Genomic DNA, 113,501 nt, shown 5'->3' with positions numbered 1-113,501 from the left:
CCTCTACCACCAGCTGGGAGATGGTCGCGGTGGGGGAATTGGAGGAGCTAGAAATCATGATGACCGGTAGGTCATACATGCGCAGCGCATCCAGGGTGCGGAAGAGCACGGCCACCATGAGCGCCGGGCGCACCAGCGGGAGCGTGATGCGGAAGAAGGTCTGAATACGGTTGGCGCCGTCCACACGGGCGGCATCGTAAACGTCCTTCGGGATCATCTGCAGGCCGGCTAGGATGAGCAGCGCCATGAATGGTGCTGTCTTCCATACGTCCGCGATGATGACAGCCAGGCGAGCGTAGAACGGGTCCGTGGTCCAAGCAATGTCCGCACCAAGCAGCGAGTTGATGATGCCCTCCGGGGCGAACATGAACTGCCACAGCTTGGCTGTGACGGCCGTAGGAATGGCCCAGGGGATAAGCACCGCAGCGCGCACCAGGCCGCGGCCGCGGTACTCACCATTCATAATGAGCGCCATCAGCATGCCCAGGATGGTCTCCAGTAGCACGGTAACGATGGTGAAAAAGAGCGTGATCTTGACCGCCGGCCAAAAGTCCGTGGCGATAACGCCCGGCGGGCAGGTAGAAATCTGACCAGTGCCGGAAACACACCGGTTATTAATCCAGTACAGGTAATTTTCCAGCCCGGCAAAGCCGCCCTCCTCAAAAAGCCCCGTCTGCGGGTTGAGCTGCCTATTGCCTTGGAAGGACAGGACAATGGCGCGGATGATGGGGTAGCCGATAATGACGGCGAGCACGATGAGCGCCGGAGCAATCAGCCCGGCCACGCGCCCATAATTCTTACGCTGGGGCTTCGGCGCGCTTGCCGACGCCCCCTTCGGCGCCCCCTTGGACGCAGTCGGCGAAGCTATAGCCACGCTGGACCGCCTTTCTGTTCAAGAAATGCTAAGTATTGGCTAGATTCTATCCCCTTTAGGGGAGTGAAAACCACAAAGGGTGAGGCGGCGGGGTGTCCGCCTACCTCACCCGGATTGGGCGTTTAGCCCTGGGAAGCCGATTCGATGGCCGCCTTCATATCGGCGGTGGCATCATCCACTGACTTGCCATCCGTCAATGCAGCATAGGCATTGTCTTGGATGGCCTTGGAAATCGCCGAGTAGAACGGGGAAACCGGGCGCGGTGCCGCGTTCTCCAGAGATTCCTTGAGTGCTGGCAGGTACGGGAATTCCTGCTGCAGCTGCGGGTCATCGTAGATGGAAGCCAAGACTGGCGGGAAGGACTGCTCCGCAAAAGACTTCTGGTTGTCCTCGTTGATGATGAACTTCATAAACTCGAGCGCAGTGCCCTTATTCTTGGAGTTGATATTGATGCCGTTGTTATAGCCACCCAGCGTGGAAACGCCTACTCCGTCCTTGCCCAGCGGGGCCTGGACCTCGACGTCGACGCCGGCATCAACCGCATTGGAATACATATACGGCCAGTTCATGGCAAAGGCAGTCTTGCCTTCGGTAAACGCCATATTGGTTTCTTCCTCGGTGGCGGCGGTGGAGTCCTTGGAGATGGTCTCCTCCTTGTACGCATCCACCATGGCCTGAAGGCCGTCCTTGGCTTCCTTAGAATCCACGGTGACGTTGCCGTCCTTATCCAAGACGGAGCCGCCCCAGCCTTCCATGAAGTCGGCGGTATTGAGCGCAAGGCCTTCGTACTGCTTGAACTGGGTGGTCAGGCAGCTCTTGCCCTTTTCCAGCGCCTTACATGCGGATTTAAGATCTGCGAACTTCTCGGGAGCCTTATCCGCGAGCTCGGTATTGCGGAAAAGCAGCTGGCCGTTGGTGTTTTGCGGCAGCGCGTAAAGTACGTCGTTATAGGTGGCGGACTCTACGGTAGCTGGCAGCAGCTCATCCGTATTGGTTTCAAAGTCACCATTGAGGGGCTGGAGCCACTGGTTGGCGGCGAACTCCGCAGTCCACACGACGTCCAGCGCCATGACGTCGTAATCATCGCTGCCCGCCTGGAGGGACTGCACGAGGGTCTCGCGTTGAGCGTCAGCCTCGCCGGCCAGCTCCTTGAGCGTGACCTTCTCTTCTGGGTGCTGCTCGTTCCACTTTTCGATGATGGGGGTTACCTTGTCCGTGTCATTTTTGCCCATGGCAAAGGTGATGGGGCCGCGCGCATCCGCGCCGCCTTCAGCGGAACCGTCTGCAGCGGAATCGGAGGAGGACGAAGAGCAGCCGGCCAGTGCCAGAACTGCGGTGGCCGCAACGGTAGTGCGAAGCAGGAATTTCTGCATGGAAATCACCTTTCGGAAAACTTTCGTTTCTTTAAACCTAAAATACGGAAACCAAAAGGTGGATAATTTTGGCCTATTTAACTCTAAACGGGGGTAGTAAGGGGGAAGCGGCTGGCTGATCCGTGTACCTGCTGCACGACGGCCTAGATGCCTTCGCGGCTAAGTCGCCTCCGTGGGGATTCGTGGGTGCTAGTTGTATTGACCTGAGATTTTAATTGATTTGCTGAGAGCCGCCCCGCTGGGTAAACTCTGCCGCATGTACTCAGGCATCGCTTCCATGAAGCTACGTTCCGCCCGCTGACGGCGGCGAGACCCCTTCTGATCTTTCGTCTGCCGTCCTGGCCACCTGCCGGGCGGCCATCTTGTGCTGCCCGGCTCCATGACGAGCTGAGAGTATGCAATGCCAAACACATCAACCTTGCGGTCATGTGTGTGGAATGGAACGCCCCAAGGGCCCGCCGCACACATCCGCGCCGAATCAATCCACATCACCTTGGGGGACAGGCACCTCCTGAACGGGCTGGACGTCACCGTCTCCGCCGGCTCACGTCTGGCGATCGTCGGCGACAACGGTCGTGGCAAGACCACCTTGCTTCACATTTTGGCCGGGATCCTGACCCCTGACTCGGGAGTAGTGACCCAGATGGGTTCCCGCGTCTTGGTTAAGCAGGACATGTCTGCCGAGGGCAACCGCACCGTCGGCGACCTCATCGCCGAAGCGACTGCTCCCTCTAGGTCTGCGCTCGAGGCCCTTGACGCGGCGAGCGCTGCACTCGCCGCGGGTGACGACGCGGCCGATGCCTATTCCGCAGCGCTCGAGACCGCCACGCTACTGGATGCCTGGGACGCAGAAAGGCGGGTGGACATCGCACTGGCAGGCCTCGACGCCTGCAGCGACCGCGCTCGCATCCTGTCGACCTTGTCGGTCGGACAACGCTACCGTGTCCGGCTCGCCGTCGCACTTGGTTCGACCCCCGACCTGCTCCTGTTGGATGAGCCCACCAACCACCTGGATGCTGCAGGACTGGCTTTTCTAACCGAGCGACTGCGTGACCACCCTGGGGGCCTGGCTCTGGTCAGCCACGACCGCGCGCTGCTGCGTGATGTGGCGACGACCTTCCTGGATCTCGACCCGACCCGAGATGGTGTCCCGCGAACCTACTCGGGCGGCTACCAAGGCTGGATTGAAGGCCGCCGACGAGAACGCCTCATGTGGGAACAGGACCACGCCGCCCAGGTCGCCCGACACGAGGAACTGACACGCGCTGCAGCCGAGGCGCGCTCCCGCCTATCCCAGGGTGGATGGAGACCTGCCAAGGGCACAGGCAAGCACCAACGCGCCACGCGCGCTCCTGGAGTGGTCCAAGCCTTCAACCGACGTATCGAAGACTTGAAAAGTCATGAAATCGACGTCCCGCCGCCGCCACTGCGTCTTGCATGGCCCGCCTCGGCAACCCGTGCCGGACAGAGCATCATGAACGCCACCCTGGTTACTGTGAAGGACCGGTTGGACGCTCCGGTCTCGGTCGACGTGAACGGCGGTGACCGGTTGGTGGTCACCGGACCGAACGGCGCGGGAAAATCCACCCTGTTGGTACTTCTCGCAGGGCGGCTGGCCTCCACCACGGGACATGTGCGAGTTAATCCGAGAGCGCGCATCGCTCTGCTGTCCCAAGAGGTCCCCGACTGGGACCGCTCCAGCCCTGCACACGAGGTCTATGAGGCGTACCTGGCGAAGCTAGGCCGTCGAGCTCAGGCGCCGTCCCTCGGCTCGCTCGGGCTGCTCGAAGCCTCCGCAACCGGCACGCCGGTGGGGCGCTTGTCGCAAGGACAGCAACGCCGTCTCCACCTGGCCATGTGTCTGGCCCAGGATCCAGACCTGCTGCTCCTGGACGAGCCCACCAATCATCTGTCCTCGATCCTCGTTGATGACATCACCACCGAGCTGCTGCAGACCTCCTGCGCGGTGATCGTTGCCACGCATGACCGGCAGATGCTCCACGACCTGGCCGACTGGCCCCACCTGAACCTTGACCTGAAGGACATGCCATGAACCCGCTTCACCCCTTGACCATCCCCACGTACCGTCAGCTGTTCGCAGCGATGGTGCTGACCATCTTCGCCCAGGGTGCCTGGGCCCTCTACCTTGCCATGCAGACCCTCGACCTGGGCGCCACGCCAGCCGCCCTGTCGGGTGTCGTAGTCTGGAGCGGCATTGGCCTGCTTGCAGGATCCCTCCCAGCTGGCGTAATCGCAGACCGGTTCCCCAATAAGTCCGTCATCGTGAGCGTGCTCACCCTGAACCTCACCATCGCGACCGCGACGTCCACGGCAGCAATCCTCGACATTGTCACCTTCTGGATGCTCGCGGTCTCCGCGTTCATCATTGGCACTTCAACCGCATTCTTCTTCCCCGCCTACACGGCGCTGGTGCCAGTCTTGGTGGACGGCGACGACTTAATGGCCGTCAACGGCCTCGAAGGCGCCGCCCGCCCGTTGGTCGGACAGGCACTTGCGCCCGCCGCCGTCGGAGCGGTCATCGGTGCCAGCATGCCCGCCGCTGGCGGATACCTCATCGCAGCAGCACTCGGACTTGCCCTGCTTGCGGCTCTGCAGCTTCCCGCCCCCACCCGCGCCGAGTCCGAGGCCGACGGTGCGGAAGACTCACTGATCACCGACCTGCTCGACGGCTTCCGCTACGTTTCCCGCACACGTTGGGTCCGCTCCAGTGTCCTGTTCGCGGCCGTCATGGGACTGGTAGTGACTGGACCACTCGAAGTCCTCCTACCCGCCCTCATGCGCTCATCGCATGACAACGGACCTGCTCTCTACGGGGCCGTCCTGGCTGCCCTCGGCGCGGGCGGGGTGGTGGGTTCTCTGCTAGCTGGGTCGTGGCGCACACCGGAACGCTTCCTGCCGGCCATGGTCGGTGCCTGGGTGATCGGATGCCTGCCCCTGTCCATCCCGGCGCTCACCAGCAATTCGTGGGCCATCGGCGCAGGCCTCGCGTTCTACGGGGCGCTGATCGGGATCGGAATGGTCATCTGGGGAGCAGTACTCCAAGAACACGTCCCCTTGGAGATGCTCGGCCGGGTCGCCAGCCTCGACTTCTTTATATCCATCGCCTTCATGCCTCTGTCAATCGCTCTCACCGGACTCCTCAGCCGCCACATCGACATCAGAACTCTGTTTATCGCCGCCGGCCTAGTGCCACTGGCCACGGGAGCACTCCTCGCAGCCCTGGGACAACTCAAGATGCCGCAGAAGACGCTTGTCGAAGCAGGAGAGGATTAATGCATGCCAACGCCATCCTCACACCTCGCCACCGCTCGGAGGTCGCCCAACTCCTCGTCGACGACGGATGGCCGATTAGCGAGGTCGCTGCCCGCTTCCAAGTCTCATGGCCGACCGTATCTTCTCGTCCTGCCATTTCAACCGGCTGACTCGCGTCGGCCGCGCTACGAGCATGACCACCCCGGAGCAAGCCCTACGACCCGTGGATAGGCACGGTCTACGTCCACGCCGTCATCGACGACTACTTCTGCCTCGTCTACGCCGAGATTCACGATGGCGAAACCGCAATCACCGCCACCGCGGTCCTGGTGGGGTTGGCGAGTGATTCAACGCCCACCGGTATACTTCCGAAACCGAACGCCGCGGTGAGCTCGACGCCTGGCTGCATTACTACAACCGGCATCGTCCCCACACTGCGTGTGGAGACCAGCCGCCGTTTACACGTTTGACTTACGGCTCCGGTTAGTTCAGCTAGTCCTGGGCGATGCGACGGCCCGTTTCCGGGTCGAAGCGGTGCGCCTCACGTGGGTTGAAGGTCAGCACCACCTCTTCACCGCGCTGCGGTGGGGTACCTTCGGCGCGGGCGACCAACCTATTCTCGCCCACGGTGACATAGACATAAGACTCTGCGCCCAGCTCTTCCACAATGTCCACCACGCCTTGGAAGCCCACCGGGCCTTTGTTGATAAACATCTTTTCTGGGCGCACGCCTACGCGGGAACCGTTGTAGTCAAAGATATTCATGGCTGGCGAGCCGATGAAGCCGGCGACGAATTCGTTCGCGGGGGCGTCGTAAAGCTCGCGCGGCGGGGCTACCTGCTGCAGCTCGCCGTCCTTGAGCACCGCCACGCGGTCGCCCATGGTCATAGCCTCCACCTGGTCATGGGTGACATACACCGTCGTCGTGCCCAGGCGCTGCTGGAGGCTGGCCAGCTCCGCGCGGGTCTGCACGCGCAACTTGGCATCCAGGTTGGACAGCGGCTCGTCCATGAGGAAGGCCTTCGGCTCGCGGACAATGGCCCGGCCCATGGCCACGCGCTGGCGCTGGCCGCCGGACAGATCCTTGGGCTTGCGCTTGAGATACTCGGTCAGGCCGAGCGTTTCCGCCGCCTCGTGCACCTTGGCTTTGATCTCGGATTTGGGAAGCTTCGCCAGCTTCAGGGCAAAGCCCATGTTTTCCTCCACCGTCAGGTGTGGGTAGAGGGCATAGTTCTGGAAGACCATGGCGATATCGCGATCGCCTGGTTCCAGGTTGGTCACGTCCTTGCCGTCGATGGTGATGCGGCCGCTGGAGGTAGGTTCCAGGCCCGCCAGCGCGCGTAGCGTTGTGGACTTGCCGCAGCCCGATGGACCAACGAGGACTAGGAATTCGCCGTCCGCGATATCGAGGTCCAAGTCTTTTACCGTGGGCGCGCTCGCGCCGGGGTAGGTGATGTTGACCTTTTCAAAAGTGACCTTTGCCATGCGCAACACACTAGCACCATTGGCGGCCGGTATCCTTGAAGCTTATGACTGCACTTGATTTGGAACGCATTCGCACCGCGCTGGCGGACGATTTCACCACCATCGATTTCGTGGAAAAGACCGGCTCCACCAATACCGATTTGATGCAGGCCACCAATGTTGCGGATGGCACCGTGCTGCTTGCCGACGAACAACTTTCCGGCAAGGGCCGCCTCGGCCGCACTTGGACCGCGCCGGCCGGCTCCCAGGTCATTTTCTCCGTGCTGTTGCTGCCGGAATCCCTCGAGCACCTGGGCACCCTGCCGCTGGCCGCGGGCCTCGCGGTGACCGATTCGATCGAGGGCACCGTGCTTAAATGGCCGAACGACGTGCATATCGACGGCAATAAGCTGTGCGGCATCCTCGCCGAGGCCGGTCCCGTGGGCCAAGCCTTCAAGGCCGCGCCGAAGACCGAGCTCACCAAGGTGGAGGTAGGCAAGGCCGAAGTCAACAAGGCCGAGGTCAACAAGGCCGAAGTAAATAAGGCTGAAGTCAATAAAGCAGAGGTCAATAAGGCAGTAGGTGGCGCCGCACCATCCGCGCGCGTCGTCGTGGGCATGGGCATCAATGTCACCCTGACTCGTGAGGATCTACCGATTGAAAAGGCCACCTCGCTCGCACTCGAAGGCCGCGATACGGACCGCACCGAGCTGGCCATTACCGTGTTGAAGAACCTGCGCCGTCGCATCGTGCAATGGGAGAACCAGGATCCGCAGCTTCTGCACGACTACCGTGCGGTCTGCTCCTCGCTCGGCCAGGAGGTGCGCCTAGAAACCCCGTCCGGCGATGTCACCGGGCACGTCGATGAAATCGGCGAGGACGGCCGCATCATGGTCGCCGGCGAGTACTACTCCGCAGGTGATGTCACGCACCTGCGCCCACAGCAGTAAACCACCACAGTAGACACGCGAGGTAGCATCCATAGCTATGGGACTAATGAAGATGGGCCAAGGTGAGGTCAAGCGCGCGGATGTCTCCGCGCCGTTTCGCGCGCTGATTTTCCCCTTCCTCGAGCTCATCCTCATCACCGGCCTGCTGTGGATCGCCATCGGCTGGTGCGATGTCCAAGCAGTAGACCCGATGCTGCGAAATGGTCTCGTCGCGGTATGGGCGCTGCTGGGAATCTGGCGCTTTGTCATTCCTCTTTATAAGGCCCGCCGCAAGCGCTTCATCGTGACTAATAGGCGCGTCATCGCGCGCGAGGGCCGAAATATTGATTCGATTCCGCTGCAGGATATCCGCGGCGCCCGCAAGCGCCGGGGCGGGGTATCCCTAGCAATTCACGGCTGGGACCGGGCCATGTATTTTCCCAACGTGGCCAAGCCCAAGCGCGTGGCCGAGATTATTAATGATCGCCCTTGGTTTTAACCTCGGTGGTGTGAAGTTGGCTATCTAGATCCTCGGGGGAGAGGTTAGCTCGGCTAAATTCTTGTGTCAGCGGCAGGCGCAGCTCTAGGTCGGAGGCGGGGCAGAGCTCAACCGTTGCCTTATCCACTACGTAGTCCAGCACGTGGCCACCGGAGGTACGGGCGGCGTCGATAAAGTGCACGTGGCAGCCCGGTACCGAGATTCCCTTTTCATAGACGGGGGTGCGGAAGCCGCCGATGACACCCTCGACGTCCTTAAAGTGCAGCTCCTTATCGCCGCCCACGGCCTCAGACATTGGCGGGTAGGGCTTTTCTTGTTTGACCACCGTGCGGGTGGTCACCTCCTTGAACGTGCCCACGATGCGCACCGCGTACATGTAGTTGGCGGAAGGCTCGAGCTTATCGATGAACGCGGAAAGCTGATCGCGGCGCAGGCCCGCGGGGGCGTCGGCAGTAATGCGCGGGACAAAGTTCGTGGCCACCGCGTAGGGCGTGCGCTGGTCTAGGTCTGCAATCTGCGCGGAGCCATCGCCGCGCAGCTGGTAGCAGGTGCCGTCCAAAATGATCATCTCTCCGTCGAGGCCATCAAAGGTGCCGAGGCCAAAATTGCCCTTACCAAGCAGTTCCGAAATGGTCATTTCGCCGTCATAAATGCCGTCCAGCAAAGCGGTCATGAGGGAATTTTGGAAGATGGTATGACGAGTGAACATAGTATCCAGGCTAGTATTGGGGGACGTGAGTGACTTAAAGCCTATTGTAACTGTGTGTGGCGACGGCCAGCTGGCTCGCATGATGCAGCCGGCCGCCGCGGAACTCGATATTCACCTGCGGATTCTGGCTAGCAAGCCGGATTCCTCCGCCGCGCAGGTCACCCCGGACGTGGTGCTGGGGGATTACACCTCCTTGGAGGAGCTGCGTGGCGTGGCAGAGGGCGCGGATGCCATTACCTTCGAGCATGAGCATGTGCCCAACGAGCACTCCGCCGCGCTTATCGACGCCGGATTTAACGTCCAGCCCCAGCCCACCGCCCTCATCTATGCGCAGGACAAGCTCAAGATGCGCGAAAAGCTCGCCGCGCTGGGCGCTCCCGTGCCGCGCTTTGCCGCCATCGACTCGGTGGCCGATGCCCGCGCCTTTTTCGACGCCGTCGATGGCCGCGTGTGCCTCAAGGCCCGCCGCGGTGGTTATGACGGCAAGGGCGTATGGTTCCCCACCGCCGATAATTGCTTTGAGCTGGTCTCCGAGCTGCTTGAGGCCGGAACCCCGCTGATGGCAGAGGAAAAGGTGGAACTTACCCGCGAGCTTTCCATCTTGGTCGCCCGCCGTCCTTCCGGCGAGGCCAAGGTGTGGCCGATTACCCAATCCCGTCAGGAAAACGGCATCTGCGCCGAGGCCATTGCCCCCGCCCCCGGCCTTACACCGGAACTTTCCCAGCGCGCTTCCGAGTTGGGTCTGACCATCGCCGAGTCCCTCGGCGTGACCGGCGTGCTGGCCGTCGAACTCTTTGCCTTCGACGGCCCTGAGGGCGAGGATATCTCCGTCAACGAACTGGCCATGCGCCCGCATAACACCGGCCACTGGACCCAGGATGGCTGCGTGACCTCCCAATTTGAGCAGCACCTGCGCGCCGTGCTCGACCTCCCCTTGGGCGCAGTCGACGCGCTTGCACCCGTCACCGTGATGGCCAATGTCTTGGGCGCCGACGAAGATCCCGCCATGCCCATGCCGGAGCGTGTCCGTGAAGTAATGCAGCGCTACCCGCAGGCCAAGATTCACCTCTATGGGAAGGGCCACCGCCCTGGCCGCAAGATTGGCCACGTCAACGTCACCGGCGACTCCACCGAGGAAACCCTTTCCATTGCCCGCCAGGCCGCGCACTTCCTCGTGCACGCCGACTGGGCATAAAATTCTGCCTGTAGAAAGGACACTATGCAACCGCACGTAGGCATCATCATGGGCTCCGATTCCGATTGGCCCACCGTTGAACCCGCCGCTCAGGTCCTCGCGGACTTCGGCATCCCCTTCGAGGTCGGCGTGGTCAGCGCCCACCGCACCCCGGAAAAGATGCTGGCCTATGCCAAGGAAGCACACACCCGCGGGTTGAAGGCGATTATCGCCTGCGCCGGCGGTGCCGCGCACCTTCCCGGCATGGTCGCCGCGGCCACGCCGCTGCCGGTCATCGGTATCCCCCGCGCACTGAAGGATCTCGATGGTCTCGATTCCCTCCTATCCATCGTGCAGATGCCCAGTGGTGTGCCGGTAGCCACCGTCTCCATCGGCGGTGCAAAAAACGCAGGCCTGCTTGCTGCGCGCATCCTCGGCGCTGGCGATCCCGTCATCCAAGACAAGTTGGTGCACTACCAAAAGCAGATGGCCGAAGAGGTCGAGCAGAAGGATAAGAACCTGCGCGACAAGCTGCTGGGAGAGTAGTTCTCCGGTCTAAGGCCAAACAAAACAAGCACGTTTTAGCCAAAACAACGTAGTTTTTCGGCAAAACGTGCTTGTTTTGTCTCCTAATCTTTAGCGAAGTTCTCGTCGCCCCTTGCCAACATGCAAAACAAGCACGATCGGGCAAAATTTGCGGAGGAAAAGGATAAAACGTGCTTGCTTTGCATCGTTGTAGCCTGCGGCGTGAGGAAGCGTGCTTTAAGCTTTCGGGCAGGGGAATAATGCTCAAAGGGGGAAGCATGGAAGAAGTACTGGTTTCAGGCCTAAGCAGGGGAGAGCTTAATACTCATGTAGCGAATGGAAAGATAATCCGAATCGGCCGCGGGATTTATACGTGGCGGGAACCGACTCCCATGGAGGTAGCTCGCATCCTGCACAAGCGGTGGCCTGGAATCATGCTTGCAGGAAGCTCTGCGGTGCAGCTGTACTCCAAGAAGGCGATGACCTTTCCTCTGAAATTTGCCTACAGGCATGTCGTGAGTGGTTCGCAGTGGTTTGAAGTCGAGCGAACTCGGCAGAAAACGAGTTTTACGTTTGAAGGTATCCCCGTGCAAAATCCCCTGCTAGCGGCGGCTGTGGTGGATGACGATCAAGCAGTAACGATGCTTGAAACGCGATATCAAAACAGGCGCGGTAAGCAAGCCTTAGAAAAAGACCTCGGATGTATCGCGCGGGTACCAGCTCGGGTTCGGGAATTAGTGAACAAATCTGCGGTAGGTGCCGATAGCGAAGCAGAAAGGAAAGTGGTCCGGGCGCTTCAGCGTCGTGGGAAGAAGGTTCAGGTAAACCACCAGATAGGTCCCTATCTATGGGACATCGTTGTAGGGAAGGTCGCCGTTGAAATCGATGGCTATGACTTCCATAAGGCGGAGGATTTGGGGACCTTCGTTAAAGACCGCTGGAAGGGAAATGATGCGGCGCTAAGAGGGTATACCGTTCTTCGCTATTCAGGCAGCTGCGTGAAGCATCACCTGGTAGATGTGGTTCAGCAAATTTCTGAGGCTCATGAGGGGCGAACGAATTTCAGCTCTCTTGCTCACGAATCCGTGTGGCGCTGGCATTGGCTTTTAGCCGGGTATGCAGCCGAGCCAATTTACGGCTAGCGCCCTTCGATTTCTTCCGTGACCTGTTCAAAAGAGAAGCGTTCGCCGGTATCGGCGGCGCGGGCTTGGCGGAGCGCTTCAGCATCTGCAGCGGCTTCGAGGCGGTCAAGGAAAGCTAGTTCCTGAGGCGAAATGATAACTGCGGCTTCCTTACCGTTGCGGGTGACAACGGTGCGGGTGCCTGCGTAGTGGGCTTGGTCAATGACCTGGCCTAAGCGGGTGCGGAGTTCGGAAAGTGGCAAAGACAATGAAAGCTCCTAATACATCAAAGTACTACTAGTACTAAGTTAGCAAAGAGTACAACTTTTTAAGAGGTCATGGACTACAACATCGCGTTTACGCGGCAGGCCAAGCGAGAGTTACAAAAAATCCATCAGGGAAACCGAAAGCAATATCAACGGATTAAGCGCGCGATCGGTGGACTGGCCCAAGACCCATATCCACCGGGATCTATCGCTTTGTCCGGCAGGAGTGGCCGAAGAATAAGGGTGGGAAATTACCGAGTGCTGTACTCCGTTGAGGAGCAAGAAGTGCTGGTGGAAGTGTTTACCGTAGGGGCACGCGGAAACGTCTATAAGCGCTAGAAGGGCACGCCGGAGCGCAGGATGACATTGGCAAACGGCGTGGTGGAACCGGTGCGCACGACAAAGGAGGCGCGGGCGACCTCGCGCTTGAGGTCGTCGTGGGAGACCTCGGTAAGCGGTACTGCGGGAAGCAGGGAGCGCACCTCAGGCGGGGTGGTATCGGCGATGGTGGCGGCTTCGACCACGACCTCATCGAGGAGGGCCGCCAGGGTATCGGCAAAGGTGGGGATGCCAAAGGTTAGCGTGAGGTCGATGACAGGCACTTCGCGGGGGATGGGCAGGCCGCAATCGGCGATAACGAAGGTATCGGTGTGGCCCAAGCGCGCGACAGCGCTGGTGAGCGCGGGATTGAGCAGGCCGGATTTACGCATCGGTGACCTCCGGCAGGGCGGATTCGGTGGTGGGGTAGGAAGGCTGTGCGCCGTTGCCGGTGGCGGCGAAGGCGCCGACGCGGGCGGCGAAGGTGGCGGCATCGACAAGCGAGGCACCGGTGAGCAGCTGGGCGCAGAAGGCACCCGCGAAGGCATCGCCGGCGCCGGTGGTATCCACGGCGGTCACGCGCGGGGTGGGGATATCCGTGCCGCCTTCCGGGGTAGCCACGTAGGCGCCGTGGGCGCCAAGGGTGAGAACGACGGAGCGGAAACCGGCCTCTACCAAGCGGTGGGCGAGCTCGCGCGGGGCGCCCTCTGCAGGTAGTCCGAGCTGGTCCAGGATGAGCCCTGCTTCGTGTTCATTGGCCAGCAAAGGATCGGCTTGCAGGAGCGAGTCGCGGTCGACCGCGACCACGGGCGCGAGGTTGACCACCACTCGGCCCTGGGCCGCCTCGACCGCGGCCTGGAAACCGGAGGCAGGGATTTCACCCTGGAGGAGGACCACGTCGGCATCGGCGATGGTGGAGGCGCGGGAGGAGACAAAGGGGGCGTCGACAAGAGCGTTGGCACCGGGGGAGATGACGATGGTGTTCTCGCCATCGGCCGAGACAGTAATGACGGCGAGGCCGGTATTGGTATCGGCCTGCTCCACGGCGCCCAGATCGATACCGGAGGTGCGCATATAGTGCATGGCAGGCTCGGCATAGGGATCGGAGCCGACCGCGCCCACAAAGGCCACAGTGGCGCCCAGCTGTGCGGCCGCGACGGCCTGGTTAGCGCCTTTGCCCCCGGCCAAGATGTCGCCGCCAGAGCCCAGTAGGGTTTCGCCGGGTTGCGGATGGCGCTCGGCGTGCACAATGAGATCGGCATTGATGGAACCGACGACGGTTAGCTTGCTCATTGGAAATCCTCCACATTGTCGCGGGTGACGGTGATGACCTCGACGGGGACGTTTTTCTCCGCCGCGCCACCGTGCAGGAGCGCTGCGGCTTGTTCGATGGCGCGGGCACCGAGCTCTGCGGGCTGCTGGGCGATGGTAGCTTCCAGCTTGCCATCTTTGACTGCCTTGAGGCCATCGAAGGTACCGTCAAAAGCCACCACCTTGACCTCAGAACCGGCGCGGTCACCTAAAGCTTCGACCGCGCCGAGCGCCATTTCATCGTTCTCCGCAAAGATGGCCTTAATATCAGGATTGGCCTGCAGCAAGTTGGTAGCGACGTTGAGGCCTTCCGTGCGATCGAAATTCGCCGATTGCTTGCCGACGACCCGAATGTCCCCATAATTCGCAATCTGCTCTGCAAAGCCCTTGCCGCGCTCGCGCGAGGCGGAGGTACCAGCGGTGCCCTGCAGGATGAGGATATCGCCCTTTTCCCCGATGGCTTCAGCGAGCTTATCCGCAGCCTGCGCGCCACCGGCGACGTTATCGGAGGCCACCATGGAATCCAGCTCTACGCCGTTGACGTCGCGGTCCACGCCGATGACGGGCACGCCGTCATTTTTGATGCCGCGCACGGCTGGGGCCACGGCATCGGAATCGGTGGGGTTGACCACGACGACCTTGGCGCCCATCGAGGTGGCATTGCCCAGCTGATTGACCTGCTGGGCGGGGTCATCGGAGGCGTCTTGGATGTCGAGCGGAACGCCGAGTTCCTTGGCCTTATCCTGCGCGCCGTGGCGCAGTTCGACGAAGAAGGGGTTGGTCTGCGTGGACAGCGCTAGCGTGATGCGGTTGCGGTCTTCTTCCGAGCGATTGCACGAGGCAAGGCCCAGCGCGAGGGCGGGTACGAGGAGGGTGGCGATGAGCTTTTTCATGGAGGGTGCTCCTTAGTTGGCCGTCTTATTGCGGATGACGTCGAAGCCGACGGCCAGCGCGATGACTAGGCCGATGACGATCTGCTGCCAGAAGGAGGAGACGTTGAGCAGGTTCAAGCCATTGCGGATGACCGCTAGCAAGATCGCGCCGACTAGAGTGCCAGTGGCCTTGCCCTGCCCGCCGGAGAGCGAGGCGCCACCGATGACGACGGCCGCAATAGCATCGAGCTCATAGCCGGTGCCGGCCTGCGGCTGTGCGGATTCGAGGCGGCCGGCCATAACCATGCCGGCCCAGGCGGCGAAGAAGCCGGAGAGTGCGAAGACGGCGATTTGGATGCGCTTGACCGGCAAGCCCGAGAGCCGGGCGGCCTCCAGGTTGCCGCCGATGGCGTACATAGAGCGGCCGAGTACCGTGCGCTCTAGGATGAACCAGCAGATGAGCCCGGCGATAACCATCATGATGATCGGCACTGGGAAACCTGCGATATCGCCGCCAAAGGCGTTGACGGACGGGGCGGTTTCAATCGGCGAGCCCTGGGAGATGACCAGGGTGAGCCCGCGGGCGATGGACATCATGGCCAGCGTTGCGATGAAAGAGGGGATCTTGCCCCACGCGGTGGCCATGCCGCAGATGGCGCCGGCCAGCGCACCTACGATCAGGCCGAGAAGCAGGGTGAGCCAGCCAGGCAGTCCCGCGGTGGAGAACATATAGGCAGAGACCATGGCGCCGAGCGCGGCGACCGAGCCCACCGAGAGGTCGATACCAGCGGTGACGATGACAAAGGTCATGCCGAAGGCCAAGATGGCCACCGTAGCGGCCTGGATGCCGATATTGAGCAGGTTCGCCACGGTAAGGAAGTATGGCGTAGCGATAAACAGCGCGATGCACAGGGCAATGAGGCCGACGAGCGCGCCATTATTCATGGCCCAGTTAATTACTCGATTCTTGGTCATGCTTCATCCTTGTGGTTAGTGCCGGCAGGCGCGGCAGCAGAGGTAGAGGTAGAGGAGGTCACATTGGATACGGCAAAGGCCATGACCTCGTCTTGAGTGGAGTCCTTGGGGAGCTCGCCGGCGAGTTGGCCGCCGGACATGACGAGGATGCGGTCGGACATACCGAGCACCTCGGGCAGATCGGAGGATGCCATGAGAACGGCGCCGCCGGCCGCGGTGACCTCATTGATGATGTTGTAAATCTCTACCTTGGCGCCGACGTCGACGCCGCGGGTCGGCTCATCGAGGAGGAGGACTTTGGAACCGGCCAGTACCCAGCGGCCAAAGACCGCCTTTTGTTGGTTGCCGCCGGATAGGTTCCGGATGGGCTGGGAGAGATCGGCCATGCGAATGCGCAGCTTTTCCGCTACGTCACCGGCGCGGCGGCGTTGACCGCTGCGGTCGGCCAGCCCCACCTTAGCGGTGGGGTAGAGGGTGGCGAATCCGAGGTTATCGCCCACGGAGGCATCGAGAACTAGCGCTTGGGACTTACGGTCTTCGGGGATATGGCCCACGCCGGCGCGGATGGCGGCACGAATATCGCCGCCGCGCAGCTGCGTGCCGCCGACGCGGATGGTGCCGGAATCGTACGGGTCAGCGCCCGCGATGGCGCGAATGATTTCGGTGCGGCCGGCTCCCACGAGCCCGGCAAGGCCGACGACTTCGCCGGCATGGACGGTGAAGGTGACGTCGTGAAAGGCGCCGTCGGCAGTCAGCTCGGAGACTTCCAGCAGGGCCTCGCCGCGCTCGGGAGGAACCTCGCGCGGGTATTGGTTTTCAATCTCGCGGCCGACAATGAGGCGCACCAGCTCGTCTTCGTCCGTATTGGCTGGGACCTCGGCGATGAAAGAGCCATCGCGCAGCACGCTGATGGTTTCTGCAATGCGCGCCAGCTCCTCCAAGTGGTGGCTAATAAAGACCATGGCCACGCCCTTAGCCTTGAGTTCTTCGAGCACGGCAAAGAGTGCATCAACCTCCTTGCCGGTGAGCGCGGCAGTGGGCTCATCCAGGATGAGGATGCGCGCGTTCATGGACAGCGCCTTGGCGATTTCTACGAGCTGCTGCTTGGCCACACCCAGCTCACGCACCGGCATGTCCAGATCCACGTCCAAGCCGATAAGGTGCAGTGCCGCTTGGGCTTGTGCCTTGAGGTGTTTGCGATTGACCAACCCAAAGCGGCGTGGGGTGCGCCCAAGCATGATGTTCTCGGCCACGGACATGGTGGGCACAAGGTTGAGCTCTTGGTGAATGGTGGCGATGCCCAGTGCCTCAGAGGCCTTGGTATCTGGGATTTTTACCTCTGTGTCATCTATCAGGATGCGGCCGGAATCTGGTTCGTGCACGCCGGCAATCATCTTGATGAGGGTGGATTTTCCCGCGCCGTTCTCACCCAGCAAGGCCTGCACTTGGCCGCGGCGGACGGTGAGGTCTACCCCCTTAATGACCTCTACCGGGCCAAAGGATTTGGTGACATTATCCAGGCGCAAAACGCAGTCACTCATGGCGTGGCTCCATCGAGTTGGTGTGCGGTGGACATGCGTGGGATATAGCGGGTTTCTAGCACCTCGCCTTCCGGTTGGTGCTTTTCATTGATGGCCGCGATGAGCTTGGCCGTGGCGGTCTCGCCCATTCTGGCAACATCCTGGTCCACCACTGAGATAGGGGAGGGTTGGAAGCGCAGGTAGATGAAGTCATCGAAGCCGACGAGCGCGATTTCTTCTCCGATGAGCTTGCCCGCATTATGGCAGGCCTCCAGCGCGCCGGCCGTCATCATGGAATCGCCGGCAATGAGCGCGGTGACGCCTTCTTGTAGGAGTGCGAGGGCTCCTTTATAGCCCTCGCGGTGGCGGTAGCTGCCGTGGTGGATGTGGGTAGGCATGCCCCGGGTGGCGGCCTCGAATGCTTGGAGGCGCTGGCGGCCGGTGGAGGTTTCCTGCGGCCCGGAAAGGTAGCCGATGTGCGTGTGCCCTTTTTCTTTAAGCTGTTCCACGGCTTGTTTCATGCCCGGGTGGGGGTCTGATAGCACTGCTGGAATCTGGCCCAGGGTGCGGTCAATGAGCACGAGTGGACGGTAAGCGCGCGCCTGCTCCAGCGCTTCTTCGGCGCCTTCGAGAGGTACCGCGATAATGCCGTCTACCTGGCGTTCCATCAGGGCATCGAGGGCCTTGACTAGCCGCTGCGGATCCTCGCCACAACTGGTAATCATCGTGGCGAGTCCCTGCTTATCGGCGGCTTCTTCGATGGCTGCGGCCATTGCGGCGAAGTAGGCATTATCTAGGCTGGGGATGACCAAGCCGATGGCGTTAGATCGGGAACTGCGCAATGCTCGGGCTTGGGCATTGGGCCTATAGTTGAGCTTGATGGCCGTGTCCTTTACGCGTTGGCGCGTGGACTCCGAGATGGCTGGGTTGCCCGAGAGCGAACGGGACGCGGTGGAAATGGATACTCCAGCAGCAGCGGCCACGTCCTTGAGAGTGGTTCCGGCCATGCTGTCCTCCTTGGTTAGGCGTATGAGCCGACGTCCGGCCCTCCTGGGTGCAATCGATTGCACATTTGAGTTAAAGGTACGGCTATTTCCATCTTCATGTCAAGAGCCGGCAAGTCTATGCTGGTATCCATGTCTGACCCGCTCCTTGTTTTGGGCTCCCGCGTAACCCATGGCTATCCCGGCGCCATGCTGCGCTCGCGCCTTGATAAGGCGTTGGCGCTTTATAGCGGTCAGCGCATCATTGTCTCCGGCCGTGGTGAGGCGGGGCCTATGGCTACATACCTCATCGAACGTGGCGTGCCGGCCGAGCGGGTGGTGGTGGAACTGGAAGCCACGAGCACTAATGAAAATCTAGAGAATGCCCACCGCTTGGCCCCGGATGCCGTATTACACGTGGTGACCAATGATTTTCATATCCTGCGCACCGCGTTGTGGGCCTGGCACCTCGGCATTGCCGTGCACCTGCATTCCGCGCGCACCCCGTGGCGGTTGATGCCGCGCAACTACCTGCGCGAAGTCTTGGCCACGCCACACTCCGCGGCGCGAATAGTGTGGCGGCGGATGCAGGGGTAGTGTTCCTGCCCGGTGTGGCGGCCTGTTTCCCACGTGCGCTTCCAGCCCCGAAAGAGGTTAACTGGAGGTTAACTCAAGGGCGGTGAGCTGCTGAAACCGTGGGTTTGAGCCAGCAGTTATGCAAACGATTGACCGGCGCTTCGCCGTACTCCTAGGCTAAATCCAAAGAAAGTTATAGCCAGAAAGGTCTTTGTTATGACCAGTGGAGGAGCAGCTGGCCCTGACGCTGACTACCCCAGCGTCGCACTTGCCCATGGCGATTATGCGGCCGAGATTGGCCTATTCGGCGGTGCACTCAACGCGCTGACCTATCGCGGCGCGCCCTTGGTAGAAAGCTACGAGGGTAAGCCGCCGCTGATGGCCGGAGTGGTGCTGGCACCGTGGCCGAATCGCACCGAGGATGGCTGGTTCGAATGGCAGGGGACCGGACACCAGTTGGAGATCAACGAGCCTGAGCGCAATAACGCCATCCATGGATTCGCGGTGGATTGGTGGCGCGTCACGGAACGCTCGGACAACCGGGTGGCTCTTGCCTTTGATATTGAGCCGCGCCAGGGCTGGCCGTGGGCGATTCAACTAGAGGCCACCTATGCCCTCGATGAGCAGGGATTGCACCACCAGCTCACCGCCCGCACCGCGGAACCCGGCGAGGTTCCCTTCGCCTATGGGCTGCACCTCTACCTCTGCCCACAAGGGGCAGGGGCGGAGGAAGCGGTGCTCAGTGTGGACGTCGGCAAGCGCTACCTGCTCGGCGCCCGCAACCTGCCTACGGGAAAGACGGAGCAGGTGCGCATTGTTAATCAGCCCATCGCCGAGGTGGACTGGGACGATTGCTTCCACGGCGAAGGCCCACTGACGGCCGTGTATTCGGCCGGTGGAAAGGGGGTGCGCCTGGAGATGGGCGAAGGCCTGAACTGGGTGCAGATGTTTACCCCGGCCGATTTCCCGCGGGCAGGTGGCCCCGGCAAGGCATTGGCCGTGGAGCCCATGAGCGCGCCGCCGAATGCGCTGCGCAGCGGGGAAGACCTCGTGCGCCTGAGCGCTCAGAACCCGCAGAGATTCACGCTGCGCCTTGCAGCAGAGAACAATAACTAGAAAGGTCAGCCATGGAGACTGCTGAATCCGTATTGAGGCTCGATGCCTCCTGGGTGGACTACTTTTTGGTAGCCATCTACTTCCTCTTCGTGCTAGGCATCGGCTGGGCCGCCAAGGCCCGAGTGTCTAGCTCCATCGACTTCTTCCTCTCCGGCCGCGGATTGCCCGCCTGGGTGACCGGACTGGCTTTCGTCTCGGCCAACCTGGGCGCGGTGGAAATCATCGGTATGTCCGCCAATGGCGTGGAGTATGGCTTCCAAACCATGCACTACTTCTGGATCGGCGCCATCCCGGCAATGGTCTTTTTGGGCATTGTGATGATGCCGTTCTACTACGGCTCCAAGGTGCGCTCGGTGCCGGAGTTCATGCGCAAGCGTTTTGGCAATGCCGCGCACCTGGTCAATGCGATTTCCTTCGCTGTGGCCCAGCTGCTTATTGCCGGCGTGAACCTGTACTTGCTGGCCACCATCGTGGAGGCCCTGCTGGGCTGGCAGATGTGGGTATCGCTCCTCGTCGCCGGCCTCATCGTGCTGTCCTATATCACCCTGGGTGGCCTTTCGGCTGCCATTTATAACGAGGTCCTCCAGTTCTTCGTCATCATCGCCGCCCTCGCCCCGCTGACCATCATTGGTTTGAACCGCGTTGGCGGTTGGAATGGGCTGAAGGACGCGGTGGCCCAGGATTCGCACTTCCACACGTGGCCGGGCACGGACATCTCCGGTTTTGAGAACCCAGTGTGGTCCGTCATCGGCATCGTGCTGGGCCTCGGCTTCGTGCTTTCCTTTGGTTACTGGACCACCAACTTCGTCGAGGTGCAGCGCGCCATGGCCTCCGATTCCATCTCGGCCGCCCGCAAGACCCCGATCATCGGCGCCTTCCCCAAGATGTTCGTGCCCTTCCTCGTGGTCATCCCGGGCATGGTTGCCTCCGTCTCCGTGGCCGATTTGATGGAGGAGCGCGCGGAGCCCAACGACGCCATCTTGCTGCTCATGCGCGACCTTCTGCCCAATGGCCTGCTGGGCGTGGCGATCGCCGGCCTGCTCGCTTCCTTCATGGCCGGCATGGCCGCGAATATCTCCGCCTTTAATACCGTCATTTCCTATGACATCTGGCAGACCTACGTGGTCAAGGACCGCGAGGATGACTACTACCTGAAGTTCGGCCGCATCGCCACGATTATCGCCACCGCTATTGCCATTTTCACCGCGCTGCTCGCGCAAAACTTTGGCAATATCATGGACTACCTGCAGACCCTGTTTGGCTTCTTCAATGCGCCGCTGTTTGCCACCTTCATTCTGGGCATGTTCTGGAAGCGCATGACCCCGCACGCCGGTTGGTCCGGACTCGTAGCCGGTACCGGTTCCGCCATTGCCTTCTGGTACGTCGCATCCTTCACGGACATGATCAACCTGCCCGGCCAAGGCACCGCTTTCGTCGCGGCCGGTGTGGCCTTCGTGGTGGATATCCTGGTATCCATTGTGGTCACCCTGTTCACCCAGCCCAAGCCGGATAGCGAGCTGGTTGGCTTCGTCTCTTCCGTGACCCCCAAGGACCACTTTGAGGACTACACCGAAAAGTCCTTGCCGTGGTACCAGCAGACCGTCCCGCTGGGCATCATTTGCCTGGTGATGGCCGTAGCCCTCAACGTCATCTTCGCCTAAGGAGCCCAACATGTCTGAGAAAAAGCGCGCGGGTGCATTCGACCTGCGCAATGTCATCGCCGCACTCCTCGGCCTCTACGGCCTGATTTTGCTCGGCTGCTATTTCTTCCTTGACCCAGGCATCAACCCGGATACCGGGCAGGCAAAGAACGCCAGCGATAACCTATGGGCAAGCCTTGCTTTGCTGGCCGTGGCCGCCGCCTTTGTGCTGTGGGCGCGCCTGAAGCCCATCACCATCCCAGGAGAAAACTAATGGTTGAGATTACCTCTGCCACGCTTGCCGACGGCCGCGAGATCCTCTACTTCGACGACCAGCCCCACCCCGACCGCGTGCTTGTCGACGCCCGCGACATCCCCACCGTCGCCCCCGCTTCCGAAATGCGCCGGGATCCCCTAACAGGGGATTGGGTAGCCTTTGCTGCCCACCGCATGAACCGCACCTTCTTGCCACCGGCCAACGAGAACCCGCTGGCACCCACGCGCGAAGGCCAGCTACCCACGGAGATCCCCAGCCCCAGCTATGACGTAGTGGTCTTTGAAAACCGCTTCCCGTCCTTTGCCACCGCCGCGGACATCGAGCACCCAGAGGATGACAACCTGCTCGGCGTGGTGCCGCGCCTTCCGGCCCGCGCCCGCTGCGAGGTGGTGTGCTTTACCGAGGACCCAGCCCTGTCCTTCAAGGACCTGCCGGAATCGCGCATCCGCACCGTCATCGAGGCCTGGGCTCACCGCACCGCCGCGCTATCCCAGATCGACGGCGTGCAGCAGGTATTCCCCTTTGAAAACCGAGGCGAGGAAATCGGCGTGACCCTCCAACACCCGCACGGCCAGATCTACTCCTATCCCTTCCTCTCGCCGCGCCTGCGCTCCATCGTGGATTCCGCCCGCGCCTATGATGGCGACCTCTTCCAGGATCTCCTCGATCGCGAGCGCGCCGCCGGCACCCGCATCATCGCCGAGACCGAGCACTTCACCGTCTTCGTTCCCGCCGCCGCCAAATGGCCGCTGGAAGCCATGGTCCTGCCCAACGAGGAAGTACCCGATTTCGCTGCGCTTACCGACGCCCAACGCGCCGACCTCGCGCCCCTGCTCAAGAAGCTGTACTCCGCCGTGGACCGCTTCTTCGATGGCGTGGACAAGACCCCGTATATCGCCGGCTGGACCCAAGCGCCGGTGGACGAGGCACTGCGCCCCGGCATCCGCATGCACCTGCAGCTCTTTTCGCTCATGCGCTCGCCCGGCCGCATGAAGTACCTCGCCGGTTCCGAGTCCTCGCAGGCCGTGTGGATCAATGACACCACCCCGGAGCGCATCGCCGCCCGCTTTAAGGAGATCTGGGATGCTTAACTGGATTGACACCCGCAGCGATGCGGAGCTTGTCGCCGCAGCCCGCGACCTCTTCGCCGCTGCCTTCTCGGACGCGTCCGAGCCCGCCGGCGTGTGGGCTGCTCCCGGCCGCGTCAACCTCATCGGCGAGCACATCGATTACGCCGGCGGCGCCTCCATCCCCTTTGCGCTGGAACAAAACACCGCCGTCGCCGTCGCACCCCGCACCGATGGCCTTCTCCGGATAGCCTCCGAATACGACGGCAGCGTTGCCCAGGCCAGCCTCCCTCTCTCCGATGTCCGCCCCGGCCACCCTTCCAACTGGTCCGGCTACGTTGCCGGCACCGTCTGGGCCGCCACTGCCGCGGACGTTCTGACTTGCACCGGCCTCGATATTGCCATCGTCTCCGATGTCCCCGTCGGCTCTGGCCTGTCCAGCTCCGCCGCTCTCGAGTGCTCCGTGGCCGTGGCCGCTTACGAACTCTGCCACGGCCACACCCCCGATGACGCCGCCCGCGCGCAGCTGGCCCAGGCGTGCATCCGCGCCGAAAACGAGGTGGTTGGCGCCTCTACCGGCGGCTTGGACCAAAATGCCAGCCTCTTTGGCCAGCGCGGCAAGGCGCTATTCCTGGATTTTTCCGCCGGCGCCGTCGAGCGCGTGCCGTTCAATATCGAAGCCCAGGACATGGTGCTGCTCATCGCGGACACCAATGCGCCGCACACGCTTTCCGACGGCCAATATGCCTCCCGCCGCGGCGTCATCGACGCCGTCCAGGCTGCCGCCGGCCGCTCCATCCGCGAAATCCCAGATGCCGTCGCCTTCGCCGCGACCGTCAACCCCCAGGAGGCTGACCTATACCACCGCCGCGTGCGCCACGTGGTGGAAGAGACTGACCGCACCTTAGCCGCCGCCACCGCGCTTACCTCTTCCGACCCGGCAGAGTTCCGCCGCCTCATGCGCGAAAGCCACCTTTCCCTGCGCGACCTGTACGAAGTCACCACTCCGGAACTCGACTCCGCTTTCACCGCGGCCGGCGAACTCGGCGCCCGCATGACTGGCGGCGGCTTCGGCGGTGCAGTCATCGCGCTCATCCCGCGCTCCGACGTCGAGTCCACTGCCCAGGCCATTAACGACGCCGCAGCATCACGCGGCTTCCCAGAACCCACCTTCTTGGTGGCCCGCCCGGGAGACGGCGCCCGCCGCCTAGCTTAAGCTCCGCAGGCCGGCTGGCTCAGATGTGACCCCCAGCGCGCCAATTGTCGTTAGGTCCATACTGATCAGGTTGATCTGAAGGCTGGGCCGCCTCAGATCTGCCCTAACTCCCTCAATTCGGCCTGATCAGATCAGCCCTAAGCCTTTAGCGTTTGGTTCACAACGCCGAGAGAGCTTTCTGAATCCCCTCGCGCAGCGTCTCGCGAGACTGCTTCATCGGATGCGCAATCGCGCGCAACCCCATGTACGCAATCTGGTCGGCCGCCCGATTCAGCGGATCGCCCGCATGCCCGAGCACACGGCGAATGTCGACCTCGCATTGGCCTTGGATATCGCCCCAAGCTTGCTGGAATCGCGACCGCGCACCTGAAGACACCCCTCGCCACGTGCGCCCCGGCCGTGATGCTTTAGAGCCGCGCTTATGCACAATCTGCTCGACCGCCTCCAAAGCGGCTACGGAATCGGACTCAATGACCGCCTTGCGCGCACCCACCTTGAGCAGGTATTTCAGCGCGAGCGTCAGTGCTTCGAGTTCGAGCTCATCGGTGCTCGCCTTGGTTTCTCGAGTTCGCAATCGGTAGTCGCCGTTTCCCGCAACGAAGCACATCGACCCCTTGAATACGGTATCCGAGGAAGCATCGGTGGCTATGCGCACCACGTCGCCCTCGGCCCACGAGGAGGCGCGCGAGAAGTTCGGCCACCAGTGTGCTTTCGGCGTCTCTACCTGTGTCGCTTGCATCTTTTTCGGCGCCTCACCCATCTTGCGGGCCTTCCGGGCGGTCAGGCCGGCTTGTTTTCTGCGCACAGAGCTCGCGCTTTTCGACGCCCTATTTTCTCCCGCAAAGCTTCCCGTCACCGTGAAACCGTCAGCCGTGAGTGCCGCTCGCAACGCATTCTGCCTGCGACCAGTGACAATCCACACTCGTCCGTCGAGTCCCTTGAGCGCGCGTTTGACCTCGCGCACGGCGATATCGACGATATCGCCCTTCTTCGTTTGGCCGCGGCGCACAAAACGCGTCTGCTTGGTATTGACCGCGATGACCCAGCCTTCGATGGTGCCGTTGGGGGCGGAATCCCAACGCTCGTCCCAGAGCGCGACCGCAACATGGATTGGTGCCGAGACCATATCCGAGGTGATCTTGCGGGTGCCGTAGGTGCGCGATTGCGTACCGGTTAGTTCTGAGAGCTCGATGGGTTCCATTATCTCTAGTAAAGCACGGTTAACCGCGCTGCTGAATTATCCCCCACACCGCCGCTGTGAACTACTTCTCCTTAGGTCGAATGTGATCGAGCCGATCTGAGCACAACCCGCCCTCAAATCAGCCTCAACGCCCTCAAATCGGCCCGATCACCTTGGACCTAAAGTTCCGCCCCTCACTCAAGGTCCTCGGAAATTCACCTTCCTGAGCCTCATGAAGCGCGCCCCGCCCCGCCAGCCGAGAAGATGAAACCATGATTACAGATCACTTCATCAACCTTCGTTACGCCGGAGCCGAAAGTCCGCACCATTTAGCCCTCCAGCGCGGTGAGCTCACCCAGATAGCGCCCTGGATCGCCGTTCCCACAGCCACCTGGAGGCAATGGGTGCGCCATAAAACAACAATTCGCCAAAGTAGTCGCTGCCGGGTGGAGCATCCACCGCGCCGTCCTCATCGGTAAATCGGCCGCGCGGTTGTGGGGAATGTGGGTAATTTCTACGGCAGGGGAGGAGGTGGAGTTAGCGGTGCCTTCGGGAAGCGTGCCCCCACGCAGGCTCACCCCGAAAGGCTACCGGTACCGCCGAGTAAAGTCCCTTCAAGAATCCATGGTGTCGATAGCGGGTGTGCGCGCCACGAATCCTGCCCGCACCTGCCTTGAAATCGCTCGGCTACACGGCTTCCCAGATGGCCTGGTAGCTACCGATTCTGCCCTCGGCCAACACGACGTCACCACATACGACCTGCGCGAAGAGCTTGCAAAGATGCAGCGCACGAAGGGACAAGCAGCCATGCGTAAGGTTATCGAGCACGCGTATGGCGGATCGGAATCGCCCTATGAGTCCTATCTGCGAGCCCTCATTATTGAGCGTTTCCCGCAGGTGAAAATTGAGCCGCAGAAACCGCTGCTCGGGAAATATCGGGCAGATCTCTGTCTCGATGGCTGGCTGGTACTCGAGGTCGATGGCGATGCCAAGTATGACGGCACCTATGGCGAGGCACCCGCCCACGTGGTCAAGCAGCAGATAAAGAGGCAGCGAGCGCTAGAAAACCGCGGATACGTGGTGCTGCGCTTTGGCCCCAGCGATATGAAAGCGCCGGACGAGGCTTTGCGGATAATCGCCAGCCACCTGGGAAAACGAACGAGAAAAGTAGCCTAGATCACCCCCGAGTCACCCCACAACGCATAAAAGTTGTTGAACAAAAGGCATAGCAACCTTTAAGATGATGCGCATCACAAACTAATGCGACCTGCATCACGAAAGGTGAAATATAGTGAGTGCTGAGACATCACACGCCACTCCGGCGCAGGCGGGGGACAAGACCCCGCCCAAAGGCCTCGGCGCCATGGCCGGTGCCATGTTCCTTATGGCCACCTCCGCCATCGGTCCGGGATTTTTGACCCAGACCTCGGTCTTTACCGTGCAGATGGGGGCATCCTTCGCGTTTGCGATTATGCTGTCCATCCTCGTGGACATCGCTATCCAGCTCAATGTGTGGCGCGTTCTCTGCGTGACCGGTATGCGGGCCAATACCTTGGGCAATACCGTGCTCCCTGGCCTGGGCTGGGTGCTTGCCGTATTCGTGTTCATCGGTGGCGCGGTTTTTAATATCGGCAATATTGCCGGTTCTGGCCTAGGCATTAACGCGATGCTGGGCATCGATTCGCGCATCGGCGGCGTCATTGCCGCGGCCATCGCGATCTTTATCTTCCTCTCCAAGAAGGCAGGCATGGCGCTTGACCGCCTCGTCGCGGTCTTGGGCGCGGTCATGATCCTGCTGATGCTCTACGTTGCTGTGGTCAGCCAGCCACCGGTGGGCGAGGCGCTCAAGAATGCCGTCGCGCCGGGCGAAATCGATTTCTTCGTCATCACCACCATCATCGGTGGCACCGTGGGTGGTTATATCACCTTTGCCGGCGCGCACCGCCTCATCGATTCCGGCCACACCGGCGTGGAAAACGTCAAGAACATTACCTATACCTCGGTAAGCGGCATTGTGGTCACTGGCATCATGCGCATGCTCCTCTTCTTGGCGGTCCTCGGTGTGGTGGCCACCGGCGTGGCGCTTTCGGACGACAACACCGCGGCCGATGCCTTCTACAATGCCGCCGGCGAGTTTGGCCTGCGTGCCTTCGGCGTGGTCCTCTTCGCGGCCGGTTTGTCCTCGGTTATCGGTGCCGCCTATACCTCGGTATCCTTCGTGACCTCCCAGGACACCTCGACGCGCACCCGCAATATCCTCACCATCGTCTTCATTGCGGTGTGCACGGTAGTCTTCGTGGCCATCAACTCCGCGCCACAGAAGTTGCTCATCTTCGCCGGTGCCATCAATGGCCTGATCCTGCCCATCGGTTTCGCCCTCGTGATGTGGGTGGCCTGGCGCCGCCGCGACCTCCTGCAGGGATACAAGTATCCCAAGTGGTTGCTGATTATCGGCACCCTGGCGTGGGGACTCACCATCATCATCGGCTTCAAGGCTTTCTCCGGCATCACCGAGCTGTGGGCATAATGCAGACCCCGGAGCAGGTGCGCGAGTATGCGCGCAGGCATGACATGGCCACCACCGCCGGGCACGCCCGCGGTTTCATGCAGGCTAACCTGCTGGCCGTGCCGCAGGAATACGCGTTTGATTTCTTGCTCTTTGCCCAGCGCAATCCCAAACCGTGCCCGATTGTGGGCGTGCTGGAAGCTGGTCAGTATACCTCCGGGCTGCTGCCGGGTGGGGACATCCGCACCGATATTCCGGCCTACCGCGTCTTTGAAAACGGCGAGTATACAGCCACGCTTGCCGACGCCACCTCGTACTACACCCCAGACATGGTCAGCTTCCTTATCGGTTGCTCTTTTACCTTCGAGACTGCGCTGCAGGATAACGGCATTGAGGTCGCGCACATCGCCCAGCAGCGCAACGTGCCGATGTTTAAGACCTCGATTCCCACCACTCCGGCCGGTGTCTTTTCTGGTCCCATGGTGGTCTCCATGCGCCCGATTCCGGCCGCGCAGGTCTCCGATGCCGTGCGGATTACCTCCCGTTACCCATCGGTTCACGGCGCCCCGGTCCACGTGGGTGACCCGGCGGCCATTGGCATTGAGGATCTGTCCCGCCCCGACTTTGGCGATCCGGGCGAAGTGCCAGAGGGCTGCCTGCCGGTCTTTTGGGCCTGTGGTGTGACCCCGCAGGCCATCGTGATGGAATCTAAGCCGCGCTTAGCTATTACGCACGCGCCGGGCCAGATGCTCGTGACCAACGCCCGGGATCAAGATTTCCTCATTCCTTAATCGTCCAGCACGGCGAGGATCTTCTCGCAGGTATTCATGAGGCTGTCATGCGCAAGCGTGGCGGCTTCGCGGCGTTTTCCATCCGCGATGAGCGTGGCCAAGGTGATATTTCCTTGAATGTGGTCCGCATGCAGCTGCGGGTAGCGCGGGATGGCCAGCAGGAAAGTGAGCCGCATGCGGGCGAGAAGATTATCCATCTGCTCATTGAGCGTAGGCGAGCCCAGCGCGGCGACCAGCGTGCGGTGGAAGCGCTGGTTGATGGCGGAGACTTCCTGGTGCTCGCCGCGTGCCGCGTAGTCGAAGGCGGAGGAAGTGAGGGTGACGAGCGAGGGGGCGTCGGCAAAAGCGCCCCACCGCACCGCCGCCGGTTCGATGGCCGCGCGGGCGGCAAAGAGGTCACGGATATAGTCAGTATCCGGCGTCGCGAGGAAGACGCCGCGATTGGGGATGCGCTCGACAATGCGCTCCGCGGCAAGCCTAGTGAAAGACTCGCGGAGGGTATTGCGCGAGCAGTGAAAGCGCTCGGCCGCCTTGACCTCGCTGAGCTGCTCGCCCGGCTGAAACTCGCCGGCAGAGATGGCCTCGCGCAGCTCGGAGGCGACAGACTGGGAAAGCATGACCACAACTGTACTAAAAAGTTATGCACCTCACATTGAAATGAGGTGCATAACGATGGTGCGAGCGCTAATCGATGGTCGCGATGACCTTGGAGGAATCCAGACGGTCACCTTCTGCAGCCAGGAGCTTGATGGTACCGCCGCGCGGAGCCTTGATGGCCGATTCCATCTTCATGGCCTCGACGGTGGCGATGGCATCGCCCTCGGCCACGGTATCGCCGTCCGCAACGTTCCAGGCCACGAGGTTTGCCTCGAACGGGGAGGTGACCGCATTGTCATCGGTGGACTGCGCGCCGGCCGAAGATGGCGCGGTGGAGGCAGAACCACCGGCCGAGCCGGCGCCCGGCGCGGCGAGGAAGTCCACGGGCACGCCGACGTTGACCAGCTTGCCGTCGATTTCCACGGCCACAGTGCGGCGCTGGGTGTAGATGGCCTCGACCTTTTCCACCTGGTTAGTAGCGGACGGGCGGTAGTTGTGATCCACCCAGTCAGTGAAAACACCGATTTCAGAGGCACCAGCGGCAGCGGTGTCCTCGGCCGGTGCAGCAGTGCCGATGAGTGCTGGCTCATCCATCATGTCGCGGTGGAACGGCAGTACAGTGCGCACGCCGGTGACGGTGAACTCGCGCAGGGCAAAGCGGGCGCGGGCCAGGGCAATCTCGCGGGTCGGGCCCCACACCACCAGCTTGGCAATCAGGGAGTCATAGTACGGCGGGATGATAGAGCCAGAGCGCACCGCGGAATCCACGCGGATGCCCGGGCCGGTCGGCGGCTCGAAGGAGACGATGGTGCCGGGGCACGGGGCGAAGCCATTGAGGATGTCCTCGGCATTGATGCGGAACTCAAAAGCGTGACCCTGGGACTGCGGATCCTCATCAAAGGACAGCGGTTCGCCGGCCGCGATGCGGAATTGCTCGGCGATGATATCGGTGCCGGTGACTACCTCGGTAACTGGGTGCTCGACCTGGACGCGGGTATTGACCTCGAGGAAGGAAATGGTGCCGTCCTCGGAAACGATGTATTCCACGGTGCCGGCGCCGGTGTAGCCCACCTTGGAACAAATGGAGCGCGCGCCTTCGATGATGCCGTTGCGTTGGGCGTCGGAAAGCGCGGGCGCCGGAGCCTCCTCAATGAGCTTTTGGAAGCGGCGCTGGGTGGAGCAATCGCGGGTGCCGAGCACGCGCACATTGCCGTGCGCATCGGCCAGCACCTGGGCCTCGACGTGGCGCGGGTGGGTGAGGAACTTCTCCACGTAGCACTCGGCGCGGCCGAAAGCCTCCATGGCCTCGCGCCCGGCGGAGTTGAACGCGCCCTCAATCTCTTCCATATTGTCCACGACCTTCAAGCCGCGTCCGCCGCCGCCATAAGCGGCCTTGATAGCGATGGGCAGGCCGTGCTCTTCGGCAAAGGCGCGGGCCTCCTGCCAGTCATCGATCGGATCGGAGGTACCCGGTGCCAGCGGCGCGCCGACTTCCTCGGCCACGCGGCGCGCAGCGATCTTGTCACCGAGCAACTCGATGGATTCCGGGGAAGGGCCAATCCAGATCATGCCGGCCTCGGTAACCGCGCGGGCAAAGTCGGCGTTCTCGGACAAGAAGCCGTAGCCCGGGTGGATGGCGTCGGCGCCGGCGCGCACCGCGATATCAAGCAGCGCGGGCACGTTCATGTAGGTATCGGCCGCGGTATTGCCCGGCAGCGCATAAGCTTCATCCGCTACCTGGGTATGCAAGGCACCAGCGTCTGCTTCGGAATAAATGGCGATGGACTTAATGCCCAGGTCGCGGGCGACGCGGGCGATACGCACGGCAATCTCGCCGCGGTTAGCAATGAGGACGGTCTTAATCTGCATTCTGTTCTCCAGTGTTTAAGGCTTGGGGTGCTACGAGTTCAAATTTCACGCGCGCGCCGGGCGGCAGCTGCGCGGCGATATCGATATCTTCTTCCAATACGGTGGCGATGACCGGGTAGCCACCGGTCACGGCGTGATCGCGGAGGAAGACCACGGGCTTGCCATTGGGCGGAATTTGGATCGAGCCGGCGACCATGCCCTCGGAGGGGAGCTCGCCGTCTTTAACGCGTTCAATTGGTTCTTCGCCATCGAGGCGCAGGCCCACGCGGTTGGAATCCGAGGTGACGGTCCACTCGGTATCCAGGAAGGCGGAAACATTATCACCAAACCAGTCATCGCGCGGTCCGAGTACGCAGCGCAGGGTGGCGCGGGTTTTTCCATCGGAGCTTTCACGCACGCGCAGTGGGTTGGCCAGCTGGGCGTCGGTCATGCCGGTAGAGCGCGGCAGCACGCCGATGACATCGCCGGTGGTGACCGGGTCCGGGCCAAGGCCAGAAAGGACGTCGGTGGCCGCCGAGCCGAGCTCGGATTCGGCGATGATGCCGCCGCGGATGGCAACGTAATTGCGCATGCCTACCGTCGCAGGGTCTACCGTGACGGTTTGCCCGGCCGTGACCAGCACGGGGCGAGCAAGGTGAACCGGCATCTCGCCGAGGCGCACACGCGCGGTCGCGCCGGTGACGCAAATGACGGTATCGGTGAGCGCGTGGAGCTTAATGCCGCCGATATTCTCCAGCACTGTTGCCCCGCGCGGGTTGCCCACGGCCACGTTGGCGGTCGCGGCGGCGGCGCGGTCGGCGGCCCCGGAGGGGGTCACGCCGAGATCGCCCACACCGGGGCGTCCCAAGTCCTGGTAGAGGGTGAGCAGGCCGGCATCGATAACCTCCATGCGCGGCAAGCGGGCAGGGGCGCGCTTCGAGCGGGCAGAGTGATCAACAAGCTCCGGCAGCTTATCCACGCTGCGATAGCGCACGCGGTCACCCGGCTGTACCAAGGCCGGTGGGTTGGCATTGGAATCCCACATCGGCGTATTGGTGGTGCCCAGCAGCTGCCAGCCGCCCGGGGAAACGCGCGGGTACACCGCAGAAAACTCACCCGCGATACCCACAGCACCGGCCGGCACCGCGGTACGGGGATTGGACCGCCGGGGCACCGCACGCGCCTGGGAGGGGTCCGACGGCGCACAGTAGGTAAATCCCGGGGCAAAGCCACCAAAGGCCGCGGTCCACTCGGTGGCGGTATGCCACTCAATGAGTGCCTCGCGCGAGAGGCCAAGCAGGTCTGCGGCCCCATCGATATCCTCGCCGTCATAGAGCACATCGATTTCTACCGTGCGCGCCTCTGCGGTCGCGGCTGTGGCAGGGGAGAAGTCCTGCAAGAATTCCGCTGCATCCCGTGCCGAATCGGGCGCTTCAAAAGTCAGCAGTAGGGTAGTGGCGGCCGCGATGCAGTCCACCTGATTCTTCAACGGCTTGGCAGAAAGCGCCGCGTGCCAATCCATGACCTGATTTAGCCCATCCAGGTCAATGAGCAATGCGCGCGTGCCCACAAAATTAATGTGCATTAGATAAAGCTCCGAATCTCGATGCCTTCTTCCCGCAGGCGCTCCACCACGCCGCGCAGCAGCTTCACCGCGCCGGGCGAATCACCGTGGGTGCATACGGATTGCGCATCCACCTCGAGCTTCGTGCCATCCACGGCTGTAATCGACCCGGTCTGCGCCACCTCAAGCACTCGCTGCACCACCTCATCGGCGCTGCCGAGCACCGCATTGGCTTCCTTGCGCGAGACCAGCGTGCCATCGGGGTTGTAGTTGCGGTCCGCAAAGGCCTCACGGATGACGTTAAGCCCGCTGCGCTTGGCGACGTCCACCGCTACACCCCCTGGCAGCAACATCACCGGCAAGTCTCCAAAGGCCTTAATGCCCTTGATGACGGCTTCTGCCTGCGCCTCATCTTTCACGATTGCGTTATACATCGCCCCGTGCGGCTTTACATAGGAGACCTTGGTGCCATTGGCGCGGGCCAAAGCGTCGAGAGCGCCAATTTGGTAGGTCACCTCGTCTGCTAGCTCGTCCGGGTTGTAATCGATAAAACGGCGGCCGAAACCTGCGGCGTCGTTATAACCTACGTGTGCGCCTACGGTCACGCCTGCTTCTGCTGCCGCCTTGAGCGTGCCGGCAATCGAGTGTGGGTCGCCCGCATGGAAGCCGGTGGCCACGTTTGCGGAGGACACCATCTCCAGCATTGCCGCGTCATCTGCGACCGGATTGCCCGCAGTGGTTTCTCCCAAATCCGCATTGAGATCGATATGGAGCGAGGACATTCAACACCGTCCTTAAGATTGTTGAACAATTCGAATGTCATTAAGTGTAACCCTCGCCACTGTCATTTGTGAAGACGGTTACGTTTCGTTTACCCGCGTGCGCACCCCCACCTAGGCGCGAGAAAACCGCCCCGTCCCGGGTAAGAGGTCCGGGAGGAGGTGGCATGGCCTGCTAGAGCCCAAGGGTCCGAAGGTTCTAGCTTGTGAAATCTTTAGCGGCCGTAGTTTTGGACAGCGTAAAGCTTGCCTTCAGAGTTAATGGCAACGCCGACTCCGATGGTCTTGGCGCGTGGGTCCAGCATAATCTTGCGGTGCCCCGGGGATTCGTACCAAAGCTTGACCAGAAGGGCATCGGAATAGTCGCTCCACGCCTGCAAGACATTCTCGCCGCCGGCCGGGATATTGGAAGGGTAGTAGTTCCAGTGCTGCGGGCGGTGGCTGAGCTTATCAGCGCGCACCAGCTGGTCGGCCCAATCTTGAGCCAGCCCATTGAGTGCGGCATTAGCGCGAACCGGGCGCAGGCCGTGTGCCTGGCGGTATTCGTTGGTGTGGTTGATGATGCTCTGCACGCGATTGGAAGCCGGAGCGGCGGGCTTTGCTGCTGTAGCCGGCGCGGCGGGAAGGTTTAGCGTCGGCACCGGAAGGTTCGCGCCATTAAAGTTGCCCGAGGAACTTAGGGAGCTGGAGGCTTCAGCGGGTGCAACGCACATGCCCAATGCGATGGCTGCTGCAAGGGCAGGGGCTATAAATTTTTTGGTGGAGAAGCGAATAGTAGGGGTGAACATGAGCGGAACCTTTCTTCTGTAACCTGGCGGAGAATCAGGCGGGAAACTGGGAGAATCAACAGAAAAATCCGTTCCCCTTTGTTTAAAAGTTAATCAATTCCAGCAGATAAAATCGACTTGAACAGCAATTATTAGAATATTTGAAGTTGATGTTCCGTATAACTAATTGCTTCTTAGTTATTTCTCGAATTGAGCTAGGAAACTCCTGAAATCCCTCAGTCGGTTGCGTATTTCTCCTCCCCAACGGGGGTGGTTTCTAGTCAGTGTCTTAGATTCTCGGAGAAGCAGTAAGTGCTTGAGTCATGAGGGTGGAGTTTTAAGTCAGGCATAGGCAAACGCGTCCGTTTCTTGGTTGAACCTATAAAGATCGTGAGATTTACTAGGTTGCTTAACCTCTACCTGTCCTTTGCTTCTATGGGTGTTGCCCGGCAGTTGTCTCTCGGCGTCGTTGTGCGCTCGGTGAACGGGGTTTAGAAAGGAATAAGAAAAGCGCCCGGCGATGAATCGCCGAGCGCCACATTGAACGAAGTATTATGCCTTTGCGGGCGCTTCTGTCCCTTGAGAAGCTGGGGCAGGAGAAAGAGCCGAGGAAATGATCTCGGCTGCTTCCTTGCGGGTTTGTGCGCCATAAAGCTGGTTGCGGAAGTCTTCTTTCATGATGCTGCGCGCCAGCTTGGACAGCAGCTTGAGGTGTTGCTTGCCGGCATTATCAGGCACAGCGATAAGGAAGGCAAGGTTAGTCGGTTCTTCGCCTTCTCCCCATGTAATACCTTCGGGTAGGCGGGCAAAGGCAAGGGTGGGCACTTTCACGCCGGCCGAGCGTGCGTGTGGAATGGCCACGCCGTGGCCTACCCCGGTAGAGCGGGTTGACTCGCGCTTTAAGGCAGCCCCAGCTACCGCCTCCATATCGGACATGCGGGAGGAAGTAAGCTTCACCATGGAGCGAATGACCTCTTCGCTAGATGAACCCAGATCTTTATCAAGGCTAATCGTATCGACAGCAACAAGCGGCTTATCCTTGCGCTGCGTCAATCCCACCAGCAGGAGAATAAGGCCAGCACAGACAGCGATGCCGGCAAGCATGGCGATAAAGAAGCCAACGACGTTATCTACCGCGCCGAGCACCGCGACGATCGGGCCGCCGTGCATGACGTGGTCTTGTGCACCGAAAAGACCGGCGAGCGCACCGGCTACGGCACCACCGGCAACATTGGCGGGGATGACCTGTAGCGGGCGTGCAGCCGCAAGCGGGATGGCGCCTTCGGTGATGCCGAAGAATCCCATGAACAACGCGGCGATACCCGCATCCTTTTCAGCCTTGGTAAACCAGCGGCGGCGCAGGAGCGTAGCTACGCCCACGGCGAGGGGAGGTACGGCAATCGCACATGCCGCCATGCCCATCGGCGCCGCATTGCCGGCCGCGATCATACCGCCGCCGAAGAGGAAGGCCGTTTTATTGAAGGGGCCACCCATATCGAAGGCGATCATGGCGCCCAGGATAAGGCCCAGCACGATGACGGAGGAGCCCTGCATTCCAGCGAGATAGTTGGTCATTGCCTCGAACGCGGCCGAGACCGGCGCACCAATGAGCAAGATGAAGATGAGCCCCACGATGAGCGTGGTGAAAATCGGGATAACGATGATGGGCCAAATCGGTGCGATGAACTTGTGCACCGGAATCTTCTTAATGGCAAGAGCCACATAGCCGGACAAAATACCGGTGACAATGCCGCCCAAGAATCCGGCACCTGCCTCAGAACCGTAAAGCGAGCCGGTGGTGGCGATGAGTCCGGTAATAAGGCCAGGGGCAAGGCCCGGGCGATCCGCGATGCCCACTGCAATGTAGCCGGAAAGTACCGGGACCATAAGCGAGAACGCCAGGGCGCCAAGCTCATTGACTGTATTCCAGAAGCTATCTTCCGGAATCGCCATGCCCTCAGGCGTGGGCGTGCCGCCGATGGACAGTGCCACCGCAATGAGCAGGCCACCAGTGACCACGAATGGGATCATGTGCGAGACGCCGTTCATCAGTGCCTTGTACAAGGTTTGGCCTACGCTATTTTTCCGAGGCGTCTCTTCCTCCGTCTTCTCGGAAGAGCCCTCCCAGCGCGTGGCGCTCAAGGACCTGCTCAGCAGTTCCTTCGGGTGCTTGATGGCCTCGTCCACGCCGGTGGCCTCGAGACGCTTGCCGTGGAAGCGGTCCTTGGAAATGACCGTATCGGCACCAATGACAATGGCGTCGGCTTCGTCGATGTCTTGCTTGCTAAAGGTTCCCTCGACGCCGATGGAACCATGAGTTTCAATCTTGATACGGTAGCCCAGCTCTTGGGCTGCGGCCTCGAGGTTCTCGGCCGCCATATAGGTATGCGCGATGCCCGTCGGACACGCCGTGATGGCGAGGATGAGGGGCGATGACTCTGTAGTGCTCATGACTCTCATTAAACGGCAATCGTTTGCGTTGACACAAGAGGAGGTTGCCTACTCGATGGCCGGTACGCTGGAAGCACTCCGCTATAGAAAGGGAACGCTCGCTCGTGAGTAAAGCATCGCCGGATAATATCTTGCTCTACCTGCCGAAAAAGCAGGAAGATCAGGTGCGCGACATCTTTGCCGGTCTTGCTGAGCGCGGCTTTCCAATCCAGCAGCAACGCCCGCACATTACGGTGACCTTTTCGCCGCACATGCAGCCGGAAGTGGTGGACTTGGCCGCCGAACTGCTGCCGGCCGTCATCCCCGCGGATTTTCGCCGGGTAGGAAACGTCATTTTTGGCACCAAGCGCAAGCAGACCGTGGCCTGGCTCCTTGAGACCACTGATGAGCTAGAAATTGCTGCGAGAAAAATCAGTGCCGCCAACCCAGACGGGCGGGGGCCGCGCTGGACCCCGCACCTGACCATGGGCTTGCGCCTGCCGCGCGAGGAGGTCCCCGGCTATATCAAAGCGATGGACGAGCTCACCTCAGCGCACTTCAAGGAACTTACCGCCGTCGAGGCTGCCTTTTGGCGGCCGCGCACGCAGGAAAAGACCCTTCTAGCAGGGACTTAGAGCAAGGCCTGCAGCGTGCGGGCAACGCGCAGGACGGTCAAGTCTTCGCCCGGCTTGCCGACGACCTGCACCGCATCACCCACTCCTTCTTCCTCTTCGCCGCGCAGCGGCACGGTAATAGCTGGCCATCCGAGCACATTGAAAGGCTCGGTCCAACGCCGCAGGCTCGCAGCCGATTCCGCGGCATTGTCTGGGGTGATATTGGACCACTTGAGGGGACCGGAATCGAGGGTAGGGGTGAGGATAATGGAGGCGTCGCCAAGCAGAGCAAGTGCTTCCTCGCGCAGCTTCTCTACGCCCTGTGCAGCCGCGTCATAGTTTTCTTGGCTGATATCTTCTCCACCCAGAACGCGCTGCAAGATAACGTCTTGGTACTTATCGCGCTGATCCAGCAATGGCCGGTGGACGTCATAGACTTCCTTCAGGCGCATCGGCTCATAGAGCTTGGCCGTAGCGGCGATGGTTTCTTCCAAATCTACGCCCTCGCTGAGTTCAAAGTCCGAGGTTTCCAGCTTCGCCAAGAGTTCAGCAAAGCGTTCGCCTTTGGCCTTAAGCGCGGTGACATCGATGGATGAAATGTCCTGTGCCGCGGCCGGTTCCTCATCCGTAGTGGCGATAAAAGCCTGCTCAATTAGGTCAACGGAGCTGGCAAAGAAACCAATGCAATCGAAGCTGGGGGCAAAGGGGAAGACCCCTTCTACCGGAATTAGCCCGAAGGTGGGCTTAAAGCCCAAAACGCCCTGGCAGGCGGCCGGTACGCGCACCGAGCCAGCGCTATCGGAACCAACTGTCAGGTCGAGCGCACCGCACGCCACTAAAGCGGCGGACCCGGAGCTAGACCCACCGCCGCATACTTCGGGATCGCGCGGGTTGATAACGCGTCCGTACGCGGAGGCATCGCCTAAAATGCCATAGGAAAATTCCTGTAGATTCGCCTTCGCCACCGGCAGCGCGCCCTGGGCCGTGAGACGCTGTACCACCGGCGCGTCTTTCACAGGTGTGCAGACAGCTTTGACCTTGGAGCCACAGGTGGTTGGTACGTACGCCACATTCACAATGTCCTTGAACGCCACCGGCAGCCCCTTGAGGGTCGGCGAAAGATCCACCGCGTGTTCATCAAACGGGATGATGGTAATCACCGCATTATGATTCTGCTGGGCACGGTTTAGGCGATCAGAGACAGTAGGCATAAGGGGAGCTAAATCCTTTCAGCACCGGAGACTAGCGATGCTAGCGAGGTAGATAGAGTATGCAGATGTTACTACCGTACATCAGAAATTGGTGAACAATTTTCCAAGTCTAGGCAAAACACCGTCTGAGTGGTGTCACTTAGCAAAAATCCCCAGTGCATCCCACGCAAGCCAGCCTCCTTCGCGGAGAGTGAAAACCAGCTGGTTTTCTCCTTCCTTTAGGGTATCTTCGGCGAGATCAAACTCGATTGCTGCGGGGCGCAGCGGGGTCGGGTCCCCGCTGGCATCGCCTTGGCGCGAACCTTGCGTTGCGCCCTGTGGGAGCTCTACTTGTTTATGAAAGTCATTAACAGTGACGTCGAGAATGCCGCCGAGCTTGGTAGTGTCAATGAGCCATAGCGCCAGTGCCGCTTTCGCGGTGGGCTTATCCAATTTCACCGTCCACTTCAGCGTGTAAGCCTTGCTTCCCGCCCACTTATCGCCGGGGCCGGGGAGAAGGTAGGGGACGTCGGCGGGCGTAGCATCCGGTCCAACAGTGATTGTCTGGTCTGGATGCGCGGTGACGATCTTCTTGTAGTCCTTTGGGGAATACTGAAACTCCGTGCCCTTTCGGTCAAAGGAACCAATCGTAGCTAGCGCTGTGCCAGCAGTGACCGAAGGCAGGGAGGTAGACGTCGCTTTGCCAGAAGGAGAGGACTCAGCACCGGCAGCATCAACCACCTTGACATAATAAGACCACTTTTCACCGACAACATCGCGCCGGGAGTGGCGGAAGAAGGGAAAGATCGTCTTGCCCAACAGCACGTCTACACCATTGGAATCAGTGCCGATGACGCGATAGTGATCCAAAACGACGTCCCAGGAGGCAGGCTCCCAGGTGACGTAATTTTCCATGAGCTGCGACTCTGCCTGAACACCGGTTACGGCCGGCGGAGCAGCAACCGCACCAGGAGCTGGGGCAGAGGAATCCTGGTCAGAAGAACTCTTGCGGGAAGAACCGCGGCGAGAGGAAGAAGAGGAAAGCGAGCTAAAAAGTCCCATGATGAATTGTCCTTTCGGGGTTTAGAGGGAGCGCAGCGTGTGCTCGCCGGCATTGGTGCGGAAGGAGAAAGCAGTCTCACGCGGGGCGGTATCATCACGCTCGATCCAAGGCACGACGACGAATTCGGAATCAAGGTGCTCGCGGGAAGCGCGCACCTTGATGTAGCCGCGGCGTTTATCCATGGCCTTCACATATGGCTTTTCCAGCCACTCGGTGCTCTTGGAGCCGGCGAAGCCATCGCCATCGGAAGCAATGGAAGTAGCAACCAATTCCACTCCTACAGGTTGGCCGGATTCAGATTGGATTTCGGCAGCGCAGTGCTGATGAATATCGCCGGTGAAGACAATCGGGTCACTGACCTTGGAAAGGGATTCGATAAGCCGGCGACGCGCTGCGGGGAAGCCGTCCCATTGATCGGTGCTATCGGCGATCGGCACGACGACCACGCTATTGACCACCACGTTCCACTGTGCCGGGGAAGTGGCGAGCTTATCGTTGAGCCACTGCTCCTGCTCCGCGCCCAAGATGCTGGCATCTTCTGCAGATGCTTCGCGGTATTGGCGGGTATCGACCAGATTGAAACGCATTAGCGTGCCCACGTCGAAGGAATCATAGATGCGGTTATTGGGGCCCTCGGGAAGCGCGGGCGGGGCAACCGGCAGATTCTCGTAAAAGGCACGGTAAGCAGCCGCGCGCTGGTAAAGGAAGTGCTCGGCTTTGGTGCCAATCTCGGACCAATTACCGGCGTAGTTATTTTCTACTTCGTGGTCATCCCACACAATCGCCATCGCGGCGCGCGCGTGAGCGGCCTGCAGGTTCTCATCGGACTTAAAGAGCGAGTAGCGCAGGCGGTACTGCTCCAGAGTCTCCACCTTGGCCTTGAAAACATCAGGCACGCTTGCGCCTTGGCGCCAGAGATTATCGCCTTCCACAATGCCGTACTCGTAGATGTAGTCGCCCACGAAAATCGTCATATCCAGGTCCGGTTCCTGCGCAATGTGCTTCCATGGGGTGAAATAGCCGTGGTACCACGCCTGGCAGGAAGCTACGGTGAAGGTGAAATTATCCACCTTTGCGTCGGGCGCGGGCAGAGTCTTAAACCGACCTACTGGGCTCACCTTGCCATCCACGCGGAAGCGATAAAAATACTCAGTTGCAGGCTCCAGCCCAGTCACCTGCGGGTGCACCGAGTGCGCCAGCTCGCGTTGGGCTAGTGCTTCGCCTTGCTTGACGACGTCCCCAAACCCCTCATCCTTCGCAACTTCCCAACCCACGCGAACATCGCCGCCGGTCATGCCGCCATGGCCATCCTCGGCCAGCGGTTCAGGGGCCAGGCGCGTCCACAAGATCATCGAATCGTGCCGCGGCGTGCCCGCCGCTACACCTAGGCCAAAAAGCTCCGAATCCTGCGGCAGTTCACCGCCTTGCGAAGAACCCCATGAACTCAGACTCGACTGTGCACCCGCCTTGGCCGGTGCATTAATTCCAGCAGCCACCGCCGCGGCCGAAACACCAGCAATCTGCAGGAAATTACGACGATTAAAAGAAGGACGACTATTTGAATCAGACATACAAAGCTCCGTTAAAAGGCCTATAAGGAACTTTTCCAGCCTAAATAGCCGCAGTGAATCGCTGGTTAATTCTGCGGCAATAGTAAGAGAACGTCAGTAACCACCTCGCTGCCATGGATCGTTCTCTCGGCAGTACTCCGGGGAGTTTGCGTTCACGCAATCCGCCCACCATTTATGTGCTCGCATGTGCTCTTCTTCCACCTCGCCGGTTCGTGTCATCGCTGCGGGCAAATCCGAATCTGAACCCCCGTTCCCGCTGCCCGCCGGGGAGGAACACTGAGATGGATCGGAGACGTAGTGATTCGTTTGCGGGCACCGGTAGGAGTACTTTGCCATCTGCTCGTCGTGGAGGTTTTGGCATTCTTGCGCCCAGCGGATAGTTCCATCGCTGTACCAACCGTTGGTGGTCCAGCTACCGCCGCCATAGACGCACTCGGTCAGGGTGGGTTCTGCGGTGGATTCGGCAGTGTTCGTTAGGGGAGCGTCGGCAAGCGAAGGCTCAGCTTTCGCTGTCGGTTGTGGCTCCGAAGAGGACGTTACCGGGGCAGAGCTTGTGGAACTGGAGCTGATAGTTGAACTATCTGCCGTGCTGGAGGTGCTAGGTGCCGTCGTTTCTTCCTTCTGTGACTCCGGAGAGGAACAGGAAGCCAAAGAAAGCATCACCGTTGCGACAGCGATTATGTAGGAGAGAATCTTCATAAACTATGGATAGTAGACAATTAGAAAATATCTGGAGCGTTAAGCAGTACTTTTCATGTCTTGGGCGAGAACTAGCTGAGCCAAGCTTTCCACTATCGAGCGCAGGATTCATCAACTACGTTTAAAGCCATGACTTCCACCACCTCCGAGCCCCCAAAGCTCCAGCCCAGCTCCTATATCCCATTGATGTTCGCACTGCTTACGGCGGTGTTTGCCTTCCAGCTCAATGCGTCGATGCTCTCGCCCGCCTTGGCGACGATGGAGGATGAGCTGAGTGCCACCACCGCACAGATCGGCCTGACACAGACTGCCTTCTTTACGGCCGCGGCATTGTTCTCGCTCTTTCTTCCACGCTGGGGCGACCTCATCGGCCGCAGAAAGGTCCTCGTCGGCATGATGGCGGTTGCTGCGCTGGGCTGCGTGGCTTCCGCCGTCGCACCGAACGTCGCCGTGCTGCTTATCGGCCGCATCATCCAGGGCGTGGCAGGACCTACGGTTCCGCTGTGCCTGATTATGCTGCGCCAGCAGGTCCTCAATGAGCAGCAGTACGCCCTGTTGCTGGGCATTGTGACCTCGGTAAACGGTGGCATTGCTGGCGTGGATGCTCTGGCTGGCGGTTGGCTGGCAGGCAACTTCGGCTACCGCTCGGTCTTTTGGACCATGGCAGTACTGTGCGCCATCGCAGTAGTAGCGGTGCAGGTATTTACCAAGGAGTCCACGGCCACCGAAACCCCGCGCATGGATTGGGCGGGTGTTCTACCCCTGGCCGTGGCGCTGGGTTGCGTTCTTACCGCATTCAACGAAGCCGGCAAGCTTGCCGAGGCCAATTGGTTCCTCGTCATCATCCTTCTCCTCATCGGTGCCGCCGGCTTCTGGGCCTTCTGGAATGTGGAGAAGAGGGTCGCAGATCCGCTCGTTCCGGTGGCTTACCTGAAGCAGCGCCGCACGTGGGCACTGCTTTCTACCACGCTGCTCACCATGACCGGCGTCTTTGCAGTAATGAACGGCCTCATTCCAAACCTCGGCCAGGACCCAGACGCCGGTGCCGGCATTTCCGCCAGCACCATTTCCTGGGTCACCCTTACCCCGTACGCCCTTGCGGGCTTGGTCTTTGGCCCGATTGCTGGTTGGATGGCCTCCAAGCTGGGATATAAGTACGTCCTGCAAACCGGCCTCATCGGCACCGTCGTCGGCCTGATTATTTCTATCTTCGTGGTTGGTGCCCCGAACGCATGGACCCTGCTCTTCGTCTCCATTTTCTTGGGCGTAACCTACGCCGGCATTGCCAATATTATGCTCAATGGCCTGGGCATTGTGCTTTCACCGGCCGATAACCAGGGCTACCTGCCCGGCATGAACGCCGGTGCCTTCAACCTCGGCGCGGGTCTGTCCTTTGCCGTGCTCTTCGCGGTTTCCGGTTCTTTCGAGCACGGCTACCGCGCGGGCATGATCGCCGGCGTCATTATTCTGCTTGCGGCCCTTGCCCTGTCCTTCCTCATTCCTCGCCCGGAGTCCATCGATGACACCGTGGCGGCCGTCAACGCCCGAAAGTAGGCTCGTGGCATGACGCGAAAAATCATTCTGGACTGCGACCCCGGCCACGATGACGCGGTGGCCTTGCTCCTAGCTATGGGCAACCCCACCATTGACTTACTGGGCATTACCACCGTAGGCGGCAACCAGACCTTGGATAAAGTCTCCCACAATGCCCTGGTGGTCAAGGAAATCGCCGGCCACCCAGAGGTTCCGGTGTACGCAGGCTGCGATCGCCCGCTCGTGAGCCCCGTCGAGGTCGCCGAGGCCATCCACGGCTCCACCGGCATGGACGTCGAGGGCGTCCAACTTCCGGAGCCAAGCACGGCGCTTGCCGACGTCCACGCTATCGACTTCATCATCGACACCATCATGTCCCATGAGCCCGGCACCATCACCCTGGTGCCCACCGGCCCACTTACCAATATCGCGATGGCCGCGCGCAAGGAGCCGCGCATCGTGGAGCGCGTCAAGGAAGTCGTCCTCATGGGCGGTGGCTACCACGAGGGCAATTGGTCCCCAGTCGCCGAATTCAATATCAAGATCGATCCTGAGGCCGCCCACATCGTCTTCGAAGAGCCCTGGCCCGTGACCATGGTGGGCCTCGATCTTACTCACCAGGCGCTTGCCACCCCAGAAGTCGAGTCCGAAATCAAGGCGCTAAATACTCCCGTCTCGGAGTTCGTCGTCGGCCTCTTTGGTTTCTTCCGCAAGGCCTACCAGGCCAACCAGGGCTTTGATAACCCGCCGGTACACGACCCGTGCACCATCGCCTACCTCATCGATCCGGACATCGTCCAGACCCGCAAGGCCCCCGTCCACGTCGAGCTCGCCGGCGCGCTGACCACCGGCATGACCGTCACCGATCTGCGCGAGCCTGCCGACGCCTCCTGCCACACCCAAGTCGCCACCACCCTTGACCACGCCGGTTTCTGGCGCCTTGTCACCGACGCCCTCAAAAACCTCGCCTAGGCCACCTTCGCCTCGCCCGCCTCAGCTGCACGTCCACCGCGAGGGGACCCAACTTTCAGCCACGTTATGGCTCCTGAACCACCAGTTCGGGGTCATAACGTGGCTGCTTTGCGCCCTTATGTTTCACCTCTTCTTTGCTTGCGTAGCTTGGGGAGTCATTAAGGACTTTCGTGAGATTCTTTCTAAAGGACTTCGAGATTCGGGGCCACAAGATGAAGCGCTTTCTGGCGAAACTCACGAATTGAGGTTTCGAGATTGATGCTAGCGAAAGCTACGGGGTGTCCGTCGAGGAGGAATGAAATCGTCTCATCCTGTAAGCTTCGACCCGAAGAAGCGTAGAGCATGATGCCCTTTGCGGTTTTCCACTCTCCGCCAAGCGCTTCTTGGCTACGTAAGTAGGCGTAAAGCTGATAAAGGTGCGGGCTCTTCAAGGATTCGTTTCCTACGCGATTCTCAATAAACATATTCGTGAACTTGGCATCAATAACTGTAATTTCACCTTCTGGGGATCGCAGAATGATATCTGTCTGCATACTCGGTAATTGTCTGGGCGTTTGTTGAGCATTCCAGTGCAACCATTCTCCGCTGCTTACTTTCCAACCGATAGGGCTGAGGTGGTATTGAAACAGACCAAATAGAGCCTTTTCGAAAAGCTTTCGGAGCTCGTGTTGCGTGAGTTGCTTTCTGCTGAATCGAGTATGGGCGTCATCCCCACGCGCGGGCACGGCCAATTCCAAAAGCAGTCTGGCTACTGCAACCGGTTTCTTATCTGCAGGAGACAGCCTTCCACGAGGGAAGGCTGTCGATTTCGGCTTGGAAACCCCCATTTGAGTAAGCCTTCGAGCAAGCACCTTGCACCGGTGCGCAGCATCGCAACTGCTTACGTCTAAGAGCATTTGTGCTGCATATTCGAGGGCGTACTTAAGGAATTGGTTAACTTTGCTATTGATGGTGAGTTCATTGAACTCACAGGCAATGAGTCCCTTTTCAAGGAGTTGGTGGCGAGTGGTTTCGTACATGTCAATTCGGCCTCGCACCCGAGTTATATCTCGTTCGGTAAGGGTGAAACCAATGCTCAATTCTCTCCGAAAACGCCTTTCTACAGCGTCACACAGCATCGTTCCGATCAGCTCTGGAAGCTCAACACCCGCGTCTTCCACCGAGGCGTTGGATATATGCCCATCAATAAAAGACTGCGAGGCGTATAGCTGGAGCATCCATACACTTCGAATAGGAACGTATATGTCTTCCGGTTGAGGGGAACTATCCGTTGAGGACATCGAGGGCCTGCTCTCGCTTCGCAGGATTGTCGAACCAATACTCTGCTATGAGCGGCTTGAGATCCGAGGCTACTACCTGGTCAAACCATTCCATAGTTGCATCGAAGGAACTGTCTGCAAGCTTTCGGCGTGGAGTAACAAAGCTGTGTCCGATTAGGTAGTCATCACCGAGATTGAAATCGTCTCGGATCAATTGATTGACCTTTTCGATCCTTCGCGCGATTTCACTGAGAGCCTCGTCATTGCGATTACGGTTGGAAACACAAAAATTCCGCCAAGTGGATCCCAACTGCGGTACGAGATTAATGAAAGCGAACCTACGACGTAAAGCCATATCTACCATGGCAAGGGACCTGTCTGCTTGGTTCATCGTGCCGATGACGTAAAAGTTATCGGGAAGGAAAACTGCTTCTCCTTCTTTGCTATAAAGCGTGGTAAGCGCATTTTCAGGGTTTCTTTTGTCAGCTTCCAAGAGGGTAAGCATCTCACCAAAAATCTGCGCTGGATTGCCGCGGTTGATCTCTTCAATCACCACTACGTGTGGATTGGAGTCCTCCTTAGCTTTTTCCACTGCTTGGAGGAATGGGCCATCTTTTAGTTCAAGCTTCCCGCTACTGCTGGGACGGAAACCCTGAACGAAGTCTTCATAAGAAGTAGAAGGGTGGAATTGGACGGAGGTGACTACATCTTCTGCGTCTGACTTGCACAAGATATATGCCAAGCGACGTGCAAGCCAAGTCTTTCCCGTACCCGGCGGGCCTTGAAGAATCAGGTTTTTCTTTTCCTTCAGGCGTTCCAGCATTAGTTCGAGATCGTCTTTCGGGATAAAGCATCCGTCTTCGATAATTGCAGAAATGGTATAGACATCCTCTTCCGACGAAGACTCTACGGTTTGGGCAGTAGCATCGGTTGGTTCTTGGTTGAAAACCCATGCTTCGTAAGACAATTGGGGAAAATTAGCCGGTTCGATCTCGGCAGTAGTAAGCCAATCTCGGATTTCATCGAGTGTAAGCAAATAATCTTTACCCGTCGAAACATTTTTCTGAATATTGATTCCAAGCGCGGAGTCTTGGGCAAGATACTTGGTGATGACTGAATCGAAAGTGAGGAAATAGCGGGGACGCGCCCAGAACAATGCCATGGTGTATGCCGTGATCTGGCGGTCTTTGGTCATCACGTCGAAATCGTGTATAAACTGAGCTCGATTTTCGGGCGTATCCGATTGGCTCACCGCGAGGGCCGAAGCGAAAAGGCTCCAGCTATTCTCCCAAAAACTTAGATTAATAACATCTGACGGCTTCGTAGCAAAGCACGAGCGTAAGTTGTTGAGTTGGGGCAGTCCCGAAAAATCCGTTGGTGCTGGGGCTTCAATTCCGAAGACGGTTTTAAAGGCTTGGCAAATTGCCACCTTATTAGATGTCGAAATTTGCCGGTTAGCAACACCGAGGATGGTAAAAGGATCCATATCAGTAGCGGGCACTTCTTCATCATCTATGTGCCATTTCCATAGGTGCTTGAACCGGAGCGGGCGTCCTGAGATTTCAGCAGTCTCTTTTAGTTTTTCGAGTAGCTCCGCGCGGTTGTTTTTGAAGGCAAGAAGTTTGGTGGCGAGTTCTGCGAAAAATTCCGGCCAGTCAAACGACGGTGACAATGGAGTTTCAGAGGAAAAGTCAGGATCTCCCATGCCTTGGATGACGGACTCTACTCGGTCAAAGGCATGGTTCCGAGAAACCTGGCAAATAGTAAGCAGTGAAGTCAGTGAACGCTGAAGGTCTATTCCTAGGTCATCGCGATTAAAGAAATCGCTTGACCAGTTGATTGGTCGAACGTGCCGCATTTCTTTTGGCTCATGAGGGCGGTACTCGTAATCGCCGGAAACATAGCCAAAATAAACTCGCCCTCTATGCAACTTGCTTGGCATCAGAACCAAGTCGCCAACCTGCATGTGGTTTTTAAACCGGTTGAGTTGAGAAGCGTAGCTGGTGGATGTTTGTGCTTTGAGATCTGGGTGCTCTCGCACCATCGAGGCCTTGATGGAGTCTAAGGTAGTTTGCTTATTCACCTCCGGGCCGTAGTCCATACCTGGGATGCCTAGATTGGACTCTAAAGCTTTCTTTTCGCGTTCACCATTACGGCCCGCTCGAAGTACCCAGAAAAAATCCGCACTTGATTCTTCAGGAACCTCTTCTTGCGGGCCCGAATGGACTTCTCGTTGCTTATGCGCTTTAGAGACAAGGTCGTCGATTTCTCGGATCTGATCTTTGCCTAAAGGGTATGGGTTGGAAGCAAGCCAAGTGGCGCCCTCGGCGGTCAAGGAAAAGGACCCCGGTGTAGAGGAGCTGACAAAGCCTAATCTCCTTGCATAGAACACTGCCCATCGCGTCCGGTCTTCCACAACTGATCGGCTTTTGAGCTGGCGGTGAGCTTGTCCTGGAAAGTCCGCTTCAGCAATTTTTTGAACGTCTTCAAATAGTTCAGGGTAAGCGACTACGGACATACCCCGCATCGTCTCTAAGACGACGGGAAGAACGGTTCTCCAGGAAAAAGATTGCTGTCGGTTACTCATCAAAGCATCCTTAGAATTCAAAGCAGGGGGCGTTCTCATAATAATAGGAGAACGATCCACAGGGGATGGGCGTATCTCAATTGGGAACTTCAGGAGGATAAAATCGAGGGGGAAGAACCCCAACCCAAGGAGCTACCATGAACCAGATCAGTTTCCGCCACATCGTAGTGATGGGAGTATCCGGCTCGGGGAAGACAACGGTGGGGGAGGCGCTGTCGCCGTTGGTAGGTCTGGAGTACCGCGATGGCGATGACATGCACCCGCAGGCCAATATCGACAAGATGGCTGCTGGAACACCGCTTAATGATGCGGACCGGGAGCCGTGGTTGAAGCAGATTGGTCAGTGGCTGGCGGATAGGCCAGAAGGTGCGATGGTGGGGTGCAGCGCGCTGAAGCGCAAGTACCGGGATTTGATTCGCGAGTACTGCCCAGCCGTGGTGTTCGCTAACGTGCACGGCGACTTCGATGTGCTGCATGAGCGGATGCAGCACCGGCCGGGGCACTTTATGCCGGCGTCGCTCTTGCAGTCGCAGTTCGATACCTTGGAGCCGCTGGAAGAAGACGAAACTGGCCACGTCTTTGAGGTGACGCGGCCAGTTGAGGAGATTGTCCAAGAAGCTGCTGCTTGGATTAAGGCTGGGGCCTAAAAGAGCGCTGCTACTGCGTAGAGCACCAAGACTAGGGCAAAGCCGATGACGGAAATTAGAATTTGGTTGACCGTCCAGGTCTTCAGTGTGGTGACCGTATCCATGCCCATCAGGCGGCCGACGAGCCAGAAGCCGGAGTCGTTGACGTGAGAGCCGAAGACGGAACCGGCGGCGGTGGCCACGACGATAAGGGCGAGCTGCAGCTCATTGAATCCGCCGGCTTCCACGGCGGGAACCATGAGCGCGGCGGCCGTGGTTAGTGCTACGGTGGCCGAACCCTGTGCCAGGCGCAGCGCCACGGCGATGAGATAGCAGGCAAGGATAACGGGGATGCCAAGGCCGGAAAGCGAATCGGCCAGGGCGTCGCCAATGCCGGAGGTGCGCAGAACGCCACCGAACATGCCGCCGGCACCGGTGATGAGCACGACGGAACAGATGGGGCCAAGCGAAGAATCGATGAGCTTTTCCAGCGCGGTCTTGTCCACGCCGCGGCGCGGTCCCAAGACCACGAGCGCGACGAGCACCGTAATAAGTAGCGCGATAGGAGTCTGGCCGAGCATGACGAAGAACCGTACCCACGCGGCGTCGGCATCGATGGTGCCATAGGACGCCAGGGCATTGAGTCCGGTGTTGAAGAAGATGAGCACCATCGGGATGAGCAGGAGGGAAATCACCGTTGGGGCAGAGGCGGGCTTGAGCGGCTGTTCTTCCTCAGAAAGCACCGGGCCGGCGATGGCATCAGTAACCTTGAGGGGGAATTTCTTGCCGGAAAGCAGGCCGAAGCGGTAGCCGGAAATGTACCAGGTAGGCAGCGCAAGCAGCAGACCAACGAGGAGGACGAGGCCGAGGTCAGCGCCGTAGAACTCGCTCGCCGCCACAGGGCCTGGGTGCGGCGGCAGGTACACGTGCATGACAGAAAACGCACCGGCGGCCGGCAGACCAAAGGCAAGGACGGGGCCGTCCAAACGGCGAGCAACGGCGAAGATCACCGGCAGCATCACAATCAGGCCGGCGTCGAAGAAGATGGGAAAGCCCATAATTAGCGAAGCCAGGCCGAGGGCAAGGGGTGCTTTGGATTCGCCGAAGCGGTGAACCATGGCGTCGGCAAGCGATTTAGCGCCACCGGAGGCTTCCACCAACCGGCCGATCATGGCGCCCAGTCCCACCAGCAACGCCACCGAGCCCAGAGTGGAGCTAAAGCTTTCGGTCATGGTGGGCACAATGCCCTCGAGTGGAATGCCCGCGGCCAGCGCCGTGAGCGCCGAGACCACCAGCAGGGTGAGAAAAGCGTGGAGCTTGAAATAAATGACCAGCACCAAAATCACGGCGATGGCGGCCACCGCAATGCCTAGCAGCGGGCCGGTCGACAGGGTGGGTTCCCACGTATCCATAAAGCGGGCTCCTTTTCTAATGCAAACCTTTGAATAACGGCAACGTTAGCAGTAGCCCCGCTTACCGACGTCCCCCTTCCTCCAAATGCGACCCAGCCAACACCCCCCAAAGGGGGCGGGGTATATAAAAGTCCCCTAGGTGCCGGTGCAGGAACCTAGGGGAGGTGCAGGCAGTTTAGTCGAACTGGCCCTGGACAACAGCCGCCGCATCCAGCGGGGTCACGTGGTAGGAGATGGGGTTCTGGTTAGCGCCGGCCATAAGCGCGCCGGCGCAGGAGTGGCCCGCGCCCATCATGTGGCCCAGCTCGTGGGCGATGGTGCCCTGGACTGCCTCTGGGTATTGGGCATTAGGAATCTTGATGAAGACCATCTTGTGGTCCGGGTAGGCGGCGCCCTGCACGTAGCCGTTCGGGTCCGGCTTGTAGATGATGGCGACGGTGTCATCGTCTGCCTCGGAAGGCTTAACTTCCTTCAGGGAAGCCTTGTCGCCGAGGGCCTTGTTCCACTCGGCAACCGCGGCATCCAGCTGCTTGCGGTACGGGAAGTTTTCGACCACCTTGTACTCCAAAACGCCATCTTTGAAGTACGGCTTTACGGAGTCTTCATCGTGGAGGATGAAAGGATCCGGAACCGGCTTGCCATCATTGGCCAGATTGGTGATGGTCTTGCAGGTGCCTGGATCAATAAGGGAGCGAACTGGGTCGCTCTTGGCGCTTGCGGCCGGTGCGGCGACGGTACCAAGGATGGCGGAAGCGGTCAGAGTGGCGGCAGAAAGCTTCTTGAAAGAAGGCATAGGCAGTGAGTTACCTTTCGGTTGATTTTAAGGTTCGCAGAGTGCGATATTCCCAGCAATATCCGTGGTAAACGGGACTACATGGGCGTCTTATGCGCGCGAGCATATATCCGTTTCTTATTGTCCGCAAAGGGAAGAATAAGAAACTAAGGTGTCAACTGCCTATTTGCCACTTCTAGTTCAGGCGTTCGCCAGTAGTGGTGCTAAATAGATGCACGCGGTCCGGGTCGGGGGAAACGTAGAAAGTATCGCCCACCGCATAGCGGCCGCGGGCATCGACCAAAATGCCGGTCTGGCCACCCATCCGGGTCGAGGACTTGAGTACACCGTCGGCGGAGCTGTTGCCGGCGGCGTCGTCAAGCTCGCCATAGACATAGGTCTGGTTGCCCAGCTCCTCGACGTGCGCGACGGTGAACTTTGCCCCGCCATTGCCGGTATCACTTAGCTGCCAGTCTTCCGGGCGGATGCCCACCGTGACGGTCTCTACGCCCTCAAAGTTGTAGTTAGCCAGATTGATGTGGGTAGAGCCGATGGTGAGCTCAGAGGAGTTATGGGTGAGGTCGTAGATATTCATCGCCGGGGAGCCAATGAATCCGGCGACAAAAACGTTCTGTGGGCGGTCATAAATGGTACGGGTGGTATCCACCTGCTGTAGGACGCCGGCGTTGAGAACGGCGACGCGGTCGCCCATGGTCATTGCCTCAGTTTGGTCGTGGGTGACATATACGGTGGTGGTACCAAGGCGGCGCTGCAGGTTGGAGATCTGCGCGCGGGTGGAAACGCGCAGCTTGGCATCCAGGTTGGACAGCGGCTCGTCCATACAGAATACGGCCGGTTCGCGGACGATGGCGCGGCCCATGGCCACGCGCTGGCGCTGGCCACCGGAAAGATTAGCCGGCTTGCGGTCCAGCAGGTCTTCCATCTGCAGGATCTTCGCGGCCTCGTGCACGCGGGATTTAATCTCGTTCTTCGGGACCTTGCGGTTTTCCAGCGCGAAGGACATATTCTGCGCCACGGACATATTGGGGTAGAGGGCATAGTTCTGAAAGACCATGGCCACGTCGCGGTCCGATGGGCTGACCCCGGTGACGTCCTTACCACCGATGCGGATGGAGCCGCGGTCGGTGGGCTCGAGGCCTGCCAGCATACGCAGGCTGGTGGACTTGCCGCAGCCGGATGGGCCGACGAGGACCAAGAATTCGCCATCGGCAATATCCAGGTTGAGGCGGTCAACGGCGGGGCGTTCCGCGTCCTTTGAGTAGATGCGGCTTGCGCCATCGAAGGTGACAGTAGCCATGGTTACCTTTCAGAAACTAGTGGGGCGGGGGAGTGGCTGCGAGAGCCTACTTATTGATGACGGTCTTAACCTGATTGTCGTAGATAGACTGCAGGGTCTTTTGCAGATCGGTCAGCACCTTGGTGACGTCATCGCGGTTGGTGACGATCTTTTCAAAGGCGCCGCCGATTTCCTGGTCCGCGCCGGGCAGGAAGACGCGGGCATTGTCCTGCGGGCGTGTCTCAGGCAGCTGCTTGATAGCGGTTTCGAAGTTCGGGTTGTCCTTCATGAACTTCTTCTGGTCCTCGTTGTCCACCGCGGTGGAGCGCACCGGCATGTAGCCCACGTTCTGGGACCAGTAGCAGGTATTTTCCTCATTGGTGATGAAGTCAATGAGCTTGATAGCAGCCAGCTGGCGGTTCTTGCTGATGCCGGCCGGGATGGCCAGGCCGGCACCACCGGTGGGGCAGGCGCCGTCGCCAGTCGGGTTAGGCAAGAAGGCGGTGCCGAGCTCGAACTTGGCGGTATCGGTCAGACCCGCCAGATCACCGGTGGACAGGACGGTGGCGGCGGCGCGGCCGGTGCCGAACTCCATGGCCATGTCATTGCCCACGTAGGAGTAACCGTTTTTCTCATCGGTGATGTCCTTGAGCCACTCGACGGCCTTGATGGTCTTGTCATCGGTGAATTTCAGGTCCCACTCATCGGAGTAAGCGCCGCCCTTGGACCACAGCGGGCCCTGGAAGATCCAGCCCAGGTAGTCCACGGCATCGCCCCAGCCAAAAGGCTTCATCTTGGAATCAGCCTCAGCCAACTTCTTGGACCACTCATCCATCTCATCCCAGGACTTGGGGCCACGGTCCGGCAGTCCAGCCTTCTTCCACGCGTCCTTGTTGTAGTAGAACAACGGCGTGGAACGAGCGAAAGGAATCGCAAAGTGGCCGCCGTCGTACTTGTAGTCCTCGTAGAGCGGCTGTACGTAGGTAGACAGGTCGATGCCCGCTTCCTTGGCAAGGTCGTCCACGTTGGCAATCTGGCCATTGATGGCAAAGTTGTACCACCAGACGTCAGACAGCACCACGATGTCCGGCAGGTCCTGGCCGGTGAGCGCGGCGTTGAACTTCTGTGCTGCTTCTTCGTAGTTCTTGCCGGCATCAACGAGGTTGACCTTGATGTCCGGGTTCTCCTTTTCAAAGCGGGAGATGATCTCCTTCTCAATGTCCTTGGACGTGCCGGGGTGGTTGGACCACCAAGTCAGCTCAGTGACTTCACCGTCGCCGCCCTTGTCGTTGCCACCCTGTGAATTGGTGGACGAGGTGCCGGCACAAGCAGCGAGTGCGGTAGCAGAAGCGGCCGTGGAGGCCAGGGCGAGGAATTTGCGGCGTAGCATGTAGTTCTCCTTAAAAAGCGTGGTTAAGGGGGGGGAAACAAAAACAAGTGGAAACGGCGAGCGTGGGTGGGGAAGAAGCCTTCTAACCCTTCACGGCGCCAGTGGTGAGGCCTTGAATCATGTACTTTTGCAAGGCTAGGAAGATGATGACCATTGGGATGATGGTGAGAATGGTGGCGGCCATTACCGGGCCCCAGTTGGTCACACCATCGTTGTTTTGCAGCATGGTCAGACCCACCTGCAGCGGGGCGACATCCTCCGTATCCGCCATGAGGAAGGGCCACAGGTAGGTATTCCATTCATTGACCATGGTGATGACAGAAAATGCGGTCAGCGTGGGCCATGAGACCGGCAGGAGCACCTTGGTGAGCAGGCGGATAGGGCCGGCGCCGTCCATGCGGGCGGCTTCCACCAGCTCATAGGGCAGGGACAAAAAGTGGTTGCGCATCAAGAAGGTACCGAAGGCCACGCCGGCTAGCGGTACGATGATGCCCACGAAGGTATTGCGCCAGCCCAAGGAATTGACCAAGGCGTAGTTGGAAATGACGGTGATTTCGCTGGGCACCATGAGCGAGGAAATGACCAGCAGGAACACCAAGTGGCGGCCCGGGAAGCGTAAGATGGCCAGCGCATAGGCGGAGATGACGCCCAGCACAATCTTGATGATGGACAGTACTGCGGTAACGAGCACCGAGTTGCGCAGGTAAGTCCAGAACGGCACACGGGTGGTGGCATCGGAGTAGTTCTCGGTTTCCCACACCGGCGGAAGCCAATTGACCGGGTCGGTATAAATATCGCCCTTGGCCTTAAACGAGGTCATGAGGATCCAAAACAGCGGCAGGCCAATGAGCAGCAAGACCGCCAGGATGCCCAGGTAGCCGCCGATGAGCTTGGCGCGGCGGGCGGTGGGGGATTCATCCGTGACCATGTGAAGGGTAGAAGTAGCCATGTCGGGTTAACCTCGCTTATCCATGATGCGGACCTGGATCAGGGTGATGATGAGCAGGATGAGGAACAAGATGGTGGCGGCAGTCGCACCGTAGCCGGCGCGGAAGTTGACGAAGGTCTCGTTGTAGATCTGGAAGACCAGCGTCTGCGTGCCATTGCCCTGCGGGCCGCCACGGGTCATGACGTTGATGATGTCGAAGACCTGCACGGAGTTGAGCAGCACCGTAATGGACAAGAAGAAGGTGGTATTGCGCAGCTGCGGCATGGTCACGCGCCAGAACTTGCGCCAGCGTCCGGTGCCGTCGATAGCGGCAGCTTCATCTAATTCCTTATCCAGGCCCTGTAGTGCTGCCAAATAGATGACAAAGGTATAGCCCAGGTTCTTCCACACAAAGGTAAAGGTCACCATGAACATGGCCCAGCCCGGTACTGCGTAGAAGTTGGGGGAGTCCACACCGAACCAGCCCAGTATTTCCTGGATGAGGCCAAAGTTGGGGTCGAAGACGAATTGGAAGGCAATGCCAATGGCCGCGCCGGAAATAGCATAGGGAGCAAAGACCACCGAGCGCGCAAAGTTGCGGCCCTTAATGTTCTGGTTGAGCAGCAAGGCCAGCGCTAGGCCGATAACCATGGAGCCAATCACCGCGAAGAAGGTAAAAACCAGGGTGTTGAGCACGATGGTCTTAGTGTCATCGCGGCTAAACCACTCCACATAGTTATCCAAGCCCACGAAGGTGGAGGTGGGGCTGGAGATATTCCAATTGAAAAAGGAGAGGCGGATATTGTCCAGCAGGGGCCGGTAGGTAAATACGGCCAGCAGGATCAGGTTGGGAGCAAGCAGTGCTGCTGCCAGCAGCCATTCCTTGTGTCGGTTGCGCTTGGCCTTGCGGACAAGCGCCGCGGAATCACCGGGGCTTTCCGCGCGTGTGGGAGATGCGGTTGTAGTGCCGGCGCCACCGGCACCGAGAGAGTCTTCCTGAAAAGTCACTCGGTCAATCTAGGGCGGGCAGGTGACACCCAGCTACACAGAAAACAAACTTCTGATGAATAATAAGAAGCCGATGAGTTAAAGGTAGACACGTCATCGAATATTCTATAAAGTCGCAGCGCAACCCCCTATGGCGCTGGTCGCTCCACCGCCCAACTATGTCCGGCATTACAAAGATGCCCCGCTTGTCGACGCCCACCTTCCTCCCGCCCCACTACATTGGCCCCCACAATCCACCGCGAGCCCACTAGGAGGAAGCAATGTCTGTCCCTACCGTTTGCAGCAACTATGACTCCGTCAAAGTGTGGCAGGAGCCGCTGTATAAGGATCTGCACCAGCACCCGGAGCTATCCATGCAGGAAGAGCGCACGCTGGGCATTACCAAGGACAAGCTTTCCGACCTTGGCTTTTACCAAATTGAAGTAGGCGGCGGCGTGGTCGGTGTCTTGGAAAACGGTGCCGGGCCAACCGTCATGCTGCGCGCGGATTTCGATGGCCTACCGGTTAAGGAGGACACCGGCCTGGATTACGCCTCGACCGATACCGCCGTTGATCAGGAAGGAAACACGGTCCCCGTCATGCACGCCTGCGGCCACGATTCCCATGTCGCCAGCCTGCTGGGCATGGGTGCGCTCATGGCGCAGGCCACCGACCAGTGGTCCGGCACCCTACAGCTAATTTTCCAACCGGGCGAGGAGATTGCCGCCGGTGCCCAATCCATGGTGGATGACGGACTTGTGGACAAGGTCGCCACGCCCGACGTAGTACTTGGCCAACACGTCTTTGCCAGCAACTTTCCCGCCGGCACCGTGGCGCTGGCCTCCGGCCCATTCATGTCCACCGCGGTAAGTATGGACGTCAAGGTTTATGGTCAAGGCTCGCACGGCTCCATGCCGCACCTCAGCGTTGACCCCGTGGTACTGGCCAGCGCCATCGTCATGCGTTTACAGACGGTCATCTCCCGCGAACTCAACCCATCCGAATCCGGCGTGCTGACCGTGGGAGCCATCAACGCCGGTTCGAAGGCCAATATCATCCCCTTCGAGGCCAACCTGAAAATCAATGTGCGCGCCTATAGCGAGCAGGTACGCGATAAAATCACCGGCGCCATCGAGCGCATTGTCAATGCCGAGTGTCAGGCTGCCGGCAGCCCGCAGCCGGCCGAGTTCAGCTATCACGATTCCTACCCGCTTACCAGCAATGATGAGGGCACTACGGAACGCCTTAAGGAAGCCTTTGTGTCCTACTTCGGCACCGACCGCGTCCTTGATGCCGAGCCCCTCACCGCCTCGGAAGATTTTTCCACCATCGCCCGCGCTTTCGGCGTTCCCTACTGCTTTTGGGTATTTTCCGGCCGCGAAGAAGAAAAGGATGTCCCCAACCACAGTCCGCACTTCGCTCCGCTGCTCCAGCCCACTCTGCGCACCGGCACCGAAGCCCTTATCGCCGCTGCGATGAGTTACCTAGGAAACAGCTAACCGAAGCGCAGCATTCGGCCGCACGGCTCCAATAGGGTGTGTGGCCATTCCTTTTGGCATGCGCGCTGTATGAGGTGGCGGGGGTAGCCCGTAGGATCTATAACCGCGAATTTGAGCCATGCACCGCTTTCCGACGCCTTCTCCTTCCCCCACGCCCCAACCTGCAGACCCCTAAAACAGCTCCAACGCCCGGGCCTCGCTTGGGGCCACAGGGCGCTGGAACTGGTTCTCTCTATCTCTCTTGCGTTCTCTCGAACACGTAAATTAAAGATAACGCGCTAGGCTGCCATAGGTCTGGTATTTGCCTGTGAATATAGTGGCAATCATTTGGCAGAGGATAAAAAATAGCTCAATCAACTTACGGGTATCAAGGTGGAGGCTTTTGGATCGATGAGCCTGATTCACAAGAGGCTTCTTTTGCGTAAGATTCTAGGAAAACTACAAGCGCGCTATCGGGTTGGGGTCGACAAGTCTTTAATTGTGCGCCAGGAGCAGTGTCAGAGGAGGAGAGATGGCACAACAATTTGATCCAGAGATGCATCGGCAAATGGGTGTCGAGGCGGACGTTGTATTGCGGGTGGGAATGCTCCTAATGGGTGCCGGCACCTCTGGTTATCGCGTACTTAGAGGGATGAAACGGAGTGCGCGAGCATTGGGGTTTGACCATCTAGATGCCACAGTGGGTCTGACGCAGATTACCTGTACGTTTCACCGCGGCGAATACTTCCGGACGGTCATTGCTCGGCAACATTCGCCTGCAGTTGATGCCTCTCGGATTGAAGCCTTGGAAGATTTAACCCACAATCGCCTCTACGCAGGGATCACCGCTCAGGAATTAGCGGCGATGCTGGATACTATCGAGCATAATGTCAAAAAGCGCTGGGGCGGTCTAACTCTTTCTTTCGCTGCCGCGATCGCATGTGCGGCGTTTGCGTATCTTAATTTTTTCCCGCTGGAAGCAGTGGGGTTGGTTGCTTTGGCGGCGTTTGCAGGCCAGTTTGTTCGTTATACAGTTCTCCACCGTCACGTTCATCAAATTGGAGGAGTGATTGCTGGTGGTGCGACGGCAAGCATAGTTTTCTTCTTGTTGACGGAATTTTTCGGGGCTATAGGCTCGGTGGAACCCAGTGAACTGTCCTCGGGTTTTGTGGCGGCCGTTTTATTCCTGATTCCCGGGTTTCCACTTTTCTCTGCTTTGATCGACATAGCGCGATTTGATCTTGATGCGGGGATTGTCAGATTGGGGTACGCCTTTACCGTCATATTCACGGCGGCTTTCACGGTCTCTATGGTTAGCTGGCTGACAAAACTTAGTCCTGACCCACCTGCACCTGCGCAGGATATGCAATGGTTTCTGTTGGCGCCGCTGGCAAGTTTTCTGGGCATTGCTGGGTTTGCTTTTCTTTTTAACTCTTCTCGCCGCATGGTCTTAGTAGCGGCGTGCGTTGGAACCGTGGCAAATGAGCTTCGTTTGATTCTAATTCACGCGGGAACAACCATTTTCTTTGCAGCCTTTGTGGGTGGATTAATCATCGGGTTGCTGGGGGCAGTAGCTTCTAAAAGGGCGCGTCTTCCTCGTATTACAACCACCGTTCCGGCCGCGGTGATTATGATCCCAGGGGTGACAATGTTCCGGGCGGTGTTTTATTTGAACGATGGTCAGATGGATCAAGCGTTGGCCAATGTGGCAACTGGAATGATGGTAGTTGGATCTATTGGTGCCGGTTTGGTGTTTTCTCGCTTGCTTACTGATAAGGATTGGGCCTTTGGTCGCCTAATTGATTTTGATAAAAAGCTTCCGCAACGGCCTTCTTCCGCATGATGCCTAGACTCTAGCTAGGGAAACGCCCGTGGCCCCAGTTCCTTTCGGAGCTGGAGGCCACGGGCGTCTCTCATGTCGTTTCCATGTATCGGCATCTGCCGCCCTGTGGAAACTGCAGGGGTTCTCTCTATCTCTCTCATATGCGCTCTCTCAAACGCACAATCTCAGTATGGGGCACTGGGCTGTAGCGGCCATGGGGTCCGGCTGTTGGGTTGCTGTTAGTGGCTGGGAATGGGGTGGGGAGGGCGTCGGAAAGCAGGACTGGGGTGGAGATGTGCAACATTGGCGCGTGAAAGTGACGTAGAACATAGTTTGTTTCTGTAGGGTGGAAGATATGCGCGCAGTCAGGCTGCGCCGTTTCACCTGCTTGTAGAGCTACAGAATCGAGGTGAGGAGCATGTCTCCTCTCACAGCCCAACCCCCAGCCAAGGACGTTGTGCCGGCGCAGGTAGAGGATGCGGAAGAAACCAGGCGCCAGCATCGCTCGGCCATTAAGGCGGCGTTTATTGGCACCTTCATCGAGTGGTTCGACTATGCGGCCTATATCTATATGTCCGCGATTATCTCCCGTGTGTTCTTTCCGGAGATGGAAGGCCGCCGCGCGCTGATTATGACGTTTGCGCTCTTCGCGTTGTCGTTCCTAGTGCGGCCCTTGGGCGGCATCGTGTGGGGTCACTTTGGTGATAAATACGGGCGCATCCATACGCTGACGGTGTCTATTGTGATGATGTCGGTGGCAACTGCGTGCATCGGTTTCCTGCCGGGCTATTCCACCATAGGCTTTGCCGCCTCCATCTTGCTATTGCTGTGCCGCATGGTGCAGGGCTTTTCCGCAGCCGGCGAGTATGCGGGCGCGGCCACGCACCTGGCTGAGATTGCCCCAGCCGGCAAGCGTGGCATCTATTCGGCGGTGGTGCCCTCCGCGACGGCCTCGGGCTTGCTCTTGGGCTCGCTCATTGCGGCGCTGCTGACTGGAGTCCTTGATGATACCGCCCTGGATTCCTGGGGTTGGCGTGTGCCATTCCTGATTGCGCTGCCTTTGGGTCTATACGGCCTGTGGATTCGCCGCAACACGGAAGAGTCCTCCCACTTTGAGGACCAGGATGAGCCGGAGGAGTCCCCGCTGCGCGAGGTTCTGAAGTACCCCAAGGCCCTAGCCATTGCCTTTGCGGGCGCGGTGCTCAACGCCATTGGCTTCTACGTCATTTTGACTTACCTGCCCACTTACCTGTCGGAGGAGTTGGGCATGGTCGCGACGCCGGCATTTATCGCGTCCTCGGTGGCGTCCGCATTCTATGTGGGCTTTGCCCTGCTCACCGGCATGCTTTCGGACCGTCTTGGTCGCCGCACGACGATGCTGTGCGCGGCCGCCTTCATGGGCGCGACCATCATTCCGGCCTTCATGCTTCTCGATGGCGCCGGGCTCTTCCTTGTCATTATCATTCAGGTCTGCTTGGGCGGCGTGCTGGCGCTTAACGACGGCGTCCTGCCCTCCTTCCTTTCCGAACAATTCCCCACCCACGTGCGCCTGTCCGGTTTCGCGTTGACGTTTAATACCGCCAACGCTGTATTTGGCGGTACCGCACCGATGATTGCCACGTGGCTTATTGACGTCACGGGCCTGCAGCTCGCCCCCGCCTTCTATTTGGTGGCCGCGGCGCTGGTGACCGGCATCGCAGTTCTCTTCGCATCGAAGAAAAATAAGCTGCACGAGTAGTACCGTGGAGCCGTGTAAAACGCCTGCGGCCCTCGGAACCTAAAAGGAGCCGAGGGCCGCAGGCGTCTCTCTCTACAAGGTGTTCCCATGTATCGGCTTAAAGCCGCCCTCTGGAAACTGAGGGGTTCTCTCTATCTCTCTCGTATGCGCTCTCTCAAACGCATGATTTAAGTATGGGGTACGGGGCTGCTACTGCAATGGGTTGCGCCTGATAGGTCGCTGCGAGTTGCTGAAAGTTTACTGTTAGCCGCGTCTGCCCATTGCGCCTAGTAGTCGTAGCTTTCGGCGGTATTGGCATCCGCTCCAATGCGTTGCAGGTGCGTGCGCCGCTTCAAGCGGATAGCTGGGCGGGCTGCCATGCCCAGGCTGCCGAGAAGGTAGAAGACGGTGGCGACCATTGACATGCCGGCCAGTGTCAGCACTGAGCCAAGGATGAAGACCACAGAGATGGCGATGTCATTGGCGATGGAAAACGTCTCGTACTTGTTTTTAATTTTGATTTCGTTGTTCTGCCCGAGCTTAATCTTTAGGTCGGGATCCTTTTCCTGTTCTGACATGATGTCTCCCACCCTGCCAGAGAGGAAAAGGCCTTGTCGAACCATGTTTTTGTGGAATTATTAGAACATTCCCCAGATGGTGGCGAAGAGCACGATAAGACCCATGATCGCCACGAAGAAGTTGGTCTTGTTGCCCCGGAACCGTGCCAGTGCCTCCACGCGGTAGATGACCCAGATGGGTAGCAGGTAGGTCATGAAGGCGAAGAAGACACCGCCCACGACGGAAATCATATCCAGGATGGAGGGGTTGAAAATACCTACCAGGGAGGTTGAAACAAAGATGAAGAGGTAGGTCCACAGGTCGAGCGTGCGCGTAGACATCTTCTTCGTGGCCTTTGGCGCGCCCAGGTTGAAGAGGTACTGGGTGCCCTCGATGGTGCCAAGGGCGTGGCCGAAGTAGGAGGAGGCCACCGCGCAAATAACGACAATGGGCGCCATGTAGGCCATAAACTGGGTGCCGGTTTCGTTGGCGAAGTAGGAGAGTACCGGCAGGTTCTTGTCATTAGCCTCCTGCATGCCGTCCGCGCCCATGGCCAGGGCGCAGGACCAGACGAAGAACATGGTGAAGATGGTCAGCAGGATGGCGGAGTTGCGGATGACTTTATCGGACTGCGCGTGGTGGTCCGCGCCGTATTCCTTCTCCATGCCCAGGGAGAACTGGGAGATGGCGGCAACGAAGGAGAAGGAGAAGACCAATACTGGAAGGATGAGGATGATGGCCTTGAGGACGCCGCCGGCGCTGTGGTCGCCGGCTTCCAGGAAGGAGCCCAAGTCCCATTGCGGGATGAGGTAGAGCGATACCGCTGCGAGCGCCACGATGAGCGGGTAGACCACGAACTGGGCAATCTTGAGCATGATGGCGTTGCCAAAGGCGAGCGCGAGTGTCATGAGGCCCACGCACAGTGGCGCCAGGATGTAGCGGGAGATTTCCGGGCCGCCCAGCTGGTTGACGATGAAGCTATCGACCGTATTCGTAATCGATACGCCGTAGATGAGCACCACCGGGAAGATGGTGAACCAGTAGATGATTGCCAGGATGATGCCATTGCCGCGGCCGAAGAAGTGAGTGAGTACCGCGAGGACATCTTCGCCGTGTAGCGGGGAATAGCTGATGATCCAAGAAAACGCGCGGTGGGCCAGGTAGGTCATTGGGAAGATGAGCAGGGTAGCCACCAGTAGCGGGATGAAGCCGAAGCTGCCGGCCGAAATCGGCAGGAAGAGGATGCCTGCACCCACGGCGGTGCCGAAGAGCGTGATGGTCCATTGGCTATTGACGGCCTTATTAGTGGTCACCTGGCCGCTGGGTGAAGTACCTGCACCGCCAGTGGTGGGTGGGCTGGCTGGTGAAGCGGGCGCATTCGCAGTCGTGTGAGACATAGAATTCATCCTCCAGTGTTTGTGAATGGGGTAACATACACAATCTATCTGAAGGTTCTGGTGAACGAAAGCAAATTTGTGATCTAAGTTAAATAAATGTTAAAGACCGCCGCACCGAGGGTGGTGCAACGGTCTTTGGGAATCTTGTTAAGGTGCCGCAGCTAGTCCGCGATCAGGTTTTCTTCCTTCAAGAAATCTAGCGCCACGGTGATGTAGTCTTCGCCATCGACGTCGACGCGGGCGTTGAGTTCCTGCATCTTTTCGTCGGTAAGCAACTGCGAAAGGGGAGCGAAGAGCTCTTCAATCTCTGGGTGCTCGTCCACGACCACGGTGGGAACATCTGAAGCGGAGTAATGACGTGTATGGGTAGGCGAGGGTAAGAAAGAAGGCCGCCGCACCGTTTGATGATGCAGCGGCCTTCTGGGAGTGACTGGCTAGGAAACTATTTTCCTAGGGCAGAAGTAGGGTATTCTTAGAACAGGCCCTCGTTCTTCTTGCCAAAGTCATTCAGGGTGTGCTCGCGGGAGTCAACGTTCTGGTCGTTGTGCTTGGAGTCATCACCCTTGATGCGGGAGGTCTGGGTTACCTCGATGTTGTTGATGAGGCGGCCTTCCTTGGTGTTGCCGTCGCCGAAGTCCAGGTTAGCGATGCGGGCCTCTTCGCCAGCGTTAATCGGGTTAGCCAGGGTTACCTCGAAGGAGCGAGTGGAGGTCTTCTCGTTGAAGCCCAGGTCACGGATGTGAGCGCCGTTGGAGGAGCGCGGGGTGATGAGGCGGTCAACGCCCTTCGGGCCCTTAGCGGTCTTCACGTCCACGCGGAACTGGGTAGCTGGGAACTCGCCGTAGTAGCGCTCGGAGCCAACGTTCTTGGCGCGCAGAGCAACGGTGCCTGCGAAGCCAGCGTGCTTAGCGCCGGAAACGGTCAGGTAAGGCTCGAGGTCGAGCTTGTGCTTGGAGTCCTTCTTGTCTTCCTTGGCGTCAACCTCTTCCTGCTTCTTCTTGTCAGCAGCCTCTTCGTTCTTGCCCTCTGCTTCAGAGACCTTCTCGGTTGCTTCCTTGGCGTTGCCCTCGGACTCCTTGACTACCTCTGCGTCAGCCTCGAGGTTCTTGTCCTCTTCAACGACCTTCGGGTCATTGACGTCGGTGGTGTTCTGAGCGTCCTTGTTGGGAGCGTAGGAGTCAGACAGCTTATCGTACAGCTTGACGCGAACCTCGTTCTTTACCGGCTGCATAGCGTTCCAAGCGGTCGGAGTGGACCAGGTGCCGTTTGGCTTGCAGTACTGCTGGGTGCCAGTCATGTTCAGCACGCGGAAGCCGTAGGTAGCCTCGCCGGTGTGGTTTGGCGGAACGTCGTAAGGTCCGATGGACTGGCCAGCATCCCAAGACAGGGAGTAGGAAGCGCTAGCACCAATCTTGGTAGCGATCTCGTGAGAAATGCCGAAGGAGCCTTCAGCGCCCTTCTTGGAGCCCTTGCCGCCCAGGTTCATGGACGTGGTCTCGGTGCGGTCACCGTTGACGGAAAGGGAGATGGACTGAGACTTGGACAGATCCTGCTGCAGCGGGATGTCCTTCTTGGTCTGGTTGGTGGTGGAGATGGTGCCGGCCGGCAGGAAGCGGTCGGAGACCTTGTAGACCACGGTGCGGTGGTCCTCCCACGGGTTACATACCGGGCGAGGGTTCAGGATATTCGCCTTCATGTGGTCGGAACCGTGGGTGGTGTGGATGATTGGCAGGTCCGGGTTCAGGGCCGGGGTCTCCGGGTAGGACTCGGTCTGGGTAGCTGCGCCAGCCAGCGGTGCCGCGAATGCGGTGCCGGCGACGATGAGGCCGGCGGTCAGGCCGGTCATGCGACGACGAATCGACATATATAACTTCTCCTGGGCAGGTAGAAAATGAATGAACTTATGAATGAAATCCAGCAACTCTCAATGTTGCGCTGAGAAAACGCTAAAACAGGCACAGAATTAATTCATCTCTTAGATGTCTATATATTTGCCACGCCGACGGGTGGGTATTTTTTATATAGACTAAGCTGTTTATTGGGGCTTGTTCCCGCTAAACGGCTGATAGTGCGTGAAAAAATATTGATAAATGATTGTCTATACAATAGAGAATCGACACGAAGGGAGTGGGCCCCTATCTGGGGGTGTTTGGGTGGCCTCTGGGAGGGGTTTAGGGGCCTGACGAAAAGTTGTGGTCACGTCACAATATGCGTCGTGCGCTGCATTTAAGCGGGTAGGGAAGGGGTATAAAATGCTTTGTTATGAATGTTACGTGACATAAGTTATAGGCGTTTACATGGCAGAGGTTGGCATGTTTCGCAACTGGAGCCTGCCGAGGTTTTCTGCTGAGGGGTAGGGCCCGGGGCTAGAATAGGGCCGATTCGAGAATCAGCATAAGGGCCGCAGCGATGGCCACGATGATGACGATACGGTTGAGAAGGTGCCTATCTATAAATCGGTTGAGGTAGTTGGCGGCAATGAGGCCGACGACAACAAGGGGGAAGTAGGCCGCCGCGGCGGTCACCTGAGTGCTGGTGATCTGCCCATTGAACGCCAAAATTATAAGAGAGATTAAGGTTCCGAGGACAAAGGTGCCCGCTAAGGTGCCTCGTGTGCGGTTTGGGTCGAAGCGCTTCATGATCAGCGCCATCGGCGGGCCGCCGATGGAAGTCGAGGTGCCCAGGATGCCGGAGGCTACGCCGGCGATGAGCGTATTGGCGGTGGTAGGGCGCGGGCTCCATCCCAAGCTGGATAGCGTCATAGCAAGGAGTACGGCGCAACCGATGAAGATGGACAGCCCATCGGGAGAGAGGATGGCGATTGACCACGCGCCCACCAGGGAACCGGGAATGCGGGCGAGGGAAGAAATCCCCACAACGCGCCAGGACGTCTCGCGGAAGGTGCGCGAGAGCGTATAGCTGGAAATGCACAGTGCGAGCAGCAGAATGAGGGTGGGCACGAGCTCAGGTCGAATGAGCGCGATAATGGGCGTGGCAATGGTGCCTAAGCCAAAACCAATGGTGCCCTGAGTAATGGTGCCAGCGAGGATGAGGAGGCCAATGAAGAGAGAGGACCATACGTCCGCGGAGATTCCCAGAAACATAACGAGGGTTAAGTGTATCTGGGCCAAGCCTGCATACAGAAACTATTAGAGGCGGGCGGTGGCCTTCTCATTGGCGGCGATTTCCTCCAAGCGCTCGGCCGGGCACATGCCGGCAACGATGACCGCGGAACCACCAGCGGCTAGGGGCTCGAGCACGGCGCGGGAGAAAGACTCATTATCGGACCAGCCGGTAGAAAGCAGGCGCTCGGCAGATGCGGGGGCATCGACAAGCTGGGGCAGTGGTTGAGTTTCGCCAAAGTACTGATCACCGTAGAAGCGCACGGTGGGACCAAAATCGATGGCGCCGGTGGGCAGCTCCCCGCCGGACTCTACGACGCCGCGGCCAAAGGGGTCCTCGCTAATGAGCACAATGTCGGCCTGCGGCTGGCGCTCGTGGGCGGCCGAGTAGCGGGAGGGGGAGGTAAAGACGACGTCGGCAAGCGCGGCAGCCTCGCCAAAGCTATAGGAAGGGCCAGCAGCAAGGGCACCCAAGGCGACGACGGCCGCCTGCCACGAGGAAGGAAGATCGATGGCGATGGTGGAATCCGCCTCTAAGTCGAGCTCTTCTTCCAGCATATTGGCGATCTTGGCCACCCAATTGTCGAGCGTTTGCGCAGAAAAATCCATGCGAGCGCCGGTGGCCTCGTTGTATACGGTAAGCCGCGGGGAGGCGGCATCGGCACGCAAAAGATGGGCGAGTAGTTCCATACCCGCCCATCGTAAGGGAGAAGTGCTAGTTCACGCAGCGCGGGCCGTCGCCACCAGCATCGATCTCCGGGGAAACCTTGGCGGTACCGAAGTCATTGCCCGGGGTGCCAACCGGCTGGCTGGAGGTGTCTTCCTCCGGCTGCTGGGCGCTGGCCTCCTCATCGGAAGGTCCCTGGTAGTCATCGGTAGCAACCACGATGAGGGTGTCATCGTCGAGCTGCGGGTTCTCTGCCACCGGCAGCCCACCCAGCTTCTTGGCCAGGGCCTTAGCTTCCTTGCTCGATGGATCGGCGGCGACGACCTGCGACTCGCTGTAGATGCCCGGCTGCGCGTTCGCGGAGCGCTCCACCGTGTAGCCCTTGTCCTCCAGCCAGGAACCAATGCCTGCGGCCAAGCCATCAATATTGCCGGCGTTGAGGACGTGAATATTGATATTCGGATCGACGTCCTTGTCCTTTTCCGCCTTGTCCTGCTTGTCCTTATCCTCGGCCTTGGATTCATCGGTGGCTTCATCGTGGGTCTTAGCCAGGTCATCCATGAAACGGTGGACCTCGGAGGCGTCGATGGTGACGATGGACTCGCCATAATCGCCCTGGCCGTCGATGGAGGTCACCGGGATAGTGGTGAAGGTGACATTGCCGCCGGCCAGGCCCGCCAGCTGGGTGACAAAGCCCATGATGTCCCAGCCGTCATCGATGACCACGGAGCGCTCTACCGCCTTGGCAATCTTGGACAGCTTGGAAGGATTAGCCAGGGTGTCATTGTCCAGGATCTTATTGACTAGGGAAGCCATGAAGGCCTGCTGGCGCACGATACGGTCGAGGTCGCCGCGCGGGAGGTTATAGCGCTGGCGCACGAAAGCTAGGGCCTTGCCGCCGTCGAGGGTCTGCTTGCCCTTGCTGAACTTAGCGCCAGACATGTCATCATCAACATCATCGTTGAGGCAGACATCCACGCCATCGACGGCGTCAGTTAGCAGGGTGAAGCCCAATAGGCCCACCTCCGCGTAATGATCGATGGACACACCGGTCAGGGTGCGCACCATGGCCAGCAATCCTTCGCGGCCGGCTTCGACGCCCTGCTTTTCGATGTCCTTATCCGAGTGCGGCTTCTTTTTGCCCTTGGCCTCCGCCTCGGCATTTTCTTGCTCGAGCTCTTCCACCTTGGCGTTTTTGTGGGAGGCGAAGACAGCATTCATCTTCATATTGCCGTAGTCCGGATCCTTGACATAGGTATCGCGCGGAATGGATACGGCAGTAGCGCGGGAACCGTCCTCCGGAACGCGGATGAGCATCATGGTGTCGGTATTTTCCTCACCATCGGCCACGCCGGCGTGCAGGTCCGCCAATTCCTTCTCAGAGAGGGGATCGCCCTTGGCATCGGTACGCGAATCCTTGCCCACCAGCAAGATATCCACTGCGCCATCGTGCGAGTCACCGGACAAGCCCTGGCCGTCCAGGGACAAGTCCGTGGCCGAAGACATGCCATTATCTAGTCGACCCACGGTGGCATAACCCACGCCAGATACCACCAGGATCAAGGCAGACAGGAGTGCCACGATCGCCTTGATGGCCGTGGAACCTTTTTGCTTCACCGCACTAGCGGCAGAGGGCGCCGGCTGGATCGTGCGCGCCCGACGAGTGTTCTCAGAAGTCACAACTGGAGGCTTTCTAGATTGGTGGGGATCTGGAGACAGTTTAGGGCAGAACGGGCAAAAATTAGTGATCCGTGTCCGATTTCGCGTGTTCGGGCAGTGTCCCTGCCCAGTGCGAGGAGCGCCTGTGACTAAGCTCGGGGCCATTGTGACTACACCAAATCAATCCCCGCTGGCCGTGATCACCGTGACCTATAGTCCCGGTGAATACCTCGGTAGTTTTTTGAACTCCCTGCCGGGCGCTTGCGCTCGCGGCACCAAGGTCGTGCTTGCGGATAATGGCTCCACCGACGGCGTGCCCGAGGCCGCCGCCCGCGAACGCGCCGGGGTGGACTTTCTCGATACCGGCGGAAATATCGGCTACGGCGCTGGCATGAATGCGGGTGCCCGCTTCGCCCGCGAGCACGGTGGCGTGGATGAGGAATTTTTCCTTATCTCTAATCCCGATGTCACCTTTACCCCGGGATCTATTGACCAGCTCATCGAGTGCGCCCGCCAGTGGCCGGATGCTGCGGCCGTGGGCCCGCGCATCGTGGAACCGGATGGCAGCAATTATCCCTCGGCCCGCGCCGTGCCTACCGTGGCTACCGGCATTGGGCACGCACTCTTTTCTTCGATCTGGCCGTCCAATCCATGGTCGCGCGCCTACCGCGATGAATCCGATATGACCGCCCAGCGTCCGGCCGGATGGTTATCCGGTTCCTGCCTTCTTGTGCGCTGGGAGGCCTTCGACGACATCGGTGGGTTTGATGAGCGCTATTTCATGTACCTCGAAGACGTGGATCTAGGAGATCGCTTCACGCGCGCCGGCTACCAGAACATTTTCTGCCCGGAGGCCGTCATCAGCCACGCTAAGGGGCATTCCACCCAAGCGCACGCCGGAGCGATGCTGCGCGCCCACCACAACTCCGCCTATCGCTTTCAGGCAGACCGCCACCCCGGGCGGTGGCAGGCCCCACTGCGCGGTGCGTTGTGGCTGGGACTGCGAGTCCGCGGGCTTATTGCCTCAGCCTCGGCACGTTCTTAAGGCCCGGTGCGCGTGCCGTTGACCTGGATTGTGCGCCATACGCTCTACACTGTCCCTCAGAAAATCACAGAATAAAACTGTCCGCATACATAAGGAAGACTATGACTGAAGCAGCCACCACCCACGGTGCCAGCACGGATGCAGTGATTCTCGTCGGCGGTCGCGGCACCCGCCTGCGCCCACTAACCATCGGTACACCGAAGCCGATGCTGCCGACGGCAAACTACCCGTTCCTGCAGCACCTGCTCGCCCGCATCAAGGCCGCCGGCATCGAGCACGTCGTCATGTCTACCTCCTATAAGGCCGAGGTCTTTGAGGAGTACTTCGGTGATGGCTCCGATCTGGGCTTGGAGATCGAGTACGTGGTGGAAGAGACCGCGCTCGGCACCGGCGGCGGCATCCGCAACGTCTACGACAAGCTGCGCAATGACACGGTCATGGTCTTCAATGGCGACGTGCTCTCCGGCATGGATCTGGAAGGCATCCTCACCACGCACCATGACAAGGACGCCGATGTCACCATGCACCTGCTCAACGTAGCTGACCCGCGTGCGTTTGGTTGCGTGCCGACCGACTCCAACGGCCGAGTTACCGCGTTCCTAGAAAAGACCGAGGATCCGCCAACCAACCAGATCAACGCCGGCTGCTATGTGTTCAAGCGCTCCGTCATCGAGTCCATTCCGGCCAACCGCGTTGTTTCCGTCGAACGCGAAACCTTCCCAGGGCTCTTGGCTGAAGGCCGTCTAGTTGTCGGCCACGTAGACAACTCCTACTGGCGCGACATGGGCCGCCCGGATGACTTCACCCGTGGTTCCTCCGACCTGGTACGTGGCATCGCGCCTTCCCCGCTGATTGAGGGCAAGACTGGTGAATCCCTGGTGGATCCCTCCGCCGGCATCGCTGGCGGCGTGCTGCTGCTGTCCGGTACCGCCGTGGGCCGAGGCTCTGAGGTGGGCGCGGGCTCCCGTCTGGAGGGCACCGTTGTCTTTGACGGCGTGCGCATTGAGCCAGGCGCCATCATTCACAACTCGATCATTGCCTCCGGCGCTCACATTGGCGCCAACGCGGTCATTGAGAACTGTGTCATTGGTGAAGGCGCGCATATCGGCGCACGCTGCGAGCTTCTCGACGGCATGCGAGTCTTCCCCGGCGTTTCTATTCCTGATGCCGGCGTGCGTTTTAGCTCCGATGCTTAACGCTTTCGCCGTGGTCTGGGCGCTGCACTAGGTCTAGCTGACATAGGCCGAACTGAGGATAAAGAGCCTCGGTTCGGCCTTTCTTTTATGGGGCCACCTGTTACGCCTGTCTGCACCGGCCGACATGGTACGAAATCTTCACAGATATGAAGCGCATGGATCCCTTCTTTGCGGGGTTGTGCGCGCGACACGCCGGAATTTCCTGAAAATTGTTGACAGAAAAACGGGGTACCACTACATGTAGTACCCCCTACCTACACCCCCGCGGGGGATCAGTTGTTACGGATGTGACGCATGGGGATCGTGTGCTGCGTTTTTGCCGGAAAGCGCGAAGAAGCCGCCAATTCGGGTTGACGATATTTAGTGATCCGGTGTGAAATTACATCAGTGAAAGAAACAGCGGCCGGCGCCGTTACTTCCACACAGTCCCAGCGGGGTAGCCCAAAGGAAATGTGGTGTACAGTCGGTCGCGCTGATGAGAATTACCCAACCTCGGAGAAAGGAAAAGGCGTGGACAAAATGGCTAATAACAACGCCATTCTCCGTGGCGGTGCTGCTGCAGAGATGTCGCTCGATGAACTCTTCGGTGCCGTCGAGCAGGAGTGGCAGGACCAGGCGCTGTGCGCGCAGACCGACCCTGAAGCATTCTTCCCCGAAAAGGGAGGCTCTACCCGTGAGGCCAAGCGCATCTGCCAGGCCTGCGCGGTACGCGATGAATGCTTGGAGTACGCGCTGGAGCACGATGAGCGCTTCGGTATTTGGGGCGGGCTATCGGATCGTGAGCGCCGCCGCCTCAAGCGCGAGATTGGATAATTAAGGTGTCCAGTAAGGCCCCTGGTTAGCACGCAATGTGCGGCCAGGGGCTTTTCTGCTGCCGCGAAACTTGCCGGAGGTTACCAGCTATAGCGCGGGTCCACTTCTTCGGGATCCAAGTTGAGGTAGTTGGCCACCAGCGCGGTAATAACGGTGCCTAGGAGCTCGGAGCGCTCGGACGGGGTAGAGGCACGTTGCTCGATGGGCATGCGGAAGATGACTAGGCGCGCGCGGGTGGGCTGGCCCTCGGAATCTACACCGGCGGGAACCACGCGGCCAAGGGGAACTGGGCCATCGGCGATAATCTCATCCGGTAGCACGGTCATATCGGGCGAAAGCCGCATGCGTGGGATGGTATCCACGGCCAAGTCGAGGCCTCGCAATTGTGGCGCGAAGGCGTTTTGGATGGGGGCATAGGCCTCCAATACGGCCATGTCGAAGTGCTCGCGCGCGCTGCGGTAGCGCGGGGTCTGCTGGGGGAGGAGCGGTCCGCGCATGCCGTGGCCGTGGCGGTCGCGGGCGGGGCGGATATGCGGGCGAGCGGCGGTCATGACCCTGATTCTAAGGCGCTGGCGGGCCGGATTTAGCGGAGCCACGCCGGGGTGAAGACTATCTAAATCTAAACCAAGGGTTTAGACTTATGCGCTGTGACTATTTCTCGCCATTGCTCCCGCCCAGGCTGCGGCCGCCCCGCCGTGGCGACATTGACCTACGCTTACGCGGACCAGACGGCCGTCGTCGGCCCGCTGGCGGAAGAGGAGAACCCACACAGCTGGGATCTGTGTGCGACCCACCGCGACCGCATTTCCGCCCCAGTGGGCTGGGAACTGGTGCGTGTGGACCGCATTGAGCTGGACGAAGAAGATGACCTGATGGCCTTGGCGGAGGCGGTCAAGGAAGACGGCCGCGTGACCACCGGCTTGGTCGATGACCGCAGCGCCGGCTCCGGTGCAGACCCAATCGACTATTCCGCGACCTTTGATGGGGCGGACCCTGCCAATTCGAACCACCCGGTCTTTCGCACCCGCCGCGTGGCTTATGCCAAAAAGGCGCGCCGCGCGCACCTTTCGGTCGTGCCCGATGAAACGACGCCCGCAGAACCGGAACAGGACTGACACGAACCCCGTGGTGCGGTAGTTTCCCAGCGGGCGGGAGTACTATTGCAGGTTATGCGAACTCGTGAGCATCTTGATGCAGTAATTAAGGCCTATGACGTCCGTGGCGTGGTGGGCGAAGATATCGATGAGAACTTCGTGCGCGATACGGGCGCCGCGTTTGCCGCCATCCTGCGGGAAGAAGGCGAAAACACCGTGGCTGTCGGCCACGATATGCGCCCGTCCTCGCCGTCTCTGGCGCGCGCTTTTGCTGAGGGTGTGACCTCGCAGGGCCTCAACGTGACCCTGCTGGGGCTAACCTCTACCGACGAGCTCTACTACGCCGCCGGTTCCCTGGAGTGTGCGGGCGCTATGTTTACCGCTTCCCATAACCCAGCCAAGTACAACGGCATTAAACTCTGCCGCGCCGGCGCGGTACCGGTGGGCCAGGAGACCGGCTTGGAGCAGATTAAGCAGATGCTTATCGACGGCACCCCGGAGTTCACCGGCACCGAGGGCGCAATTGCCGAGCAGGAGATTCTGGCCGGCTACGCCGACTTCCTGCGCAAGCTGGTACCGCTGGAGGATTCCAAGCCGCTCGTCGTGGCTGTCGATGCCGCCAACGGCATGGGTGGCCACACCGTGCCGGCCGTCTTCAATGGCTTGCCTTTCGACGTCCGCGATTTGTACTTCGAGCTCGATGGCACTTTCCCGAACCACGAGGCGAACCCCTTGGATCCAAAGAACCTGGTGGATCTGCAGAAGTTCACCGTGGATCAGAAGGCTGATATTGGTTTGGCCTTCGACGGCGATGCGGACCGCTGCTTCGTGGTGGATGAAAAGGGCCAGCCGGTTTCTCCTTCTGCCATCTGTGCACTGGTTGCTGAGCGCTACCTGGAGAAGTTCCCCGGCGCTACCATCATCCACAACCTGATTACCTCCAAGACCGTGCCGGAGCTCATTAAGGAAAAGGGCGGCACCCCGGTGCGCACCCGCGTGGGCCACTCCTTCATCAAGGCGCAGATGGCCGAGCACCAGGCCGCCTTCGGTGGCGAGCACTCCGCGCACTACTACTTCCAGGAGTTCTGGAACGCCGATTCCGGCATGCTTGCTGCGATGCACGTGCTGGCCGCGCTGGGCCAGTCCGATAAGCCGCTGAGCGAGCTCATGGCGGAGTACTCCCGCTACGAGGCCTCCGGTGAGATCAACTCCACCGTGGAGGACCAGAAGGCCGCTACCCAGGCGGTGCTGGATGAGCTGGCGGATAAGATTGAGTCCGTCGATGAGCTCGATGGTGTGACCGTCGAGCTCAAGGGAACCGAGGCATGGTTCAACGTGCGCGCGTCCAATACGGAGCCGCTGCTGCGCCTCAATGTAGAGGCAAAGACCGCCGACGAGGTGCAGTCCATCGTCGACGAGGTCCTTGCCATCATCCGCCGCTAAACCTCGGCACGCGAGTGGGAGACCATGTCCTCCCACTCCACAAACTTCTTACGCTCGCGGCCCTCGCGCTCGCCTAGGGCGCGCTCGGCCGCGTCCAAGCGCTGCCAATCCTGCCACGTCAGGTATTCGATACCGCGCTCAGCAAAGACTTCGGTGATATCCGCGGCGCTGGAGGGGGAGGGGAGGGTGCCAGAAGCGGCGTCGGCAAGCAGCATGCCAATCGTCTCCGTGGCATCGGACTTGGTATTGCCAATCAGACCCACCGGGCCGCGCTTAATCCACCCGGTGGTGTAGAGGCCCGGCACTACCGCGCCGGCCGCATCGATGACATGGCCGCCATCGTTATTGATGACGTTCTTGTCCTGGTTGAAAGGCACGCCATCGACCGCATCGGAGCGGTAACCGGTAGCGAAGTAGACCGCCTGCACCGGCCATTCGGTGAATTTGCCGGTGCCGTGCACGCTGCCATCGCCGTTGAGGGCGGTGCGCTCGGTCTTGATGCCGCTGACCTTGCCGTCCTCGCCCAAAATCTCTACCGGCTGCTCAAAGAGGTGGATCTGCAGGGTGTGTGGCGCCTCCTTAGGATCGCGGATGGCATACTGCTCCAGCACCTGGCACACCAAGTCGGTGGACTTGCTCTCCTGGCGCGCGGCCAGCGAGGCCTCGTCATAGTCGATGTCCTCGGGGGAGACCACAACATTAATGGACTCGGAATGGTCCAGCTCCTTGAGCTCCTGCGGGGTGAACTTGGCCTGCGCCGGGCCGCGGCGGCCGAAAACGCGCACAGTCTCAGCTTGGTTCTTAGCCAGGGACTCGTAGACATTATCGGGGATCTCGGTGACCTTGAGCTCATCGCCGGTCTTGGCCAAGATGCGGGAGACGTCCAGTCCCACATTGCCCACGCCAATGACCGCCACCTCCTTGGCGGACAGATCCCAATCGCGCTCAAAGCGCGGGTTGCCATCGTAGAAGCCGACGAACTCGCCGGCGCCATGCACGCCGTCCAAGTCCGCGCCAGGGATATCGCGGTGGCGGTCGCCCACGGCGCCGGTGGCAAAGACCACGGCATCGTAGTGCTGCTGCAGCTCGTCGACGGTGATGTCACGGCCGATGTGCACGTTGGTCAACAGGCGAATCTGCTCGGTATCGAGCACGCGGTGCAGGGACTTGATGATGCCCTTAATGCGCGGGTGGTCCGGCGCTACGCCGTAGCGGATGAGGCCGAAGGGCGCGGGCATCTGCTCGATGAGGTCAATCTGTACCTCGCCGCCGGTCTTTTTCACCAGGATATCGGAGGCGTAAATGCCGGCCGGGCCTGCGCCGATGACGGCTACCTTCAGGGGCTGATTCATGCTGCGTGAATGCCTTTCTCTTAATCGCGGGGTCTAGACCGCTAGGTTCATTTTTGGAGGCTTATCTTTCTGGCCATTGAACCGTTTAGTCTAGATTGCGGCAAGGAGTTGAATTAGATTCTAAAAATATTCTTCCTTTCGTGCAGTTCAGGGCGATTTTTTACGTGAAATTAAAAAAGACCGCTTTGTCTGCTCATTTTAGACGGGTAGGTTGTCTTTCAATACTTTGGAAAGGCAGGTTGAGATCTACACCATGACCACCGCGACTAATACCAAGCGCACGCACCGCGCCAAAAAGCCCGAAGGCCAATGGAAGATTGACGGTACCGAGCCCCTCAATAACGATGAGGTAATTAAGCAGGAAGACGGCGGGCTTTCTGCCAAGCAGCGCGTCATCGATATCTACTCCAAGCAGGGATTTTCCTCTATCCCAGCCGATGACCTAGCCCCTCGCTTCAAGTGGCTGGGCCTTTATACTCAGCGCAACCAGAACTTGGGCGGCGAGATGACCTCCAAGCTGTCCAACGCCGAGCTGCAGGACGAGTACTTCATGATGCGCGTGCGCTTCGACGGCGGGCGTGCCGATCCTGCCAAGCTGCGCGCCGTCGGTGAGATCTCGCGCGATTATGCCCGCTCCACGGCGGACTTTACGGACCGCCAGAATATCCAGCTGCACTGGATTCAAATCGAGGATGTGCCCACCATTTGGGACAAGCTCGAGTCAGTGGGGCTGAGCACGCTCATGGGCTGCGGTGACGTTCCCCGCGTCATCTTGGGCTCTCCGGTTGCCGGCGTGGCCGAGGACGAGATTATCGATGCCACCCCGGCCATCGAAGAAATCAAGAATAACTACCTGCCGCGCGAGGAATTCCATAACCTGCCGCGCAAATTCAAGACCGCTATCTCCGGCAACTCCCGTCAGGACGTCACGCACGAGATTCAAGACGTTGCCTTCGTGGGCGCGAACCACCCCGAATACGGCCCGGGATTCGATTGCTTCGTTGGTGGAGGCCTGTCCACCAACCCGATGCTCTCGCAGTCCCTCGGCGCCTGGGTTCCCCTAGAGCGCGTGCCGGAGGTCTGGGCCGGGGTGGTCGGCATCTTCCGTGACTACGGCTTCCGCCGCAACCGCAACCGCGCCCGCCTGAAGTTCTTGGTAGCCAAGTGGGGCATCGAAAAGTTCCGTCAGGTGCTGGAGGAAGAATACCTAGACAAGCCACTGCTGGATGGCATCCCACTGGAGGTCGAGCCCGGCTCCCGCGATCATCTTGGCGTGCACCGCCAGAAGGATGGCAAGTTCTACGTTGGCGTAAAGCCCACCGTGGGACACGCCACCGGCGAGCAGCTCATCGCCATTGCGGACGTGGCCGAAAAGTTCGGCATCAGCCGCATTCGCACCACCCCGATGAAGGAATTGCTCTTCCTTGATGTGGAGGAAGAAGACATTCCGGCGCTCTCCCGCGCGCTCGATGAGACCGGCCTGTACTCCCAGCCGTCCGAATTCCGCCGCGGCGTCATCTCCTGCACCGGCCTGGAGTTCTGCAAGCTCGCGCACGTGACCACGAAGGCCCGCGCCATCGAGTTGGTAGACACCCTGGAAGACACCTTGGGAGATCTGGACGTGCCGATTTCCATCGCGCTCAACGGCTGCCCCAACGCCTGTGCGCGTTCGCAGGTATCGGACATTGGCCTGAAGGGCCAGATTGTTACCGATTCCGAGGGCAACCGCGTCGAGGGTTTCCAGGTCCACCTGGGTGGCGCCCTTGGCCTGTCCCCGGACTGGGGCCGTAAGCTGCGCGGCCACAAGGTCGTCGCCGATGAGGTGCCCGAGTACGTCATTCGCCTAGTCAACAAATACAAAGAGCAGCGCGAGGAAGGCGAGCAATTCCGCCACTGGGTCTTGCGCGCCAAGGAGGAGGACTTGCAGTGAATTTTCGCCGCCAGCCCAACCCCAACCGCAACCATCCCAGCTTCTGCCCGTATTGCGCCGGCACCGACCTCTTCCCGGATGAGGAAGATGACTTTGCCTGGAAGTGCCAGGAATGCCTGCGGATTTTCTCCGTGCGCTTTCACGGCCAAGACGATGCCCCGGTAGCCCCCGCACCGGCCGTGTCCTCCAACGAGGCCCTAAAGCGCTCGCTTGCCCGCCGCGGACACTCCACGGCACCGCAGGCTTAAGGATGCGCCCCATGCCCGCACTTATTACCCTGTCCCACGGTTCGCGGCACCCGGGCGCCGCGGCCGGCATTGAGCGTTTGACCCAGGCCACGGGTCTGCGACCAGCCCGCGCGGCGCACCTGGAATTCAACGAGCCCGACCTCACCATGGCCGCGCTCGAGCTCGCCCAGCTCGGGGAGACCGAGACCGTTGTAGTTCCGCTGCTTTTTACCCAGGGCTACCACCAGCGCGTGGACGTCCCGCGCACGCTTGCCGACGCCGCCCAAACCTCCCACCTTTCCCTCCACCTCGCCCCTGGGCTCGGCACCGGCGAGGACCTCGCCCGCGTGCTCGCCTCCCGTACCCGGCCTGGCGATGCCCATGTGGTCATCTACTCCGTTGGGTCCTCCGATACTGCGGCGAACGATGCCATCCGTGAGCTCGCCCACCGCACCTTCGCGCTCACCGGCGTACCTACGGCGGTGGAATTCGCCACTCGCGGTGGTCGCGAAGGGATCGTGTCCCTGTGCCGCGAGCATCAAGACCCCTCTCGCGTGCGCGTGATTCCGCTCTTCGTGACCGAGGGCCTGCTCCTGGACCGGCTGGCGGGCGTTCCCGCAACCGTCGACCGCCCGCTAGGAACCGACCTCGCGGGCCTCGTCGCAGACCGCTTTCACCACGCCCGCCGCGCCGCACAAGAGGTGTTCGTGCCATGCTAACCCTCATCCTCATCGCGCTCGCCGGTGCGGCCGCCAACCTCGTGGACGGTGGCATCGGCATGGGCTTTGGCGTCACGTCCACCACGATGCTGCTTCTTGCCGGCCTTGGCCCCGCGCAGGCCTCGGCCGTCGTTCATACCGCCGAGCTTGGTACCACGGCCATTTCTGGATTGAGCCACGCGCGCTTCGGCAACGTGGATTGGAAAACCGTGGTCCGTCTCGGCGTGCCGGGCGGGATCGCCGCCTTTTTGGGCGCCACGTTGCTGTCGAATATCTCCACCGCGGCGGCCGCGCCGGTGACCGCACTCATCCTGGTGGGCATCGGCGCCAACCTCATTTGGCGTTTCTCCCAACCACGCCGCCGTGGCTCCGCCTATAAGCGCACCCACTCCACGCCGTTTCTCGCCGGTCTTGGCCTTGTGGGCGGATTCGTCGATTCCACCGGTGGTGGCGGCTGGGGCCCGGTGTCGACCTCCACGCTCATGGCCATCGGCCGCGAGCAGCCGCGCCGCATCGTCGGCACGGTCAACGCCGCTGAGTTCCTAGTGACCTTCGGCGCTACCGCAGGCTTTATCGTCGGGCTCTGGCACGATATCGTCGCCAATTTGGCCGCAGTCATTGCCCTGCTCATCGGCGGCGCTATCACCGCGCCCATCGCCGCGTGGCTCATCTCCCGCATCAACCCGGTTCTGCTCGGCGGACTAGTGGGTACGGCCATCGTGAGCCTGAATATCAGCAAAGTTATCGGCGGTGCCGAGACGTACTTTGGCTGGGCAGTGCCTGCAGCAGTTACCCCGGTTGTCATCGCGGTCGTGGTCGCGGCTGGTGTAGCAGCCACCATTCGTGGCGCGTTGCGCACCAGGCGTGCGCGTGCGGCGGAATTGGAAGCCGAAAACGCTGAGGAAGCCGCCCACGCGGATTTCCATGCCCCGGATTATCCGGAGCGCGTCGCTGCCGCCCACCGCGTCCACGGTTCGGGCAAGTCTGGCGTCACCATCGTGCAGGATAAGGCGCCCGAAAGCCCCGCTGCTGACCGCGCGTAGCACTTCCGCCGCGACCTTTGGCCACGATACGGGCCAAACCCCAACTGCGGTGGGATAGAGCGCGGCCACAAGTCGGCCTCGCGGACGCTGAAGGCCTCGAGGGGGTGCTAGAGCCCGGCCACCTCGCCGATGACGTAGACCGCCGGCGCGGAGATCTCGTGCTCGGCCATCGTCTGCGCAAGGGTGCCCAAGGTGCAACGGTAGGCGCGCTCGGTAGAAAGCGTGCCTTCTTGGATGATGGCGCAGGGAGTAGAGGGAGAGAGGGAGGCGTCGATTAGCGCACTGGCAATCGCCGGGGCATTTTTCACACCCATGATGACCGCGAGCGTGGCGCCAGAGCGGGCGAGCGCTGCCCAGTCCACCAAGGACTTCTCATGGCCGGGCGGCAGGTGGCCGGATACCACCGTGAATCCGTGGACGATGCCGCGCTGAGTTACCGGGATGCCCACGGCCGCGGGAACGGAAATGGCGGAGGTCACGCCCGGAATGACCGTGGCGGGAATAGACGCTTCCGCCAGCGCTTGCACCTCTTCAAAGCCGCGCCCAAAGACGAAGGGATCGCCCCCCTTAAGGCGGGCCACCTTGCGGCCGGCACGGGCGTGCTCGATGAGCAGCTCGTTGATCTTTTCCTGCGAGATTGACTTCTTATAGGGGAGCTTGGAGACGTCAATAAGCTCTTTGGAAGAAATATCACACAGCTTATCGAGCTGCGCCGTAGGTCCCAGGTGATCGGCAAGGATAACCTCTGCATCCTGCAGGGCACGCATGCCGCGCACGGTAATGAGGTCCCACGCGCCGGGGCCGCCGCCAATCAGGGTTACAGGATGGATCTGTGCGGAAGTCATAGGACTTCATCTTAGTGGGCGCCCGACTATGCTTGGGCCACATGGATACCGGTAATTATGATGCCGAAACCGTGCGCTTTTTTGATGTGGCGCACGAAGGCGCCCAAATCCGCCTGGTGGCCGGAGAAGTGGAGCGCTGGGGCGAGGCGCTCAGCGGGCTCAATCCCCGCTCGCTTGTCATTATTCCCACCGACGCGATTGCCCGCCAGGCCGCCCACCTGGGAGTTGGCCTAGCCGAGCCGCTGCGGATCCCAATTGTGGTGACCGAATCGCTCCCGCGCTACGTGGGGGCGCTGGACCTGGTCGTGGTCGTCGGCGAGCCCGGCGAGTGCGACTGGGCGTCGCGCGCCCTCATAACTGCCAGCCAGCGCGGTGCCACCACCCTGCTCATCGGACCGGCTAAGGGCCCACTGGTGGAGGACTGCCCGGAGGATACGTTCGTCACCCCTTGCTTGCCGACGGCCGAGGGTAGCTCGCCCGCGCGGAGCATTGCCGCCCTGCATGCGCTGTGCTGCCTTCTCTATCAGGGCCCGACCGCGGTGAGGGAGACCCTTGAGGACCTCGCTGCGGCCGTGGACCGCGAGCTAGCCCAGCTTTCTCCCGAGCGCGATGCCACTACCAATCCGGGCCGCCAACTGCGCGAGTTTATCGACGGCGCCCGCGTCATCCATTCCTGCGTGCTCGACCCGTACTCTTATTCTGAGCGTCGCGAGCACGTGCAGCTCGACGCCCTCGTGGCCCGCATGGCCGCGACCATCTGGGCCGTACATGGCCTGCCGAGCGCTTATGTGGACCCGGCCGAATTGCGCCGCGCGCTCGACCGGGATTCTGATAGTTCCCCGGCCACTGATCTCTTCTTTGACCCCTTTATTGATGGCGATGGTGCTGAGGGCGCTTTGGTACCCTTGAAGGTAGTTTTCTGGGGGCAGGAAGAGGCGAACCTGCCCAACTCGCTTGCAGTCCGCAGCATCGACCCGGAACCGGGCATGGGGCATCTTGCCCGCTCACTGCAGCTTATTACGCGGAGTTTTGCCGCGACCGCCTACGAGATTTCTAAAGGATAGAAACACATGCAGCTGTTGCACAGCGCCACTCGCAATTATTCCTGGGGCTCGCGTACCCTTATCCCGCACCTGCAGGGCCAGCCCGATTCCGACAAGCCCGTCGCAGAGCTGTGGTTCGGCGCCCATCCCGGCGACCCTTCCACGGTGGATGGCCACCTGCTCAATGAGGTCATTGCCGAGGATCCGGCAGGGCAGCTAGGTGGCCGCGTTTCTGCCGAGTACGGCGAGCGCCTGCCCTTCCTGCTCAAGGTGCTTGCGGCCGAGGAGCCGCTGTCCTTGCAGGCCCACCCGTCAAAGGCGCAGGCGGAAGAGGGCTTTGCCCGCGAAAACGCCGCCGGTATCGAGCTCACCGCGTCTAATCGCAATTACAAGGACGATAATCACAAGCCCGAGCTCATTGTCGCGCTCACGGATTTCTATGCCATGGCCGGCTTCCGCCCCTTGGCGCGCACCCGCGAGCTTTTTGCCGCCCTCGAGTGCCCGGAGCTGGACCACTACGTTGCCATGCTTGACGACGACCCTTCGGCAACCACCGAGTCCGCCAACCTGCGCGTCCTTTTCACCACATGGATTACCATTCCGTCTGCCAAGCGCAAGGAGCTCATTTCCGCCATTGTTGCCGCTGGCGAGCGCCTGATCGCCGCCGACCCAGCCGATTGGAAGTCCCGCGTCATGTCCACGGTGCTGGATCTCAACCAGCGCTACCCAGGCGATATCGGTGTGCTGGGCGCATTGCTGCTCAACCACATCGAGCTCTCGCCCGGTGAGGCCGTCTACTTGGATGCCGGTCAGCTTCACGCCTATGTCTCGGGCCTCGGCGTGGAGATCATGGCGAACTCCGATAACGTGTTGCGCGGTGGCCTGACGCCTAAGTTCGTGGACGTTCCAGAATTGGTCAAGGTCTTGACGTACGCCGCTGCCGATGAGCCGCGTGTGCAGCAACAAGATAAGTCCGCCCAAGACAATGTCCACGATGCCGCCGCATGGTCCTACCCAGTACCCATCGAGGAATTCCTGCTGGATCGCGTGGAGCTTACCGGTTCGTCTTCTGTGGATCTTGATTACGATGGCCCGACCATCGCCCTGTGTACCGCAGGTTCCGTAACCTTTACCGATGCTGGGGGCAAGACCCTCACCGCGACCCCAGGCCAGGCCGTCTGGCTGCCAGCCTCCGAGGGTCTCGTTACCGCTACTGCGGAATCCGACGCCGCCGACCTCTTCGTCGCCCGCGCCTAGTCCGCGTTTAACCCACACAAGCACGCTTCGCCGCCGTTCTCCGGTTTCAGGCGAAGCGTGCTTTTCAGTCATCATTACGGCCGCGTTGCGGTCTGCTCCGCCCAATTTTTGGCGCACATTGTGGCTGCGTCGTAACTACCGCGTTCCAGCGCATACAAAACAAGCACGTTTCCCCGATTTCTGCCTTTAAAATCGAGGAAACGTGCTTGTTTTGTTCGTCTACGCCGAGAACCGGCTCCGAATTAGCGCGTAGGCGCCGCTTCCCTCGGAGCCTGCTGGGCCGTGGCCGGTGCCTGCTTAGTTGGCACCAAGTCGGTAGGCTCCTGGTTCTGATCGGCGGAAGATCGCTCTGCAGCGGCATGGCCGGTGAGCTGTTCCTGCTCCGCCTTCTCGGCCTCGGGTCGCTCCGTGCCAGCTGGTTCCTGGGCCGGAGCGTTGGAATTCTTGCCCGAGTTATCTTGCGCGGCAGGTGCCTCAGGTGAGGGCTGTGGAGTGGACGGACCAGTGGTGGCCGGCGGGGTGGTGCCGCCCTGGTTGCTCTGCGGGGCACCAGTAGCCTGCGAGCCGTTCTGGTTGCTCGGGTAATCAGGCGTTAGACGCTGATTGCCCTGGCCGGTGCCCTGACCACCCTGGGTGGTGGTATTGCCCTGCGAGGCGGTGCCCTGCGGGGAGATGTTTTCTGGACGGTAGACCTTGGTGGGCTGGGTTGCTGCCTGTGGGCGCACTACCGCATTAGGGGCGAGAAACGGATCGTTGTTGTGCGGCTGCTGGTGCTTGGCATCACCGGACGAGGCAGTTGATGTCGTGGTGCGCGAGGAGTGCTTCTTCGAGGGGGAGCGGTCCGTTGAAGAAGTGGTGGTCTCCTCGGCTGCGGTGTGGGTCGGGGAGACGGAGGTGGTCGCGGACTGATCCGCGGCATTGGAATAGTTGGCGCTTGGCGAGCTCATGCGCCAGACGGCGACTCCGACGACGACCGCGGCGATCAGTCCGGCCACAATGAACACGTAGACGCGGCGCGAATCTGGCTTCATCGTGGCTGTCCTTTCTATGAGGCGGGCCGTTACAGCCCAAGGGGGAGGGCGATACGGCGCCCCGGTAACAAGTTGGTAACGAGACTATCATGTTTGGGAAACATTGCGACGGCGTCGCAATTCTGTGATAAGTAAACAAAAGGGCAGTTCACGGGCGTAGAAGGCCATGCAAACCTTTTCATTGCCTGCTTTCTTTCACCAAGAAAGCGTGTATAAATGGCGCTGAAAGCACCGAAGGAGTCAAAAAGTGAGTACTTGGGACGAAAACATTTTCAGCACGGACCTCAACGTGGATTTCTTGGACGAGATGGCAAACCTCGATGAAGAAGGGGTAATTCGCGCCGTCGAGGATGCCTGCGAGGTCGCACACAGCAAGCCAAAACTCAGCGAAGAAGAGGAACAGAATGCTCAAGCGGCGGCCACCATTGCTGCCATTTGGGCTGGTGCGCCCTTTAGCGCGGGCGAAGTTGTCGAAGACTACCCCTATATTAGGGAACTGGTGGGCTCTGGCAGCGAGACCTTGACGGAAAATGCCCTCGAGGTGCTCGAAAACGTCGAGGAAGAATATGACCTCGAACCGTTCATTGAGGCCCTGTCCTAAGTCGATCCTGCTGCCCGCGGCAGCAGCGGCGCGAAAGCGGCCCCGCGGGTGAAATAACAGAAGGGAAGATAGCCCACACCTATGCTGATCAGCATCGAAGGCATCGACGGTGCCGGTAAAAATACGTTGGTCTCCGCACTCAAGGAGTCGTTGGACCGGCCCGTAGAGGTTATTGCTTTTCCGCGCTATGCGGACTCGATTCACGCGCAACTAGCGCAAAAGGCGCTCTACGGAAAGATGGGCGACCTCACGGATTCGGCTTATGCCATGGCGACGCTATTCGCGTTGGATCGCTATGGCGTCAAGGACCAGCTGCAGCGCGCCAAGGAATCCGACACCGTGGTGCTATTGGATCGTTACGTGGCCTCCAATGCGGCGTATTCGGCGGCGCGGCTCGAAGACGATGCGGTGATGGAGTGGGTACACGATCTGGAATTTAGCACCCTCGGCCTGCCGCAGGCAGACCTGCAGGTGTATTTGGATACGGCGGTAGAGGTGGCGTCGGAAAGAGCGCAGGCACGAGCCCAGGCAGACGCCAGCCGGGAACGCGACCGCTACGAACGCGATGGCGGGTTGCAGGAACGCACCGCCGCAGCCTACCGGCGCTTGGCAGATGCGGGCTGGGGTGGACGCTGGATCGCTACCGCCGATGCGGATACTATTATTTCAGCGATAAAAGACCTTGTAGGAGAATAAAACGTGGCGCCCAAGATTTTGGTTGTCGATGACGATCCGGCTATCTCAGAGATGCTGACCATTGTGCTCGAGTCCGAGGGACTCAAGCCCATTCCGGTCATGGACGGCAATGACGCCGTGCCTGCCTTTGAGCAGCACGAGCCGGACCTCATCCTGCTGGACCTCATGCTCCCGGGCATGAATGGCGTAGATATTTGCCGTGCCATTCGCCGTGAATCCTCCGTGCCCATCGTTATGCTGACCGCCAAAACCGATACGGTTGATGTGGTCCTTGGCCTTGAATCCGGCGCGGATGATTACATCACCAAGCCATTCAAGCCCAAGGAGCCCATCGCCCGCATCCGTGCGCGCCTGCGCCGCACCGATTCTGCGGAATCTGAAATCCTGGAGGTTGCGGACATTGTCATTGATGTGCCGGAGCATACCGTGCGCCGCACCGATGGCACCGAGCTGAACCTGACCCCGCTGGAGTTTGACCTGCTGCTGGAGATGGCGCGCCGCCCCGGCCAGGTACATACGCGTGAGTCGCTGTTGGAATCCGTGTGGGGCTATCGCAATGCTTCTGATACGCGCTTGGTAAACGTGCACGTCCAGCGCCTGCGTGCCAAGATCGAGCACGATCCGGAAGACCCGCAGATTGTGCTGACCGTGCGCGGCGTGGGGTATAAGACCGGCAAGGCCGGCGCCGGGGAGTAAGGGCCATCGGCATCATTGAGCGTCTAAGGCGCATTCGAGACGCCTTCATTACAACGTGGCGCACCTCTTTGCAGGCGCGCGTCATTGGCATGATCTTGGTCGCTTCCTCGGTGGTCATGATCATCTTGGCCTACGCGCTGGTGTCCGTGCTTACCCAACGCCTGGTCAGCCAGAAAGAAGACGTGGCCCAACAGGAGCTGGAGCGCGCCCGCACGGCCGTGGAACAGCAGATCGATGCCACCAGTTCCGCTAACTCCGTCCAGGTGCGCATCAACTCTGCGCGTGCTGCTTTGGGCCAGCTCTCCGCCCAACAGGGCGATGCCCAGGCGGTCTATGAACCGGTCATCGTGGTGGAAAACCAGGATGGCTCTGTTACCACTTCGCCCGAGGATTTCCCCGTGCCGGATCAGCTGCGGGAAATGGTGGATCAAGGCCAGATTGCGCAGCAGTATTTCCCAGCTCCGCGCGAAAATGGTGATCACTACAACGCCTTGCTAGTAGGCACGCCTACCGATACCGATATTCCCCATACGCAGGTCTACCTGGCGTTGTCCATGGAATCGGAAGAATCCACCATGGCGTTGATGCGCGGCCTGCTCTCGGCGGCCGGCGTAGTGGTCGTGGTGTTGCTGGTGGGCATTGCCTGGCTAGCCACCCAGCAGGTAATTACGCCAATTCGCTCGGCCTCGCGCATTGCGCAGCGCTTGGCGGCGGGTCATTTGAAGGAGCGCATGGCCGTCGATAGCGATGATGAGATGGGTCGCTTGGCCGCATCCTTCAATAACATGGCCGATAAGCTTTCCTCCCAAATTGCACAGCTGGAGGAGTACGGCGATTTGCAGCGGCAGTTTACTTCTGACGTCTCCCATGAGCTGCGCACCCCATTGACCACCGTGCGCATGGCCGCGGACATGATTGAGGCCGAAAGTGATAGCTTGCCGCACGGCGCCCAGCGAGCTTCCCGCCTGATGTCTAGTGAGCTCGATCGTTTCGAGGAATTGCTCGCGGACTTGCTGGAGATTTCTCGCCACGATGCTGGTGTGGCGGATTTGTCTACGGCAGCCATTGATCTGCGCTCGTGTGTGGAGGCGGCCTACGGGCAGGTGGAGCATTTGGCCCGCGAGCTCGACGTGGAAGTCCAGCTCAACCTGCCGGAGGAGCGCATCGGAGTCGAGGCCGATTCCCGCCGCCTTGAGCGGATCTTGCGCAACCTTCTGGCCAATGCCATTGACCACTCGGAGGGCAATCCAGTGGCGGTAGACGTCGCAGCCACGGACGCTGCGGTGGGCGTTACCGTTACGGACCATGGCGTAGGCTTAAAACCTGGCCAGGAAGAGCTGGTATTCAACCGCTTCTGGCGTGCGGATTCTTCCCGCAAACGCCATTCTGGCGGCACCGGTTTGGGCCTGGCTATCGCCCGCGAGGATGCCGTCCTGCACGGCGGCACGCTAGATGCCACCGGTTACGAGGGATTTGGTTCTCGCTTCCGCCTCATTATTCCACGCACCCCGAATACCGAGGTGGGCGAGGCTCCCATCGCTGTGGAGATTCCCGGCGCACCCGTCACCAGCACTGCGGATGGTAGTGAGCTGGCAGAACCCGATGCTGAAGCTACAGAAGCACAGGACACTGGCGCCGCCGAGCTGGATGCCGGGCCCGCCTCTGTAACGCCGGCCATTTCATCCGGCATGAGCTCACTGCACGTCGAGAAGAGTGACAGGGACACCGATGGTGAGGTAGAAGGCGATGGCATCCTCTGGCCTTCGGAACGTGAGCTTAACCGCGGCGCGGCCGCTCCGGACAGGCGCGCCTATAAGGCCCCGGACTTTGAGGGCAGGAGGAAATAAGCGTGTTGAGAGCGAAGTATCACAAGACCGCAGTTGTCGGCACCGCAGCGGCCGTGCTTTTTGTCAGTGGTTGTTCCACCCTGCCGAAAAACACCAGTCCGCAGGTGGTCGGTACCTACCAACAGCAAGAGGATGGCCCGGAAGAAGTCATTGCACCGCAACCCGGCGATGACCCGGACTTGACGTTGCGCGATTTCTACCAGGCTTCCGCCGTGCCGGGAAACGATCATGAGGTCGCGCGCGGCTTTCTGACTGATAACGCCCGCGAAGCCTGGGACGCCAGCGGCGATGTGATGGTGGTCGATAGCTTGGACATCGTTACCGCGCCCGCTAGTAAGCAAAGCTCGAGGGATAATGAGCGCGCCTTCACAGTGCGCGGCACCATCATCGGCCGCCTTAAAACCGGCGGTGCGTACGTGCCGGAAAATGAGGGCTACGAGGCCGTCATCTACATGAAGATGCAAGACGATAGATGGCGCGTCGATGGCTTGCCGGCCGGAGTAGTAATGGAGCGCAATGAAATGCGCAATCACTACACCCCGCAATCGCTGTACTTCTTTAAGCAGAGCAACTATGTGCTGGTTCCAGACCGCCGCTGGCTGTACAAGGGCGGCGAACAATCGGAGTCGACGCTCCTTACGCTGTTGATGGAGGGACCTTCAGCTAGCATTGCGCCCGCTACCCGCCGGGCAGCGGGAGAGAATGTCACCTTCGCTGGCTATGACCCCGAACAGGGCTACCAATTCGAGGGCCTTGCTGACCTGGACTCCCATGATCGCACGCTCTTTGCGGCCCAGTTGGTGTGGACGCTCACGGAAGCCGGCCATCCCGGCCCCTTCAAGGTCAAGGCCGATGGTGGTGACCTAGTAGAGGGCATGGATAGCCTGAGCGTGGATGACTTCGCGGACTATAACCCGGAGGAAAGCAGCACCTCACTGTCCAAGCTCTATGCCCTTAATGAGGGCAACCTGCTCGAGGTGGACGATGGCGTGGCCGAGCCCGTGAAGTCCACGCTGGGCAGCAGCGGCGACGTGCAATCCGTAGATGTTGCCGATAGCGGCCTCGTTGCGGCCGTGCGCCGCAAGTCTAATAGTGACTTCTCGCTGCAGATAGGCGAGCTTGACGGCCAGCTGCAGGATTCAGTGGATGGCCCCACACTGGCACGGCCGACCTTCGAGTACAACGGGCAAGCCGCCTGGACCGTGGTCGATGGCGATCGCATCGTGCGCGTGGTGCGCTCCAAGACCACAGGCCGCATCTCCGAATCCGAGGTGGATGCCCGCAGCATCGACGATATCGAGAGCGAAATCTCCGTTATCCGCCTGTCCCATAGCGGTGCGCGCGTGGCCATGATTATTGATGGCCACGTGTATATCGCGGCCGTTGCCCAATCCAGCAGCGGCGATAAGCGCATCGTCAACGCCCGCGAGGTGGGCCCCGAAGTATCCGGCTCGGCCCTTTCGCTGGATTGGAATGCGGATGGCTCGCTCATCGTGGGTACTTCCTCGAGCCAGTCGCCCGTATGGCGCATCGAGCAGGATGGTTCCTCGGCCTCGACCATGCCTACCGGCAATATCACCGCCCCCGTGGTGGCCGTGGCAACCTCACCTACCAAGCTCTTTATTACTGATTCGCACGCTATGCTTGAGCTTCCTTCCACCGTCATGGACGAAACCAACTGGCGCGAGGTCTCCGGCCTGCAGGGTCGGCGTTCTTCCCCTATCGTTTCTAATTAGCCGCCAGAGGGCCTGCGCGGCTGGGGAGAGGCAAGTATGGGCTTGGGGGAGCTTATTTTTCCGCGTGCGTGCGCTGGGTGCGGCGCGCCGGGCGAGGTTTTGTGCCCACAGTGCCGCGATCACTTGCGGCAGCCGCCCTACATGGTGGCCCGGCCTCGGCCGCTGGGCGCGCCCGTCTATGCTCTCGGCCCCTATTCCGATATTCGCCGCCGCATCATTATTGGCATGAAGGAGCGAGGCAATCGGCCGGTTCGCGAGTATGTGGGGGCCGTCTTCGCGGCCGGGCTGGCCCATCTGAGTGCCCGCGGCGATATCCCGCGCGAGTTCACCCTCGTGCCCGCGCCTACTCGGCCGCGTTCGGCGCGGGCACGCGGCGGAGATCCGGTGTCCGCTGTGTGTCACGCCGCGGCGCAGCACCAGCGTGTGGGCGTGTGCGCGGCGCTTACTATGGGCCAGTCCACCGCGGACCAGTCCGAGCTCAACGCGCAGGATAGGTGGGCAAACCTGCAGGGCCGAGTCCGCGTGCGCGTGCCTATTGCTCAGGCGCCTGCGCTGCTTGCCGACGACGTCATTACCACCGGCGCCACCCTCGCCGCCAGCATCGCCGCCCTGCAGGCCACGGGTGTAGAAGTCTGTGGGGCATTGGTCTTTGCTGATGCCTAGATAGGGGTGGTGCCCACCCTCGAGGTAGGGGAGTTGCCTAAAAATCTCCCGCAAAGGTCATAACCAGTGCTATCATGAGGAGTGTCACAGAGAGATAGTTACTGTGATTAATTCTAGTCCCCACTACTCAAGGGAGGCATCTCAATGTCCCAGCCGAACAAAGCTCAGGTAACGATTACGGGCCGCAACGTCGAGGTCCCCGATCACTTCCAAGAGCGAGTTAATGACAAGCTGGCCAAGATTGAACGCCTTGACCCCACCCTGACCTTCTTCCACGTGGAGCTACAGCACGAGCCGAACCCGCGCCGTGACTCCGAGGCGGAGCGCATCCAGATCACCGCTACGGGCAAGGGGCATATCGCCCGCGCTGAAGCCAAGGAAGATTCCTTTTACGCAGCGCTCGAAACCGCATTGGGCAAGATGGAGCGCTCCCTGCGCAAGGTGAAGGTGCGCCGCGAAAACGTCAAGAGCGGTCACCGCGCGCAGAAGGGCACCGGCGAGATTGCCGCTGAAATGGTTGCGCAGGCCGAGGCTGAGCGCGCAAAGGAAGAGCGCTACGTTGACCCTTATGCTGAGACCGTGGAGGACGTTCGACCCGGCCAGATCGTGCGCACCAAGGAGCACCCGGCTACCCCGATGAGCGTGGATGATGCCTTGAGCGAGATGGAGCTGGTGGGCCACGACTTCTTCCTCTTTATCAACGAGGAGAACAATAAGCCGTCCGTGGTTTATCGCCGCCACGCCTACGACTACGGCATTATCTCCCTATCGGAAGACGCTGAAGCTTAAAGGAGCTCATACTTCTCTTAGCTAACGACCCTGCTGCGAGTATGCAGCGGGGTCGAATGTGTGGTTAGGGGAGGGGGCGTCGGCAAGCAGGTTGCGGGGGATATACAGGCTGAACGGAGGCTGTGCGCCTGCCCTATGTGCTAGGCGGGAGATGCTTTGTGAAAGCGAGTGAGTACAATAGCGACGAGTTAACTTTATTGTCGCGACTAGAAGGACTAACTAACCGTGTTTGGACTTTCCAAGCTGCTGCGCGCGGGCGAGGGCCGTACGGTCAAGCGCCTGGGCAAAATGGCAGACGATGTAATTGCCCTTGAGGATAAGTACGCGGAGCTTTCGGACGACGAACTTAAGGCAAAGACCGACGAGTTTAAGACTCGCCTGCGAGACGGCGAAGAGATGAATGACATCTTGCTCGAGGCCTTTGCCACCGTCCGTGAGGCTGCCTGGCGTGTCCTCGATCAGAAGCACTACCGCGTGCAGATCATGGGCGGTGCGGCCCTGCACTTCGGCAACGTCGCCGAGATGCGCACCGGTGAGGGCAAGACCCTGACCTCGCTGCTGCCGGCCTACCTCAATGCCCTTGATGGCAAGGGTGTCCACATCGTGACCGTTAACGATTACTTGGCAAAGCGCGATGCTGAGATGATGGGCCGTGTTCACCGCTGGCTCGGCCTGTCCGTGGGCGTCATCCTGTCCGAGATGCGCCCACCAGAGCGCAAGGCTGCCTACGATTGCGACATTACCTACGGCACCAATAACGAGCTGGGCTTTGACTACCTGCGCGATAACATGGTCCGCTCCCTCAACGATGTGGTGCAGCGCGGCCACAACTTCTGCATCGTGGACGAGGTTGACTCGATTCTTATCGATGAAGCCCGTACCCCGCTCATCATCTCCGGCCCGGTAGATGGTTCCTCCCAGTTCTACGGCGTCTTCGCCCAGCTGGCCCCGCGTATGCGCGAGGGTATCCACTACGAGGTGGACCACAAGAAGCGCACCATCGGCGTGCTGGAAGAGGGCGTGGAATACGTCGAGGATCAGCTCGGCATCGATAACCTCTACGCCCCCGAGCACTCCCAGCTGGTGTCCTACCTGAACAACGCCCTGAAGGCCAACGAGCTGTTCACCCGCGACAAGGACTACATCGTTCGCAATGGCGAAGTCATGATCGTGGACGGCTTCACCGGCCGCGTGCTGGCCGGACGCCGCTACAACGAGGGCATGCACCAGGCCATTGAGGCCAAGGAGCAGGTGGAGATCAAGAACGAGAACCAGACCCTGGCTACCGTTACCCTGCAGAACTACTTCCGCCTGTACGAGAAGATCTCCGGCATGACCGGTACGGCAGAAACCGAGGCCGCCGAGCTACACTCCATCTATGGCCTGGATGTGGTGCCTATTCCTACCAATAAGCCGAATCAGCGTGCCGATCACTCTGACCGCATCTACAAGACGCAGGAAGCTAAGTTCGCCGCCGTAGTGGACGATATTGCCGATCACGTCGAGTCCGGCCAGCCGGTTCTGGTCGGTACCACCTCCGTGGAGCGCTCCGAGTACCTGTCCCAGCTGCTGTCTAAGCGCGGCATTAAGCACAACGTGCTCAACGCTAAGCACCACGAGGAAGAGGGTCAGATCATCGCCCGTGCGGGCCGCCCCGGCACCGTCACCGTGGCTACCAATATGGCCGGCCGTGGTACCGATATCGTGCTCGGTGGCAACCCCGAGGTCATCCTCGATGAGAAGCTGCGCGAGCGCGGCCTAGACCCATTCGAGGATGAAGAGAAGTACCAGGAGGCCTGGGAAGCAGAAATCGATTCCGAGAGGGAGCGCTCTAAGAAACTGGGTGACCAGGTGCGCGAGGCCGGTGGCCTCTACGTACTGGGTACCGAGCGTCACGAGTCCCGCCGCATTGATAACCAGCTGCGTGGTCGTACCGGCCGCCAGGGTGACCCGGGTGAGACCCGCTTCTACCTGTCCATGCGCGATGAGTTGATGGTGCGTTTCGTGGGCCAGTCCATGGAAAACATGATGAACCGCCTCAACGTGCCGGACGATGTCCCCATCGAGGCCAAGATGGTCTCCAACTCCATCAAGGGCGCCCAGGCGCAGGTGGAGAACCAGAACTTTGAGATGCGTAAAAACGTCCTTAAGTACGACGAGGTGCTCAACGAGCAGCGCAAGGTGGTCTACGCTACCCGACACGACATCCTTGATGCCGGCGATATTCAGGACAATATTCGCGGCATGATCGATGACACCGTGTCCGCTTATGTCGCTGGCGCTACCGCCACCGGCTATGTGGAGGACTGGGATTTGGACGCGCTGTGGAATGCGCTGGATTCCCTCTACGGCCCCACCATTTCCCATGAGGAGCTGGTGGAAGGCTCCGAATATGGTTCCCCGGGTGAGCTTTCTGCTGAGCAGCTTCGCGACGCCCTGGTGCAGGACGCCAATAATGAGTACGACAAGCTCGAAGAGTCTGTGACCGCCATTGGCGGCGAGCAGCAGATGCGCAATACCGAGCGCATGGTCATCCTGCCTATCATCGACCAGAAGTGGCGCGAGCACCTCTATGAGATGGACTACCTCAAGGAGGGCATCGGCCTCCGCGCGATGGCGCAGCGCGATCCGCTGGTGGAGTACCAGAAGGAGGGCGGCGAGATGTTCAACGCCATGAACGATGGCGTGAAGGAAGAGACCGTCCGCCAGCTGTTTATGCTGCGCAAGCAGTTCAAGCAGCAGGAAGAGGAACAGACCGGCGAATCCGCTGCTACCGCTTCCGGCAACGGTGAGGGCACCGTAGAGGCTTAGGCCTCGGCGCCCTTCGTCCAATCCCGCCCAGCCCCCGCTCGTGATAGTGGGAGCGGGGCGGGTTTCTTTTCAGGAAAAAATGAGTAGAATATAAGAAACCTGTCCCTTCTGCTTATTTCCTGTGAGGAGCTCCACTGACGATGCGCCGCCGCTCTCTGCGTCTCGGTATTACGACGCTCCTGTCTGCCACCTTGCTCGGTGGCGCCACGCCGGCCGTGGCCTATGAGATGCAGCGTGATTCTGCCACCTCGTTGCGCATCATTTTGGATTCGGGCGAAAAGATTGAGCAGGATAACGCGGCTGCGGCCATCCTGGCTATTGCTACCCAGCGCAAGGAAGCATTGGTGGCCGATGGAATTTTGTCTCAGGAAAAGGCGGATGCCGCCTTCGAGTACTACTTTGGCAAAGCCCGGCTCAATACCGCGCGCACCGATGGCAATATTTATTCCACTCCACTGGACTTCCCGTGGGAGCCAGAGGAGCGGACGCAATCCCTAGACGGCAAGCAGTACACCGAAGCGGCCGTATTGGATTACCTCGACATGCTGGGCGCCAACTATGCCCAGGCGGTAATTCGCGCCGAGCTGGGCGAGTTTACCAAGGACTTGCCGCAGGCCCCCGCCGGCAACGCGGCTACCTCTCAAAGTAGCCAGCTGCCGACCATCGGGGAAACTGGCTCCGCCTTCCCGGATGAGTTCCCTTCCTATGCGGCGGCGCTGCACGATATTGTCACCATCACCAAGCAGGTCAATGCACCCTTGGAGCAGGCCGCCGTCTCGCACCATGCTGCGGGAACCGTGCCCGCGGATGCGACGGCGAACGAGCATTCCGGTCTATCCGCCTTCGAAGGTGGCCTCCTAGCCACCGGTTTAGCGGCGCTGACCAGCGCCGCCGGATTCGGATGGTCCGCACTCGACTGGTCCGAAATCCTTTCTCACCTGGGTCAGTTCTTCTCCTAGGCGCCAAGCCCTGCCCGCTGAGTTAGAGCAAGCGGAATGACGTTAAACCGGTGGGGCTCGCCGAGCCCGTAAATGCATGCTGCTGTTGGCCTATGTAGGCGGAGCCAAAGTACTCGCCATTGGGCCGCGCGTGCAGGCTGGTTAATTGCAGTCTGTCCGTGGCATAGGGGCTTGTGCGCCGGCGTACCCACGATCCAATGTGCAGGCGGATGGCATCCGAATAGCGCGGGGAATTGAGATGGGCTAGCGGGCGATAGCCGGCGGCTACCTCCAGCGCGAAGACTACCCAGCCTTGGATGCGGTGCTGGGCGGCGACTTCCGCGGACGTCGGCAAGCGGCCGTAGCGCACACGGTGGGGCGCAATGAAGAGTTTGAGGTGCGAGTAGCCAGGAATGGGCTCGTACATGGTGGGGAAGTAGTGCTCCTGAATAAGGGCAGGAGGCGGACGCGTGATAATTGTCTCATGCCCGCCCCAACCCCGCCATTTCTGAAGGTTTCCTGAAAGGGGTGGGCGCGAATGAGCGCGCGGTTCGCTATACTCTCGGGGAGTTAAAGAGAATCGTAACCAAAGGATTTAAGTACATGCGTGGTCTAATCGTTGACTATGTCGGCGTCCTTGACGGCACCGAAGAAGACAACCGCCGCTGGAAGGCGCTGCTGGCCGCCGCCAAGGCAAATGGCGCAGCAACCGCCATCCTGTCCAATGACCCAGGCGGACCAGGCGCGGAGCACATCCGCGAGTGGGAGTACCGCGGAAACGTCGACGCAGTTGTTCTCTCCGGCGAGGTGGGGGCGGAAAAGCCTGAGGTCGCAGCCTTCCAAGCGGCAGCGGATGCCCTAGAACTGCCGCTCAATGACTGTGTCATGGTTGATGATTCCATCCTCAACGTGCGCGCCGCCGTGGAATCCGGCATGGTGGGCTTTTTGTACACCAGCTTTGACCGCGTCTCCGTTGAAATCCAGGCAGTCTTCGATATTGAAGGTGAGTTTTAGTGGCTAAAGCCCGCGTTTACATCCCTGCGACCTACGCCATGCTGGCGGAACTGGAAGAAACCGGCTCGCTGTCCGCGCGCTCCGGCTGGGGCTTTATGGTGACCCCTGCGCTGCAGGAGTTCTATACCGAGGGCGATGAAGAAGAAATTGCCTACTCGGCCTTCCTCGAGGCCTCTATGGCCTCCATGCGCCTTTTGGCCATCGGCGATGAGGAGAAGTTCCCGCACCGCCGCGTGGTTATCTCGGTAGACTTGGATGATTCTGTCCTTACCCCGCGCCCGGATATGGGCGAGCCGGTGGTAGAGCTTAAGCCGGCACAGTTCAGCAAGGATGACCTAGCGTCCATCCACGTGGATATTGCGGAGTCCGAGGAAACCACCGCGAGGGCCATCGAGGCCATCGATACCGCAGACTTGGGCGATGAAGATGCGGAGCTGGCCGTGGGCGATGCACTGGATAAGTTCATGGCCTTTTATCACCCCACCGAACTCCCTTTCCTCGTAGAATTGCTCTAAAACTCAAGGAGAAAACATGACTCAGCGTTTCAAGAACCTCGCTGCGGCCACCGTTACCGCGGGCGCAGCCCTCATCGCCGCGCCTGCCGCACTGGCAGATACCACCCCAGCTGCAGATGCGGCTGCCGACGCCGTGCCCACCACCCCGTGGCTGGCGCTGCTAGAGACCTCGTCCCAGGGCACCTGGGGCCAGATCCTCGATGTATTCTTCGGCATCGTGGATGCCATTTTGGGAGTTATGGCCGATACCGGCTTCCACCTCTAATTTTCCCACTCCACGTTGGTGCGCAGGGCCTCGAGTAGGCCGCGCACCGCGTCGCGCCGCCGCGCACTGGCGGTATCAGGGGAGATAAGCGCAGGATCATCGAGGCCGCATTCTGGGTCCGCAGGCGGGCCCATATGCGTACAACCGCGGGGGCAGTCCTCGATGGCGGCGGCAAGGTCTTCAAAGACGCCAAGCACGTCATCGGCATCCACGTGTGCGAGGCCAAAGGAACGAATGCCGGGGGTATCGATAATCCAGCCGCCGGTGAATGCATCCTCGGCGGGGAGGGGGAGCGCCACAGATTGGGTGGAGGTATGCCTGCCTTTGCCGACGCCCGATACTTCCCCTGTCTCCCTATCCGCATCCGGTACCAGCCGGTTGACCAGGGTGGATTTACCCACGCCGGAATGTCCGATGAGTGCGGTGACGTGGCCGTCGATGTGCTGGCGCACCGCCTCGAGCCCGTCGTCGACGCCGGCTTCCACCACCGTGACATCGAGATCGGCGAACTCCGCCGCGAAGGGAGCAGGGTCCGTGAGATCGGTCTTGGTCAAGCACAGGATGGGGTGGATATTGCCCACGAATGCAGCGATCAGGGCGCGCTCAACAAATCCGGAGCGCGGCGGCGGATCGGCCACGGCGGTGACGATGAGCATCTGGTCCGCATTCGCCACCACGATGCGCTCATAAGGGTCGGTGTCATCGGCCGTGCGCCGGAGGACGGAGGTGCGCTCTTCCAGCTTCACAATGCGCGCCAGGGTGTCTTTCTTGCCGGAGGTATCGCCCACGACGCCCACGCGGTCGCCCACCTCGATGGCGGTGCGGCCCAGCTCGCGGGCGCGCATGGCGGTGACCCGCGGGCCGTCGTCTAGCGCTACGCCCCAGCGTCCGCGGTCCTTGGTGATGACCATGCCGAACTTGGCATTTTTGTGCTTGGGGCGGTCCTTGGTACGCGGCCGCGAGCCTTTGCCGGGGCGCACGCGCACGTCGGATTCATCGAAAGAACCGAAACGCCTAGCCATTGCTCTCCTGTTGCTCGGGGTCCACCATCGTCTCCCACATGCGGTCGAAGCCAGGCAGGGTCTTCGCGGTGGTGGAAATGTCTTCTACCTCTACGCCCGGTACCCGCAGGCCGATAATCGCACCCGCGGTGGCCATGCGGTGATCGGCGTAGCACGGCCACTCGCCGCCGTGGAGAGGGGCGGGGTCGATATGCAGGCCGTCGGCAAGCTCGGTGACCTTGCCGCCGAGGGCGTTGATATTATCCGCCAGCGCCTTTAAACGGTCAGTCTCGTGCCCGCGCAGGTGCGCAATGCCGGTGAGGGTAGAGGGGGTCTCCGCCAGGGCGCACAACGCCGCGACGGTGGGGGTGAGCTCGCCGATATCGCCCATATTGCGCTCGATGCCCTGCAGCGCGCCGTCCTTGGCGCCCTTGGCAGTGACAAAGCCCGGCTCTTGGGTGACCATGACGCCCATATCCACCAGAATATGGCGAATGGCGTCGCCCGGCTGGGTGGTATTGGCAGGCCAGCGCTTAATGGTCACGCGGCCGCCGGTGACGGCAGCGGCGGCAAGGAAGGGCGTGGCATTGGAGAGATCCGGCTCGATTGCCCATTCCCGCCCGGCAATCGGGCCAGGGTGCACGGTCCACGTATTCTCGCCGGAATCCACGCGTACGCCGGCTTGGCGCAGCATGCCTACGGTCATCTCCACGTGCGGCATGGACGGTAGGGGACCGCCCTCGTGGGTGACGGTGATGCCCTTGGCAAAGCGCGCACCGGCCAGCAGGAGTCCGGAGACGAACTGCGAGGAGCCAGAGGCGTCGATAGTAACCTCGCCGCCTTCCGGTACCCCGTGCGAGCGCACGGTAAAGGGCAAGCTATCGCCATCCACCTCCACGCCGAGCTGGCGCAGCGCGTCCAGAGTGGTGGACATGGGGCGGGCGTAGGCCTGCTCGTCGCCGTCGACAAGCACGGCGCCGTCCGCCAAGGCAGCTACCGGTGGGATAAAGCGCATGACCGTGCCGGCCAGGCCGCAATCCACCGTCGCGCCCCTGAGCGGGCCTGGGGTGACGTGGATATCCTCGCCATCGTGCTCGAAGCGCGCGCCCATAGACTCCAGCGCTTTTTCCATCAGCTGCGAATCGCGCGAGACCAGCGGCGCGCGCAGGGTAGAGGGGGCATCGGCCAACGCCGCCAAGATGAAGGCGCGGTTGGTAAGAGACTTCGAGCCCGGCACGTGTTGGGCCCACGTAATGGGGCCTGCCGCTTGCGGGGCGGACCAAGGTTGAGACATATCGTCCATAATAGAGGGCATGTGCGGAAGATTCGTTCTTTTTACCGAGTCCCTTCTCGATGAAGTGGGCGCACTGCCCGGAGTTACTGAGGTCCACGCCCCACAAGGTACCCCAGGCCCGCGCTACAATATTGCGCCCACCCAGCCGGTGGCGATGGTGCGCGTGCACGAAAGCCTCGCCCAAGTCGACCCTGCGCGGTGGGCGCTGCTGCCGCACTGGAAGAAGGACCTGGACGGCCCGCCGCTGTTTAACGCCCGGGCGGAGACGGTGGCCACCAAACCCTCCTTCCGGCATGCCTTTAAGGGGCAGCGCTGCCTTATCCCCATGAACGGCTACTACGAATGGCACCAGGAAGAAGGCGGCAAGCAGCCCTATTACGTCCGCGCGGAGGAGGGCCTGTTGTGGGCGGCGGGCCTATGGGACACCGGCCTGGACCGCCTGTCCGCCACGATTGTCACCACCGCCGCCACGGAAGAAATGGAGTGGCTGCACCACCGCCTGCCACGCTTCTTGGCGGCCGAAGAAATGCGTACCTGGCTGGAGGGCAGCCCCGAGGAAGCCGCTGAGCTGCTCTTGCCGACGCCCCTGCGTGGCTTCCACACTCACCCCGCCGACAAGGCTGTGGGCAGCGTATCCAACGATTATCCGGAGCTACTCGGCGAGTAGATCAGCAAAGCTAGCAGAGCACAGCTCTGCGAGGTCCTCCGCATTGAGCTCGATATCCAGCCCGCGGCGCCCGCCGGAGATGAAGACAGTATCGAAAAGGACGGCGGTTTCCTCAACGACCGTGGGCAGCGGGTTCTTCTGTCCCAGCGGGGAAATGCCGCCCGGGATGTATCCGGAGGACTTGGACGCGTCATGCGGATCCGCCATGGCGGCCTTAGCAACGCCGTGGGCGGCCGCGGCCTTCTTGAGGCTCAGGTGGTGGGTGGTAGGGATGACGCACACCGCCAACTGCCGCTTGGACCCTTTGCCCGCCGTTAAATCGATGACCAGGGTTTTGAGCACGCGTTCCGGCTCTACCTCGAGGGCCGCGGCGGCGTGATCGCCGAAGTGATCCTTGCCCGCCTCGAAGGTGTAGACGTGGTGGTCTACGCCGGCATCTTCCACGACTTTGAGCGCTGGGGTGGCTGCATGCGGGGACTTTTTAGACATGACTGGGATCCTAACGCTACGCGTTAGGATAGAAATTGTGGCTAAAGAAACAATCAGCGAAAAGGAGCTGCAGCGCCGCTTCGAAGCGGAAGCGCTGCCCCTGCTAGACCAGCTCTACGGCGGTGCCCTGCGCATGACGCGCAATCCGCAAGATGCTGAGGACCTCGTGCAGGAGACCTACCTCAAGGCCTATAAGTCCTTTCATTCCTTCAAGCAAGGTACAAACCTTAAGGCGTGGCTGTATCGCATCATGACCAATAACTACATCAACTCCTACCGCAAGGCGAAGCGCCGCCCCACGGAGTCCTCGGCCGATGACCTAAGCGATTTTCAGCTGTATACCACTGCTGGGCACGATTCCACTGGCCTGGAATCCGCGGAGGTATCAGCGCTTAAAGATATGCCGGACGCCACCATTTCAGAGGCCATGAATGACCTGCCCGATGATTACCGGATGGTGGTGTACTACGCGGATGTAGAGGGCTTGGCGTATAAAGAAATTGCAGAAATCATGGATACTCCGCTGGGCACGGTGATGTCCCGGTTGCACCGGGGAAGAAAATTGCTCCGGAAAGCGTTGAAAGACGTGGCACGAGAACAAGGCATTGGATTAGAACACCCAGACATGGAGGAGAAGTAATGGACCGCGCAACGGAACACAACTGTGGTGCGTGTAGCTCCCCAGAGGTACAGGCCCTCCTGTGCGAGCTTCTCGATGAATCCACCACCTATGCCCGCGCACTCGCCATCCGCGAGCACATTGCCCAGTGCGATTTCTGTCAACAGCGCCTCGAGAGCGAGGAGATTATCCGCTCTCTGGTGCGTAACTGCTGTAATGGCCAAGCCAAGGCGCCGCAGGCGCTGCGCCGCCGCATTTCGGTAGAGATCACGCGCATCGACACGGCGTGGTAGGCACTGTTGCTCACCCGCTGTCGTGGGGTCATGGTCTCCTGATCTTCCAACTTTTTGCTTGAGTCCATACTGATCGGGCCGAATTGAGGGTGGAAGGGCCGAATTGAGGCCCCAATGTGTTCAATTCGGCCCGATCACATTGGACTTAAGGCACGGAGAGGCCAGGCGGGGAGCTAGGAGGCGACATCGATTTGCGTCTGACATAGCAAAAGCCCGGTTCTACGGTCGAAGTGACCGAGGGAACCGGGCTTTGAGTAATGCTGTGCGTTATGCGCCAGGACGCTTGCCGTGATTAGCGGACTTCTTGCGGCGATCCTTGCGCTTGCGACCACGCTTGCTCATTGCGCACTCCTTCGTTGAGGGTATCTGAACTTTATTCAACTGTAGCGGCTAAGGGCGCCGAAACGAAAATTGGGGGCTGCTTATTAAGCAGAAACGCGGGCGCGGCCACGGCCGCGGTTGCGGCGACGCTTGAGGGCGCGGCGCTCCTCTTCAGACAGGCCGCCCCAGACGCCGGCGTCCAGGCCGGACTCCAGTGCCCACTTCAGGCAGGAAGTGGCAACGGGGCAACGGTTGCAGACCAGCTTGGCCTTAGCGATTTGGGTAAGTGCAGGACCAGAATTGCCTACTGGGAAGAACAGCTCGGGGTCTTCGTCGCGGCAAACAGCTTCGTGGCGCCAATCCATGATTGATATCTCCTAACAAAAATTCGACAGCAGTAAGCACAAGTGCTTTTCATGAGAAATGAAAAGCAACCAATGCCAGGGTGGGTGGTTGTGTGAACTGGTCTGCGTGCAGTGGGGCCCGGTCTCGAGGTCGGGCCAGCGTCGCCGCCGCCAATGGTTCACATTGTGGTTACTTGAAGTTTCCTTCAAGTTAAGAAGAGGTTTACGTCCTCTTTCTTTTTGCTACCCCAGAATCATGACATGTTTACTCAGACTCCGCTAGGGGTAGAGGCGAAATTGTGGTCAACCTCACGTGAATGAAACTAGTGTGGGGGTCATTTAGGTCGACGTATGAGTTGAAAGAAGCCTGTGAGAAACGCGCTGAACTGGTGCATTGTCCAAAAAACATTGAGTGCGGTGACTGAAGAAGCGTCAAATCTACCCGGCTAACCCCTGCCCCCGCGAAACCTGAGTGGCGCACAAGGAAATGGCCTCGACCGGTGAGTAGACTGTGGGTTTGTGTCTAAGCAGAAGAAAAAGCAGGTAAACAAAAAGCAAAATGTTTCCTCCGCGCAGCCGGCGCGTGAGGAGAAGGCCCAGCAGGGCGCGCCACAGCCGGTCCTCGTGGCCGCAGCGCTCGCCGTGGTTCAGTCCATCGCCGTCATCTGCTTCGGTATCTTCCTGATTGTGCGCGAGGTGACCGGCGCAGAAAATGGTTCCATGGTGTCGGACTCGGGCTCCGGAAGCTTTGTGGGGCTGGGCACCGCGCTATTTATCTTTATCGTCTTTGGCTTTGTCATCGTCGGTGCTTGGGCCATGGTCAAAGGAAAGCGCTGGGGTAGGGGAGCCATTATCTTGGTGGAGCTCATCTTGGCAGCGAGCTCCTTCCAGATGTTTAGCGGCGGATCGCCGCTACTTGGTGCGGTGACCTTGGCGAGCGCCGCAGTAGTCATCTTCCTGCTGATGTTCGTTCGTGCTTCCACCGAGTGGGCGGCAGCAAACTTCTAAATTCGCTGCCACGCACACTAAGGGCCGCGCCCCGGGTAAATCCGGAAGGCGCGGCCCTTTCTGTAGCGGAGGGTGTTAATCGGCGCTTAGGCCCACGACCTGATCGCCGCGGGTTTCCACGATGGTGTCGCCCGCCAAGGTGAGGTAGACGGGGCCGTGGTAGCCGCCGCGATCAACCGGTATGGTTCGCAGGGTTTTGCCGGTGGACCAATCCATGACAGCAATGCCTGCTTGGGTAGGCACCAACATGTGCTCGTCGACGGCGATGGGGGTGCCGATGGCATCTTCTACCACGTGATCCACTGCGAGGTCGCTCGGCTTGAAGAGATAGAGCCGGGAGCCATCAAACCAGGTCATATGGTGCGGCAGGTCCGCGGTTGCCGGGGCGAACGGCGAGGCGCCTGCATCGATGTCTGGAGAGGGCTCTGCCGAAGTAGAGTCCAGCTTTTCGCCCTTATTGTCATAGGACTCGATCGTGGGGTGCGGTCCTGGGCGGTAGACGGCGGCGGCCTTTTGTCCCACAGCGACAAGCCGGGCGCCGTCGGTGGCTATGTCCACATCGGCAGCGATATCGGGCTCACGGGAATCATCAGGGGTGGTGTCTTGGAAACGCAACCAAGTGGCGCCCGGTTTATCGGGGCAGGACTCGGTCAGTGCCAAATTCTCGGTACGGGTAAGGGCGGAGCTAATGGTGCAGTCTTCATGCGGTTGCTTGTCTGGCTCCTGCTTAGCTTCCACGTCACCGTATTCCACGGTGCGCACCATATCGGAGCGCCACAGATCAATCCGGTCGGTGGAGACCGTTCCTACCCGGTCATTGGAGGAAACGGGTACTACTTTCTCTGAGTTGACGGCGCTGCGGGTGCTGTCATACTCGCCAGTTGCGGCATCGATCGCCACGGTATCCCCGCAACCCACGCCGGTTTCATACGACGCCACGATTTTGCCCCACGCTGTCGACAGCGAGCAGAGATCGGCATCTGTGCGCTCATAAGTCCACGCCTCGGAGCCGTCCGGGTTCGTGGCGGTGAGCGTGTGAGCGGCGTGCGTGATGGTCAGGCCGTGCGCCGAAACCGCCCGGTATTGGCCAGGAACCGGTTCGTTGGGGAGGCTGAAGGACTCGTGGAGGGCCTCGGGGACGTCGGCAAGCGCGGGTGCATCCTTATCCCCAGGAACGGCCGCTTGGCTGAGATGCGCCTGGTTAATATTGGCGGTAATAGCCGCCCCGCCGACCGCGATGGCGCAGACCACGGCAATAATGCCGGTAGCCCTCCAATCGGGGGGCGTCGAGCGCAAAATGGGAGCTTTAGTCATCGGCGGCCTCCTCGCCGGCGCCGGGAGCTGCCGCGGCGCGCGGTGGTACGGGTGGGGGATTTCTCGCGGACAGGAACCTGGCCCACGACCTTGGTCTCAGGGCCGACAGTCTCTTCTACATCCGCGGGGATGTCTAGAGCCTGGGCCAGCTCTGGGGACGTGGAGAACCACTGCGGCGGATTCGGCTCACCCAAATCCAGCTCATCATTAATAACCTGCCATTTGCCCAGCTCATCGTAGCCCACCAAGGTGATAGCGGTGCCCGTATGGCCGGCGCGACCCGTGCGGCCGATGCGATGGACAAAGGTCATCGGATCATCCGGAACCTGATAGTTGATGACGTGGGTGACATCATCAACGTCGATGCCACGGGCGGCAATATCGGTAGCGACCAAGATGTCCACCTGGCCGGTGCGGAAGGCATGCAGCGACTTCTCGCGCGACTTTTGCCCTAGATCGCCGTGGACGGCGCCCACGTGGAAGCCGCGCCGGGCCAGGTCATCGGCCAATTGGGCGGCCGCGCGCTTGGTGCGAGCGAAGATGATGGTGCGCCCGCGGCCGGCGGCCTGCAGGGCGTGGGCGACGACGGCAACCTTATCCATGCGGTGGGCCTGGAAGGTGACCTTGCGAGTGGAGGAATGGGTGAAATCCTGCTCGCCGGATTCGGCGCGGATATGGATGGGTTTTTCCATAAACCGGCGGGCGAGCGTCAAAATTGCGCCCGGCATCGTGGCGGAAAAGAGCATGGTTTGGTGGGCATTGCCATCGAGTGCCGTGAGGATAGCCTCCACCGAGGGTAAAAAGCCCAGATCCAGCATCTCGTCGGCCTCATCGAGAACCAAGATAGCCACGCGATCTAGCTGCAGTTCGCCGCGTTCGTGCAGATCGATCAATCGGCCAGGCGTGCCAATGATGACATCGACGCCCTTGTTGAGCTTTTTGATCTGCTCCTCGTAGGGACGGCCGCCGTAAATGGAGGCTAAGCGCACGGGCAGGTGGGCGGCAGCCACCTGCAGGTCCTCGGTGACCTGTTGGGCAAGCTCACGGGTGGGGACCACCACGAGGGCGCGCGGGGTGCCATCGAGCTCGTCGATATCGGCGTCATCAAAAACGCGGTCCAAAAGCGGCACGCCAAAGCCATAGGTCTTGCCCATGCCGGTGCGCGCTTGGCCTATCAAGTCCTGGCCGGATAGCGCGATGGGCAGGGTTAATTCCTGGATTGCAAAAGTACGCGTGATGCCACGAGTGGCGAGACCATCGCAGATTTCGGCCGCAACGCCGAGTTCCGCGAAGCTCGGTGGCTGGGATTTTATGTCAGACACACCTTGATAGTAGCCGGGATGGTTATAGTGGGGCCATTGACAATAAAACTCTAGTTAGAGGAGGAATCTTCATGGATATCAAGTTTGGCTTCGCAGATACCGCTCGCGAGCTGGTCATTAGTGCTGCAGGTGACCAAGCCGAGCTGACGCAGAAGATCAACAGTGCCCTGGCGGATAACTCCACCCTGGAATTGGAAGATGACAAGGGCCGCAAGTACCTCGTGCGCACTGACCGCGTGGTCTACGTCGAGGTCGGCATTGCAAAGAAGCACGCCGTGGGATTCGCTGGCGCCTAAGGCGAGCGCATAGGACTGCTGATTCAGCTTTTTTAAATGCAAACGGGTAACCTAAGGCCCCATGGAAAAAAGGGAGACTCGCCACGCTCACCGGAGCCAGGGCCACGCACCGGACCACCCCAATGCGGTGGTCCGGTTTGCGCGTCAATATGGCTGGTGGCGCGTGGTGGCTATCCCCCTCATGATCGCGCTGACCATTTGGTTCATCGTCGATATCGCCACCAACTCTTCCTCTGAAGAAAAGGCGGAAGCCACTAGCGAGGCTGCCCCAACGAGTACGGAGAAGATGGGCCCTGACCCTGCCGATGCTGCAGCGGTGAAGCGGGAAATCAGCGAGATGCCGCCCGGTGGCTCCTATACCAAGCAGGGCAAGGGCACCTTCCACGAGGTAGGCGAGCCTGGCGCCGTCGCGGGTAAGGGTGGCGAGCACAAGGTGCGCTATTCCATCGAGGTAGAAGATGGCCTGAACACCGCACCGTATGGGGGCGATGAGTCTTTTGCCGCCATGGTGGAGGCCACCTTGTCTGATCCGCGCGGCTGGACCGCGCATAAGGACTTTGAGTTCGAGCACGTGGCCGCTGATGCGGAACCGGATACCCGCATCCAGCTGACTTCGCTCGGCACCGCCGCAGAGCGCTGTGGCGAGAAGATTGAAACGGAAACCTCCTGCCACACCACCATTACGGGCGAGTCCACCACCATTATCAACGAGGCCCGCTGGGTACGCGGCGCCACGCCTTTTGAAGGCGATATGGGCAATTATCGCCAGTACGTCATCAACCATGAGTTGGGTCATGCCATTGGCTATACGGCCCACCAGCCGTGTGGCGGCCAAGGCAAGCTGGCGCCGGTCATGATGCAGCAGACCTTGGACCTTAACAACAAGAAATTGCACGATCGCAATCCCAGCGAGGTCTATCCTGATGAGGACGTGACCTGCTCACCGAACCCGTGGCCTTATCCGAATCCGGATAATAAGGATCCCCACCAACCCGAATAGGAGTTAAGGATGCCGCTTCCCCCAGAGCATGTTTTAAGCGCCTTCCACGCGGAAACCGGTGCCACTGGTACCCGCCGCGCGCAGGGCGATCAATTGGGTCCGGTGTGGGATAACGGCATCAAGGTGGGTGACGTGGTCTATTCCCAGGCCGGTCCGTTTGCCGCCTGGTCCGCTAAGGTGCGCGAGCGCCTCAGCGTGCAGGGGGCCCGCGTTTCCCGGCCGGTACTGTCTAGCGATGGTCGGCACACGGCCGCAGGGTGGAAGGCTACCCAGTTTATTCCGGGCCATGTTCGCGGGCGCATTGATGAAACCGCACAGATGGCGTTGCGCTTGGATACGGCTCTGGCCGAGGTGCCCATTCCCAACGGGCAGCGCAGCGATGCCTTCGCTCGCGCCGAGCGCGCCGCCTGGGAGGAAACGGGCGAGGCTTATCGCCCAGCCCTGCTTGCCGACGTCCCCCTTATCCCCGCCCACACCGCTCTTCTCACCACCACGGTTTACCACGGCGCTAACCCGCCGGGCATTGTGGACATTGTGCCGAGTGAATCCCCGCGCCCAGCCGGCTGGACGGCCGCTTTGGTCATTGTGGATGGGCTCATTGGCCAGGCTGTTGATGATGGGATTTGCCAGCGCTTCAGTCACGTACCCGGTATGCAGGAATTGCTGTTGCGCGCGGTGTCATATCGCCGTCATGTCAATGACCTGCACTCCGCATCGCGTTCAAACACGCGTTCGCACATAGAGCGGGTGGAGCAGCATCTGGTGTCGCGGGCATCTGCCATACTGGAGCGGTGAGTTACGACCCCCATTCCACCGCGCGTGCGGGAGTGGTCCTTCCACCGTCCCCGCAGGTGCGCCTCGTTCCCCGTACCCAGTCCGCCACGACCCGCAGTTGGCCTGTTGACCTGCCCGAATCCGGTACCTGGAAGGTAACCGGTGCCGCCGGCACCGGTGTGTCCAGCTTCCTTATCGATACCGTCATTCATACCTTGGATAAAGCCCGGCAGACCGGCGCGGATCCCTCCGGCATCCTCGTTATCGCTCCCTCGAAGGAATCCGGCGCCCGGCTGCGCCGCGAGCTTTCCGAACGCCTCGAGGATTACGCCGCACAAACTTCCATGGTGCGTTCCGTACACTCCCTCGCATTCGCGTTGCTGCGCACAGCGGCCGAGGAGGAGCTGCGCCTTATTACCGGTGCGGAGCAAGACGCCGTTATCCGCGAGCTGCTCACGGGCCAAGCAGAAGACGGACATGGCTCGTGGCCCGCGGAGATGCGCCCCGCGCTGGAATATGTGGGCTTCGCCCGGCAGCTGCGCGATTTCCTTTTGCGTTCCATTGAACGCGGCCTGGGACCGGGTGACCTAGAGAGCCTCGGTGCCGAGCACGGCCGCCCCATGTGGTCTGCGGCGGGTGAATTCCTGCGCGAGTACGAACGCGTGCAGCTTCTTTCCCGCGCCCATTCCTATTCCGCTGCGGAATTGGTTACCGCAGTTCTTCAGCGCCCCCAGCTACTGCGCGAGCACCCCTTCCACACCATCATTGTCGATGATGCGCAATTGCTCGATCCCACTGCGGGCAAGCTCATTCGCGAAATGGCCCCGCAGGCGGATCTCGTGGTGGTAGGTGGCGATGCCGATCAATCCGTCTTTGCCTTCCGCGGTGCTAGCTCGCGTTTCCTGCGGGACTTCCCAGCTGACCACGACATCGAGCTCACCGAGCCTCACCGCACACCCTCTCCGGCGTGCATCTCCATTGTGGATTCGGACGGCAGTCTGCGTGACGTCGTAGCCAATACCGTGCGCCGCCGCCACTTAGAAGACGACGTGCCCTGGCGCGATATCGCCGTCATCGTTCGTTCAACCGGTGATATCGGGCAGATGCGCCGCACCCTGTTGGCCGCCGGCGTGCCCGTGCACATTAGCCCTACCGACGTCGTCTTGGCCGAACAGCGTTTGGTTTCCGCCGTGCTGCTCGCCCTGCGTGCCTTGGAGGAAGACCTATCAAACTCGGAGTTGGAAGAATTGCTCACCGGCCCCGTGGGTGGTGCCGATCCCGTCACCCTGCGCCGCCTTATCCGTGGTCTGCGGCGCTGGGATTCCACCACCCGGGGCATCGATAGCCTCCGCGGTCTTCTCTATGGTGAGCTCCCAGATTTTAATGGACAACTCACTGAGCGCGAATACTCCATTCTGGAGCGTGTACGCGCGGTTCTGAGCGCCGGCCGGAACGCACTCGCCTCCGGGGACTCTGTGGAGGAAGTTCTCTGGGCTGTATGGAGCGCAACCGAGCTCGATAGCCGCCTCCAGGCTTCGGCGCTGCGCGGAGGTGCGACCGGCTCGCAGGCCGACCGCGACTTGGATGCAATGATGGCGCTTTTTGACGCCGCAGGCGACTACGTCGAGCGCCGCCCTGATTCCTCGCTACGCGCCTTCCTGACGCATGTCACCGAACAGGAACTTCCCACCGGTGTGCGTGACCGCCGCACCGCTATTCCGCAGGCAGTAGAGATCCTGACTGCACACGGCGCCGTGGGCCGCGAATGGGATACCGTCATCGTGGCCGGCGCACAGGAAGGAAGCTGGCCTTCGCTAGGGGAGACCGGCTCCATCTTTGGTCAAGAAGATCTCATCGATCTCCTCGACCACGATATTGATCCCGATACCCCCGTCAGCCACGTTGCCTCCCGTTTGGCAGAGGAGCGTCGACTCTTCCATGTCGCTACCACGCGCCACCGACAGCGCCTGCTCATTGCCGCTGTGGAGAACCCGGAAGGCGATACGGTCTCTGAGCCTTCGCGCTTCATCAGCGAATTCGCCGGCCGGGGAGTGGACGTGCCTGGTCAAGCTGCGCGTCGGCAAGCAAAGCGGGCGCTGCGCCGCACCCAACTCCCGCGCGAGCTGGGCCTCGATGTGCCCGAACCCGCACCCGTGTCAGTGCGCGATGGGCTCGAGGTGGATCCCCTCGATGTGGCGGTGCTGTCCGTGCCGGCCTTTGTTGCACAATTGCGCCGCGTGGTTACCAATCCGGAATCCGGTGAGGTTGAGCGCAAACAAGCAGCGCGCCAGCTCGCCCGCTTAGCGACAGCCGATATCCCTGGCGCCCACCCGGAGCAGTGGTGGTCTGCGCGCTCCGTTGCGGCTGAACTGCCGCTGCATACCAGCGGCAGTTTGTCACCATCCCGTGTGGAAGCATTGCTCAACTGTCCACTCAAGGCCGTGCTCGGCAATGTGGCCGAGGACCCAAGCACCGAGGAACACCTGCTCCGCGGTACTTTGGCGCACGCCTTCTTTGAAGCCATCGGCCGCGGCATGGATGCGGAAAAGGCCAAGCTATTGGTGATGGAGGCTTTCGAACGCATTCAGGATGTGCCGCAGTGGCAATTGCGATTTAAGCTCGATGAGTTTTCCACCCTGTTGGACCGCGCTCAGGAATGGGCGCGCCAATCGGAGGTCAATCAAGAGCTTGCCGGTGTGGAGATCCCCGTAGGTGTACGCGTCAGCGAGGAGGTGCGCATCGGCGGCTATATGGACCGTCTGCTTCGCGATGGAGAGGGAAATTACTTGGTGGTGGACCTCAAGACGGGGAGAAGCAAGCCGGCTAAGAAAGAGGGCGAGGACCATGTGCAGCTGATGACCTATCAGCTCGCGCTTGCCCATGGCGCATTTGACGGACACCAGGTTCACGACGGCGAAGGCATGCCGCGCCAGGGCGGTGTGCTGGTGTATCCGGGTGCGACCACCAAAAAGATTGGTGAGCTTTGGCAAAGCGATAAGTCGCCGGAAGCCCTGGAAGAATTCGCTGCACTCTTGCCTCCACTGGTGGAGGAGATGCGTGGCCCGCGCATCACTGCGCGCACCAATAAAGACTGCGATAAATGCCCAATTCGCTCCATCTGCCCCGTGCAGGAAGAAGGAAGGATGACCACCGATGCCTAAGAGCAATTTTTCCCCACAGCAGATCGCTGCCGCCTTGGGCAAGGACTTTCCGCCTACCGAGGAACAAGCCCATGTCATCGAAGGCCCCTTTAGCCCCAAACTCGTGGTTGCCGGCGCTGGTGCCGGCAAGACAGAAACTATGGCCTCGCGCGTGGTGTACCTGGTGGCCAATGGCTATGTGCGCCCGGAGCAGGTTCTCGGCCTGACCTTCACCCGTAAGGCGGCGCAACAGCTGGAGCAACGTATCCGCCGGCAGCTGATTAAATTGCGCGATTCCGGCCTCATCCCACCAGGCGGTGAGGTGACAGAAGCGCTAGAAAACATTGCGCCGAAGGTAGCTACCTATGACTCCTATGCGGGAGAACTCGTTCGCGAATACGGGCTCTTGGTTCCGGTGGAGCCCACCGCACGCATCATCACCGAGGCCGAGCGTTATTCCTTGGCCTACGATGTGGTGCGCAATTACACCGGCCAGCTGGAAGACGATCGCGCCCTAGCCACGATTACCGAGACCCTGCTGAAATTCAGCCAAGATATCGATAATGGGCTGAAAGGCACCGAACACATAGCGCAGCACGCCCGAGACTTCCGCGCGGATATCGATAACCTGGAAAAGACCCCAAAAAATGGACCTGAGTACAGCAATGACCTATTAAAATACCTAGCCACGCAGGACCGTCGCGTGCAGTACGTGCCGCTGCTGGAGGCCCTCCACAAGGAACAAACTGAGCGACAAGTCATCACCTTTGGCGAGCAGATGGCCGTCGCTGCCCGCGTAGCGCGCGACCATCCTGTGGTGGGCAAGCAACAATCCCAGCGCTATAAGGTCGTCATGCTAGACGAGTACCAAGACACCTCCTATGCCCAGCGTGTGCTGCTGCGCAGCCTCTTTGGTGGCGAGCAAGAAGGACTATCCGTTACCGCTGTGGGTGATCCCATGCAGGCCATCTACGGGTGGCGTGGTGCGACCTCTGAAAACCTCACTGCCTTCGTGGAGGACTTCCCGGTCGCGCCGGGCACACCCGCTCCGAAGGACCAGTTGACCACCTCTTGGCGCAACCCCTCTGGCGCGCTGGATTTGGCAAACTTAGTGGCTGAGGGGGTATTCGAGGGAGGTGAACGCCCCGTAGATGCGCTCTCAGCCGCACCGCACAAGGGCGAAGGTGAGATTCAGCTGGCTTACTTTGACAGCGAAGCTCGCGAGCGCGAATTCGTAGCCGAACATCTTAGGAAACAGTGGGAAAAGCGCGAAGGCGATATCTTCAGCGCAGCAGTTCTGGTGCGGAAGAACAAACAATCCGCAGCAATTGCGGCGGCTTTAGACAAAGCGGGCGTACCCAATGAAATCATCGGTCTCGGTGGCCTGCTGTGGCAGCCAGAAATCCAGGACCTTGTAGCTATTGCCACTATGCTCGTGCGACCAGAAGACTTGCCTGCGGCCGTGCGCGTGCTCGCGGGCCCCATTTGTGGCCTGGGAATTAGCGATATTCAAGCACTTGCTTCCCGCCAACGAAACCTGGCCGGCGCGAGGGAGGAGCGCTTGCGCTGGGAACCGGGAATGGACCCGGAAGAATACCTGCGCGCGCAGCTGGAAGATGTCACCGCTGAGGAGCCAGATCAGCGCGTCGGCCTTGCCGACGCCCTGGCCGACCTAGGTGAGAGGGACCGCTATACCCCGCAAGGCCTCGCCCGTATGGAAGAGGTTTCTGCCAAACTGCGACACCTGCGCACCTATTCTCTTTCCAAACCGCTGGTGGACATCTTCGCCGATATTGAAGCGTTGTTTAATATCCGCACCGAAGTCCTAGCGCGTGGAAGCGCAGGTGGTGCTACGCACTTGGACAAATTTGCCGATATTGTTGCTAGCTTCCATGGTGATTCCCTCTTTGCGCTCCTGGACTATTTCGCGCTAGCGCTAGAAAAGGAAGACGGTCTGGAACTCGGTGAGGTTCCTGCCGCTACCGACCGCGTGCAAATTATGACCGTGCATAAGGCAAAAGGCCTGGAATGGGAGCATGTGTGCGTAGTGCATGCAGATTCTTCGAGCTATAAAGCGCAAGCCGATACCTTCCTAAGAAGCGTGGATAAAGTCCCAGGCGATGATGACTACATCGAGCTGCCAGAAGATGCGGTGAAACGGTCGGATTTCAATAAGGCCTGCAAGGCCTTCGAAGCAGAGGATCGGGCTATTAAGGCTGAAGAATCGGCGCGCCTTTTCTACGTGGCTTTGACACGCACCGAATCCACCCTGACGGTGACAGGGTCGGGAACCAACAGGGTAGCTAATAGTTCGAAGAAGCGCCCTTATGAGTATTTGGAGCGCCTGAAAAAGCAATTCCCGCAGTACGTGGTCGAGTGGTCCGTCCCCGATGAGCCTTCCGAGGATGATTTTGGGGAGAGCGCACAGTTCCCAGCGCTTGAGGCCAGCCCAGAGGCAGTCGCCGGGGCGGACCTAGTCCTTGCAGCAATGGAGGAACTCCCAGATTTGAGCCGGGGTGAAACCTTTGAGTTATGGGAGCAGGAAGCTGGCGCTCTCATTGAGGAGTACAAGGCCCTGCAACAGCCGGTGGTAGACGTTGAGCTACCCAGCGAGCTGACCGCCTCTGACATGGTTGCGCTGCGGGCAGACCCGCTTCAGTTTGCCCGCAGGCAACGCCGCCCCGTGCCGTTTAAGCCAAATTCCTATGCCAAGCGCGGTACCGCCTTCCACGCGTGGTTGGAGGACCGCTTCGGCAGCCCGGCGCTATTGGGCGAGGAAGAACTTCCGGGCATCGATGAACCGGAGGACTTCGATTTGGAAGAGCTCAAGCAGGCCTTCCTGAACTCCGAGTGGGCCGAGCGTCAACCGGAGCACGTGGAGGCGCCCTTTGAAATCACTATTGGTGAGTCTGTGGTGCGCGGGCGCATGGATGCGGTATTCCGCTTGGAGGATGGCACCTGGATGGTGGTGGACTGGAAGACCGGCCGCCCACCTCAGGGAGAAGCCATGGATGCTGCCAAGATACAGCTAGCGGTGTATGCAGAGGCCTGGCGCCGCATCCACGGCGGGGAGAAGATTCGTGCAGCGTTCTATTATGTGCACGATGGATATACCTTCGAGCCTGCCCGCCTGCCGCGTGGGGCAGAGCTGAAGAAACTCCTTGAATCGTCAGTTGAGTACCACAAGGGCTAAGGTATGTGGGCGGTTGCGTAAGCGCGCAATCTCTTGAGCAATCATTCGAGACTAGAAAAGAAGGCTGGGCTAGTGGCCAAAAAACGTGCGCAGGCAATGAAGTCACGCTTTAGAAGTCGCTTCTTGCCGCAGGTCGAGCTGTCCTCGCAGCCGGACCACGCGCTCATTGATGTCATTACGGTGCCGGGGGATGAAAATTCCAGCCCGTGGCGTCAGTTGGGCAAGCGTGTGCTGTGGGCATTTGTCATCGTTGTCTTCGTGACCACCGTGGTCTACTTGGACGGCGGTGGGTATAGCGAGGACATGTCGCTATTAGACTCCGCCTACTATGCGGCGGTGTCCCTGACCACCGTGGGGTATGGCGATATCGTGCCCGTGTCCCCGCAGGCCAGGTTCATTAACTTAACGCTTATTACCCCGGCCCGCCTGATCTTCCTTGTTTTATTGGTTGGCGCGACCTTGTCCGTGTTGACGGATAAGGCCCGCCGTACTTTCCAAATCCAGAACTGGAGAAAGCAATTGCGTAACCACACCGTCGTTATCGGATATGGCACCAAGGGCGCCGGAGCCGTGGCCGCGCTGCTGGCCGATGATGTTCCGTCGTCCCAGATCGTGGTCATCGATACCAACCGTGCGTCCCTCGCACACGCCGAGCACCACGGGCTGGTCACCATCTTTGGGTCCGGCACCAAGCAGGATGTGCTGAAGATCGCTGGGGTAGAGCATGCCAGCTCCATCGTCGTTACCCCATCCACGGACGATACCGCGGTGCTGTGTTGCCTCTCCGTGCGAGAGCTTGCACCCAAGGCCAAGATCGTGGCGTCGGTGCGCGAGTCCGAGAACCGTCACCTCTTGCTTCAATCCGGTGCGGATTCCGTGGTCACCTCTGCGGAGACGGCTGGTCGACTGCTGGGCCTGGCCACCGTCACCCCGACGGTGGTGGAGATGATGGAAGAC

Annotated in this window: 106 protein-coding genes and 2 pseudogenes (2 of these 108 only partly in view); 60 read left to right on the top strand and 48 right to left on the bottom strand. The window is 60.2% G+C overall.

The genetic code is table 11. The annotated features are described in order from the left end of the window. Both I6J28_RS11440 and I6J28_RS11435 read right to left on the bottom strand, forming a co-directional pair. Positions 1–874, bottom strand: the 5' portion of a protein-coding gene (locus I6J28_RS11440) for a carbohydrate ABC transporter permease (protein ID WP_370658779.1). 131 nt of this gene lie to the left of the window's left edge; only the first 874 of its 1,005 coding nucleotides appear in the window; the start codon lies at positions 872–874; the stop codon falls past the left edge of the window. A gap of 122 nt (positions 875–996) precedes the next feature. After that, complete coding sequence (locus I6J28_RS11435; protein WP_204610029.1) at positions 997–2,247, bottom strand: ABC transporter substrate-binding protein; 1,251 nt, start codon at positions 2,245–2,247, stop codon at positions 997–999. Between the two features lie 400 nt (positions 2,248–2,647). On the opposite strand from I6J28_RS11435, the gene I6J28_RS11430 reads away from it, so the two are divergent. From I6J28_RS11430 to I6J28_RS12035, 4 genes and pseudogenes are all read left to right on the top strand, one after another. Continuing rightward, positions 2,648–4,300 carry an ABC-F family ATP-binding cassette domain-containing protein gene (locus tag I6J28_RS11430; protein WP_204610027.1) on the top strand — a complete coding sequence of 551 codons (1,653 nt, stop codon included), beginning with the start codon at positions 2,648–2,650 and terminating at the stop codon, positions 4,298–4,300. Next, positions 4,297–5,541 (top strand): MFS transporter, encoded by a 1,245-nt coding sequence (locus I6J28_RS11425; protein ID WP_204610026.1) that lies wholly within the window; start codon positions 4,297–4,299, stop codon positions 5,539–5,541. The genes I6J28_RS11430 and I6J28_RS11425 overlap by 4 nt, the downstream gene beginning before the upstream one ends. Next, a pseudogene (locus tag I6J28_RS12040) lies at positions 5,541–5,660 on the top strand (IS481 family transposase); the annotation flags it as partial. The gene I6J28_RS11425 and the pseudogene I6J28_RS12040, both read left to right, overlap by 1 nt. A gap of 60 nt (positions 5,661–5,720) precedes the next feature. Beyond that, positions 5,721–6,007 (top strand): annotated as a pseudogene (locus I6J28_RS12035) (integrase core domain-containing protein); the annotation flags it as partial. A gap of 5 nt (positions 6,008–6,012) precedes the next feature. Here the strand turns inward: I6J28_RS12035 and I6J28_RS11415 are convergent. Beyond that, positions 6,013–7,005: an ABC transporter ATP-binding protein gene (locus I6J28_RS11415; RefSeq protein WP_204610025.1), complete on the bottom strand. Its 993-nt coding sequence runs from the start codon at positions 7,003–7,005 to the stop codon at positions 6,013–6,015. A 44-nt stretch (positions 7,006–7,049) separates the two neighbouring features. Here I6J28_RS11415 and I6J28_RS11410 point away from each other — a divergent pair, with 44 nt between their 5' ends. Both I6J28_RS11410 and I6J28_RS11405 read left to right on the top strand, forming a co-directional pair. After that, on the top strand, positions 7,050–7,934 hold the full coding sequence (locus tag I6J28_RS11410; RefSeq protein WP_204610021.1) for a biotin--[acetyl-CoA-carboxylase] ligase: 885 nt from the start codon (positions 7,050–7,052) through the stop codon (positions 7,932–7,934). A 37-nt stretch (positions 7,935–7,971) separates the two neighbouring features. Continuing rightward, entirely contained in the window at positions 7,972–8,412 is a 441-nt protein-coding gene (locus tag I6J28_RS11405) for a hypothetical protein (protein WP_005326709.1), read from the top strand. Here the strand turns inward: I6J28_RS11405 and budA are convergent. After that, the gene (gene budA / locus I6J28_RS11400) at positions 8,390–9,121 is read right to left on the bottom strand and encodes an acetolactate decarboxylase (RefSeq protein WP_204610019.1); all 732 of its coding nucleotides are present in this window, start codon (positions 9,119–9,121) and stop codon (positions 8,390–8,392) included. The genes I6J28_RS11405 and budA overlap by 23 nt on opposite strands. Positions 9,122–9,200: 79 nt before the next feature. Between budA and I6J28_RS11395 the strand changes: the two genes are divergently transcribed. From I6J28_RS11395 to I6J28_RS11385, 3 genes are all read left to right on the top strand, one after another. Further along, positions 9,201–10,316 carry a 5-(carboxyamino)imidazole ribonucleotide synthase gene (locus I6J28_RS11395; RefSeq protein ID WP_239454676.1) on the top strand — a complete coding sequence of 372 codons (1,116 nt, stop codon included), beginning with the start codon at positions 9,201–9,203 and terminating at the stop codon, positions 10,314–10,316. Between the two features lie 24 nt (positions 10,317–10,340). Next, the gene (gene purE / locus I6J28_RS11390; protein WP_204610015.1) at positions 10,341–10,841 is read left to right on the top strand and encodes a 5-(carboxyamino)imidazole ribonucleotide mutase; all 501 of its coding nucleotides are present in this window, start codon (positions 10,341–10,343) and stop codon (positions 10,839–10,841) included. Positions 10,842–11,098: 257 nt separating this feature from the next. Further along, positions 11,099–11,962, top strand: a complete 864-nt coding sequence (locus I6J28_RS11385; RefSeq protein ID WP_204610013.1) for a type IV toxin-antitoxin system AbiEi family antitoxin domain-containing protein — start codon at positions 11,099–11,101, stop codon at positions 11,960–11,962. Here the strand turns inward: I6J28_RS11385 and I6J28_RS11380 are convergent. After that, on the bottom strand, positions 11,959–12,210 hold the full coding sequence (locus I6J28_RS11380; RefSeq protein ID WP_040424847.1) for a type II toxin-antitoxin system Phd/YefM family antitoxin: 252 nt from the start codon (positions 12,208–12,210) through the stop codon (positions 11,959–11,961). The two genes, I6J28_RS11385 and I6J28_RS11380, sit on opposite strands and share 4 nt — an antisense overlap. Before the next feature lie 69 nt (positions 12,211–12,279). Here I6J28_RS11380 and I6J28_RS11375 point away from each other — a divergent pair, with 69 nt between their 5' ends. After that, positions 12,280–12,546, top strand: a complete 267-nt coding sequence (locus I6J28_RS11375; RefSeq protein ID WP_204610012.1) for a type II toxin-antitoxin system RelE family toxin — start codon at positions 12,280–12,282, stop codon at positions 12,544–12,546. On the opposite strand, the gene rbsD is transcribed toward I6J28_RS11375, so the two are convergent. From rbsD to I6J28_RS11345, 6 genes are read right to left on the bottom strand one after another with little or no spacing between them, the layout of a single operon-like run. Further along, positions 12,543–12,917 (bottom strand): D-ribose pyranase, encoded by a 375-nt coding sequence (gene rbsD / locus I6J28_RS11370; protein ID WP_204610011.1) that lies wholly within the window; start codon positions 12,915–12,917, stop codon positions 12,543–12,545. The two genes, I6J28_RS11375 and rbsD, sit on opposite strands and share 4 nt — an antisense overlap. Beyond that, positions 12,910–13,818, bottom strand: a complete 909-nt coding sequence (locus tag I6J28_RS11365; RefSeq protein ID WP_204610007.1) for a ribokinase — start codon at positions 13,816–13,818, stop codon at positions 12,910–12,912. Before I6J28_RS11365 ends, rbsD begins: the two co-directional genes overlap by 8 nt. After that, entirely contained in the window at positions 13,815–14,729 is a 915-nt protein-coding gene (locus tag I6J28_RS11360; protein WP_204610005.1) for a substrate-binding domain-containing protein, read from the bottom strand. Before I6J28_RS11360 ends, I6J28_RS11365 begins: the two co-directional genes overlap by 4 nt. 12 nt (positions 14,730–14,741) lie before the next feature. Then, positions 14,742–15,683: an ABC transporter permease gene (locus tag I6J28_RS11355; protein ID WP_204610004.1), complete on the bottom strand. Its 942-nt coding sequence runs from the start codon at positions 15,681–15,683 to the stop codon at positions 14,742–14,744. Beyond that, a complete protein-coding gene (locus I6J28_RS11350; protein ID WP_204610003.1) occupies positions 15,680–17,224 on the bottom strand; it encodes a sugar ABC transporter ATP-binding protein in 1,545 nt (514 codons plus the stop codon). Before I6J28_RS11350 ends, I6J28_RS11355 begins: the two co-directional genes overlap by 4 nt. After that, positions 17,221–18,210: a LacI family DNA-binding transcriptional regulator gene (locus I6J28_RS11345; protein ID WP_204610002.1), complete on the bottom strand. Its 990-nt coding sequence runs from the start codon at positions 18,208–18,210 to the stop codon at positions 17,221–17,223. The genes I6J28_RS11350 and I6J28_RS11345 overlap by 4 nt, the downstream gene beginning before the upstream one ends. A gap of 129 nt (positions 18,211–18,339) precedes the next feature. Here I6J28_RS11345 and I6J28_RS11340 point away from each other — a divergent pair, with 129 nt between their 5' ends. The 6 genes from I6J28_RS11340 to galK all read left to right on the top strand — a co-directional run bounded on the left by I6J28_RS11340 (position 18,340) and on the right by galK (position 24,078). Further along, positions 18,340–18,783 carry a YdcF family protein gene (locus tag I6J28_RS11340; RefSeq protein ID WP_204610001.1) on the top strand — a complete coding sequence of 148 codons (444 nt, stop codon included), beginning with the start codon at positions 18,340–18,342 and terminating at the stop codon, positions 18,781–18,783. A 195-nt stretch (positions 18,784–18,978) separates the two neighbouring features. Then, entirely contained in the window at positions 18,979–19,878 is a 900-nt protein-coding gene (locus tag I6J28_RS11335; protein WP_204610000.1) for an aldose epimerase, read from the top strand. An 11-nt stretch (positions 19,879–19,889) separates the two neighbouring features. After that, complete coding sequence (locus I6J28_RS11330) at positions 19,890–21,539, top strand: sodium:solute symporter family protein (RefSeq protein ID WP_204609999.1); 1,650 nt, start codon at positions 19,890–19,892, stop codon at positions 21,537–21,539. A gap of 10 nt (positions 21,540–21,549) precedes the next feature. Continuing rightward, positions 21,550–21,792 (top strand): hypothetical protein, encoded by a 243-nt coding sequence (locus I6J28_RS11325; RefSeq protein ID WP_005322508.1) that lies wholly within the window; start codon positions 21,550–21,552, stop codon positions 21,790–21,792. After that, positions 21,792–22,886: a galactose-1-phosphate uridylyltransferase gene (gene galT, locus I6J28_RS11320; protein WP_204609998.1), complete on the top strand. Its 1,095-nt coding sequence runs from the start codon at positions 21,792–21,794 to the stop codon at positions 22,884–22,886. The genes I6J28_RS11325 and galT overlap by 1 nt, the downstream gene beginning before the upstream one ends. Next, positions 22,879–24,078 carry a galactokinase gene (gene galK / locus I6J28_RS11315; protein ID WP_204609996.1) on the top strand — a complete coding sequence of 400 codons (1,200 nt, stop codon included), beginning with the start codon at positions 22,879–22,881 and terminating at the stop codon, positions 24,076–24,078. The genes galT and galK overlap by 8 nt, the downstream gene beginning before the upstream one ends. Before the next feature lie 157 nt (positions 24,079–24,235). Here galK and I6J28_RS11310 read toward each other — a convergent pair whose 3' ends face one another. Beyond that, complete coding sequence (locus I6J28_RS11310; protein WP_204609994.1) at positions 24,236–25,279, bottom strand: RNase H family protein; 1,044 nt, start codon at positions 25,277–25,279, stop codon at positions 24,236–24,238. Between the two features lie 621 nt (positions 25,280–25,900). Here I6J28_RS11310 and I6J28_RS11825 point away from each other — a divergent pair. The 3 genes from I6J28_RS11825 (at position 25,901) to I6J28_RS11295 (ending at position 28,555) form a co-directional block, all read left to right on the top strand. Continuing rightward, entirely contained in the window at positions 25,901–26,434 is a 534-nt protein-coding gene (locus tag I6J28_RS11825; protein WP_239454608.1) for an endonuclease domain-containing protein, read from the top strand. 187 nt (positions 26,435–26,621) lie between these two features. Beyond that, the gene (locus I6J28_RS11300; protein ID WP_204611468.1) at positions 26,622–27,785 is read left to right on the top strand and encodes an NRAMP family divalent metal transporter; all 1,164 of its coding nucleotides are present in this window, start codon (positions 26,622–26,624) and stop codon (positions 27,783–27,785) included. Next, positions 27,785–28,555 carry a putative hydro-lyase gene (locus I6J28_RS11295; RefSeq protein ID WP_204609991.1) on the top strand — a complete coding sequence of 257 codons (771 nt, stop codon included), beginning with the start codon at positions 27,785–27,787 and terminating at the stop codon, positions 28,553–28,555. The genes I6J28_RS11300 and I6J28_RS11295 overlap by 1 nt, the downstream gene beginning before the upstream one ends. On the opposite strand, the gene I6J28_RS11290 is transcribed toward I6J28_RS11295, so the two are convergent. The 6 genes from I6J28_RS11290 to I6J28_RS11265 all read right to left on the bottom strand — a co-directional run bounded on the left by I6J28_RS11290 (position 28,552) and on the right by I6J28_RS11265 (position 36,561). Continuing rightward, entirely contained in the window at positions 28,552–29,172 is a 621-nt protein-coding gene (locus tag I6J28_RS11290) for a GntR family transcriptional regulator (protein WP_204609989.1), read from the bottom strand. The genes I6J28_RS11295 and I6J28_RS11290 overlap by 4 nt on opposite strands. Positions 29,173–29,239: 67 nt before the next feature. Beyond that, entirely contained in the window at positions 29,240–31,021 is a 1,782-nt protein-coding gene (locus tag I6J28_RS11285) for an acetyl/propionyl/methylcrotonyl-CoA carboxylase subunit alpha (RefSeq protein ID WP_204609987.1), read from the bottom strand. Further along, positions 31,011–32,585: a 5-oxoprolinase/urea amidolyase family protein gene (locus I6J28_RS11280; RefSeq protein WP_204609985.1), complete on the bottom strand. Its 1,575-nt coding sequence runs from the start codon at positions 32,583–32,585 to the stop codon at positions 31,011–31,013. Before I6J28_RS11280 ends, I6J28_RS11285 begins: the two co-directional genes overlap by 11 nt. Continuing rightward, entirely contained in the window at positions 32,585–33,346 is a 762-nt protein-coding gene (locus I6J28_RS11275) for a LamB/YcsF family protein (RefSeq protein WP_204609983.1), read from the bottom strand. The genes I6J28_RS11280 and I6J28_RS11275 overlap by 1 nt, the downstream gene beginning before the upstream one ends. Positions 33,347–33,558: 212 nt before the next feature. After that, positions 33,559–34,131, bottom strand: a complete 573-nt coding sequence (locus tag I6J28_RS11270; RefSeq protein WP_204609981.1) for a CAP domain-containing protein — start codon at positions 34,129–34,131, stop codon at positions 33,559–33,561. A 531-nt stretch (positions 34,132–34,662) separates the two neighbouring features. Continuing rightward, complete coding sequence (locus I6J28_RS11265) at positions 34,663–36,561, bottom strand: fructose-specific PTS transporter subunit EIIC (protein WP_204609978.1); 1,899 nt, start codon at positions 36,559–36,561, stop codon at positions 34,663–34,665. A 104-nt stretch (positions 36,562–36,665) separates the two neighbouring features. Here I6J28_RS11265 and I6J28_RS11260 point away from each other — a divergent pair, with 104 nt between their 5' ends. Then, positions 36,666–37,175 (top strand): 2'-5' RNA ligase family protein, encoded by a 510-nt coding sequence (locus tag I6J28_RS11260; protein ID WP_204609976.1) that lies wholly within the window; start codon positions 36,666–36,668, stop codon positions 37,173–37,175. Here the strand turns inward: I6J28_RS11260 and I6J28_RS11255 are convergent. From I6J28_RS11255 to I6J28_RS11245, 3 genes are all read right to left on the bottom strand, one after another. Then, on the bottom strand, positions 37,172–38,365 hold the full coding sequence (locus I6J28_RS11255) for an amidase (RefSeq protein ID WP_204609974.1): 1,194 nt from the start codon (positions 38,363–38,365) through the stop codon (positions 37,172–37,174). The genes I6J28_RS11260 and I6J28_RS11255 overlap by 4 nt on opposite strands. A 135-nt stretch (positions 38,366–38,500) precedes the next feature. After that, on the bottom strand, positions 38,501–39,406 hold the full coding sequence (locus tag I6J28_RS11250) for a polysaccharide lyase family protein (protein WP_204609972.1): 906 nt from the start codon (positions 39,404–39,406) through the stop codon (positions 38,501–38,503). A 21-nt stretch (positions 39,407–39,427) separates the two neighbouring features. Then, the gene (locus tag I6J28_RS11245; RefSeq protein ID WP_204609970.1) at positions 39,428–40,978 is read right to left on the bottom strand and encodes an alkaline phosphatase D family protein; all 1,551 of its coding nucleotides are present in this window, start codon (positions 40,976–40,978) and stop codon (positions 39,428–39,430) included. A gap of 466 nt (positions 40,979–41,444) precedes the next feature. Here I6J28_RS11245 and I6J28_RS11240 point away from each other — a divergent pair, with 466 nt between their 5' ends. The 3 genes from I6J28_RS11240 to I6J28_RS11230 all read left to right on the top strand — a co-directional run bounded on the left by I6J28_RS11240 (position 41,445) and on the right by I6J28_RS11230 (position 44,182). Continuing rightward, positions 41,445–41,663: a hypothetical protein gene (locus I6J28_RS11240; RefSeq protein WP_204609968.1), complete on the top strand. Its 219-nt coding sequence runs from the start codon at positions 41,445–41,447 to the stop codon at positions 41,661–41,663. Positions 41,664–41,806: 143 nt separating this feature from the next. Then, a complete protein-coding gene (locus I6J28_RS11235) occupies positions 41,807–43,231 on the top strand; it encodes an MFS transporter (RefSeq protein WP_204609966.1) in 1,425 nt (474 codons plus the stop codon). 9 nt (positions 43,232–43,240) lie between these two features. After that, positions 43,241–44,182 carry a nucleoside hydrolase gene (locus I6J28_RS11230; RefSeq protein ID WP_204609964.1) on the top strand — a complete coding sequence of 314 codons (942 nt, stop codon included), beginning with the start codon at positions 43,241–43,243 and terminating at the stop codon, positions 44,180–44,182. A 182-nt stretch (positions 44,183–44,364) separates the two neighbouring features. Here the strand turns inward: I6J28_RS11230 and I6J28_RS11225 are convergent, their stop codons facing one another. Both I6J28_RS11225 and I6J28_RS11220 read right to left on the bottom strand, forming a co-directional pair. Continuing rightward, on the bottom strand, positions 44,365–45,399 hold the full coding sequence (locus I6J28_RS11225; RefSeq protein ID WP_239454607.1) for a 5-methylcytosine restriction system specificity protein McrC: 1,035 nt from the start codon (positions 45,397–45,399) through the stop codon (positions 44,365–44,367). Positions 45,400–45,445: 46 nt separating this feature from the next. Continuing rightward, positions 45,446–48,028: an AAA family ATPase gene (locus I6J28_RS11220; RefSeq protein ID WP_204609962.1), complete on the bottom strand. Its 2,583-nt coding sequence runs from the start codon at positions 48,026–48,028 to the stop codon at positions 45,446–45,448. A gap of 137 nt (positions 48,029–48,165) precedes the next feature. On the opposite strand from I6J28_RS11220, the gene I6J28_RS11215 reads away from it, so the two are divergent. Next, positions 48,166–48,675, top strand: coding sequence for a gluconokinase (locus I6J28_RS11215; RefSeq protein WP_204609961.1), 510 nt, complete (start codon positions 48,166–48,168; stop codon positions 48,673–48,675). Here I6J28_RS11215 and I6J28_RS11210 read toward each other — a convergent pair. The 6 genes from I6J28_RS11210 to I6J28_RS11185 form a co-directional block, all read right to left on the bottom strand. Then, the gene (locus I6J28_RS11210; protein ID WP_204609960.1) at positions 48,672–50,066 is read right to left on the bottom strand and encodes a GntP family permease; all 1,395 of its coding nucleotides are present in this window, start codon (positions 50,064–50,066) and stop codon (positions 48,672–48,674) included. The genes I6J28_RS11215 and I6J28_RS11210 overlap by 4 nt on opposite strands. Positions 50,067–50,241: 175 nt before the next feature. Next, positions 50,242–50,859, bottom strand: coding sequence for a M48 family metalloprotease (locus I6J28_RS11205; protein ID WP_204609959.1), 618 nt, complete (start codon positions 50,857–50,859; stop codon positions 50,242–50,244). Positions 50,860–51,034: 175 nt separating this feature from the next. Continuing rightward, positions 51,035–52,156 carry an ABC transporter ATP-binding protein gene (locus I6J28_RS11200; protein ID WP_204609958.1) on the bottom strand — a complete coding sequence of 374 codons (1,122 nt, stop codon included), beginning with the start codon at positions 52,154–52,156 and terminating at the stop codon, positions 51,035–51,037. Between the two features lie 46 nt (positions 52,157–52,202). After that, the gene (locus I6J28_RS11195) at positions 52,203–53,525 is read right to left on the bottom strand and encodes an ABC transporter substrate-binding protein (protein WP_204609956.1); all 1,323 of its coding nucleotides are present in this window, start codon (positions 53,523–53,525) and stop codon (positions 52,203–52,205) included. An 82-nt stretch (positions 53,526–53,607) separates the two neighbouring features. After that, a complete protein-coding gene (locus I6J28_RS11190; protein WP_204611467.1) occupies positions 53,608–54,453 on the bottom strand; it encodes a carbohydrate ABC transporter permease in 846 nt (281 codons plus the stop codon). A gap of 27 nt (positions 54,454–54,480) precedes the next feature. Next, positions 54,481–55,461 carry a carbohydrate ABC transporter permease gene (locus I6J28_RS11185; protein ID WP_204609954.1) on the bottom strand — a complete coding sequence of 327 codons (981 nt, stop codon included), beginning with the start codon at positions 55,459–55,461 and terminating at the stop codon, positions 54,481–54,483. A gap of 260 nt (positions 55,462–55,721) precedes the next feature. Between I6J28_RS11185 and I6J28_RS11180 the strand changes: the two genes are divergently transcribed. The 3 genes from I6J28_RS11180 (at position 55,722) to I6J28_RS11170 (ending at position 60,478) form a co-directional block, all read left to right on the top strand. Further along, positions 55,722–56,939 (top strand): amidohydrolase, encoded by a 1,218-nt coding sequence (locus tag I6J28_RS11180; RefSeq protein ID WP_204609952.1) that lies wholly within the window; start codon positions 55,722–55,724, stop codon positions 56,937–56,939. A gap of 511 nt (positions 56,940–57,450) precedes the next feature. Next, positions 57,451–58,761, top strand: coding sequence for a threonine/serine ThrE exporter family protein (locus I6J28_RS11175; RefSeq protein ID WP_239454606.1), 1,311 nt, complete (start codon positions 57,451–57,453; stop codon positions 58,759–58,761). Between the two features lie 397 nt (positions 58,762–59,158). Continuing rightward, a complete protein-coding gene (locus I6J28_RS11170; RefSeq protein ID WP_204609950.1) occupies positions 59,159–60,478 on the top strand; it encodes an MFS transporter in 1,320 nt (439 codons plus the stop codon). A 266-nt stretch (positions 60,479–60,744) separates the two neighbouring features. On the opposite strand, the gene I6J28_RS11165 is transcribed toward I6J28_RS11170, so the two are convergent. The 7 genes from I6J28_RS11165 to I6J28_RS11135 form a co-directional block, all read right to left on the bottom strand. Then, positions 60,745–61,035 (bottom strand): YrhK family protein, encoded by a 291-nt coding sequence (locus tag I6J28_RS11165; protein ID WP_234447434.1) that lies wholly within the window; start codon positions 61,033–61,035, stop codon positions 60,745–60,747. 60 nt (positions 61,036–61,095) lie between these two features. Next, positions 61,096–62,412 carry an amino acid permease gene (locus I6J28_RS11160; RefSeq protein ID WP_239454605.1) on the bottom strand — a complete coding sequence of 439 codons (1,317 nt, stop codon included), beginning with the start codon at positions 62,410–62,412 and terminating at the stop codon, positions 61,096–61,098. Between the two features lie 161 nt (positions 62,413–62,573). Next, complete coding sequence (locus I6J28_RS11820) at positions 62,574–62,735, bottom strand: glycine betaine ABC transporter substrate-binding protein (protein ID WP_239234898.1); 162 nt, start codon at positions 62,733–62,735, stop codon at positions 62,574–62,576. 149 nt (positions 62,736–62,884) lie between these two features. Further along, positions 62,885–64,276 carry a hypothetical protein gene (locus I6J28_RS11150; RefSeq protein ID WP_204609946.1) on the bottom strand — a complete coding sequence of 464 codons (1,392 nt, stop codon included), beginning with the start codon at positions 64,274–64,276 and terminating at the stop codon, positions 62,885–62,887. 502 nt (positions 64,277–64,778) lie between these two features. Continuing rightward, a complete protein-coding gene (locus tag I6J28_RS11145; protein ID WP_204609944.1) occupies positions 64,779–65,516 on the bottom strand; it encodes a sulfite exporter TauE/SafE family protein in 738 nt (245 codons plus the stop codon). A gap of 45 nt (positions 65,517–65,561) precedes the next feature. Further along, positions 65,562–66,224: a TIGR03089 family protein gene (locus tag I6J28_RS11140; protein ID WP_204609942.1), complete on the bottom strand. Its 663-nt coding sequence runs from the start codon at positions 66,222–66,224 to the stop codon at positions 65,562–65,564. Positions 66,225–66,249: 25 nt separating this feature from the next. Beyond that, positions 66,250–67,881, bottom strand: coding sequence for an LCP family protein (locus I6J28_RS11135; protein ID WP_204609940.1), 1,632 nt, complete (start codon positions 67,879–67,881; stop codon positions 66,250–66,252). A 124-nt stretch (positions 67,882–68,005) separates the two neighbouring features. Between I6J28_RS11135 and I6J28_RS11130 the strand changes: the two genes are divergently transcribed. From I6J28_RS11130 to I6J28_RS11120, 3 genes are all read left to right on the top strand, one after another. Then, entirely contained in the window at positions 68,006–68,905 is a 900-nt protein-coding gene (locus I6J28_RS11130) for a glycosyltransferase family 2 protein (RefSeq protein WP_204609938.1), read from the top strand. 101 nt (positions 68,906–69,006) lie between these two features. Further along, a complete protein-coding gene (locus I6J28_RS11125) occupies positions 69,007–70,101 on the top strand; it encodes a sugar phosphate nucleotidyltransferase (RefSeq protein ID WP_179387501.1) in 1,095 nt (364 codons plus the stop codon). 564 nt (positions 70,102–70,665) lie between these two features. Beyond that, complete coding sequence (locus I6J28_RS11120) at positions 70,666–70,914, top strand: WhiB family transcriptional regulator (protein WP_005528147.1); 249 nt, start codon at positions 70,666–70,668, stop codon at positions 70,912–70,914. 80 nt (positions 70,915–70,994) lie between these two features. On the opposite strand, the gene I6J28_RS11115 is transcribed toward I6J28_RS11120, so the two are convergent. Beyond that, a complete protein-coding gene (locus tag I6J28_RS11115; protein ID WP_005322429.1) occupies positions 70,995–71,465 on the bottom strand; it encodes a metallopeptidase family protein in 471 nt (156 codons plus the stop codon). A gap of 96 nt (positions 71,466–71,561) precedes the next feature. Here I6J28_RS11115 and I6J28_RS11110 point away from each other — a divergent pair, with 96 nt between their 5' ends. Together I6J28_RS11110 and I6J28_RS11105 are read left to right on the top strand one after the other, a co-directional pair. Beyond that, the gene (locus tag I6J28_RS11110; protein ID WP_150850639.1) at positions 71,562–72,029 is read left to right on the top strand and encodes a DUF3499 domain-containing protein; all 468 of its coding nucleotides are present in this window, start codon (positions 71,562–71,564) and stop codon (positions 72,027–72,029) included. 54 nt (positions 72,030–72,083) lie between these two features. Further along, the gene (locus I6J28_RS11105) at positions 72,084–73,451 is read left to right on the top strand and encodes a phosphomannomutase/phosphoglucomutase (RefSeq protein ID WP_005322425.1); all 1,368 of its coding nucleotides are present in this window, start codon (positions 72,084–72,086) and stop codon (positions 73,449–73,451) included. Here I6J28_RS11105 and I6J28_RS11100 read toward each other — a convergent pair. Beyond that, entirely contained in the window at positions 73,448–74,803 is a 1,356-nt protein-coding gene (locus tag I6J28_RS11100; RefSeq protein ID WP_204609936.1) for an FAD-dependent oxidoreductase, read from the bottom strand. The two genes, I6J28_RS11105 and I6J28_RS11100, sit on opposite strands and share 4 nt — an antisense overlap. 253 nt (positions 74,804–75,056) lie before the next feature. On the opposite strand from I6J28_RS11100, the gene I6J28_RS11095 reads away from it, so the two are divergent. From I6J28_RS11095 to I6J28_RS11080, 4 genes are read left to right on the top strand one after another with little or no spacing between them, the layout of a single operon-like run. After that, positions 75,057–76,733 (top strand): nitrite/sulfite reductase, encoded by a 1,677-nt coding sequence (locus I6J28_RS11095; RefSeq protein ID WP_204609934.1) that lies wholly within the window; start codon positions 75,057–75,059, stop codon positions 76,731–76,733. After that, positions 76,730–76,981, top strand: coding sequence for a hypothetical protein (locus I6J28_RS11090; RefSeq protein WP_005322420.1), 252 nt, complete (start codon positions 76,730–76,732; stop codon positions 76,979–76,981). The genes I6J28_RS11095 and I6J28_RS11090 overlap by 4 nt, the downstream gene beginning before the upstream one ends. An 11-nt stretch (positions 76,982–76,992) precedes the next feature. Continuing rightward, positions 76,993–77,679 carry a sirohydrochlorin chelatase gene (locus I6J28_RS11085; protein ID WP_204609933.1) on the top strand — a complete coding sequence of 229 codons (687 nt, stop codon included), beginning with the start codon at positions 76,993–76,995 and terminating at the stop codon, positions 77,677–77,679. Continuing rightward, positions 77,673–78,722, top strand: coding sequence for a sulfite exporter TauE/SafE family protein (locus I6J28_RS11080; RefSeq protein ID WP_204609932.1), 1,050 nt, complete (start codon positions 77,673–77,675; stop codon positions 78,720–78,722). Before I6J28_RS11085 ends, I6J28_RS11080 begins: the two co-directional genes overlap by 7 nt. 107 nt (positions 78,723–78,829) lie before the next feature. Here the strand turns inward: I6J28_RS11080 and cobA are convergent, their stop codons facing one another. Next, on the bottom strand, positions 78,830–79,567 hold the full coding sequence (gene cobA, locus I6J28_RS11075) for a uroporphyrinogen-III C-methyltransferase (protein WP_204609931.1): 738 nt from the start codon (positions 79,565–79,567) through the stop codon (positions 78,830–78,832). A gap of 41 nt (positions 79,568–79,608) precedes the next feature. Between cobA and I6J28_RS11070 the strand changes: the two genes are divergently transcribed. Then, positions 79,609–80,631 (top strand): exopolyphosphatase, encoded by a 1,023-nt coding sequence (locus tag I6J28_RS11070; RefSeq protein ID WP_239454604.1) that lies wholly within the window; start codon positions 79,609–79,611, stop codon positions 80,629–80,631. 6 nt (positions 80,632–80,637) lie between these two features. Next, the gene (gene manA, locus I6J28_RS11065) at positions 80,638–81,867 is read left to right on the top strand and encodes a mannose-6-phosphate isomerase, class I (RefSeq protein WP_204609929.1); all 1,230 of its coding nucleotides are present in this window, start codon (positions 80,638–80,640) and stop codon (positions 81,865–81,867) included. A gap of 242 nt (positions 81,868–82,109) precedes the next feature. Here the strand turns inward: manA and I6J28_RS11060 are convergent, their stop codons facing one another. Then, complete coding sequence (locus tag I6J28_RS11060) at positions 82,110–82,898, bottom strand: hypothetical protein (RefSeq protein ID WP_204609928.1); 789 nt, start codon at positions 82,896–82,898, stop codon at positions 82,110–82,112. 247 nt (positions 82,899–83,145) lie between these two features. Between I6J28_RS11060 and I6J28_RS11055 the strand changes: the two genes are divergently transcribed. The 9 genes from I6J28_RS11055 (at position 83,146) to I6J28_RS11015 (ending at position 93,696) form a co-directional block, all read left to right on the top strand. Then, positions 83,146–83,499: a DUF4259 domain-containing protein gene (locus tag I6J28_RS11055; protein WP_179387511.1), complete on the top strand. Its 354-nt coding sequence runs from the start codon at positions 83,146–83,148 to the stop codon at positions 83,497–83,499. A gap of 81 nt (positions 83,500–83,580) precedes the next feature. After that, entirely contained in the window at positions 83,581–84,195 is a 615-nt protein-coding gene (locus I6J28_RS11050) for a dTMP kinase (protein ID WP_204609926.1), read from the top strand. Between the two features lie 3 nt (positions 84,196–84,198). Continuing rightward, complete coding sequence (gene mtrA / locus I6J28_RS11045; RefSeq protein ID WP_204609924.1) at positions 84,199–84,891, top strand: MtrAB system response regulator MtrA; 693 nt, start codon at positions 84,199–84,201, stop codon at positions 84,889–84,891. A gap of 68 nt (positions 84,892–84,959) precedes the next feature. Further along, on the top strand, positions 84,960–86,738 hold the full coding sequence (gene mtrB, locus I6J28_RS11040) for an MtrAB system histidine kinase MtrB (protein ID WP_343287596.1): 1,779 nt from the start codon (positions 84,960–84,962) through the stop codon (positions 86,736–86,738). A gap of 2 nt (positions 86,739–86,740) precedes the next feature. After that, positions 86,741–88,474: an MtrAB system accessory lipoprotein LpqB gene (lpqB, locus tag I6J28_RS11035; protein WP_204609922.1), complete on the top strand. Its 1,734-nt coding sequence runs from the start codon at positions 86,741–86,743 to the stop codon at positions 88,472–88,474. 123 nt (positions 88,475–88,597) lie between these two features. Beyond that, entirely contained in the window at positions 88,598–89,137 is a 540-nt protein-coding gene (locus I6J28_RS11030) for a ComF family protein (RefSeq protein ID WP_239193481.1), read from the top strand. 144 nt (positions 89,138–89,281) lie between these two features. Further along, the gene (gene hpf, locus I6J28_RS11025; RefSeq protein WP_204609920.1) at positions 89,282–89,926 is read left to right on the top strand and encodes a ribosome hibernation-promoting factor, HPF/YfiA family; all 645 of its coding nucleotides are present in this window, start codon (positions 89,282–89,284) and stop codon (positions 89,924–89,926) included. Positions 89,927–90,151: 225 nt separating this feature from the next. Continuing rightward, complete coding sequence (gene secA / locus I6J28_RS11020) at positions 90,152–92,737, top strand: preprotein translocase subunit SecA (protein ID WP_204609919.1); 2,586 nt, start codon at positions 90,152–90,154, stop codon at positions 92,735–92,737. 140 nt (positions 92,738–92,877) lie between these two features. Next, positions 92,878–93,696, top strand: a complete 819-nt coding sequence (locus I6J28_RS11015; protein WP_204609914.1) for a hypothetical protein — start codon at positions 92,878–92,880, stop codon at positions 93,694–93,696. Positions 93,697–93,718: 22 nt separating this feature from the next. On the opposite strand, the gene I6J28_RS11010 is transcribed toward I6J28_RS11015, so the two are convergent. Further along, a complete protein-coding gene (locus tag I6J28_RS11010) occupies positions 93,719–94,102 on the bottom strand; it encodes a hypothetical protein (RefSeq protein ID WP_204609912.1) in 384 nt (127 codons plus the stop codon). Between the two features lie 176 nt (positions 94,103–94,278). On the opposite strand from I6J28_RS11010, the gene I6J28_RS11005 reads away from it, so the two are divergent. From I6J28_RS11005 to I6J28_RS10995, 3 genes are read left to right on the top strand one after another with little or no spacing between them, the layout of a single operon-like run. Beyond that, entirely contained in the window at positions 94,279–94,689 is a 411-nt protein-coding gene (locus I6J28_RS11005) for an HAD-IA family hydrolase (protein ID WP_204609910.1), read from the top strand. Further along, positions 94,689–95,204 carry a DUF6912 family protein gene (locus tag I6J28_RS11000; RefSeq protein WP_410493204.1) on the top strand — a complete coding sequence of 172 codons (516 nt, stop codon included), beginning with the start codon at positions 94,689–94,691 and terminating at the stop codon, positions 95,202–95,204. The genes I6J28_RS11005 and I6J28_RS11000 overlap by 1 nt, the downstream gene beginning before the upstream one ends. Before the next feature lie 16 nt (positions 95,205–95,220). Further along, entirely contained in the window at positions 95,221–95,469 is a 249-nt protein-coding gene (locus I6J28_RS10995; RefSeq protein ID WP_204609908.1) for a hypothetical protein, read from the top strand. Here I6J28_RS10995 and rsgA read toward each other — a convergent pair. Next, a complete protein-coding gene (rsgA, locus tag I6J28_RS10990) occupies positions 95,466–96,491 on the bottom strand; it encodes a ribosome small subunit-dependent GTPase A (RefSeq protein WP_204609906.1) in 1,026 nt (341 codons plus the stop codon). The two genes, I6J28_RS10995 and rsgA, sit on opposite strands and share 4 nt — an antisense overlap. Further along, on the bottom strand, positions 96,484–97,785 hold the full coding sequence (aroA, locus tag I6J28_RS10985; RefSeq protein WP_204609904.1) for a 3-phosphoshikimate 1-carboxyvinyltransferase: 1,302 nt from the start codon (positions 97,783–97,785) through the stop codon (positions 96,484–96,486). The genes rsgA and aroA overlap by 8 nt, the downstream gene beginning before the upstream one ends. On the opposite strand from aroA, the gene I6J28_RS10980 reads away from it, so the two are divergent. After that, positions 97,784–98,431, top strand: a complete 648-nt coding sequence (locus I6J28_RS10980) for an SOS response-associated peptidase (protein ID WP_204609902.1) — start codon at positions 97,784–97,786, stop codon at positions 98,429–98,431. The genes aroA and I6J28_RS10980 overlap by 2 nt on opposite strands. Here the strand turns inward: I6J28_RS10980 and ybaK are convergent. Then, positions 98,417–98,920 (bottom strand): Cys-tRNA(Pro) deacylase, encoded by a 504-nt coding sequence (ybaK, locus tag I6J28_RS10975; protein WP_204609900.1) that lies wholly within the window; start codon positions 98,918–98,920, stop codon positions 98,417–98,419. The genes I6J28_RS10980 and ybaK overlap by 15 nt on opposite strands. A 37-nt stretch (positions 98,921–98,957) precedes the next feature. On the opposite strand from ybaK, the gene I6J28_RS10970 reads away from it, so the two are divergent. Continuing rightward, positions 98,958–99,560, top strand: a complete 603-nt coding sequence (locus tag I6J28_RS10970) for a sigma-70 family RNA polymerase sigma factor (protein ID WP_200436091.1) — start codon at positions 98,958–98,960, stop codon at positions 99,558–99,560. Then, positions 99,560–99,832, top strand: coding sequence for an anti-sigma factor (locus I6J28_RS10965; RefSeq protein ID WP_005326557.1), 273 nt, complete (start codon positions 99,560–99,562; stop codon positions 99,830–99,832). The genes I6J28_RS10970 and I6J28_RS10965 overlap by 1 nt, the downstream gene beginning before the upstream one ends. 267 nt (positions 99,833–100,099) lie before the next feature. Here I6J28_RS10965 and I6J28_RS12030 read toward each other — a convergent pair whose 3' ends face one another. Together I6J28_RS12030 and I6J28_RS10960 are read right to left on the bottom strand one after the other, a co-directional pair. Next, complete coding sequence (locus tag I6J28_RS12030) at positions 100,100–100,174, bottom strand: 50S ribosomal protein bL37 (RefSeq protein WP_100067784.1); 75 nt, start codon at positions 100,172–100,174, stop codon at positions 100,100–100,102. A gap of 83 nt (positions 100,175–100,257) precedes the next feature. After that, entirely contained in the window at positions 100,258–100,518 is a 261-nt protein-coding gene (locus I6J28_RS10960; RefSeq protein ID WP_204609890.1) for a WhiB family transcriptional regulator, read from the bottom strand. A 498-nt stretch (positions 100,519–101,016) separates the two neighbouring features. On the opposite strand from I6J28_RS10960, the gene I6J28_RS10955 reads away from it, so the two are divergent. Next, on the top strand, positions 101,017–101,505 hold the full coding sequence (locus I6J28_RS10955) for a hypothetical protein (RefSeq protein ID WP_204609889.1): 489 nt from the start codon (positions 101,017–101,019) through the stop codon (positions 101,503–101,505). Between the two features lie 75 nt (positions 101,506–101,580). Here I6J28_RS10955 and I6J28_RS10950 read toward each other — a convergent pair whose 3' ends face one another. Together I6J28_RS10950 and I6J28_RS10945 are read right to left on the bottom strand one after the other, a co-directional pair. Then, positions 101,581–102,819 (bottom strand): Rv3212 family protein, encoded by a 1,239-nt coding sequence (locus I6J28_RS10950; protein ID WP_204609888.1) that lies wholly within the window; start codon positions 102,817–102,819, stop codon positions 101,581–101,583. Then, the gene (locus I6J28_RS10945) at positions 102,816–104,141 is read right to left on the bottom strand and encodes a DEAD/DEAH box helicase (RefSeq protein WP_204609887.1); all 1,326 of its coding nucleotides are present in this window, start codon (positions 104,139–104,141) and stop codon (positions 102,816–102,818) included. The genes I6J28_RS10950 and I6J28_RS10945 overlap by 4 nt, the downstream gene beginning before the upstream one ends. A 71-nt stretch (positions 104,142–104,212) precedes the next feature. Between I6J28_RS10945 and I6J28_RS10940 the strand changes: the two genes are divergently transcribed. The 6 genes from I6J28_RS10940 to I6J28_RS10915 all read left to right on the top strand — a co-directional run. After that, a complete protein-coding gene (locus I6J28_RS10940) occupies positions 104,213–104,437 on the top strand; it encodes a DUF3107 domain-containing protein (protein ID WP_005322370.1) in 225 nt (74 codons plus the stop codon). Positions 104,438–104,498: 61 nt separating this feature from the next. After that, positions 104,499–105,437, top strand: a complete 939-nt coding sequence (locus tag I6J28_RS10935) for a DUF3152 domain-containing protein (RefSeq protein ID WP_204609886.1) — start codon at positions 104,499–104,501, stop codon at positions 105,435–105,437. 9 nt (positions 105,438–105,446) lie between these two features. Next, positions 105,447–106,232 carry a hypothetical protein gene (locus I6J28_RS10930; RefSeq protein WP_204609885.1) on the top strand — a complete coding sequence of 262 codons (786 nt, stop codon included), beginning with the start codon at positions 105,447–105,449 and terminating at the stop codon, positions 106,230–106,232. 32 nt (positions 106,233–106,264) lie between these two features. Next, positions 106,265–109,372 carry an ATP-dependent helicase gene (locus I6J28_RS10925; RefSeq protein WP_204611461.1) on the top strand — a complete coding sequence of 1,036 codons (3,108 nt, stop codon included), beginning with the start codon at positions 106,265–106,267 and terminating at the stop codon, positions 109,370–109,372. Then, a complete protein-coding gene (locus I6J28_RS10920; RefSeq protein ID WP_204609884.1) occupies positions 109,365–112,544 on the top strand; it encodes an ATP-dependent helicase in 3,180 nt (1,059 codons plus the stop codon). Before I6J28_RS10925 ends, I6J28_RS10920 begins: the two co-directional genes overlap by 8 nt. Before the next feature lie 72 nt (positions 112,545–112,616). Beyond that, positions 112,617–113,501: the 5' portion of a potassium channel family protein gene (locus I6J28_RS10915; protein ID WP_430516381.1), read on the top strand. It continues 234 nt past the right edge of the window; 885 of the gene's 1,119 nt are visible here — the first part of the coding sequence; its start codon is at positions 112,617–112,619; its stop codon lies off the right edge, out of view.

Source organism: Corynebacterium tuberculostearicum (assembly GCF_016894265.1).
GTDB classification, from domain to species: Bacteria; Actinomycetota; Actinomycetes; order Mycobacteriales; family Mycobacteriaceae; genus Corynebacterium; species Corynebacterium tuberculostearicum_D.
This window is presented reverse-complemented; position numbering and strand designations above follow the sequence as displayed.

Bases quoted from the DNA above. Each gene is read 5' to 3' on its own strand.
- I6J28_RS11435 (WP_204610029.1), bottom strand. From the start codon at position 2,247: ATGCAGAAATTCCTGCTTCGCACTACCGTTGCGGCCACCGCAGTTCTG.
- I6J28_RS11430 (WP_204610027.1), top strand. From the start codon at position 2,648: ATGCCAAACACATCAACCTTGCGGTCATGTGTGTGGAATGGAACGCCC.
- I6J28_RS11425 (WP_204610026.1), top strand. From the start codon at position 4,297: ATGAACCCGCTTCACCCCTTGACCATCCCCACGTACCGTCAGCTGTTC.
- I6J28_RS11415 (WP_204610025.1), bottom strand. From the start codon at position 7,005: ATGGCAAAGGTCACTTTTGAAAAGGTCAACATCACCTACCCCGGCGCG.
- I6J28_RS11410 (WP_204610021.1), top strand. From the start codon at position 7,050: ATGACTGCACTTGATTTGGAACGCATTCGCACCGCGCTGGCGGACGAT.
- I6J28_RS11405 (WP_005326709.1), top strand. From the start codon at position 7,972: ATGGGACTAATGAAGATGGGCCAAGGTGAGGTCAAGCGCGCGGATGTC.
- budA (WP_204610019.1), bottom strand. From the start codon at position 9,121: ATGTTCACTCGTCATACCATCTTCCAAAATTCCCTCATGACCGCTTTG.
- I6J28_RS11395 (WP_239454676.1), top strand. From the start codon at position 9,201: ATGATGCAGCCGGCCGCCGCGGAACTCGATATTCACCTGCGGATTCTG.
- purE (WP_204610015.1), top strand. From the start codon at position 10,341: ATGCAACCGCACGTAGGCATCATCATGGGCTCCGATTCCGATTGGCCC.
- I6J28_RS11385 (WP_204610013.1), top strand. From the start codon at position 11,099: ATGGAAGAAGTACTGGTTTCAGGCCTAAGCAGGGGAGAGCTTAATACT.
- I6J28_RS11375 (WP_204610012.1), top strand. From the start codon at position 12,280: ATGGACTACAACATCGCGTTTACGCGGCAGGCCAAGCGAGAGTTACAA.
- rbsD (WP_204610011.1), bottom strand. From the start codon at position 12,917: ATGCGTAAATCCGGCCTGCTCAATCCCGCGCTCACCAGCGCTGTCGCG.
- I6J28_RS11365 (WP_204610007.1), bottom strand. From the start codon at position 13,818: ATGAGCAAGCTAACCGTCGTCGGTTCCATCAATGCCGATCTCATTGTG.
- I6J28_RS11360 (WP_204610005.1), bottom strand. From the start codon at position 14,729: ATGAAAAAGCTCATCGCCACCCTCCTCGTACCCGCCCTCGCGCTGGGC.
- I6J28_RS11355 (WP_204610004.1), bottom strand. From the start codon at position 15,683: ATGACCAAGAATCGAGTAATTAACTGGGCCATGAATAATGGCGCGCTC.
- I6J28_RS11350 (WP_204610003.1), bottom strand. From the start codon at position 17,224: ATGAGTGACTGCGTTTTGCGCCTGGATAATGTCACCAAATCCTTTGGC.
- I6J28_RS11345 (WP_204610002.1), bottom strand. From the start codon at position 18,210: ATGGCCGGAACCACTCTCAAGGACGTGGCCGCTGCTGCTGGAGTATCC.
- I6J28_RS11340 (WP_204610001.1), top strand. From the start codon at position 18,340: ATGTCTGACCCGCTCCTTGTTTTGGGCTCCCGCGTAACCCATGGCTAT.
- I6J28_RS11335 (WP_204610000.1), top strand. From the start codon at position 18,979: ATGACCAGTGGAGGAGCAGCTGGCCCTGACGCTGACTACCCCAGCGTC.
- I6J28_RS11330 (WP_204609999.1), top strand. From the start codon at position 19,890: ATGGAGACTGCTGAATCCGTATTGAGGCTCGATGCCTCCTGGGTGGAC.
- I6J28_RS11325 (WP_005322508.1), top strand. From the start codon at position 21,550: ATGTCTGAGAAAAAGCGCGCGGGTGCATTCGACCTGCGCAATGTCATC.
- galT (WP_204609998.1), top strand. From the start codon at position 21,792: ATGGTTGAGATTACCTCTGCCACGCTTGCCGACGGCCGCGAGATCCTC.
- galK (WP_204609996.1), top strand. From the start codon at position 22,879: ATGCTTAACTGGATTGACACCCGCAGCGATGCGGAGCTTGTCGCCGCA.
- I6J28_RS11310 (WP_204609994.1), bottom strand. From the start codon at position 25,279: ATGGAACCCATCGAGCTCTCAGAACTAACCGGTACGCAATCGCGCACC.
- I6J28_RS11300 (WP_204611468.1), top strand. From the start codon at position 26,622: ATGGCCGGTGCCATGTTCCTTATGGCCACCTCCGCCATCGGTCCGGGA.
- I6J28_RS11295 (WP_204609991.1), top strand. From the start codon at position 27,785: ATGCAGACCCCGGAGCAGGTGCGCGAGTATGCGCGCAGGCATGACATG.
- I6J28_RS11290 (WP_204609989.1), bottom strand. From the start codon at position 29,172: ATGCTTTCCCAGTCTGTCGCCTCCGAGCTGCGCGAGGCCATCTCTGCC.
- I6J28_RS11285 (WP_204609987.1), bottom strand. From the start codon at position 31,021: ATGCAGATTAAGACCGTCCTCATTGCTAACCGCGGCGAGATTGCCGTG.
- I6J28_RS11280 (WP_204609985.1), bottom strand. From the start codon at position 32,585: ATGCACATTAATTTTGTGGGCACGCGCGCATTGCTCATTGACCTGGAT.
- I6J28_RS11275 (WP_204609983.1), bottom strand. From the start codon at position 33,346: ATGTCCTCGCTCCATATCGATCTCAATGCGGATTTGGGAGAAACCACT.
- I6J28_RS11270 (WP_204609981.1), bottom strand. From the start codon at position 34,131: ATGTTCACCCCTACTATTCGCTTCTCCACCAAAAAATTTATAGCCCCT.
- I6J28_RS11265 (WP_204609978.1), bottom strand. From the start codon at position 36,561: ATGAGCACTACAGAGTCATCGCCCCTCATCCTCGCCATCACGGCGTGT.
- I6J28_RS11255 (WP_204609974.1), bottom strand. From the start codon at position 38,365: ATGCCTACTGTCTCTGATCGCCTAAACCGTGCCCAGCAGAATCATAAT.
- I6J28_RS11250 (WP_204609972.1), bottom strand. From the start codon at position 39,406: ATGGGACTTTTTAGCTCGCTTTCCTCTTCTTCCTCTCGCCGCGGTTCT.
- I6J28_RS11245 (WP_204609970.1), bottom strand. From the start codon at position 40,978: ATGTCTGATTCAAATAGTCGTCCTTCTTTTAATCGTCGTAATTTCCTG.
- I6J28_RS11235 (WP_204609966.1), top strand. From the start codon at position 41,807: ATGACTTCCACCACCTCCGAGCCCCCAAAGCTCCAGCCCAGCTCCTAT.
- I6J28_RS11230 (WP_204609964.1), top strand. From the start codon at position 43,241: ATGACGCGAAAAATCATTCTGGACTGCGACCCCGGCCACGATGACGCG.
- I6J28_RS11225 (WP_239454607.1), bottom strand. From the start codon at position 45,399: ATGCTCCAGCTATACGCCTCGCAGTCTTTTATTGATGGGCATATATCC.
- I6J28_RS11220 (WP_204609962.1), bottom strand. From the start codon at position 48,028: ATGAGTAACCGACAGCAATCTTTTTCCTGGAGAACCGTTCTTCCCGTC.
- I6J28_RS11215 (WP_204609961.1), top strand. From the start codon at position 48,166: ATGAACCAGATCAGTTTCCGCCACATCGTAGTGATGGGAGTATCCGGC.
- I6J28_RS11210 (WP_204609960.1), bottom strand. From the start codon at position 50,066: ATGGATACGTGGGAACCCACCCTGTCGACCGGCCCGCTGCTAGGCATT.
- I6J28_RS11205 (WP_204609959.1), bottom strand. From the start codon at position 50,859: ATGCCTTCTTTCAAGAAGCTTTCTGCCGCCACTCTGACCGCTTCCGCC.
- I6J28_RS11200 (WP_204609958.1), bottom strand. From the start codon at position 52,156: ATGGCTACTGTCACCTTCGATGGCGCAAGCCGCATCTACTCAAAGGAC.
- I6J28_RS11195 (WP_204609956.1), bottom strand. From the start codon at position 53,525: ATGCTACGCCGCAAATTCCTCGCCCTGGCCTCCACGGCCGCTTCTGCT.
- I6J28_RS11190 (WP_204611467.1), bottom strand. From the start codon at position 54,453: ATGGTCACGGATGAATCCCCCACCGCCCGCCGCGCCAAGCTCATCGGC.
- I6J28_RS11180 (WP_204609952.1), top strand. From the start codon at position 55,722: ATGTCTGTCCCTACCGTTTGCAGCAACTATGACTCCGTCAAAGTGTGG.
- I6J28_RS11175 (WP_239454606.1), top strand. From the start codon at position 57,451: ATGGCACAACAATTTGATCCAGAGATGCATCGGCAAATGGGTGTCGAG.
- I6J28_RS11170 (WP_204609950.1), top strand. From the start codon at position 59,159: ATGTCTCCTCTCACAGCCCAACCCCCAGCCAAGGACGTTGTGCCGGCG.
- I6J28_RS11165 (WP_234447434.1), bottom strand. From the start codon at position 61,035: ATGTCAGAACAGGAAAAGGATCCCGACCTAAAGATTAAGCTCGGGCAG.
- I6J28_RS11160 (WP_239454605.1), bottom strand. From the start codon at position 62,412: ATGTCTCACACGACTGCGAATGCGCCCGCTTCACCAGCCAGCCCACCC.
- I6J28_RS11150 (WP_204609946.1), bottom strand. From the start codon at position 64,276: ATGTCGATTCGTCGTCGCATGACCGGCCTGACCGCCGGCCTCATCGTC.
- I6J28_RS11145 (WP_204609944.1), bottom strand. From the start codon at position 65,516: ATGTTTCTGGGAATCTCCGCGGACGTATGGTCCTCTCTCTTCATTGGC.
- I6J28_RS11140 (WP_204609942.1), bottom strand. From the start codon at position 66,224: ATGGAACTACTCGCCCATCTTTTGCGTGCCGATGCCGCCTCCCCGCGG.
- I6J28_RS11125 (WP_179387501.1), top strand. From the start codon at position 69,007: ATGACTGAAGCAGCCACCACCCACGGTGCCAGCACGGATGCAGTGATT.
- I6J28_RS11120 (WP_005528147.1), top strand. From the start codon at position 70,666: ATGTCGCTCGATGAACTCTTCGGTGCCGTCGAGCAGGAGTGGCAGGAC.
- I6J28_RS11115 (WP_005322429.1), bottom strand. From the start codon at position 71,465: ATGACCGCCGCTCGCCCGCATATCCGCCCCGCCCGCGACCGCCACGGC.
- I6J28_RS11105 (WP_005322425.1), top strand. From the start codon at position 72,084: ATGCGAACTCGTGAGCATCTTGATGCAGTAATTAAGGCCTATGACGTC.
- I6J28_RS11100 (WP_204609936.1), bottom strand. From the start codon at position 74,803: ATGAATCAGCCCCTGAAGGTAGCCGTCATCGGCGCAGGCCCGGCCGGC.
- I6J28_RS11095 (WP_204609934.1), top strand. From the start codon at position 75,057: ATGACCACCGCGACTAATACCAAGCGCACGCACCGCGCCAAAAAGCCC.
- I6J28_RS11085 (WP_204609933.1), top strand. From the start codon at position 76,993: ATGCCCGCACTTATTACCCTGTCCCACGGTTCGCGGCACCCGGGCGCC.
- I6J28_RS11080 (WP_204609932.1), top strand. From the start codon at position 77,673: ATGCTAACCCTCATCCTCATCGCGCTCGCCGGTGCGGCCGCCAACCTC.
- cobA (WP_204609931.1), bottom strand. From the start codon at position 79,567: ATGACTTCCGCACAGATCCATCCTGTAACCCTGATTGGCGGCGGCCCC.
- I6J28_RS11070 (WP_239454604.1), top strand. From the start codon at position 79,609: ATGGATACCGGTAATTATGATGCCGAAACCGTGCGCTTTTTTGATGTG.
- manA (WP_204609929.1), top strand. From the start codon at position 80,638: ATGCAGCTGTTGCACAGCGCCACTCGCAATTATTCCTGGGGCTCGCGT.
- I6J28_RS11060 (WP_204609928.1), bottom strand. From the start codon at position 82,898: ATGAAGCCAGATTCGCGCCGCGTCTACGTGTTCATTGTGGCCGGACTG.
- I6J28_RS11050 (WP_204609926.1), top strand. From the start codon at position 83,581: ATGCTGATCAGCATCGAAGGCATCGACGGTGCCGGTAAAAATACGTTG.
- hpf (WP_204609920.1), top strand. From the start codon at position 89,282: ATGTCCCAGCCGAACAAAGCTCAGGTAACGATTACGGGCCGCAACGTC.
- I6J28_RS11015 (WP_204609914.1), top strand. From the start codon at position 92,878: ATGCGCCGCCGCTCTCTGCGTCTCGGTATTACGACGCTCCTGTCTGCC.
- I6J28_RS11010 (WP_204609912.1), bottom strand. From the start codon at position 94,102: ATGTACGAGCCCATTCCTGGCTACTCGCACCTCAAACTCTTCATTGCG.
- I6J28_RS11005 (WP_204609910.1), top strand. From the start codon at position 94,279: ATGCGTGGTCTAATCGTTGACTATGTCGGCGTCCTTGACGGCACCGAA.
- I6J28_RS10995 (WP_204609908.1), top strand. From the start codon at position 95,221: ATGACTCAGCGTTTCAAGAACCTCGCTGCGGCCACCGTTACCGCGGGC.
- rsgA (WP_204609906.1), bottom strand. From the start codon at position 96,491: ATGGCTAGGCGTTTCGGTTCTTTCGATGAATCCGACGTGCGCGTGCGC.
- I6J28_RS10980 (WP_204609902.1), top strand. From the start codon at position 97,784: ATGTGCGGAAGATTCGTTCTTTTTACCGAGTCCCTTCTCGATGAAGTG.
- aroA (WP_204609904.1), bottom strand. From the start codon at position 97,785: ATGCCCTCTATTATGGACGATATGTCTCAACCTTGGTCCGCCCCGCAA.
- ybaK (WP_204609900.1), bottom strand. From the start codon at position 98,920: ATGTCTAAAAAGTCCCCGCATGCAGCCACCCCAGCGCTCAAAGTCGTG.
- I6J28_RS10965 (WP_005326557.1), top strand. From the start codon at position 99,560: ATGGACCGCGCAACGGAACACAACTGTGGTGCGTGTAGCTCCCCAGAG.
- I6J28_RS10960 (WP_204609890.1), bottom strand. From the start codon at position 100,518: ATGGATTGGCGCCACGAAGCTGTTTGCCGCGACGAAGACCCCGAGCTG.
- I6J28_RS10950 (WP_204609888.1), bottom strand. From the start codon at position 102,819: ATGACTAAAGCTCCCATTTTGCGCTCGACGCCCCCCGATTGGAGGGCT.
- I6J28_RS10940 (WP_005322370.1), top strand. From the start codon at position 104,213: ATGGATATCAAGTTTGGCTTCGCAGATACCGCTCGCGAGCTGGTCATT.
- I6J28_RS10935 (WP_204609886.1), top strand. From the start codon at position 104,499: ATGGAAAAAAGGGAGACTCGCCACGCTCACCGGAGCCAGGGCCACGCA.
- I6J28_RS10930 (WP_204609885.1), top strand. From the start codon at position 105,447: ATGCCGCTTCCCCCAGAGCATGTTTTAAGCGCCTTCCACGCGGAAACC.
- I6J28_RS10920 (WP_204609884.1), top strand. From the start codon at position 109,365: ATGCCTAAGAGCAATTTTTCCCCACAGCAGATCGCTGCCGCCTTGGGC.